Source organism: Bacteroides caccae (assembly GCF_002222615.2).
Classification (GTDB): domain Bacteria; phylum Bacteroidota; class Bacteroidia; order Bacteroidales; family Bacteroidaceae; genus Bacteroides; species Bacteroides caccae.
In genome coordinates this window covers 1,903,162-2,018,504 of the sequence record NZ_CP022412.2, presented here as the reverse complement: position 1 = coordinate 2,018,504, position 115,343 = coordinate 1,903,162, and the positions used below count along the sequence as shown (strand labels likewise).

General features: G+C 40.8%; 80 protein-coding genes and 2 tRNA genes (2 of these 82 only partly in view). 59 read left to right on the top strand and 23 right to left on the bottom strand.

The window, feature by feature from the left end; translation table 11 throughout:
• The 22 genes from CGC64_RS07865 to CGC64_RS07760 form a co-directional block, all read left to right on the top strand.
• Positions 1-1,747, top strand: partial view of a hybrid sensor histidine kinase/response regulator transcription factor gene (locus tag CGC64_RS07865; protein WP_005677442.1) — the 3' end only. Its footprint begins 2,294 nt before the window's first position; the window shows 1,747 of its 4,041 coding nt (coding positions 2,295-4,041); its start codon lies off the left edge, out of view; the stop codon is at positions 1,745-1,747.
• A 159-nt stretch (positions 1,748-1,906) separates the two neighbouring features.
• A complete protein-coding gene (locus tag CGC64_RS07860; RefSeq protein ID WP_005677441.1) occupies positions 1,907-3,205 on the top strand; it encodes a glycoside hydrolase family 88 protein in 1,299 nt (432 codons plus the stop codon).
• A gap of 2 nt (positions 3,206-3,207) precedes the next feature.
• Positions 3,208-4,428, top strand: coding sequence for a DUF2264 domain-containing protein (locus CGC64_RS07855; RefSeq protein ID WP_005680153.1), 1,221 nt, complete (start codon positions 3,208-3,210; stop codon positions 4,426-4,428).
• Positions 4,429-4,679: 251 nt separating this feature from the next.
• Positions 4,680-6,038 carry an IPT/TIG domain-containing protein gene (locus tag CGC64_RS07850; protein WP_005677437.1) on the top strand — a complete coding sequence of 453 codons (1,359 nt, stop codon included), beginning with the start codon at positions 4,680-4,682 and terminating at the stop codon, positions 6,036-6,038.
• Between the two features lie 27 nt (positions 6,039-6,065).
• Positions 6,066-9,176 (top strand): SusC/RagA family TonB-linked outer membrane protein, encoded by a 3,111-nt coding sequence (locus CGC64_RS07845; protein WP_005677436.1) that lies wholly within the window; start codon positions 6,066-6,068, stop codon positions 9,174-9,176.
• A 16-nt stretch (positions 9,177-9,192) separates the two neighbouring features.
• A complete protein-coding gene (locus tag CGC64_RS07840; protein WP_005677435.1) occupies positions 9,193-11,214 on the top strand; it encodes a RagB/SusD family nutrient uptake outer membrane protein in 2,022 nt (673 codons plus the stop codon).
• 21 nt (positions 11,215-11,235) lie between these two features.
• Entirely contained in the window at positions 11,236-12,228 is a 993-nt protein-coding gene (locus tag CGC64_RS07835) for a DUF4973 domain-containing protein (protein ID WP_005677434.1), read from the top strand.
• A 452-nt stretch (positions 12,229-12,680) separates the two neighbouring features.
• Complete coding sequence (gene miaA / locus CGC64_RS07830) at positions 12,681-13,601, top strand: tRNA (adenosine(37)-N6)-dimethylallyltransferase MiaA (RefSeq protein ID WP_005677431.1); 921 nt, start codon at positions 12,681-12,683, stop codon at positions 13,599-13,601.
• Between the two features lie 57 nt (positions 13,602-13,658).
• Positions 13,659-14,585, top strand: coding sequence for a diacylglycerol/lipid kinase family protein (locus tag CGC64_RS07825; RefSeq protein ID WP_005677430.1), 927 nt, complete (start codon positions 13,659-13,661; stop codon positions 14,583-14,585).
• 79 nt (positions 14,586-14,664) lie between these two features.
• The gene (gene kdsA / locus CGC64_RS07820; RefSeq protein WP_005677429.1) at positions 14,665-15,465 is read left to right on the top strand and encodes a 3-deoxy-8-phosphooctulonate synthase; all 801 of its coding nucleotides are present in this window, start codon (positions 14,665-14,667) and stop codon (positions 15,463-15,465) included.
• A 79-nt stretch (positions 15,466-15,544) separates the two neighbouring features.
• A complete protein-coding gene (locus CGC64_RS07815) occupies positions 15,545-18,382 on the top strand; it encodes a M16 family metallopeptidase (protein WP_005677428.1) in 2,838 nt (945 codons plus the stop codon).
• Positions 18,383-18,398: 16 nt separating this feature from the next.
• On the top strand, positions 18,399-19,892 hold the full coding sequence (locus CGC64_RS07810; protein WP_005677427.1) for a DUF5687 family protein: 1,494 nt from the start codon (positions 18,399-18,401) through the stop codon (positions 19,890-19,892).
• A gap of 38 nt (positions 19,893-19,930) precedes the next feature.
• Positions 19,931-20,635: an ABC transporter ATP-binding protein gene (locus tag CGC64_RS07805; RefSeq protein ID WP_005677426.1), complete on the top strand. Its 705-nt coding sequence runs from the start codon at positions 19,931-19,933 to the stop codon at positions 20,633-20,635.
• Positions 20,636-20,665: 30 nt separating this feature from the next.
• Complete coding sequence (locus tag CGC64_RS07800; RefSeq protein WP_005677425.1) at positions 20,666-21,178, top strand: C40 family peptidase; 513 nt, start codon at positions 20,666-20,668, stop codon at positions 21,176-21,178.
• Between the two features lie 34 nt (positions 21,179-21,212).
• Entirely contained in the window at positions 21,213-22,097 is an 885-nt protein-coding gene (locus tag CGC64_RS07795; RefSeq protein ID WP_005677424.1) for a TraB/GumN family protein, read from the top strand.
• A gap of 38 nt (positions 22,098-22,135) precedes the next feature.
• Positions 22,136-22,771, top strand: coding sequence for an HAD-IA family hydrolase (locus CGC64_RS07790; RefSeq protein ID WP_005677423.1), 636 nt, complete (start codon positions 22,136-22,138; stop codon positions 22,769-22,771).
• Between the two features lie 215 nt (positions 22,772-22,986).
• Complete coding sequence (rplU, locus tag CGC64_RS07785; RefSeq protein ID WP_005677419.1) at positions 22,987-23,304, top strand: 50S ribosomal protein L21; 318 nt, start codon at positions 22,987-22,989, stop codon at positions 23,302-23,304.
• 23 nt (positions 23,305-23,327) lie between these two features.
• Positions 23,328-23,591, top strand: a complete 264-nt coding sequence (rpmA, locus tag CGC64_RS07780) for a 50S ribosomal protein L27 (RefSeq protein ID WP_005677416.1) — start codon at positions 23,328-23,330, stop codon at positions 23,589-23,591.
• Positions 23,592-23,733: 142 nt separating this feature from the next.
• Positions 23,734-25,389, top strand: coding sequence for an IS1182 family transposase (locus CGC64_RS07775; RefSeq protein WP_005682003.1), 1,656 nt, complete (start codon positions 23,734-23,736; stop codon positions 25,387-25,389).
• Between the two features lie 157 nt (positions 25,390-25,546).
• The gene (serS, locus tag CGC64_RS07770) at positions 25,547-26,821 is read left to right on the top strand and encodes a serine--tRNA ligase (RefSeq protein WP_005677413.1); all 1,275 of its coding nucleotides are present in this window, start codon (positions 25,547-25,549) and stop codon (positions 26,819-26,821) included.
• 79 nt (positions 26,822-26,900) lie between these two features.
• Positions 26,901-28,112: a glucose/galactose MFS transporter gene (gene gluP / locus CGC64_RS07765; protein ID WP_005677411.1), complete on the top strand. Its 1,212-nt coding sequence runs from the start codon at positions 26,901-26,903 to the stop codon at positions 28,110-28,112.
• A 144-nt stretch (positions 28,113-28,256) separates the two neighbouring features.
• Positions 28,257-30,548, top strand: a complete 2,292-nt coding sequence (locus tag CGC64_RS07760; RefSeq protein WP_005677410.1) for a bifunctional dihydroorotate dehydrogenase B NAD binding subunit/NADPH-dependent glutamate synthase — start codon at positions 28,257-28,259, stop codon at positions 30,546-30,548.
• 90 nt (positions 30,549-30,638) lie between these two features.
• Here CGC64_RS07760 and panD read toward each other — a convergent pair whose 3' ends face one another.
• Both panD and panC read right to left on the bottom strand, forming a co-directional pair.
• Positions 30,639-30,992 carry an aspartate 1-decarboxylase gene (gene panD, locus CGC64_RS07755; RefSeq protein ID WP_005677409.1) on the bottom strand — a complete coding sequence of 118 codons (354 nt, stop codon included), beginning with the start codon at positions 30,990-30,992 and terminating at the stop codon, positions 30,639-30,641.
• Between the two features lie 18 nt (positions 30,993-31,010).
• Positions 31,011-31,856 carry a pantoate--beta-alanine ligase gene (gene panC / locus CGC64_RS07750; RefSeq protein ID WP_005677408.1) on the bottom strand — a complete coding sequence of 282 codons (846 nt, stop codon included), beginning with the start codon at positions 31,854-31,856 and terminating at the stop codon, positions 31,011-31,013.
• A gap of 142 nt (positions 31,857-31,998) precedes the next feature.
• Between panC and CGC64_RS07745 the strand changes: the two genes are divergently transcribed.
• Positions 31,999-32,838: a glycogen/starch synthase gene (locus CGC64_RS07745; RefSeq protein ID WP_005677407.1), complete on the top strand. Its 840-nt coding sequence runs from the start codon at positions 31,999-32,001 to the stop codon at positions 32,836-32,838.
• A gap of 19 nt (positions 32,839-32,857) precedes the next feature.
• Positions 32,858-34,546, top strand: a complete 1,689-nt coding sequence (locus CGC64_RS07740; RefSeq protein ID WP_032855143.1) for a DUF4270 domain-containing protein — start codon at positions 32,858-32,860, stop codon at positions 34,544-34,546.
• Positions 34,547-34,711: 165 nt separating this feature from the next.
• Here the strand turns inward: CGC64_RS07740 and CGC64_RS07735 are convergent, their stop codons facing one another.
• Genes CGC64_RS07735 through CGC64_RS07725 form a run of 3 tightly spaced genes read right to left on the bottom strand, consistent with a single transcriptional unit; the run spans position 34,712 to position 39,400 of the window.
• The gene (locus CGC64_RS07735; RefSeq protein ID WP_005677405.1) at positions 34,712-36,163 is read right to left on the bottom strand and encodes a glycoside hydrolase family 57 protein; all 1,452 of its coding nucleotides are present in this window, start codon (positions 36,161-36,163) and stop codon (positions 34,712-34,714) included.
• 17 nt (positions 36,164-36,180) lie between these two features.
• Positions 36,181-37,446 (bottom strand): glycosyltransferase family 4 protein, encoded by a 1,266-nt coding sequence (locus tag CGC64_RS07730; protein WP_005677403.1) that lies wholly within the window; start codon positions 37,444-37,446, stop codon positions 36,181-36,183.
• A 16-nt stretch (positions 37,447-37,462) separates the two neighbouring features.
• Positions 37,463-39,400 (bottom strand): glycogen debranching enzyme N-terminal domain-containing protein, encoded by a 1,938-nt coding sequence (locus CGC64_RS07725; protein WP_005677402.1) that lies wholly within the window; start codon positions 39,398-39,400, stop codon positions 37,463-37,465.
• Positions 39,401-39,614: 214 nt separating this feature from the next.
• On the opposite strand from CGC64_RS07725, the gene CGC64_RS07720 reads away from it, so the two are divergent.
• Positions 39,615-40,358, top strand: coding sequence for a rhomboid family intramembrane serine protease (locus CGC64_RS07720; RefSeq protein ID WP_005680140.1), 744 nt, complete (start codon positions 39,615-39,617; stop codon positions 40,356-40,358).
• On the opposite strand, the gene CGC64_RS07715 is transcribed toward CGC64_RS07720, so the two are convergent.
• Positions 40,256-40,855: a MarC family protein gene (locus CGC64_RS07715; RefSeq protein ID WP_005677399.1), complete on the bottom strand. Its 600-nt coding sequence runs from the start codon at positions 40,853-40,855 to the stop codon at positions 40,256-40,258. The genes CGC64_RS07720 and CGC64_RS07715 overlap by 103 nt on opposite strands.
• A gap of 137 nt (positions 40,856-40,992) precedes the next feature.
• On the opposite strand from CGC64_RS07715, the gene CGC64_RS07710 reads away from it, so the two are divergent.
• The 7 genes from CGC64_RS07710 to CGC64_RS07680 all read left to right on the top strand — a co-directional run bounded on the left by CGC64_RS07710 (position 40,993) and on the right by CGC64_RS07680 (position 54,170).
• A complete protein-coding gene (locus tag CGC64_RS07710; protein ID WP_005677397.1) occupies positions 40,993-41,658 on the top strand; it encodes a Crp/Fnr family transcriptional regulator in 666 nt (221 codons plus the stop codon).
• Between the two features lie 26 nt (positions 41,659-41,684).
• The gene (locus CGC64_RS07705; protein ID WP_005677396.1) at positions 41,685-43,433 is read left to right on the top strand and encodes an SGNH/GDSL hydrolase family protein; all 1,749 of its coding nucleotides are present in this window, start codon (positions 41,685-41,687) and stop codon (positions 43,431-43,433) included.
• A gap of 479 nt (positions 43,434-43,912) precedes the next feature.
• Positions 43,913-46,768, top strand: coding sequence for a SusC/RagA family TonB-linked outer membrane protein (locus tag CGC64_RS07700; protein ID WP_005677395.1), 2,856 nt, complete (start codon positions 43,913-43,915; stop codon positions 46,766-46,768).
• A 6-nt stretch (positions 46,769-46,774) separates the two neighbouring features.
• Positions 46,775-48,472 (top strand): RagB/SusD family nutrient uptake outer membrane protein, encoded by a 1,698-nt coding sequence (locus tag CGC64_RS07695; protein WP_005677393.1) that lies wholly within the window; start codon positions 46,775-46,777, stop codon positions 48,470-48,472.
• Between the two features lie 20 nt (positions 48,473-48,492).
• The gene (locus CGC64_RS07690; RefSeq protein WP_005677389.1) at positions 48,493-51,579 is read left to right on the top strand and encodes a SusC/RagA family TonB-linked outer membrane protein; all 3,087 of its coding nucleotides are present in this window, start codon (positions 48,493-48,495) and stop codon (positions 51,577-51,579) included.
• Between the two features lie 21 nt (positions 51,580-51,600).
• Positions 51,601-53,271, top strand: a complete 1,671-nt coding sequence (locus CGC64_RS07685; RefSeq protein WP_005677388.1) for a RagB/SusD family nutrient uptake outer membrane protein — start codon at positions 51,601-51,603, stop codon at positions 53,269-53,271.
• A 32-nt stretch (positions 53,272-53,303) separates the two neighbouring features.
• Entirely contained in the window at positions 53,304-54,170 is an 867-nt protein-coding gene (locus tag CGC64_RS07680; RefSeq protein ID WP_005677386.1) for a hypothetical protein, read from the top strand.
• 333 nt (positions 54,171-54,503) lie between these two features.
• Here the strand turns inward: CGC64_RS07680 and guaA are convergent, their stop codons facing one another.
• Positions 54,504-56,027: a glutamine-hydrolyzing GMP synthase gene (gene guaA, locus CGC64_RS07675; RefSeq protein ID WP_005677384.1), complete on the bottom strand. Its 1,524-nt coding sequence runs from the start codon at positions 56,025-56,027 to the stop codon at positions 54,504-54,506.
• Positions 56,028-56,373: 346 nt separating this feature from the next.
• Here guaA and CGC64_RS07670 point away from each other — a divergent pair, with 346 nt between their 5' ends.
• The 3 genes from CGC64_RS07670 to CGC64_RS07660 are packed head-to-tail and all read left to right on the top strand — an operon-like array spanning position 56,374 to position 58,752.
• The gene (locus CGC64_RS07670; protein ID WP_005677383.1) at positions 56,374-57,165 is read left to right on the top strand and encodes a CPBP family intramembrane glutamic endopeptidase; all 792 of its coding nucleotides are present in this window, start codon (positions 56,374-56,376) and stop codon (positions 57,163-57,165) included.
• Positions 57,140-57,757: a hypothetical protein gene (locus CGC64_RS07665; protein WP_005677380.1), complete on the top strand. Its 618-nt coding sequence runs from the start codon at positions 57,140-57,142 to the stop codon at positions 57,755-57,757. Before CGC64_RS07670 ends, CGC64_RS07665 begins: the two co-directional genes overlap by 26 nt.
• Before the next feature lie 32 nt (positions 57,758-57,789).
• Positions 57,790-58,752: a TraB/GumN family protein gene (locus CGC64_RS07660; protein WP_005677379.1), complete on the top strand. Its 963-nt coding sequence runs from the start codon at positions 57,790-57,792 to the stop codon at positions 58,750-58,752.
• Positions 58,753-58,885: 133 nt separating this feature from the next.
• On the opposite strand, the gene mscL is transcribed toward CGC64_RS07660, so the two are convergent.
• Entirely contained in the window at positions 58,886-59,329 is a 444-nt protein-coding gene (mscL, locus tag CGC64_RS07655) for a large-conductance mechanosensitive channel protein MscL (protein WP_005677377.1), read from the bottom strand.
• 142 nt (positions 59,330-59,471) lie between these two features.
• On the opposite strand from mscL, the gene gap reads away from it, so the two are divergent.
• From gap to CGC64_RS07620, 7 genes are all read left to right on the top strand, one after another.
• Positions 59,472-60,482 (top strand): type I glyceraldehyde-3-phosphate dehydrogenase, encoded by a 1,011-nt coding sequence (gene gap, locus CGC64_RS07650; RefSeq protein WP_005677376.1) that lies wholly within the window; start codon positions 59,472-59,474, stop codon positions 60,480-60,482.
• A gap of 173 nt (positions 60,483-60,655) precedes the next feature.
• Positions 60,656-62,716: a M3 family metallopeptidase gene (locus tag CGC64_RS07645; protein WP_005677374.1), complete on the top strand. Its 2,061-nt coding sequence runs from the start codon at positions 60,656-60,658 to the stop codon at positions 62,714-62,716.
• Between the two features lie 21 nt (positions 62,717-62,737).
• A complete protein-coding gene (locus CGC64_RS07640) occupies positions 62,738-63,250 on the top strand; it encodes a DUF4847 family protein (protein ID WP_005677373.1) in 513 nt (170 codons plus the stop codon).
• Positions 63,251-63,259: 9 nt separating this feature from the next.
• On the top strand, positions 63,260-63,706 hold the full coding sequence (locus CGC64_RS07635) for a dCMP deaminase family protein (RefSeq protein ID WP_005677371.1): 447 nt from the start codon (positions 63,260-63,262) through the stop codon (positions 63,704-63,706).
• A 30-nt stretch (positions 63,707-63,736) separates the two neighbouring features.
• Positions 63,737-65,485 carry a S41 family peptidase gene (locus CGC64_RS07630; RefSeq protein WP_005677369.1) on the top strand — a complete coding sequence of 583 codons (1,749 nt, stop codon included), beginning with the start codon at positions 63,737-63,739 and terminating at the stop codon, positions 65,483-65,485.
• Positions 65,463-65,987: a 5-formyltetrahydrofolate cyclo-ligase gene (locus CGC64_RS07625; RefSeq protein WP_005677368.1), complete on the top strand. Its 525-nt coding sequence runs from the start codon at positions 65,463-65,465 to the stop codon at positions 65,985-65,987. The genes CGC64_RS07630 and CGC64_RS07625 overlap by 23 nt, the downstream gene beginning before the upstream one ends.
• On the top strand, positions 65,932-66,723 hold the full coding sequence (locus CGC64_RS07620; protein WP_032855123.1) for a histidinol-phosphatase: 792 nt from the start codon (positions 65,932-65,934) through the stop codon (positions 66,721-66,723). Before CGC64_RS07625 ends, CGC64_RS07620 begins: the two co-directional genes overlap by 56 nt.
• Here CGC64_RS07620 and CGC64_RS07615 read toward each other — a convergent pair.
• Both CGC64_RS07615 and recF read right to left on the bottom strand, forming a co-directional pair.
• Positions 66,710-66,997 carry a DUF721 domain-containing protein gene (locus tag CGC64_RS07615; RefSeq protein WP_005677366.1) on the bottom strand — a complete coding sequence of 96 codons (288 nt, stop codon included), beginning with the start codon at positions 66,995-66,997 and terminating at the stop codon, positions 66,710-66,712. The two genes, CGC64_RS07620 and CGC64_RS07615, sit on opposite strands and share 14 nt — an antisense overlap.
• Positions 66,994-68,103, bottom strand: a complete 1,110-nt coding sequence (gene recF, locus CGC64_RS07610) for a DNA replication/repair protein RecF (protein WP_005677365.1) — start codon at positions 68,101-68,103, stop codon at positions 66,994-66,996. Before recF ends, CGC64_RS07615 begins: the two co-directional genes overlap by 4 nt.
• 161 nt (positions 68,104-68,264) lie before the next feature.
• Between recF and CGC64_RS07605 the strand changes: the two genes are divergently transcribed.
• The 5 genes from CGC64_RS07605 (at position 68,265) to CGC64_RS07585 (ending at position 71,121) form a co-directional block, all read left to right on the top strand.
• Entirely contained in the window at positions 68,265-68,948 is a 684-nt protein-coding gene (locus CGC64_RS07605; protein ID WP_005677364.1) for a tetratricopeptide repeat protein, read from the top strand.
• Between the two features lie 149 nt (positions 68,949-69,097).
• Positions 69,098-69,592, top strand: a complete 495-nt coding sequence (gene ribH / locus CGC64_RS07600; protein ID WP_005677363.1) for a 6,7-dimethyl-8-ribityllumazine synthase — start codon at positions 69,098-69,100, stop codon at positions 69,590-69,592.
• Positions 69,593-69,641: 49 nt separating this feature from the next.
• Positions 69,642-69,724 (top strand) — tRNA-Tyr (locus CGC64_RS07595).
• A gap of 8 nt (positions 69,725-69,732) precedes the next feature.
• Positions 69,733-69,805 (top strand) — tRNA-Gly (locus CGC64_RS07590).
• Positions 69,806-69,867: 62 nt separating this feature from the next.
• A complete protein-coding gene (locus tag CGC64_RS07585) occupies positions 69,868-71,121 on the top strand; it encodes a Gfo/Idh/MocA family protein (protein ID WP_005677361.1) in 1,254 nt (417 codons plus the stop codon).
• Here CGC64_RS07585 and CGC64_RS07580 read toward each other — a convergent pair.
• From CGC64_RS07580 to CGC64_RS07555, 6 genes are all read right to left on the bottom strand, one after another.
• Positions 71,093-71,653 carry an RNA polymerase sigma factor gene (locus CGC64_RS07580; protein ID WP_032837987.1) on the bottom strand — a complete coding sequence of 187 codons (561 nt, stop codon included), beginning with the start codon at positions 71,651-71,653 and terminating at the stop codon, positions 71,093-71,095. The two genes, CGC64_RS07585 and CGC64_RS07580, sit on opposite strands and share 29 nt — an antisense overlap.
• A 165-nt stretch (positions 71,654-71,818) precedes the next feature.
• On the bottom strand, positions 71,819-74,689 hold the full coding sequence (locus tag CGC64_RS07575; RefSeq protein WP_005677359.1) for a M60 family metallopeptidase: 2,871 nt from the start codon (positions 74,687-74,689) through the stop codon (positions 71,819-71,821).
• 163 nt (positions 74,690-74,852) lie between these two features.
• A complete protein-coding gene (locus CGC64_RS07570; protein ID WP_227102824.1) occupies positions 74,853-75,722 on the bottom strand; it encodes a discoidin domain-containing protein in 870 nt (289 codons plus the stop codon).
• 21 nt (positions 75,723-75,743) lie between these two features.
• The gene (locus CGC64_RS07565; protein WP_005677357.1) at positions 75,744-77,648 is read right to left on the bottom strand and encodes a RagB/SusD family nutrient uptake outer membrane protein; all 1,905 of its coding nucleotides are present in this window, start codon (positions 77,646-77,648) and stop codon (positions 75,744-75,746) included.
• A gap of 11 nt (positions 77,649-77,659) precedes the next feature.
• Positions 77,660-81,043, bottom strand: coding sequence for a TonB-dependent receptor (locus CGC64_RS07560; protein ID WP_005677356.1), 3,384 nt, complete (start codon positions 81,041-81,043; stop codon positions 77,660-77,662).
• Positions 81,044-81,085: 42 nt separating this feature from the next.
• Positions 81,086-81,718 carry a FecR family protein gene (locus CGC64_RS07555; protein ID WP_005677355.1) on the bottom strand — a complete coding sequence of 211 codons (633 nt, stop codon included), beginning with the start codon at positions 81,716-81,718 and terminating at the stop codon, positions 81,086-81,088.
• 240 nt (positions 81,719-81,958) lie between these two features.
• On the opposite strand from CGC64_RS07555, the gene CGC64_RS07550 reads away from it, so the two are divergent.
• Positions 81,959-82,198 carry a hypothetical protein gene (locus CGC64_RS07550; protein WP_005677352.1) on the top strand — a complete coding sequence of 80 codons (240 nt, stop codon included), beginning with the start codon at positions 81,959-81,961 and terminating at the stop codon, positions 82,196-82,198.
• 163 nt (positions 82,199-82,361) lie between these two features.
• A complete protein-coding gene (locus tag CGC64_RS07545; protein ID WP_005677351.1) occupies positions 82,362-84,209 on the top strand; it encodes a right-handed parallel beta-helix repeat-containing protein in 1,848 nt (615 codons plus the stop codon).
• 36 nt (positions 84,210-84,245) lie between these two features.
• On the opposite strand, the gene CGC64_RS19240 is transcribed toward CGC64_RS07545, so the two are convergent.
• The 7 genes from CGC64_RS19240 to CGC64_RS07510 all read right to left on the bottom strand — a co-directional run bounded on the left by CGC64_RS19240 (position 84,246) and on the right by CGC64_RS07510 (position 95,789).
• Entirely contained in the window at positions 84,246-84,368 is a 123-nt protein-coding gene (locus CGC64_RS19240) for a hypothetical protein (protein ID WP_255385480.1), read from the bottom strand.
• Between the two features lie 729 nt (positions 84,369-85,097).
• Positions 85,098-85,643: an RNA polymerase sigma-70 factor gene (locus CGC64_RS07535; protein WP_005677347.1), complete on the bottom strand. Its 546-nt coding sequence runs from the start codon at positions 85,641-85,643 to the stop codon at positions 85,098-85,100.
• A 197-nt stretch (positions 85,644-85,840) separates the two neighbouring features.
• Positions 85,841-88,717: a M60 family metallopeptidase gene (locus CGC64_RS07530; RefSeq protein WP_005677346.1), complete on the bottom strand. Its 2,877-nt coding sequence runs from the start codon at positions 88,715-88,717 to the stop codon at positions 85,841-85,843.
• 118 nt (positions 88,718-88,835) lie between these two features.
• A complete protein-coding gene (locus CGC64_RS07525) occupies positions 88,836-89,753 on the bottom strand; it encodes a discoidin domain-containing protein (protein ID WP_022042665.1) in 918 nt (305 codons plus the stop codon).
• Positions 89,754-89,773: 20 nt separating this feature from the next.
• On the bottom strand, positions 89,774-91,681 hold the full coding sequence (locus CGC64_RS07520) for a RagB/SusD family nutrient uptake outer membrane protein (RefSeq protein ID WP_005677344.1): 1,908 nt from the start codon (positions 91,679-91,681) through the stop codon (positions 89,774-89,776).
• Between the two features lie 20 nt (positions 91,682-91,701).
• The gene (locus tag CGC64_RS07515; RefSeq protein ID WP_005677343.1) at positions 91,702-95,076 is read right to left on the bottom strand and encodes a TonB-dependent receptor; all 3,375 of its coding nucleotides are present in this window, start codon (positions 95,074-95,076) and stop codon (positions 91,702-91,704) included.
• A 59-nt stretch (positions 95,077-95,135) separates the two neighbouring features.
• On the bottom strand, positions 95,136-95,789 hold the full coding sequence (locus tag CGC64_RS07510) for a FecR family protein (protein WP_005677341.1): 654 nt from the start codon (positions 95,787-95,789) through the stop codon (positions 95,136-95,138).
• Positions 95,790-96,322: 533 nt separating this feature from the next.
• Here CGC64_RS07510 and CGC64_RS19095 point away from each other — a divergent pair.
• The 10 genes from CGC64_RS19095 to CGC64_RS07460 form a co-directional block, all read left to right on the top strand.
• Positions 96,323-96,997: a FecR family protein gene (locus CGC64_RS19095; protein WP_050396680.1), complete on the top strand. Its 675-nt coding sequence runs from the start codon at positions 96,323-96,325 to the stop codon at positions 96,995-96,997.
• 35 nt (positions 96,998-97,032) lie between these two features.
• Positions 97,033-100,368 carry a TonB-dependent receptor gene (locus CGC64_RS07500; RefSeq protein WP_005677338.1) on the top strand — a complete coding sequence of 1,112 codons (3,336 nt, stop codon included), beginning with the start codon at positions 97,033-97,035 and terminating at the stop codon, positions 100,366-100,368.
• A gap of 26 nt (positions 100,369-100,394) precedes the next feature.
• Positions 100,395-102,326, top strand: coding sequence for a RagB/SusD family nutrient uptake outer membrane protein (locus CGC64_RS07495; RefSeq protein WP_005677337.1), 1,932 nt, complete (start codon positions 100,395-100,397; stop codon positions 102,324-102,326).
• A gap of 21 nt (positions 102,327-102,347) precedes the next feature.
• Positions 102,348-103,760 (top strand): BT_3987 domain-containing protein, encoded by a 1,413-nt coding sequence (locus CGC64_RS07490; RefSeq protein WP_005677336.1) that lies wholly within the window; start codon positions 102,348-102,350, stop codon positions 103,758-103,760.
• A gap of 71 nt (positions 103,761-103,831) precedes the next feature.
• Complete coding sequence (locus tag CGC64_RS07485) at positions 103,832-106,492, top strand: M60 family metallopeptidase (RefSeq protein WP_005677335.1); 2,661 nt, start codon at positions 103,832-103,834, stop codon at positions 106,490-106,492.
• A 106-nt stretch (positions 106,493-106,598) separates the two neighbouring features.
• Positions 106,599-108,998, top strand: coding sequence for a M60 family metallopeptidase (locus tag CGC64_RS07480; RefSeq protein ID WP_005677334.1), 2,400 nt, complete (start codon positions 106,599-106,601; stop codon positions 108,996-108,998).
• Between the two features lie 405 nt (positions 108,999-109,403).
• Positions 109,404-110,816: a Gfo/Idh/MocA family protein gene (locus tag CGC64_RS07475; RefSeq protein WP_005677333.1), complete on the top strand. Its 1,413-nt coding sequence runs from the start codon at positions 109,404-109,406 to the stop codon at positions 110,814-110,816.
• Between the two features lie 109 nt (positions 110,817-110,925).
• Positions 110,926-111,816 carry a YitT family protein gene (locus CGC64_RS07470; RefSeq protein ID WP_005677332.1) on the top strand — a complete coding sequence of 297 codons (891 nt, stop codon included), beginning with the start codon at positions 110,926-110,928 and terminating at the stop codon, positions 111,814-111,816.
• A 30-nt stretch (positions 111,817-111,846) separates the two neighbouring features.
• The gene (locus tag CGC64_RS07465) at positions 111,847-115,242 is read left to right on the top strand and encodes a glycoside hydrolase family 2 TIM barrel-domain containing protein (protein WP_005677329.1); all 3,396 of its coding nucleotides are present in this window, start codon (positions 111,847-111,849) and stop codon (positions 115,240-115,242) included.
• 29 nt (positions 115,243-115,271) lie between these two features.
• Positions 115,272-115,343, top strand: the 5' end (the start) of a protein-coding gene (locus CGC64_RS07460) for a phosphotransferase enzyme family protein (protein ID WP_005677328.1). 1,017 nt of this gene lie beyond the right edge of the window; 72 of the gene's 1,089 nt are visible here — the first part of the coding sequence; its start codon is at positions 115,272-115,274; its stop codon lies off the right edge, out of view.

The following is a 115,343-nucleotide window of genomic DNA, read 5'->3' as shown; positions in this document are numbered from 1 at the left end:
TTGGTGGAACACTTGGTGGGCATGGTTGATTTATTTTATAATAGTTTTATCAATACTATTCATTATAGCAAAGGAAAAGATAACATCTTTCAAATTTAAACTCTTATTGGATAATGAAAAAAGAGAAAAAGAAAATATAGAGAAAATCAATCGGTTCAAACTTGACTTTTTTACAAATGTAAGCCATGAACTTCGTACTCCGCTTACTTTAATAACTACTCAGATTGAACTACTCTTGAGTAACAGCAAGGATATTTCCAAACCTGTTTATGATAAAATATTAAAATTACACAAACATGCATCTGATATGCGGAACCAGATTAGCGAATTACTTGATTTTCATAAGCTAGATCAAAAACAAATGCGTTTATCTGTCCAAGAAAAAAATCTTATTCCTTTCTTAGGTGAAGTGTATTTGTCATTTAAAGAACAGGCAGAAGCACATAACATCAAATACCTGTTTACAACAAGCTGCGAATCGGCGTTTTGCTGGTTTGACAGTGTACAATTAAGAAAAGTGTTCTCGAATCTGATTTCTAATGCCTTAAAGTTTACCAACGACAATGGAAGCGTTGAACTTTCTTTGATTAAAAACAATGAAATGTTTATCATACGATTAATAGATAATGGCATAGGAATCGAAGCAGGAGAGATTGATAGGATATTTGAACGTTATTATCAATCTAAAGGTAAATTCTACACATTCAGTTCAGGCATAGGACTAGCTTTATGTAAGGAGATTATCAATTTGCATCATGGTAAAATTACAGTGGAAAGCAAACCCGGCTATGGCAGCATATTCAGCGTCATGCTGAAAACCGGTAATGAACATTTTATAAATGACCCGCTTGTAGACATACAGCATGATATAAAAGAAAGCAAGTCTATTGTGCAGAATTCAATACCGGACAGTGATTTTATGAAAACACTAAAAGAGAATAATAAGATAGTCTATCATAAAAATGATCCTGATGAAGCCGATGTCAGACGAATACTTATTGTTGAAGATAATGTAGAACTCCTGAATTTGCTTGCGGAGATATTTTCTCCACTTTATCAGGTATACAAAGCAACAAATGGGGACGATGGCTTGAGAATTACAATAAAGGAACAACCGGATATTGTATTAAGCGATGTAATGATGCCCGGTATAAGTGGAAATGAAATGTGTAGAAGAATAAAGAATAATATACACACATGTCACATTCCGGTAGTTCTGCTAACCGCAAGAATATCTCCCGAACAACAAGTGGAGGGATTAATGTCGGGGGCAGATGATTATATTACCAAATCTTTTAATGCTAAAATTCTTCTGATTAAAATTAATAACATACTCCGTAATAGAGAGTTGCTTCATCATACAAATATTGATAACAGCCAGTCTACAAATGTTCCAGGAGTGGTTCAAAATGAAAGTGACAAAAAACTACTTGATAAAATAAAAGAGATAGTAGAGAAAAATATCGAGAATCCTGATTTTAATATAGAGCAACTTGCATCAGAGGTATGTATGGGACGTAGTGCTTTTTTTGAAAAGATAAAAGACATTACAGGTACAACCCCTGCCAATTTCATTTTGGAATGTAGACTTAATAAAGCTACTGCATTACTGATAAAGAACCCGACACTTCGCATGGATGATATTGCTGCATATTTGGGCTTTAGTTCAGGACGCTATTTTTGTAAATGCTTTAAGAATCATTTTGGAATTTCTCCGCTACAATATAGGAAACAAGACCAGGGATAGTCTAAAACGTTCTAATTCATAGAACGTTAAAATAGGCACTCATATTTTTTGGATACTTTGTTCGGACATTTTGGTACAGTTATAGAAAACGCTATTTCTATTTTTGCCTTCGCAAAGAATCGTTTTAGCCATTATAACTAAATCTATATTTACCAAATTATGAAGAATAAAGTACAAAGACATTTTTCCTTATTTAAAACAAATAAGCTGCTATTATTGGGGGCTATCACAGTTTTAGTATGTTCAAGTAATGCCTTGGCACAGAATAACGGAAACAAATTAGTAAGTGATAACTTTGATTTTGCCAAAAGGCAAATGGTACACATGCTTGAAAATATACCGCAAGGAGAAGCTAAAATGCCGCACTCCATAAATGGTAAAGGAAATACTTCATGTCGGAGCATCTATTGGTGGACCTCCGGATTCTTTCCTGGAATATTATGGTATATAAACGAATATACAGGTGATAAAGCTTTTGAAAGCTTTGCCAAGAAATGGACAGAAAAGCTTGAACCAGTTAAAACATTCAAAGGTAATCATGATATAGGTTTCATGATGTATTGTAGCTTCGGTAATGCTTATCGCCTTACGCAGAATGAAAAATACAAGGATATACTTATACAATCCGCATACTCTTTGGCTACACGCTTTAATCCTCAAGTAGGTACAATCAAGTCCTGGGACTCATGGCGTTCATGGGAAAACAAACACGTTTTTAAATATCCCGTTATCATAGATAATATGATGAACTTGGAATTGCTGTTCTGGGCTTCAAAAGCAACCGGTGACCCTTCATTCAGAAACATAGCGATATCGCATGCGGAAAAGACCATGAAATATCAGATAAGAAAAGACGGTAGCAGTTATCATCTGGCATGCTATGACCCTGAGACCGGGAATTTCATTAAAGGCGAAACATCACAGGGATACTCCAACGAGTCTACGTGGTCTCGCGGACAAGGTTGGGGAATATATGGCTTTACATTATGTTATCGTGAAACAAAGGATCCGCGTTTCTTGAAAACAGCCCAGCGTATGGCGGATTATTACATCAATCACCCGAATCTTCCGTCTGATAAAATTCCTTGGTGGGATTTTGATACGCATAGACCGGGGTTTATCCCTGGCAAGTTCTCTAAGACCAATAAATACATACAAAACTATCGTGACGCCTCCGCTGCTTCTGTTACCGCTTCTGCTTTGTTAGAATTATCCTCTTATGTAAAGGATGACAAGAAGAAAATTTATACAGAGACAGCACTACAAATACTCACCTCATTATCGAGTCCTGAATATCGTGCAGAAGAAGGTAAAAACGGAAACTTTATTTTAAAACACAGCACAGGAGCTATTCCTCACGGTTCAGAAGTAGACGTGCCATTAATTTATGCGGACTATTATTTTTTAGAGGCTCTTTTACGTTACAATCGAATGATAAACAATAAACCGATATTATAATTATGAAGCGTAAAATTCTTTTTATACTATTTTGCATTTGTTCCTTCAGTTCTATGGTAGCTTCAAAGCGTACAGGTACGCAAGACCGCGAGTTATGGGTAAAGTATTTGTGTCGTATAGCCTCACCGGTTATTGACAATTTAGCCAAGGGAACATTGGAGGCCAACATGCCCGTAGAGACCGGAAAAAATTTCTATGGTAATCCACGTGACGTTACCTACTTAGAGGCTGTAGGAAGAACACTTGCCGGCATTGCTCCTTGGTTGGCTTTACCTGATGACAATACAGAAGAGGGTAAACTAAGGAAAAGTTTTAGAACTTCAGTACTTAAAGGACTGAAAAATGGTGTTTCTCCCGAATCTCCCGATTGTCTGAACTTTACCCGCAATTATCAGCCCACTGTAGATGCAGCTTATTTAGCACAAGCTTTTCTACGTGCCCCCAAGGCTTTATGGGAGCCACTGGATACGCTCACCAAACAAAGATATGTGACCGCATTTAAGTCACTCCGTAGAAATAAACCCGTGTATAATAATCATTTGTTATTTGCGGCTATCATAGAAACTTTTTTGTTGAAAGTCGGTGAACAAGTTGATCAAGCTAAAGTATTCTTAGCTTGTAAAAAAATAGAAGAATGGTATGTGGGTGACGGCTGGTATAGTGACGGACCAAGTTTCTCTATGGATTATTATAATGATTATGTTATTCATCCCATGCTGGTAGACATTTATCAGGTATTAAAGGAAAAAAAAATAGTCTCGGAAAGGCAATATAATACAGCTGTTAAAAGGATGATACGCCATTCTGATTTTTCTGAGCGTATGATAATGCCTGACGGAGTTTTTCCGGCTTTTGGACGTTCGGCTACTTATCGTACAGGGGCATTTCAAAGCTTATCACAAGTAGCATTGATGAAAATACTGCCTTCTTATATACATCCTGCACAAGTACGTTGTGCGCTCACTGCCGTATTTGTGAATATGTACGACGGTAATCAGAATTTCGACAAAAACGGCTGGTTGGTACTGGGATTTAATGGTCATCAACCTGAATTGGCTGATTATTATACTACTACCGGTAGTTTGTATATGGCAACACTTGGTTTTTTAGCACTGGGACTTCCGGCAGATGATTACTTTTGGACAAATAGTTTTGAAGAATGGACTTCTTGCAAGATCTGGAGCGGTAAACCAAGCAGAAAAGACTATAAAGTTGAGTATTGAAGTAATATATAAAACAGAGAAAAAACTTTCATTCCATTATTTAATATTTAATCTTAAATTCAAGCTATATGAAACAGAAAACATTTATTTTAAGTAAGAAAAAATCTTTTACGGCATCTGCAATATCCTGTTGCATGTTTTCGGTCAGAATCAGAGATTCGAGCGCATTATCCGAAATCAGACCTTTTAACCTGAAAAATCGGCTTATTCTATTTTGAAATTATCACGAACTCATGTAATATTTAAACTTTATGAGAAATACATTAATTTTTTTCCTAATTTCTTTATTGATTATTGGTTGTAAAGATGAAACTACTACAACTAGTACAATTCACGATCCTTCAAAACCGGTTCAAATTACAGGTTTTGAACCTACGGAAGGAGGAGCTCGCACAAGATTGTATATCCAAGGAAATAACTTTGGAAGTAATACAGATGATATAAAGGTAAAAATCGGCGGTTTACCAGCCAAGGTTATAGGTAGTAATGGAAATATTATATATTGTATGGTTCCTTTCAAAGCCTCAGAAGGAACTATTGAAGTAAGCATAAAAGGGCAAGACCCCATTACTGCGGCAGAGAAATTCAATTATGTTTCCAAAACGATTGTCGGAACCGTAGCCGGCTATGTGGATGAAACCGGTAAAGTAAAGGTTCAGGATGGTTCATTTAAAGAGGCCGGCTTTTCCGGTCCGGGATATATGACTGTTGACCCGAAAGACCCAAACGTACTTTATGTGGTCGATGGAAACAGGTATGGCGGGACAAGTATCAGAGTACTGGATTTAAAAAAGAAGGAAGTCTCAACATTATTGACCAAAGGACAGGGTAACTGGGAAAGTATTCGTACCATAGATTTCACTTTAAGCGGTGACACTATGTTGATTACAAATCAGCAGGATACTGAAAATGCCATAGGTATTTCTTATACTACCAGAGCAAACGGTTTTAAGAAGCCACAACCTCTTGTTATCGGAAGAAAAATCGTTTCTGTTGCGGTACATCCCAACGGGGAGTTATATTATGTAAAGAGAAAGACCGGAGAACTTATCCGTTTTGATATGCAAACAAAAGAAGAAAAGGTTTTATATGCCTTAGGAGATGGCGAACCGATGTTTTTTATCTTTATGCATCCGTCGGGCAATTACGCTTATATCTCATTCTCCCAATGGAAGACAATATTGAAAATACCCTATGACTGGAAGAACAAGACGCTTTTAACCGCCAGTATATTATGTGGTCAACAAAAACAGGAAGGATGGCTTGACGGTCAAGGAACAAATGCCAAGTTAGGTAATCCGGCACAAGGCGTATTCATAAAAAACGAGCAATATATAAAAGAGGGCAAAGATGATATTTACGATTTTTATTTCACAGACTCTTCGATACACTGTATTCGTTATGTAACTCCCGAAGGATTTGTACACACATACGCCGGTCGTGGCAGTCAGGGGGTTAACAATAACCCTAATGGTTATGTAGATGGTGATTTAAGGCAAGAGGCGCGCTTTAATTATCCTTTCGGAATACACTACGATGAAGTAAATAAGATATTTTACATTGGTGATATCGAAAACTATAGAATTAGAAATATAGCGAAAGATGAATAAATTTTTAATATTAAAATGTTACCTCGAATGAAAAACATTATTATTATTTTCTTTTGTATGTTTATGCTGATGTTTCAGGCAACGGCACAAAATCATGCAGACGTAAAAGAAATAGAAGTATCAGGTATTGTACTCGATTCAAATAAAGATCCTCTTATAGGTGCTAATATTGTAGTAAAGAATGTGCCTGGACTTGGTGTGATAACCAATATTGACGGAAAATTCAAGATAAAGGTGGAGTTATATCAACGTCTTATCGTTTCATACATTGGTTTTGAGAGTCAGGAGATACTTATAAAAGATAAGAAAACACTGACTGTGATAATGCAAGAGTCAAAATCTAGTGTATTGGATGAAGTTGTGATTACCGGAACAGGAGAACAGAAAAAGATAACCGTTACAGGAGCTGTTTCTTCTGCTAATATAGCACATCTGAATGTTTCTCCTTCAGGAAATCTTGTTAATGCCTTGGCAGGAAATGTTCCCGGTGTATTATCCATGCAGAGCAGTGGAGCACCGGGCCAAAATACTTCCGAATTCTGGATCCGTGGTATTTCTACTTTTGGTGCCAAAACAAGTGCCCTTGTACTTGTCGATGGTTTTGAAAGAGATATGGATGATATCAGTATTGAAGATATTGAATCGTTTCAAGTATTGAAAGATGCTTCAGAAACCGCCATTTATGGTGCCCGTGGTGCAAACGGTGTGGTATTGATAACTACCAAACATGGTAAACCCAGTAAGATTACCATATCTGCCAAGGCGGAAACTTCTTATAATACCAGAACCATAACACCGGAATTTATAGATGGACCCACTTACGCATCTTTGATAAATGAGGCAAGAATCACAAGAAACGAAGAACCGGTTTATCAGCCTGATGAACTGTATATATTGAAGAACGGACTCGACCCTGATTTACTGCCTAACGTAGACTGGATGGATGAGATTTTGAAGAAAGGAGCCATGACATACAAGGCTTCACTCAACATCACCGGTGGTAGTACAAACACACGTTATTTTGTATCTGCCAGCTATGTGGAAGAAGAAGGTATGTATAAAACGGATAAAGAAATTGAAAAGCAATATAATACCAATGCCAATGCCCGCAGATGGAACTATCGAATGAATGCGGATATAGACATTACTAAATCTACTTTATTAAATGTCGGCATATCCGGAATGTTGAAAAAGGTAAATGATACCGGACGAGGTTCGTCGCTTGTGTGGAACAGCCTTATGGGACAGACTCCGGTGTCCATTCCTAAAGTTTATTCGAACGGTTATTTCCCGGCATCAGAATATAACGAAAATTATCGTGACAATCCTTGGATTGCGTCTACACAGACCGGTTACAGACAAAACTGGACTAACCAGATACAGACCAACGTGACCTTAAATCAGAAACTCGATTTCATAACCGAAGGATTGAAGTTTATCGGACGTTTTGGCTACGACACAAACAACTCTAATTATATAAACAAGTTGAAAGCGCCGGAAAGATGGAAAGCGGAACGTTTCAGAGACAGTGAAGGTAATTTGGTCTTCAAGCGACTGAATGAAGAGCAAAAGATGACACAAAGTGCAGGAGGTAGTGGCGACCGCCATGAATTCTTTGAGGCAGAGTTGCATTATAACCGTGTTTTCAACAAACATCATCATGTAGGTTCTGTATTGAAGTATAATCAGGATTCAAAAATACGTACTTATAATCTGGGTAGCGACTTGAAGAATAGTGTTCCCGTTCGTCATCAGGGATTCTCAGGACGCTTCACCTATAACTGGAAATATCGTTACTTTGTTAATTTCAACTTCGGTTATACGGGATCCGAAAACTTTGCTGTAGGTAATCAGTTTGGTTTTTTCCCAGCTTTCTCTATGGCATGGAATATAGCAGAAGAACCGTTTATACAGAATAATTTCAAATGGCTGAATATGTTTAAGGTACGTTATTCCTGGGGTAAAGTAGGTAATGACAATGTATCGGTACGTTTCCCTTATATGTACACTATCGGAAGTTTCAAGAACTATCAATGGGCCGATTTTGGCTTTAACCAAAGTTATAACGGACTTACTTATACAAGTGTGGCATCAAACGGTATAAGCTGGGAAATAGCCAAGAAGCATGATATTGGTTTGGACCTCGTATTGTTCAACGAACGTTTTTCTCTTACCGTAGATTATTTCAATGAAAAAAGAACCGGCATTTTCATGTCAAGAGGTTCATTGCCTCTTACTGTGGGACTTTATGATGGTGACAAGCCTTATGCTAATGTAGGAAGCGTAATTAACAGAGGTTGGGACGGTAACTTTTCATTCAATCAGAACATCGGAAACGTGAGCCTTACCATCAGAGCTAATGCTACTTATAGTGATAATGAAATTCTTGAAAAAGATGAAGGCCATAAGCTATATCCTTATTTGTATGAAACAGGTTTCAGTGTAAGCCAGTCAAGAGGATTGATTGCTCTCGGATTGTTCAAGGACTGGGACGACATAAGAAACAGTCCTACACAGAATACTTGGGGAAGCGTTGAACCGGGAGATATCAAATACAAGGATGTGAACGGTGATGGAGTGATAAACAATAATGACCGCGTGGCTGTAGGAAACACCAACAGACCGAGTTTCGTTTATGGTATGGGTATTTCTGCCAATTGGAAGGGGCTTGACGCAAGTGTCCATTTCCAAGGAACCGGTAAATCTTCTTTCTTCATCAACGGTGTATTGGTGCATCCTTTCAGCCGCGGAACTTGGGGAAATGTATCTACGGATGTTGTCAATTCAAGCCGCTGGATTTCAAGAGATATTTCGGGCGACCCGGCAACCGAAAATCCGAATGCCGTATATCCGAGACTTAAATTTGGAGGAGAAAATAATGTGAACAACAACCAGTATTCCACACATTGGTTGAGAAACGGTTCTTATCTTCGTCTTAAGACAGTAGAAATAGGATACACTTTACCCAAAAATATAGTAAGCAAGATACGTTTTAGTAAAATAAGACTATTCTTTACTGGAACGAACTTGTTGACTTTCTCTAAATTCAAATTGTGGGATCCAGAACCAAGAAGCAACGACGGTAGCTTCTATCCCATTACTAAATCTGTTACATTTGGTCTGAATATTAGTTTATAAAGAAACACTTACGAATATGAAACTTATAAGAAATATATTATTGATTGCAACAGGCTTGAGTATGGCTTCGTGTAATTATCTTGATGTGAATACCGATACCAAGGACAGAATGTCACTGGAAGAAGTCTTTACCGATGAAACCTATACGGAACAATGGCTTGCCAATGCATACAGTTACTTGACAAACAGCGAATTTGCCGATATTAGTATCACCGGCTCAAATCCGTTTAATTTCAGTGATGATATATATAATCCCATTTACAAAAGCTTTAAAGAAGTGACTTATGGTGAAGAGCAATGGCCGTATACATGGAAATACAGTTATCAGGGAATACGTCAAGCCGCTATCTTTATCCAGAATGTGGATATGTGTAATGAACTGACCTCGGAGGAACGGGCAGACTATAAAGCTCAGGCCCGCTTTGTGCGTGCTTATTATTACTGGAAACTATTACAGAAATATGGTCCTGTGCCCATTGTACCAGAAGAGGGCCAGGATTACACTGACAGTTATGAAGCTCTTTCAATACCTCGCAACACTTACGATGAGTGTGCCGATTACATTGCTTCAGAAATGGCCTTAGCAGCAAAGGATCTTCCTTTGAAACGCGAACTGATGTCTGTGTCACGTCCCACAAGAGGTGCTGCTTTGGCTGTACGTGCTAAAGCACTATTATATGCAGCCAGTCCGTTAATGAACGGTAACACCGATGGATATGCCGAAAAGTTGGTGGATGACAAAGGCAACCGACTTCTTGCTGCTGCCTATGATGAAAAGAAATGGGCAAGGGCAGCTGCTGCGGCAAAAGACGTGATTGACCTTAAAGCCTATAATTTGTATGTAGCCTATAAACGTACTGAAGGGTTTGACGGGTATCCAGTTACACTGCCACCATATGACGACGGCAATTTTTCAACAAAATCCTGGCCCAACGGATATAAAGACATAGACCCGTTTGAATCATACCGTTCAGTCTTTAATGGTGAACTGTCAACAGTAGAAAATCCCGAATTGATATTTACACGAGGAAACAATCAGGGTAGTTATGGAGTAAACTATATGGTCTTTTATCAACTTCCGGTCAGTAAAGCCAAAGGAAACAATACAACTTGTGTGACGCAGAAACAATGTGATGCCTATTATATGAAAGATGGTAAAGATATTCCGGGCAAAGATATTGAAATAGGTCGCGGAGACGGTTCTTCACAAAGAGTTACCGGCTTTGTCACCGCAAGTGATGTGAGCAAAGGACTTTATAAACCTCTAGAAGAAAATGTATCGCTTCAATATGCCAATCGAGAACCCCGATTCTATGCATCGGTAGCATACAACGGAGTAACTTGGTGGTTGACAAATGCAACACAGAGCAGTGATAGAGGTCCTTATAGAAGCTGGTATTATCGGGGCGAGACGGAAGGTATGTCCAATAGCCTAAACTGGCTTCAAACCGGCATAGGATTGATGAAGTACGTACGTCCAACAGACACCAATGATGACAAGAACATAAATGGTGAATTTTCTCATATCTCAAAGAAGGCGGATCCTTTGATAAGATATGCCGATATCTTGTTAATGTACGCTGAAGCATTGAATGAACTTGATGGTTCATACCAGATTGAAACTTGGGATAACTCTGGTACTCATAGTATTTCACGTAATGAGGATGAACTGAAGAAAGGAGTACAGCCTGTAAGAATCCGTGCCGGAATACCTGATTTTACGCCAGAAGAGTATGGTAATAAGGAACTATTCCGTAAGAAAATCAAACGCGAACGTCAGATTGAACTTATGGCTGAAGGGCAACGCTATTTTGACTTGAGACGTTGGAAAGACGCTAAAGATGAAGAATCTCTGCCTATGTACGGATGTAATGTTTTTATGACAAAAGGAGAACGCGACTTGTTCTATAAACCGGTTCCTGTTTCTGATGTTTTGACCTGTTTTGCCGAGAAAACTTATTTTTGGCCTATCGACCGCTCCGAGTTGGAAAAAAATGTGAGATTGACTCAAAACCCGGGTTGGCAGAGTGAAAAGTAATTACTATTAAAAAAAACGATTATGAAGAAAAAAAATATCTCTTTGCTTTTGGTTACGTTACTTGTAATGCTGAGTTCTTGCAGCGAATTTTATTCAGATGAGCAATATGAACACTATGTTTCGTTCAAAGCTCCTACATCTACCGTATCTCGTATCCGTTTGAAGTATAGAAAGGGACAACCTTCTCCCTATCGTCTTCCTCTTATAGTGGCCGGTTCCACGATGAATAATAAAGACATCGATGTACATGTAGGTATAGATAACGATACACTCGACATCTATAACTATGAACATTACTATGAACGGGAAGATTTGTACTACAAACAGTTACCCGAGAATTTTTATTCTATTCCGAATTATGACATACATATTCCGGCCGGCGAATGTCAGGCTCTGATGGATATCAATTTTAATTTTAACGGGCTTGATTTGTCGGAGAAGTGGGTTTTGCCCCTTATCATAAAGGATGATCCTTCTTATAATTACACCTCTCATCCACGAAAAAATTTCAACAATGCTCTACTATGGATAACTCCTTTCAATGATTTCTCGGGAAACTATGGAACCACGGCTTTGAATGTTTTTCCCGAAGATACCAACAAACCACTTGTAGTTGACACTCGTGAAGCATACGTGGTTGACGAAAATACCATATTCTTCTATGCGGGTGCTATAAAAGAAAAAAGAACCGACCGTAGAAAATTCAAAATTTATGCGACATTTAATCAGGACCCGGATGACAAAATGAAAGGTACGGTAGAGTTGAGGGCAGAAAATCCAAACATTGAATTTGAATCGAAGAAGCAAGCAACGTATGAGATTTCTGAAATGATGGATGCCTCACGGCCTGCCCTGATGCGCAGAACCGTTACGATAAGAGAACTTAATTATACATTTGTAGATCCATGGGAAACTCAGGGATACACGGCGCATTACAGAGTTGAAGGAAGCATGACCATGCAACGCAATATCAATACGCTGATTGATGACGAAGAATTTGCCATAGAGTGGTAAATTCCCATGTCTTAATATTATTAATGCGAATCAGTATTTGGTTCGCATTAATAATATTAAGACATGGGAATTTACCGTTTAAAAGTAAAATACATAAAATCACCCTTATTCCTTGATTGAAAAAGTAAAAAACAGACTTTTGAAAGCCTCACATATTTTTCTTCCTTATAATTGAAACAAACACTTAGACTTTTATAAAGCACTGCTTTAGACTACCTAAAGCTATGCTTTACGTTCTCTAAAGCGGTGCTTTATATTCCACCAAGCGGAAGGTTATATAACAATAATGAAGGGGAGGTAATAGACAGGAAGAAATAGAACGATCGACACAGCTACCGGATAAAGAAAGTGCAGTAAAGGTATGAATGTAGCATTTCAACCAAAAAAAACAACTGAATACCAAGCAGGTGAAAATTATTTCGTAATTTTGCAGATGTAGAAAAAATAAAACTATGCCGAACTATGATTTAATCACCATATTAGGACCTACCGCCTCAGGCAAAACTCCGTTTGCCGCTGCTTTGGCCTATGAATTGAATACAGAAATTATCAGTGCCGACTCCCGTCAAATATACAGGGGAATGGATCTCGGCACCGGAAAAGATTTGGCCGATTATACGGTCAATGGACATAAAATCCCGTATCATCTGATTGATATAGCCGCTCCCGGATACAAATACAATGTTTTTGAATATCAACAAGATTTTCTGGTTTCTTACGAAACAGTCAAACAAAAAGGTTGTCTCCCCGTTTTATGTGGAGGGACAGGGATGTATTTGGAATCAGTCTTAAAAGGTTATAAACTAATGCCCGTACCGGAAAATCCGGAGTTGCGTACCCGTTTGGCAAGTTATTCTCTTGAAGAACTGACGGAAATTTTAAGCCAATACAAAACGTTGCATAACTCTACGGACGTAGACACAGTAAAACGTGCCATTCGTGCAATAGAGATTGAAGAATATTATGCCGCCCACCCAGTCCCCGAACGGGAATTTCCGAAGCTGAACAGCCTCATCATTGGCGTAGACATCGAACGAGAACTACGCCGCGAGAAGATTACGCTACGATTAAAACAGCGGTTGGATGAAGGTATGGTTGATGAGGTACGACAACTGATCAGAGAAGGAATTTCACCGGAAGATTTAATATATTATGGTCTGGAATACAAATACCTGACGTTATATGTCACAGGACAAATGACATACGAAGAGATGTTCAACGGATTAGAAACTGCGATTCATCAATTCGCCAAACGGCAGATGACTTGGTTTCGCGGCATGGAAAGACGAGGATTTACTATTCATTGGATAAGCGCGAAACTGCCAATGGAAGAAAAGATAGCGTTTGTGAAAGAAAAACTGCAGGGGAATTAGTATCTTTGGCAGTGAAATATAGTGAGATTTTTAATATTGTAGGATAGAAATACGGATATGAGTGTAGAACCGAAGAAATGGGGTGTGATTTACAACCCGAAAGCTGGTACCCGAAAGGTAAAAAAACGCTGGAAAGAGATCAAGGAATACATGGACAGCAAAGGCGTCGACTATGACTATGTGCAATCCGAAGGTTTCGGTTCAGTAGAACGTCTCGCTAAGATTTTAGCCAACAATGGTTATCGTACGATTGTCGTTGTGGGCGGTGACGGTGCGTTGAATGACGCTATCAACGGCATTATGCTATCCGATGCAGAGGATAAAGACAATATCGCACTTGGCATGATTCCGAACGGCATCGGGAATGACTTTGCCAAATATTGGGGACTCAGTACCGAATACAAGCCAGCTGTCGACTGTATCATTAATCATCGACTCAAGAAAATAGACGTAGGCTATTGCAACTTCTACGATGGAAAAGAACATCAACGCCGTTACTTCCTCAACGCTGTTAATATTGGACTAGGCGCACGAATCGTCAAGATTACCGACCAGACAAAGCGTTTCTGGGGCGTAAAATTCCTGTCGTATGTTGCCGCCTTGTTCTCTCTGATATTCGAACGTAAGTTGTACAGAATGCACCTCCGCATCAACGACGAACATATCCGTGGACGCATCATGACGGTATGTGTGGGAAGTGCCTGGGGCTGGGGACAGACACCGAGTGCCGTTCCTTACAACGGCTGGCTGGATGTATCTGTGATCTATCGCCCGGAATTCCTGCAAATCATTTCCGGATTGTGGATGTTGATACAGGGAAGGATTCTGAATCACAAAGTCGTGAAGTGCTATCGGACAAAGAAAGTGAAAGTACTCCGAGCACAAAGTGCTTCAGTAGATCTGGACGGACGGATACTGCCGAAACACTTTCCTCTGGAAGTAGGCGTTCTCCCGGAAAAGACCACGCTTATTATCCCGAACTAAGAAAACAAACACGCCTCCTCTAAACAAGGAGACACCTGTATTACCTATATAATGTAACTTATAATTTGTAATTAACAATATGATCGAACTTAAAAACAATCCTGCCGGTAACTTCTTTCTGCTGGCCGGCCCATGTGTTATAGAAGGTGAAGAAATGGCCATGCGCATTGCCGAACGAGTAGTCAAAATCACCGAAACATTGCAAATTCCTTACGTATTTAAAGGTTCTTACCGCAAAGCGAACCGCTCACGCCTGGATTCATTCATGGGTATCGGCGATGAAAAAGCCCTCAAAATACTGAAAAAGGTACATGATACTTTCGGAATCCCTACCGTAACGGACATCCATGCTGCCGACGAAGCTAACATGGCAGCCGAATACGTAGACATACTTCAAATTCCGGCATTCCTCAGCCGCCAAACCGATCTGCTCGTAGCCGCAGCCAAAACCGGAAAGACCGTTAATATCAAGAAGGGACAATTTCTTTCTCCAATGGCAATGCAATTTGCCGCAGACAAAGTAATAGAAGCCGGCAACAAGAATGTTATGTTGACCGAACGCGGAACAACTTTCGGTTATCAAGACCTTGTAGTGGACTACCGAGGTATTCCTGAAATGCAATCATTCGGATATCCTGTCGTGCTCGATGTCACTCACTCACTACAACAACCGAACCAAACAAGCGGAGTGACCGGCGGTATGCCGCAACTTATAGAAACTATTGCCAAAGCGGGCATAGCCGTAGGGGCAGACGGTATCTTTATCGAAACACACGAAAATCCCGCCGTAGCCAAAAGCGACGGTGCCAATATGCTGAAGCTTGATTTATTGGAAGGATTGTTAACAAAATTAGTAAGGATACGCCAAGCCATTAAATAACTCTTTTTCTGCCTGTTTGTGATTTACCATAGACAATCACGACAGATAACACAGAAACTTTTATTAAATTAAATAGAACATGAAACATTTATTACGTGGATTATTTATTGCAGTCCTTATCATATGCTGCAATTTCCAGTCCGTTTTTGCACAACCCATGCAACAAATGCCTGTGGACAAAAATGTCCGTATCGGCAAACTGGATAACGGACTTACTTATTACATCCGACACAATGCACTCCCGGAAAAACGCGTAGAATTCTACATCGCACAAAAAGTAGGTTCTATTCTGGAAGAACCACAGCAACGTGGCTTGGCTCACTTTCTGGAACACATGGCTTTCAACGGGACCAAACATTTCCCCGGTGATGAAACCGGACTTGGAATCATTCCCTGGTGTGAAACTAAAGGTATTAAATTCGGAACAAACCTGAATGCCTATACCAGTGTCGACCAGACCGTTTACAACATCAGTAACGTACCGACAGAAAACCAGAATGTGGTAGATTCCTGCCTGCTTATCCTACACGACTGGTCGAGCGCTATCAACCTTGCCGACAAAGAAATCGACAAAGAACGTGGTGTAATCCGCGAAGAATGGAGAAGTCGCAACAGTGGTATGCTACGCATCATGACTGATGCACAGGCTACTATGTATCCGGATTCTAAATATGCCGACTGTATGCCTATCGGCAGTATTGACGTTATCAACAACTTCCCTTATCAGGATATCCGTGATTACTATGCTAAATGGTACCGTCCCGATTTGCAGGGAATCGTTATCGTCGGTGACATCAACGCTGAAGAAATGGAAGCCAAGTTGAAAGAGGTATTCAAAGACGTAAAAGCTCCGGTAAACCCTGCCGAACGTATTTACTATCCGGTAGCAGACAATCAGGAACCGTTGATCTATATCGGCACTGACAAAGAAGTTGCCAATCCTTCTATCAACATCTTCTTCAAACAAGATGCAACGCCGGATTCTTTGAAAAATACGATTTCTTATTATGCTACACAGTACGTACTCAACATGGCTATCAATATGCTGAATAGCCGTTTGAACGAACTCCGCCAAACAGCCAATCCTCCTTTTACCGGTGCCGGTGCAGGATATGGAGAGTATTTCCTTGCCAAGACCAAAGAAGCATTCAGCCTTACTGCAAACAGCAAGATTGACGGTGTAGACTTGGCGATGAAAACTATTCTGGAAGAAGCAGAACGTGCACGTCGTTTCGGATTCACTGAGACTGAATATGAACGCGCGCGTGCTAACTATATGCAAGCTATGGAGTCTGCGTATAACGAACGTGAAAAAACAAAAAGTGGTAACTATGTCGATGAATATGTGAACAATTTCCTCGATAAAGAACCGATTCCGGGTATCGAATTCGAATATATGCTTGTACAGCAGATGGCTCCAAACATTCCTGTGACGGCCGTCAACGAATTGATGAAACAGCTGGTTACTGATAATAACCAAGTAGTACTGCTCGCGGGTCCTCAAAAAGAAGGTCTGAAATATCCGACGAAAGAGGAAATTGCAGCTTTATTGAAGCAGATGAGTTCATTCGATTTGAAACCATACGAAGACAAAGTTTCCAACGAACCTCTTATCTCTGAAGACATTAAAGGCGGAAAGATTGTTTCCGAAAAGGCCGATGACGTTTACGGCAGCACAAAACTAGTGCTTTCTAACGGTGTAACAGTCTATGTGAAGCCTACAGATTTCAAAGCTGACCAGATCATGATGAAAGGTGTAAGCCTTGGTGGTACCAGTGTATTCCCGAACGATGAAATCATCAATATTTCTCAATTAAACGGTGTAGCTTTGGTAGGCGGTATCGGTAATTTCAGCAAAGTAGACTTAAGCAAAGCCCTTGCCGGTAAACGTGCTTCCGTAGGAGCCGGTATCGGTAATACAACAGAAACAATTTCAGGTAGCTGTTCTCCGAAAGATTTCGAGACAATGATGCAGCTGACTTACCTGACATTCACTTCTCCGCGCAAAGATAATGAAGCATTCGAATCATACAAGAACCGCCTGAAAGCACAGCTTCAAAACTCAGACGCTAACCCGATGACGGCATTCAGCGATACAGTGACACGTGCTCTATACGGTGACCATCCACGCGCTATCAAGCTGAAAGAAAGCATGGTAGACCAGATCGACTATGACCGTATCCTCGAAATGTACAAAGACCGCTATAAAGATGCAAGCGATTTTACTTTCTATCTGGTAGGAAACGTAAACCTAGAACAGATGAAACCGATGATTGCAAAATATCTGGGTGCTCTGCCTTCTATCAACCGCAAGGAAACATTCAAGGATAATAAGATGTACATTCGCAAAGGGGAATACAAGAATGAATTTGCAAAGAAACAGGAAACGCCAATGGCTACCATCATGTTCCTATACAGCGGAACTTGCAAATACGACCTGCGTAGCAATACACTACTCAGCTTCCTTGATCAGGCATTAGATATGGTTTACACCGCTGAAATCCGCGAAAAAGAAGGTGGCACGTATGGCGTAAGCTGTAACGGAAACCTCAGCAAATATCCGAAGGAAGAACTGGTACTTCAGATTGTATTCCAGACTGACCCAGCTAAGAAAGATAAACTGTCTGCTATCGTTGTGGAACAATTAGAAAAAATGGCTAAAGAAGGTCCATCTGCCGAACACATGCAGAAGATCAAAGAATATATGTTGAAGAAATACAAAGACGCTCAGAAAGAAAACGGCTATTGGCTAAATAATCTGGACGAATATTTCTACACAGGTATTGACAATACGAAAGACTATGAAAAGTTAGTCAACAGCATTACAGCCAAAGAAGTACAAGACTTCCTTGCCAAGCTGCTGAAACAGAACAACGAAATTCAAGTCGTTATGACTATGCCGGAAGAAAACAAATAAAAATTCTTTTGTATAGATGATGATAATCAACGAACTACGTAAACACGGAAGACTTGCCGCCAAAAGACACCCGATGTATGAAAAGAACAAAGTTGCTAAAATACTCGGTTATGTCATGGCTGCATTTTGGGCCGGCTACCTGATATTTTTCGGTACGACATTCGCGTTCGGTTTCTCAAATATGGTTCCCAACCGAGAACCATATCATGTAATGAACGCCGTTGTTCTGATCTTTATTCTGGCACTGGATTTCCTGTTGCGTGTTCCGTTACAAAAAACACCGACACAGGAGGTAAAACCTTACCTCCTGTTGCCGGTTAAACGAAATCGTGTCATCGACTTTTTACTTATCCGCTCCGGACTTAGCCTATTCAACCTATTCTGGTTGTTTATGTTTGTCCCTTTTTCTTTCATTACTATTACTAAATATTTTGGAATTCTCGGTGTTATCACCTATCTTATTGGTATCTTACTGCTGATTCTTGCTAACAATTACTGGTACTTGCTGTGCCGTACACTCATCAACGAACGTATTTGGTGGGTTCTATTGCCCATTGTTTTTTATGGTGGAATAGCCTGCCTCCTTTTTATTCCCGAGGACAGTCCTCTTTTCTATTTCTTTATGGACTTGGGAGACGGGTATATCCAAGGAAATATTCTCTGCTTTCTCGGCACTATACTTGTGATAGTCACTTTGTGGCTGGTTAACCGCAAGCTTATGTCGGGACTTATCTACGCAGAATTGGCCAAAGTAGATGATACACAAATCAAACACGTCTCGGAATATAGATTCTTCGAACGCTACGGAGAAGTCGGTGAATATATGAGACTAGAACTGAAAATGCTTTTACGTAACCGCCGTTGCAAAAGTTCTCTGCGCAGTGTCGCTATCGTGGTGGTAGTTTTTTCCTGTGCACTCAGTTTCTCAAGTGTCTACGATGGACGCCTGATGACTTCTTTCATCTGCGTATACAACTTTGCTGTATTCGGAATGATTATCCTGTCACAGATTATGTCGTTCGAGGGCAATTATATCGACGGATTGATGTCACGCAAAGAATCTATTATGAGCCTGTTGAAAGCTAAATATTATATATATAGTATTGGCGAAATCATTCCTTTCCTACTCATGGTTCCCGCTATCATTATGAATAAACTGACATTGCTGGGAGCTTTTGCCTGGTTCTTTTATACGATCGGCTTCATCTATTTCTGCTTCTTCCAACTGGCTGTTTACAATAAACAAACTGTGCCGCTAAACGAAAAAGTAACGAGCCGCCAAACCAATAGTGCAATACAAATGTTAGTAAACTTCGGAGCATTCGGTGTGCCGCTTATCCTATATAGCCTGTTAAACTCACTTTTAGGAGAAACAATTACTTACACGATCCTACTGATCATCGGTTTAGGATTCACCCTGACTTCTCCGCTATGGATAAAGAATGTATATCATCGTTTCATGAAACGGCGATATGACAATATGGAAGGTTTCAGAGACAGCCGCCAATAGACATACATGGGTCATTAATTATATAAACATTGAAAATCATGATTACCATTGACAAGCTCAAAAAGAATTTCGGTGAAAAGATTGCCGTAGATATAGAACACTACGAAATCAATCAAGGCGATATGCTCGGATTGGTGGGAAACAACGGTGCGGGGAAGACGACTCTCTTCCGGTTAATGCTGGATCTGCTGAAAGCGGACAATGGGAAAGTAGTTATAAATGATATTGATGTAAGCCTAAACGAGGACTGGAAAGCCTTCACCGGTGCTTTTATCGACAGTGGTTTTTTGATTGATTATCTGACCCCGGAAGAATATTTCTACTTCATCGGAAAAATGTATGGATTAAAGAAAGAGGAGGTAGATGAACGCCTCGTTCCTTTCGAACGCTTCATGAACGGGGAAGTAATGGGACAAAAAAAATTAATCCGTAACTATTCTGCCGGAAATAAACAAAAGATCGGTATAATCTCCGCCATGCTTCATTATCCACAATTATTAATATTGGACGAACCGTTCAATTTCCTCGACCCGAGTTCGCAATCCATTATCAAGCATCTGCTCAAAAGATATAATGAAGAACATCAGGCTACGGTTATCATTTCCAGCCATAACCTGAACCATACTGTAGATGTGTGTCCGCGAATTGCTCTGCTGGAATACGGAATTATCATTCGGGATATAATTAATGAAGATAATTCTGCAGAAAAAGAGCTGGAAGCGTACTTCAATGTAGAAGAATAAATATCATCAACAAAAAAGGAAAGGCAGCCGATGAAGATTAACTTTAAACTCTTTTTCATATTGGTAGGGCTAACCGTCATTTTCAGCTCCTGCCGCACATCTGCCCCCCGTCTGGATTATCAGGCACTGGCGCGAGCTTCTGTCTTATTGGGTATAGACATCAACTTGGAAGACGACCATAAACTCTACCTAGAAGCTGCCGACTGGATAGGAGCCCCTTATCGTGGCGGTGGAGATTCGAAAAGAGGGACCGACTGTTCAGGCATGGTTTATCAAATCTATCGGAAAGTATATCGTATCCAAGTGCCACGAAACACAGAAGAACTGAAGAATAAGAGCAACAAAGTAGCTAAACGAAACCTCAAAGAAGGTGACTTGGTATTCTTTAGCAGTAATCGTTCTAGAAAGAGAGTAGCTCATGTAGGCATTTATCTGAAAAGTGGGAAATTCATTCATTCCAGCACAAGTCGCGGGGTAATCGTCAGTAGGCTAAACGAAGACTATTATCTCAGGCATTGGATCAGCGGTGGTAGAATACGTTAACAATCAAATCATTCACTCTTATTGAAATAAATTTATGAAATCATTTATCGGAGCAGTACTATTTATCTGTGTAGCGTTTAGCGCAAACGCCCAACTTTTATGGAAAGTATCCGGCAACGGACTAAATCAGCCCTCTTACATTATAGGTACACATCACTTGGCACCATTCAGCATTATGGACAGCATTGCCGGACTTCAAAAAGCAATGAAAGAAACCCAACAAGTATATGGAGAGCTGAAAATGTCGGAAATGCAGTCACCGGTCACCATGCAGAAAATGCAACAGGCTATGATGATCGCCAACGACAGTACGCTGTCCACCCTCCTCTCCCCTGAAGACTTTGCAACGGCTAACAAATTCTGCAAAGAAAACCTGATGCTAGATTTAAGCGCAGCCCCCAAACTGAAACCTGCATTCCTGCTGAACAACGTAGTAGTGGCAGCATACGTAAAACATATAGGCAAATTTAATCCTCAAGAACAGCTAGATACCTTCTTCCAATCACAAGCTACCCAAAACGGGAAAAAAGTAGATGGACTAGAAACTGCGGAATTTCAATTCAATTTATTATTCAATGGTTATTCGCTGCAACGGCAAGCACAACTGCTAATGTGTACGATCAACAACATCAATACAGAAGTGGAAAGCCTGAAAAAACTCACTAACGCCTATATGAGACAGGACTTAAACCAAATGCTTCGTATCAGCGAAGAGCGTAAAGGCAATCAATGTGACCCGACTCCCGGTGAAGAAGACGCAATGATTTATAATCGCAACAAGGCATGGTCTGAAAAACTTCCGGCTATTATGAAAACAGCTCCTACTTTTATTGCAGTTGGTGCCCTGCACCTTCCCGGTGACAAAGGATTGCTAAACTTATTAAAAAAACAAGGATACACGGTAGAACCTGTAAAATAAAAAAAGATTTTAGTACTTTTGCGGAAAAGTTCTCCCCAATGAATTATAAAACCTATTTATTCGATTTCGACTATACACTAGCCGATTCGTCACGTGGTATCGTTAAGTGTTTCCGAATTGTGCTCACCCGCCACCAGTATTTAACCGTTACCGATGAAGCAATCAAACGTACTATCGGCAAAACATTGGAAGAATCTTTCAGTATTCTTACCGGAATCACCGACCCGGTACAACTCGAAGCTTTCCGACAGGAATACAGATTGGAAGCCGATGTACACATGAATGTGAACACCCAGCTTTTCCCCGACACGTTATCTACACTGAAAGAGCTGAAGAAACGGAGTGCCCGTATCGGAATTATCTCTACTAAATACCGATTTAGGATACTGAGTTTCCTCGAAGAGTACCAACCGGAAGATTTTCTTGATATAGTGGTAGGTGGAGAAGATGTCAAAGCTGCAAAACCTTCACCGGAAGGAGTCAAATTTGCCTTGGAACATTTGAGAAGTACCCCGAAAGAAACTTTGTATATCGGAGACAGCATTGTAGATGCGGAAACTGCTCGGAATGCAAGAGTCGATTTTGCAGGCGTACTCAACGGAATGACTACCGCTGACGAACTTCGCGCTTATCCGCACCGAATAATTGTGAAAAATCTTAGCGATTTACTTTAAAGTCCCCCTTAATAGTTGACAACGAAGTTTGTGCATACTATTCTATAAATGAGCAAAGTAATAGCAACACAACTAAAAAAACAAAAGAAATATTTGTTGAAAACAAATAAAAACAGTACTTTTGTGCCCGATTATTCCGCAACGGGTTTGATAAAGAGTTCTCTAAGTGATTAAAGACCACCCGCCGGAGCTAACTTATACATTTATTACATAAGATGTACGCAATTGTAGAAATTAACGGTCAGCAATTCAAAGCAGAAGCTGGTCAGAAGTTGTTCGTTCACCACATCGAAGGTGCAGAAAACGGTTCAACAGTAGAATTTGAAAAGGTTCTTTTGGTAGACAAAGACGGAAACGTAACTGTAGGTGCTCCTATCGTAGAAGGTGCTAAAGTTATTTGCCAGGTTGTTTCAAACTTGGTTAAAGGTGACAAAGTTCTTGTTTTCCACAAGAAAAGAAGAAAAGGTCACAGAAAACTGAACGGTCACCGTCAACAGTTCACTGAATTAACAATCACAGAAGTAGTAGCTTAATCAATTAAAAACAGTAAAAAGAAATGGCACATAAAAAAGGTGTCGGTAGTTCTAAGAACGGCCGCGAATCAGCAAGTAAAAGATTAGGCGTTAAGATATTTGGTGGCGAAGCTTGCAAAGCAGGTAACATCATCGTTCGTCAAAGAGGTACTGAATTCCACCCGGGTGACAACATCGGTATGGGTAAAGACCACACTCTTTTCGCTTTAGTAGACGGTACAGTAAACTTCAAAGTAGGTAAAGAAGACAGAAGATATGTTTCTGTAATTCCTGCAACTGAAGCATAATTGCACAACTGAGAATATTTAAAAGAAGGAGGTGTGTCAAAATGCGCACCTTCTTTTTTTTAAGCACAAAGCCCCGACTTTCACAAGCTGGGGCTTTGTTATTACCTAAAGATTTTGTATCTTTAGGCATAAGATTTTCACTATGACAAAGATACATTTTCGTCCTTATAATTCCAACCAAACAGTGCTTTTTCCTCAAAGAATTGACGAGGATATTGCAGAGCATGATCCAGTTCGGATGGTTGACGCTCTGGTTGAGAGCCTGAACCTTGAAAGTTTCAGGAAGTTGTATAAGGAATGCGGCCGCAGCCCTTACCATCCCAGGATGATGCTCAAGGTCATTCTCTATGCCTATATGAACAACGTCTATTCCTGCCGGAAAATTGAAAAGCTCCTTCATCGTGACATCCATTATATCTGGCTTGCCGGATATGAGAAACCTGATTTCATTACCATCAACCGTTTCCGCAACCGGGTGAAAAAGGAAATCAACGAGGTATTTACCCAAACCGTACTCCTTCTCTCTTCCAAAGGCTTCATCAGGCTGAATGTGGAATACATTGACGGGACAAAGATTGAGTCCAAAGCCAATAAGTATACTTTCGTCTGGCGAAAAACGGTTGAGCGGAACTGTGAACGCCTGATGAAGAAGATACATGTCCTGTTAGGGCAGATAGACGATGTCATCGCCCAGGAGAACTCATCGGAAAGCAATGAGGAGATTGAGTTCACTCCGGCCATGCTGACTGAGATGGCTGGAGAATTGCGGAAAGCACTTGAACAGGTTCCTGAGCCCTCCACGAAAGAGGAAAAGACTGCGTTGAAAAAGAAACGCAAACAGCTGAAGGAACTGGAAGAACACAGGGACAAGCTGCAGGAATACGACAACCGTCTGAACACGCTACAGGACAGGAACTCCTATTCCAAAACGGACAAGGACGCTACTTTCATGAGAATGAAGGAGGATGCCATGCGTAACGGCCAGACAAAGCCCGGTTACAACCTCCAGATCGGCACCGAGAACCAGTTCATTACCGATTTTGCACTCTTTCCGAACCCTACGGATACACTGACCATGATACCTTTCCTGCAATCCTTCTCAAGCAGATATGACAGGTTGGCCCATACGGTGGTGGCCGATTCCGGCTACGGTTCTGAGGAGAATTACCGCTTCATGTCAGAAAACGGTATGGCGGGCTACGTCAAATACAACTACTTCCACATGGAACAGCGGCCGAGATTCAAACCGGACCCGTTCAGGGCGGAAAACTTCTACTACAATGAAGAACAAGACTTTTGTATCTGCCCCATGGGACAGAAGATGCAAAGGATAGGGACTAGACATGTGAAAACAGCATCCGGATATGTCAGCGAAAATGCCACGTACAGAGCCATCAGATGTGAAGGCTGTCCGCTAAGATGCCGATGTTTTAAAGCAAAGGGGAACAGAACGATAGAGTTGAATCACAGACTCAGAAAATACAAGCAAAAAGCCAAAGAGTTGCTCTGCTCAGAGGAAGGACTGAAACACAGAGGACAGAGATGCATAGAACCGGAAGCCGTGTTCGGACAAATGAAAAACAATATGAATTACAAACGTTTCCGCCATTTTGGAAAGGATAAGGTCTTCATGGACTTTTCCTTCTTTGCCATTGCCTTCAATATAAAAAAGATGTGTGCAAAAATGACTAAAGAAGGTATGGATTGGCTGATTAGACCGTTTTATGAGCTTACAGTTGCTCTATTTAGATGTTGCGAACACATAAACCAAAGAAATCCTCAAAATATCGCAGCTTAAAGAAAATGAACCGATTTTTATAGTCAATGAAAAAAAAGAAGGCGCATCGTGTATTACGACACACCTTCTTTTCTTTTTTAGATATTTTCGTTGCTTGATTGTTCGTTTTTTCTGTATCTTTGCATCCATTAAGTGAAAGTTCATAAAAAGTATAGATATGCTTACCATTAAACAAATTACAGAAAACACAGAGGCGGTAATCCGCGGACTGGAAAAGAAGCATTTCAAAAATGCAAAAGAAACGATAGAGCAGGTTATTGCTCTTAACGACAAGAGACGTAGTACCCAAAATCAATTAGATAAAAATCTGGCAGAAGTTAATTCTCTTTCGCGCACAATCGGACAACTGATGAAGGAAGGCAAGAAAGAAGAAGCTGAAACCGCACGCGCACGTGTAGCAGAATTAAAAGAAGGTAATAAGGAATTGGACGCAACAATGACACAAGCTGCCACCGATATGCAGAATGCACTCTATACGATTCCTAATATTCCTTATGACAGTGTACCCGAAGGTGTAGGTGCCGAAGACAATGTCGTCGAAAAAATGGGAGGAATGGAAACCGAGCTTCCCAAAGATGCACTTCCCCACTGGGAACTGGCAAAAAAATATGATTTGATAGACTTCGACTTGGGTGTTAAAATCACAGGAGCAGGTTTTCCTGTATACAAAGGAAAAGGTGCACAACTTCAACGTGCCCTTATCAACTTTTTCCTGGATGAAGCACGCAAATCCGGATATATTGAAATCATGCCACCGACAGTGGTCAACGCCGCTTCCGGTTACGGCACAGGACAACTTCCTGACAAAGAAGGACAAATGTACCATTGCGAAGTAGATGATTTATATTTGATTCCGACAGCAGAAGTGCCTGTTACTAATATCTATCGCGATGTCATCCTAGACGAAAAACAATTGCCTATCAAGAATTGTGCATATACACAATGTTTCCGTCGCGAAGCAGGTTCTTATGGCAAGGATGTGCGTGGCTTGAATCGCCTGCACGAATTCTCCAAAGTAGAATTGGTGCGTATCGACAAACCGGAACACTCCAAGCAATCTCATCAGGAAATGCTCGACCATGTAGAAGGACTGCTGCAAAAACTGGAATTACCCTACCGCATTCTTCGTCTTTGCGGAGGAGACATGAGTTTTACCGCTGCGCTTTGCTTCGACTTCGAAGTATACTCAGAAGCACAAAAACGCTGGTTGGAAGTAAGTTCCGTTTCCAACTTCGACACCTATCAGGCCAACCGTCTGAAATGCCGTTATCGTAGTGGAGAAAAGAAAACTGAACTTTGTCACACCCTAAACGGTTCAGCACTGGCATTGCCACGTATCGTTGCGGCCCTACTCGAAAACAACCAGACACCTGAAGGAATCAAAATTCCGAAAGCATTGGTTCCATACTGCGGTTTCGATATGATAGACTAAGAATTTTTCACTCTTGTAAGAATCAGGTATATCCTTTTCTTACAAGAGATTTTTATATAACCTTTAACACATTTCCCCCATGACAAAAAACACTAAAAGCTTTGTGTTGCCATTGACATTTATTGGCATTATGTTTTTCGCGATTGGTTTCGCACTCGGAATCAATTCATTATTAGTCCCGGTATTACAAAAATCATTAGGAATCTCGAATACGGCTTCTTATCTGATTATCGCTGCGACATTCATTCCTTTTCTAGTTTTCGGTTATCCTGCCGGACTCACAATTAAGGCAATAGGTTACAAACGTACCATGTCGCTGTCTTTCTTTATTTTTGCCATAGCATTCTACCTGTTCATCTTATCGGCAGATCAGGAAAGCTTCACCTTATTTTTGCTGGCTTCTTTTATCAGCGGAGCAGCCAATGCATACCTACAAGCGTCTGTAAATCCATACATCACCATTCTTGGCCCGTTGGATAGTGCAGCAAAACGTATTAGCATAATGGGTATCTGTAATAAGTTGGCATGGCCTATCCCCGCTATCTTTATCGTATGGTTGCTGGGGAAAGATGTCAATCTGATTGGTATCGAAGATCTGAACAAGCCGTTCATTATCATCATCTGTGCTTTTATAGCTTTGGGTATTATGGCATTCTTCGCTCCACTGCCCGAAGTAAAAGCGGCAGGAGAAGACGAAAGCGAGAATGAAGCCGAAGCCTGTCCATATGCTGCCACAAAAACGTCTGTTTTTCAATTTCCTCACTTATTACTAGGCTGCCTGGCCTTATTCCTTTATGTAGGTGTTGAAACTGTCTCATTGGGTACATTGGTCGATTACGCAAAAGAACTTGGACTAGAAGGTGCAGCTAATTATGCCTGGATTGCTCCAATCGGTATTGTGATCGGCTATATCTGCGGTATTATTTTCATTCCGAAATATCTCAGCCAAGCTACTGCGCTAAAAATTTGTTCTATCCTGGCCATTATCGGTTCATTGTTGGTAGTACTAACTCCGAGCCATATATCTATCTATTTTATTTCATTCATGGCATTAGGATGTTCATTAATGTGGCCGGCACTGTGGCCGCTTGCCATGGCCGACCTCGGCAAGTTTACCAAAGCCGGCTCATCATTGCTTATCATGGCAATGTTCGGTGGTGCCGTTATCCCTACCCTGTATGGTTGGCTAAAGGATGTAGCAAGCCCGCAACAAGCTTATTGGCTGTGTTTACCTTGCTTCCTGTTCATCTTGTATTATGGAGTAGCCGGGTACAAAATCCGTACGAAATAAACAGATAGATTCATCTGTATATAGAAAGCCACTCTTCAAAAGAGTGGCTTTTCTTTTTGTTTTTCGTAAAGAAGCTGTATCTTTGCCATAATTTATAACATTCTGTTAGCAGTTACGTAATAAAACCAACAAATTAATTAGATAATGAACAAAATCATTAGCAAGGAACGCTTTTCTGAAAAGGTGTTCAAATTTGAAATTGAAGCCCCTTTAATTGCTAAATCTCGTAAGGCCGGACACTTCGTCATTGTACGTGTAGGCGAAAAGGGAGAACGTATGCCTTTGACTATCGCCGGTTCTGATATAAAGAAAGGCACTATCACCCTGGTGATACAGGAGGTAGGGCTATCTTCTACCCGCCTCTGTGAGTTGAACGAAGGTGATTATATTACAGACGTAGTAGGTCCTCTCGGCCAAGCGACTCACATTGAAAACTTCGGAACTGTTGTTTGCGCCGGTGGTGGCGTAGGTGTGGCCCCAATGCTCCCTATCGTACAAGCTTTGAAAGCTGCCGGCAACCGTGTGATCACTGTATTGGCAGGACGTAATAAAGACCTTATCATTCTCGAAAAAGAAATGCGCAAAAGCTCCGACGAAGTTATCATCATGACGGATGATGGCTCTTATGGTCGCAAAGGACTGGTAACGGAAGGTGTGGAAGAAGTTATCAAACGCGAGAAAGTGGATAAATGCTTCGCTATCGGCCCTGCTATCATGATGAAATTCGTTTGCTTGCTAACCAAGAAATATGAAATTCCCACTGACGTCTCATTGAACACGATTATGGTAGATGGAACAGGTATGTGTGGCGCTTGCCGTATCACTGTAGGAGGAAAAACCAAATTTGTTTGTGTAGACGGTCCGGAATTCGATGGTCACCAAGTAGATTTTGATGAAATGCTGAAACGCATGGGGGCATTCAAAAACATCGAACGAGAAGAAATGCACAAACTCGACACTGTATGCGAAGCTACAAAGGAGACCGACGAAAAAAGCCGTAATGTTGCCTGGAGACAGGAGTTGCGTAAGTCGATGAAAGCCAAAGAACGCACGGCTATCCCGCGTGTTGAGATGAATGAACTCGATGCAAAATATCGTTCACATAGCCGCAAGGAAGAAGTAAACCAAGGGTTGACTGCTGAACAGGCTATGACAGAATCCAAACGTTGTCTCGACTGTGCAAACCCAGGATGTATGGAAGGTTGTCCGGTAGGAATTGACATTCCCCGTTTTATCAAGAACATCGAGCGTGGAGAATTTCTGGAAGCAGCAAAGACATTAAAAGAGACAAGTGCACTTCCGGCTGTTTGCGGTCGTGTCTGCCCACAGGAAAAACAATGCGAATCAAAGTGTATTCATCTGAAAATGAATGAGAAACCGGTAGCTATCGGTTATCTGGAGCGTTTTGCAGCTGATTACGAACGCGAGAGCGGACAAATCTCCGTACCAGTCATTGCTGAAAAGAATGGTATCAAAGTGGCTGTTATCGGCTCGGGACCTGCAGGATTATCGTTTGCAGGTGATATGGCGAAATATGGATATGACGTAACTGTATTCGAAGCATTGCACGAAATTGGCGGTGTACTGAAATATGGTATTCCTGAATTTCGTCTGCCCAACAAGATTGTTGATGTTGAGATTGACAATCTAGCCAAAATGGGAGTTAACTTTATCAAAGACTGTATTGTAGGAAAAACAATTAGTATAGAAGACCTGAAAGAAGAAGGTTTCAAAGGGATATTTGTAGCTTCCGGTGCCGGTCTTCCTAACTTTATGAATATTCCGGGCGAAAACTCAATCAATATTATGTCTTCCAACGAGTATCTTACCCGTGTCAATCTAATGGATGCAGCCAGCGAAGACTCTGATACTCCGATAGCTTTCGGTAAGAATGTAGCAGTAATCGGTGGCGGCAACACAGCCATGGACTCTGTCCGTACGGCCAAACGTCTGGGTGCCGAACGCGCCATGATTATCTACCGTCGTTCGGAAGAAGAAATGCCCGCACGTATCGAAGAAGTTAAACACGCAAAAGAAGAGGGAGTAGAATTTCTGACACTGCACAATCCTATCGAATATATTGCAGACGAGCAGGGTTGTGTAAAACAGGTTATTCTACAAAAAATGGAATTAGGCGAACCGGACGCTTCTGGACGTCGTAGTCCTGTCGCTATCCCAGGTGCTACGGAAACGATTGATATTGACCTAGCTATCGTAAGTGTCGGAGTGTCGCCGAACCCGATTGTCCCTAGTTCTATCAAAGGACTGGAGTTAGGACGGAAAGGAACGATTGCCGTAGATGAGCACATGGCATCTTCTATCCCGATGATTTATGCAGGTGGCGATATTGTACGCGGTGGAGCCACTGTGATTCTCGCTATGGGTGACGGCCGTAAGGCAGCGGCGGCTATGAACGAACAGTTAAAAACAAAGTAGTAACAAGAAAATAGAATAGATAAAAAAGAAAAGCCCTGCTTACATTCTGTAAGACAGGGTTTTTCTTATAAAAATATCAAAGATACTTTTTTACTTTACTACTTTGTTCGTCGCAGGGTCGGGGAAAATGACAGACGGTTTAAACGACTTCGCTTCCTCAAAATCCATTAACGCATACGACATGATAATCACAATATCATCCGGTTGTACTTTACGGGCGGCAGCACCATTCAGACAAATTTTGCCGGAACCGCGTTCACCTTTGATAATATAGGTTTCAAAGCGTTCGCCATTATTATTATCAGCGATATACACCTTTTCTCCCGGAATCATGTTTGCCGCATCCAGCAGATCTTCATCTATCGTGATACTACCCATGTAGTTCAGATTCGCTTCCGTGACACGCGCACAATGAATTTTCGACTTCAACACTTCAATCATCATAAGGTTTCGTCTTTTTAGTTATTCTTTATATTTAATGTTATCAATCAGCCGAACTTCTCCGCAGAACACTGTGATACATCCTACTGCATACGAAGTATCTTCCCAATTGGTTATCTTCTGCAATGTATTTCCATCTACTATCTCAAAATACTCCAAACGCAATCCCGGAGCTACGTCAATCGCATCTTCCACCATTTTTTGCGTTTCATTTACTGTATGAGAGGCTGCAAAGTTACGACTTTTAAATAATGTCCGAGAAATATTTAAAGCATTTTCACGTTCTTGTGCAGATAAACGTTTATTTCGGCTACTCAAAGCCAATCCGTCCTCCTCGCGCACAATCGGACAGCCTACAATTTCCAGTTTATACTGCAACTGTCGGACCATTTCACGAATAATCGCTAATTGCTGGAAATCTTTCTCTCCGAAATAAGCTTTATCTGGCTGTGCCGCATCAAACAGCTTGCTAACAATCTGACAAACACCATTGAAATGTCCAGGACGGAATGCACCTTCCATTACAGTATCCAATGGAGCATAGCTGAATTGGCGGGTGTCCGGTTCCGGATACATTTCGCTCACAGAAGGAGCAAATACAAATGCAGCTCCACATTCTTCCAACAAGCAGCAATCCGCATCTAATGTACGCGGATATTTCTCCAAGTCGTTTTTATCATTAAACTGCGTGGGATTTACAAAAACACTCACAACAGTTACACCATTCTCACTTACGCTGCGCTTTACCAGAGATGCATGTCCTGCGTGTAAAGCACCCATTGTAGGAACCAATCCTACTGTTTTACCTTGGGCTCTCAGGGCAGTCAATTCGACCTGTAAGTCCTTGATAGTGTGCACTATTTTCATTTTCGTCAATTGGTTTATGTTTTACTCGTTTGCAAAAACTCTGCAAAATAAACTAATATTTGCCACATAAAGAAAGAATATCTTATTTAATGTGTCTTTTTTTTCGTATCTTTGCAGAATATTATAGAGAACTATTGTTATTATGACAAAGGCGAATAAAGTTTTATTTATTACTCAAGAGATTACACCTTACGTTTCAGAATCCGAAATGGCCAATATAGGTAGAAACCTTCCACAGGCGATACAAGAAAAAGGCCGTGAAATCAGAACTTTTATGCCCAAATGGGGAAACATTAACGAGCGCAGGAACCAACTGCACGAAGTGATTCGCCTCTCCGGTATGAACCTGATTATCGATGATACTGACCACCCCCTTATTATAAAAGTAGCTTCTATCCAATCCGCACGTATGCAGGTATATTTCATCGATAATGATGATTATTTCCAGAATCGGATGCAGGCTATGGACGAAAACGGCATAGAGTATGACGACAACGACAGCCGCGCTATCTTCTATGCGCGTGGTGTATTGGAAACCGTGAAGAAACTTCGCTGGTGTCCCGATGTAATTCACTGTCATGGCTGGATGACAGCGTTAGCACCTCTTTATATTAAGAAAGCGTACAAGGATGAACCGTCGTTCCGTGATGCCAAAGTTGTATTCTCTGTATATGAAGACGACTTCAAAAATACGCTCAGTGACGACTTTGCAACTAAATTAATGTTGAAAGGAATATCTAAGGATGATTTAAGCAACTTAAAAGAACCGGTAGATTATGCCGCCCTTTGCAAACTCGCCGTGGATTATTCGGACGGAGTGATACAAAACAGCAAAAAGGTGAATGAATCTATCATTGAATATGCCCGTCAATCAGGTAAACTGATACTTGATTATCAGAACCCGGAGAACTATGCAGATGCTTGCAACGAGTTCTACGATCAGGTATGGGATGCCACTGCGAACAAAGAAGAAGAAGAATAAAAATCAAGATACGACGATCATGAAAGCAAAATACGCCTTAATAGCTTTACTGGCAATCACTTTTTTCGGATGTGACGATAACACAGCCGGATTAGGACTGGGAATGTTTCCGGGAAGTGACCAGAATATCAATGGAAAACTGACTACATTTGACGTAACAACAAAATCTGTACACGCAGGTGAAGTATATGCAAAGACCAGCACCGGATACGTGGGAAAATTCACAGATGATACATTCGGTACATATGAGGCAGGCTTTTTATCTGAACTGAACTGTCCGGAAGGATTGAGTTTCTCTGAAATGTACAAAGAAAATGAAGCAGGGACTAAAGCCACAGGAAGTTTGGTTACTAGTTTTGATAATATAGAAATAGATAGTAAGATTAAAGATAGATTTACTTTAATCAAAGATGAGAATAATCACGTAATAGGCAATTGCCAAATAAATATCTACCTATGGTATAGTAGTTATTTCGGTGACTCACTAACTGCGTGCCGTTTAAGCATCTACGAATTAAATAAAAGGTTGAATGAAGAAGAGGCATATTATACCAATATTAATCCGGAGGATTATTACAAACAATCAGATTTATTAGGAACTAAAGCATATACTGCCGTAGATTTATCAGTAAGTGATTCTATTCGTAAACTTGATACATACGTGCCAAGTGTAAGTATTCGATTAGATCAAGCCAAAGCAAAGAAATTAGGACAGAAACTTTTCAAAGCTGACAGAAGAGATTTCTACAAGGCTTTTCCTGATCTATTCAGTGGCATATATGTAAAAAGTGACTATGGAGACGGTACTGTACTTTATATCAGTCAAGTACAAATGGATGTTGTTTCCATTGAATATGTAACAGATAGTATTACTGGAATTAAGCTAAAATCTAAAGTTAATGCGGAAAAGGACTCTATACAGTATACTGGCCGCACCTTCAATTCTACACGTGAAATTATTCAAGCTAATAGATTAGCAAATGATACAGAAGCTATTCAGAAGTGTATTGATAATTCTGATTGGACCTATTTAAAAAGTCCGGCTGGTATTTTTACTCAGGTCACTCTCCCTGTTAGCCAAATAGCAGAAAAACTTGAAGGTGATACATTGAACGCCGTTAAATTAGGAATTCCTATTTATAACGAAACTAGCGATAAGAAATTTGGGATGTCTATGCCTAGAAACGTTTTACTGATACGTAAAAAATATAAAGAAAGCTTCTTTGAGAATAATCAACTAAGTGATGGCGTTACTTCATCGCTATTCACCCAGACTTCTTCTACAACTAATCTCACTGAATACACGTACAATAATATCACTAAATTGATAAATGACTGTTTAAAAGATAGAGCAGCAGCAGACAAGGAAATACAAGAGAAAAAATCTATCACTTTCCAAACATTTAATGATGAAGGGAAAATAGAGAACCATACTGTTAATAACATAAAAGACTGGGAAGAACTCAGTGATTGGAATAAAGCCATACTAATTCCAGTACTTGTAACAACAGATGCCAGTTCAAACGGTTATTATGGTAGCAGTTCTAATGTCATTGGTATCCAACATGACTTAAAACCAGGTTATGTACGCTTGAAAGGTGGATTAAAAGGAGAAGAGAAAGATTCTCAGGGCAATCCTGTATACCCAGAAAACATATTAAAACTCGAAGTTGTCTCTACAAACTTTGGTTCTACGAAAGCGAAATAAATAGCAGGAGAATATCATAAAAAATAGCGCGGACTACTTACTAATTGTGTAATCTGCGCTATTATTTTAAAAAGGATATTTATTAAATACTATTTTCTATATACAACAGAACCGTGAGTCTGATATACATCTCACTCACGGTTCTGTTGTATATAGAATTTTATTTTATTCTTCTTTCTTTGTAACAGTCTTCTTGGCCCGTCCGACCGCTTTCTTTGATTCAGCAGTTTTCTTGGTCGCTGATTTCTTTGCAGCAGGTTCTTTCTTTACCACCGACTCTTTTGCCACAACAGACTTCTTGGCCGCAGTTTTTTTAGCAGCCGTTTCCTTTTCGGCTTTTGCTTGCCACTTAGCTACTTCTTTCTGCAATTCAGTAATCTCATCACCCTGATTCTTAATAGTAGTCAAAAGAGAATTAAGTTCTTCACTATCCACATCTTCAGGATACAAAGAATTAACTCGTTTGATAAAGTCACCTAAGATATTCATGTAGTTGGTAAAAGCATCATAAGGAGAGTCATAGATACCACGATTCAACCAGATACCTGTATTCTTCGTTGTCATAAAACGGAAGTTATTACTAGCCTGCAAATAATCCCAGTCCTGCTTGATACGGCGATCGTCACTCAAATGCACACGTTCGGCAACGCTATATAGTTTATTAAAAGCTTCACGTTGAAGAACATTACCCAGCCAACTGCTCGTATCTCTTTCCTCATCTACCCATGACATCGGATAAGGAACATCAAGTTGAGAAACAGATTTCAACTTCGTTACAATCTCAGTCGGTGTAGAGAAAGTAATTCCTTTAGCTCTCGCACATTCCGGCAATGCTTTCAGGAATTCAAGAATATTGGAAGACAATGGTTGAGCCATACCAAGAGCACTCAATTCCATAAAGATATTGATTACTTGTTCTTCTTGCGGTAGCACATCAATCCAGTTGATATATTTATCAGCAAACAAAGGATATTCCGCCCAATCCGAATTAGAGAAACGCAGACTGATATCATCCGAAAGTTTGAAGTCCCTCAACAACAATTTAAGACTAGGTGCCTGGTTACAATGATATACATAATGCGGACTCTTCCAGCCCAACACATGTTTTGCCCCTTCCGTCAACATCCCCTTAAAGCCCATAGAAGCTACCAAGCCACCGATTTCATCGGAATAAATCAAGCTAGAATTACGGAATACTTTCGGTTCTTTACCAAACATTTGCTTCATCTTATCACGCTGGCGAAGTACTTCTTCGCGAAAACAATCCTCATTGGCCAGTGATGATAAGCCATGTGAATATGGTTCACAAAGGAATTCACAACATCCTGTATCATTCAACTGGTGCAATAAATCAATGACCGCCGGAGCATGGATTTCAAGCTGTTCCAAAGCTACTCCCGAGATAGAAAGCGCTACCTTGAAAGCACCGCCCGAACTTTTCGCCATCTCAATCAATGTACTAAGGGCAGGGAGATATGAACGTTCAGCAACTTCATTCATACCTGTTTCATTCGCATAGTCATCATAATAGTAATGATCATTACCGATATCGAAGAAACGATAACGTTTCAAATGGATAATTTGATGTATTTCAAAATAAAGACAGATAGTTCTCATTTTTATTTATTGTTTTGTTATTTACCATAGTTTCTTAACACATCCTCGTAAAGAGCACGAATTCTCAAGCCAACCTTTTCCCAAGTAATCCCATCAACTTCTTTCTTTCCTTCGTCCCGAAGATACTCGAAAAGAGATTGATTGGTGCAAAGAGAATAAATAGCATCAGCCATAGCATGAATATCCCAATAGTCGGTTTTAATCACCTTATCAAGAATTTCACCACACCCCGATTGCTTCGAAATAATAGAAGGTGTACCACACTGCATTGCCTCCAACGGAGCAATACCAAAAGGTTCGGAAACGGACGGCATAACAAATACGTCACTATTCTTATAAACCTCATATACCTGTTTACCTTTCATAAAGCCGGGGAAATGGAAGCGATCGGCAATACCACGTTCCGCCACCAAGTTAATCATGGCATTCAACATATCGCCTGAACCTGCCATAACAAAACGGATATTACGAGTACGCTGCAAAACAAGTGCCGCAGCCTCCACAAAGTATTCCGGTCCCTTCTGCATAGTTATACGCCCGAGGAAGGTTACCACTTTTTCTTTTGGGTGTTCAGGACGCGGAATATCTAAAAGTTCCTGAGACAATGGATAAACAGCATTGTGCATAGCAAATACCTTTCTAGGGTCCTGATGATATTCGTTAATCACTGTGCGGCGAGTAAGTTCAGATACACACATAATACAATCAGCATGATCCATCCCGTTCTTCTCTATAGAATAAACAGTAGGATTGACTTTACCGCGAGAACGGTCGAAATCAGTGGCATGTACATGAATACAAAGCGGTTTGCCACTTACCATTTTGGCATGTACACCGGCAGGATAAGTCAGCCAGTCGTGCGCATGGATAATATCAAATTCCTGCTGACGAGCCACTACTCCGGCAATGATCGAGAAGTTATTAATTTCCTCGTGCAAGTTTCCGGGATAACCTCCTGCAAACTCCATACATCCCAAATCATTGACGTGCATATAAGAAAAATCGGCATAAATATGATCGCGGAAAGAATAGTATTCTTCCGGAGACATCTCCAACAAGCGAGACTTCAAGTAGTCATAATTGATATCACGCCATACAATAGGTACTTGGTTCATACCGATTATTTTTAAGAACTTTTCTTCTTCGCCGCTAGGCTTAGGCATACAAAAGATTGTTTCCATGTCACCTTGCAAGCTCAATCCCTTAGTTATTCCGTAAGAAGCAACCGCAAGACCACCATATATTTTGGGAGGGAATTCCCATCCAAACATTAAAACTTTCATCTTCGTTCCTCCTTTTTTAATAATACTTAGACAGTAGCTTTAAAACACGCAATATTTCTGCCACATTCATTGCAAACGATACCGCGCCACGTCCTTTGAAAGGTGGGTTTCCATCAAATAGTTCGGCAATGGAGCCCACACAATGGCTTGTCATCTCATCATCATAGCTAATCAACTGGCGTTCGACGAATGACAGTCCGCTCATCTTATAGATTCGCAAATAAGCCTCCAGATAGAATCCCATTAGCCAAGGCCATGCAGTTCCCTGATGATAAGCATAATCCCGCTGTACCTGCGGACCTACATAATTCGGATTATATCCGCCACTCTTCGGACTCAACGAACGGATTCCCTTCGGGGTAAGCAATTCCTTAGTCACAATATCAAGCACTTGTTTCTTTTGCGCCCTATCTAAAGGAGAATAATCAAATGCTACTGTAAATATCATGTTAGGGCGTACACTCCAATCCATCATATTACCATCCACATAATCAAGCAAATACCCATATTCGTTCCGGAACACATCCACAAATGACTTTCCGGTCACTTCAGCTTGTGCGTCAAGTACATCTGCAAAAATTGCATCTCCACCTTCACGCACTAGATCTGCCACAAAACGCAGCGCATTATACCATAAAGCATTAAACTCAACAATATATCCTGTACGGGGAATTACCGGATGACCGTTTACGGTAGAGTTCATCCATGTAATCGCTTTTTCCGTACCATTTGCATAAAGCAGCCCGTTTTCATGCAAGAAAAGGTTATCATGTTTCCTCTGACGGATATATTCCATGATATCTTTCAGAAGCTCTCCATATTTCTGACGACATTGCTCTCGGGAAGTCTCTTTTGCATATTGTTGCAGAGCCCAAACAGCCCAAAGCAAAACATCAGGATGTTCCATCTCATAGATTTTGTAACCCACAGGTTCTTCATTAATGAAGTTACGAATTGCTTTTTCCGCTGTTTTCATCACATCCTCAAACTGGTCGATTTCGTCAATAGCAAGCGTCAGCCCCGGCAAAGCAATAAACATATCGCGTGCACGGCATTTAAACCATGGATAACCGGCAAGGATATAATGTTCACCTTCCTGTTGATTGTGATATTGGTGAGCAGAATTTTTCAGACAGTGATAAAAACTATCACGCGGTGTACGATCAGCCACTTCCGCCTCAAATGTCTGTTTCAGTCTCCGAGGGGATATTTCTGAAGTCCCGGCCGAGAATACAATACTCTCCCCTTTCTTTATATCCACCTCAAAATAACCGGGAACATAAAGATCTTCATTGAAATCATACCCTCGTTCCTGTTCCTTCGGGTATTCAATGCCACGATACCAGTCGGGTAGGAAATGGAACTCACATTTTTTGTTCAACTGCATATACAGTTCCGGATAGCCCGGATACATACAAGTCCTTATACCGTTTTCCACAAGTTGATACTCGCGGCTTGCCTGTGCATTTTCGTGAGTATACTCACGTACACTTCTGAAAGCAAGGAACGGACGGAAGCGCAAAGTCGTTGCCGAATGCGCATCAAGTAAAGTATAACGAATCAGGATTCTATTTTCATGATGTACAAAGATTTTTTCTTTGCGGAGAATTACTCCTCCAACACGGTAAGTTGTCGCCGGGATATGTTCACAATCAAACTCACGGATATACTTGTGCCCGTTGGGACTAAAGTTGTTCCCCTGATATTTATGCAATCCCAAGTTAAACTCCGCACCATGTTGAATTACCGTTTCATCAAGAGAAGATAGCAGCACATGATTTTCATCGTCGAGATTGGGAACGGGAATCACCAACAGGCCGTGATATTTGCGTGTGTTACAATCAACAATCGTTGTACAATGATAAGCTCCTGCCTTGTTCGTCCGGAGAATTTCTCTCTGCAGAGATTCTTCCAGATTCGTCATGAGGGTCTTGTCAAATCGTAAATAACTCATAGTTGTGCATTATTTAAAGGTTAATTATTGGCTATTATATCATACTTGTATTTATTACTATATCGCATACAGAATGGTTGTAGCACCATATATAACAGGTACAATGTCCAAATGTACAAATTCTAGATAAAAACAAAAATAAAAAGGGTTTTTATTTTCAGATTTTGTGCAAATATTCGTAGTATTGCGTAAAATATCTAAAGAAAAGAAAGTCATGAAACAAGATATTCAGCGTATCATGCTAGCTGCAGCAAAGCCACTGTTTCTTATTTTCATTCTTTATATGCTCAAGATTGTAGAGGTCGGGATGCATTGGGATCTCTCTCACTTGGGGATATATCCTATGGAAAAACGTGGAGTTTTCGGTATTCTGACTCATCCGTTGATACACAGTGGATTCAGTCATTTACTGGCTAATACGCTCCCGCTATTTTTCTTATCATGGTGTCTTTTTTACTTTTACCGGGGAATAGCGGGAAAAATTTTTATCCTGATTTGGATCGGTGCCGGACTACTTACCTTTATTATAGGTAAACCGGGCTGGCATATAGGTGCCAGCGGATTAATCTACGGTCTTGCCTTTTTCCTTTTTTTCAGTGGCATTCTCCGCAAATACGTACCACTTATTGCCATTTCTCTGCTTGTCACCTTTTTATACGGAGGAATTATCTGGCATATGTTCCCCTATTTCTCTCCCGCCAATATGTCGTGGGAAGGACATCTAAGCGGTGGAATTATGGGAACACTCTGTGCCCTAGCTTTTGTGAATCACGGGCCTCAACGCCCGGAACCTTTTGCAGATGAAAAGGATGATGACGAGGAAGAAGAGGAGAATCCGAAGGAGGAATTTTCCAATCAGGACTTATGCAATGCCTCAATCAACAACGTTATATTCGCCGTAAACAACCTGACAGAGATAGCCAACAGGATAATTCCAAAGAACTTGCGAATAATATAAATACCACCTTTCCCGAGGAATCGTTCCACACGACCGGTCATACTCACAACAAAGAAAACCCAGACCATATTCAGAACCAAGGCGATGATAATATTAATGCTGGCATATTCTGCCCGAAGGGAAAGCAAGGTAGTAAAAGCTCCGGCACCGGCTAAAAGAGGAAAAACAAGCGGAACTAGAGTAGCTTCTTTGATAGGTCCCTGATTTTTGAAGATTTCAATATCCAGAATCATTTCCAAAGACATGAGGAAAATAACAAATGCACCTGCAACAGCAAAAGATTCAATATCTACATGGAAGAGTCTCAGCATCATGTCCCCTGCATAAAAGAAACCGATTAATAAGGCAAAAGAAATAACGGTAGCCTTCATTGCATTCACATCCTTCCCCTTTTCTTTCAGGTTAATAATAATAGGTATAGAACCGATAATGTCTATTACCGCAAAAAGCACGATAAACGCACTAATCATCTGTTGCCAGTTAAAGCCTGCAAACATAATTTCCTCCTTTTTTTCTGCAAATATACTCTATTTTTATGCATTCAAACAATAAAAAAAACAAAAAGAAGGGTCAGATGTTGACAGCAGTGTTGTATAATGAGTAAATTTGTACAATAAATAAGAGATAACAACGTATGGAAACAATGTTCGACACTTTGCTCCAATTGCCTTTATTTCAAGGTCTTTGCCATGAAGATTTCACTAGTATTTTGGATAAGGTAAAGCTACATTTTATCAAGCATAAAGCCGGAGAAACTATCATTGAGAATGGTAGTCCTTGTAAGCAACTCCGTTTCCTGTTAAAAGGTAAAGTATCTATCGTCACCACTTCCAAAGAAAACATATACACTGTCATTGAGCAAATGGAAGCACCATATCTGATAGAGCCACAATCGTTATTCGGCATGAATACGAATTACGCATCCTCTTATATAGCGCATACAGAAGCCCACACAATCAGTATTAGTAAAGCCTTCGTACTTAGCGACCTGTTTAATTACGATATATTCCGGCTCAACTATATGAATATTGTCAGCAATCGTGCACAAAATCTTTACTCCCGACTATGGGAAGAACCGACTATAGACTTAAAGGAGAAGATTTCCCGCTTCTTCTTACTGCATTGCGAGAAAACACAAGGAGAAAAGATATTCAAAGTAAAAATGGATGATTTAGCTCGCTATTTAGACGATACCCGTCTGAATACTTCCAAAGCACTTAACGAATTACAGGATAAAGGATTGATTGAGTTGCGACGAAAAGAAATTCTTATTCCTGATGCACAGAAGCTCATTATATAAATTAAGTTATATTATTTATACCACCTATGAAAACAACACATTTACACCTCTTTCTTTTTATTCTTTTTTTAGGTTGCACTTCATCACTAACAGCACAATATAAGTGGTTCAATCCACAAAAAGAAAGTTTTCCGGTCGTCCGTGGACAAGCATGGCAAGAAGATCCCGCAGGATTTTACACACGACTTCCACAACGGGCTAAAGATAAAGTACGAAAAGCGGTATGGGACTTATCACTCCAAAGCGCAGGACTCTCCATTGCATTTCGTTCCAATGCTCCGGAAATAAAAATTCGTTATGTTGTGAAAGGCGCTCTTTCCATGCCACACATGCCAGCAACTGGTGTCTCCGGCATTGATTTATATGCAACCGACAATAATGGTCAAGAGCGTTGGTGTGTTGGACGGTATGTTATGCAGGATACCATTACATACGATTTTAGCGGACTTTCGTATGCCGCAAAAACCGGAAAAGGTTTTGAATATCAATTATTTCTACCTCTTTACAACAGTGTGTCATGGCTAGAAATCGGTGTACCCGAGAACACTTCTTTCCGTTTTCTTCCCGTCTCACAAGAAAAACCCCTGGTTATTTACGGAACTTCCATTGCACAAGGGGCTTGTGCCTCCCGTCCGGGTATGGCATGGGGAAATATTTTAAATAGAAAGTCGGAACATCCCGTCATCAATTTGGGATTCTCCGGCAATGGTAAACTCGAGAGCGAACTATTCGACTTATTGTCCGAGATTGATGCAAAACTGTTTATCATTGACTGTATGCCCAACCTACCGGGAAAGAGTGCAGAAGTGATATACAACCGTACCTTAAAAGGAGTAAAGAAATTACGCGAAACCAGCAAAGCACCTATTTTACTAGTAGAGCATGACGGATATGCCAACGATGTCACTTCCGAAAAAGCAGAAGAATCATACCGCGTAGCTAATACTGAATTGCGAAAAGCATACAATACTTTACAAGAAGAACAAATTCCGGATATCTATTATCTGACAAAGGAAGAAATAGGTATTCCGGCAGACGGTATGGTAGACGGAGTTCATTCTACTGATTTAGGTATGCAGCAATATGCAGACAGTTATTTAAAAAAGATACGGGAAATATTACATGAAAAGAATGAAGGTCCCACTTCATGTATTCCATGCAAACAACAAAGAGATTCCTATGATTGGTACGCGCGTCATGAAGAAATCCTTAAATTAAACCGAGAAAATGCCCCGGAAATCATTATGATAGGTAACTCTATCACGCATTACTGGGCCGGCGAGCCTACTGCACCGACACAACGTGGAAAAGAAGCTTGGGACAAGCTATTCAAAAACAGGTCAGTTCGCAATCTCGGTTTCGGCTGGGATAAAACAGAAAACGTATTGTGGCGCATCTACCATGGCGAATTGGACGGTTTCAAAGCAAATATGATTTTTCTACTGATAGGAACTAATAATCTTCAATTTAATACAGATAAAGAAATTCTGCAAGGTATTCTTCAGGTTACCGAAGCTATTAAAATACGCCAACCACAAGCTAAATTATGCGTAATGGGAATCCTCCCAAGAGCAAACACAGAAAAACGTATTCAGCAAATTAACAAAGAACTTCGTAAGAAGCTAGAACAGAATTGTATTTATATAAACTTAAGCAATCTGTTGACAGATAAAAATGGCATTATCAATTCATCCTTATTCAGCGATGGACTTCATCCTAATACTAAAGGATATGAGAAAATAGCAGAGGTTTTAAAAACTTACCTAGATAATTAGATAGATAGTTAATTATATAATTCCCTGTTTAGGTAGCACAAATAGGATCATTTTGTCTACGATTACCAAACGACAAACATATAACCACCATTAAAAAATAGTTTTTCCCTTTTCTTATTTATGTTTCTAAAAGATTAAATTAATAGCTAAGTTGTAGTAGAACTTAATAATTTTCTAAATTATAGTAGAAGTGCTTAGCTCTCCATAGGCGATTTTGCTTTAAAAGTTCATTTTGTTTTTAATTCTCCGCAAATATATTAATTGATTTTAAAATATCAAGCTAATATTTCATTTATTTTGCATTCTCCCACAAATTAAATCTACTTTTTTAGATACCAACTTTATACCATTACTCTTTTTTAATAAATATCACAACTTTAACAAACTGATTATCATAGATATAGATTAAATTAGGCTAAGTTCTACTACGACTTATTCTAAACTGAATATTATAAAATATTCCCCTTAATTTAATATTTATGAGAAAGAAAACTTTAAAAATCAAGTTCTTTCTGCTATTTTGCTCACTTGCAGGTTATTCAACCATCATTTCAGCACAGGACAAAACAGTGAAGGAAAAGAATGAAAAAGACTCGACAATCATTTCCATACCCTATGGAAGTAAGTTAAAAACAGAGTTTAGCGGTGCATCCGATGTAATCTCCGGTAAAGTATTGGAGAATGTGCCTGTACAGCATTTATCCAATGCATTGTCAGGAAGAATATCGGGGTTAACTACGATTCAGCGAAGTGGAGAACCGGGCAATGACGAAGCTTCCATTTATATACGTGGAATACGTAGCAATGGAAATGACGCACTTGTACTAATCGATGGACAAGAACGCAATTACTACGGTATGGTACAAACTCAGGAAATTGAAAGAGTGACCATATTAAAAGATGCTTCTGCTATCGCTCTTTATGGTATGCGAGGCGCGAACGGAGTTATCCTGATTGAAACCAAATCCGGACGTCTCGGAAAACCTAGAGTCAGCCTTAACATCCAAGGGATATATCAGCAGAACATGAGAGTTCCCAAAGCTGTTAACGCGGCAGAATATGCTCAATTCTACAATGAAGCGAACATTAATGACGGTTTGAATCCTTTCTACACGGAAACGGAGATCAATAAATTCGCCAATCATTCAGACCCGGAGCGCTACCCAGATGTCGACTGGATAGGAAACTTGCTTAAAAAAGGAACTTTCATGCAGCGATATAATGCCACAGTAGAAGGAGGTTCCGGGCGTACCCGTTATTTCGTCTCATTGGGATATACCGGACAAGCAGGAATGTTTAATACTGAAAAAGAGCAGAATTACAGTACCAACACAGAATTTTCCCGAATCAACTTTCGCTCGAACGTAGACTTCGACATCACCTCTACGACCCTGTTATCAGTAAAATTAGACGGTTGGATGCAAAGCGAAAACTCTCCTTATCATGACCAAGCACAACAATATATATTCCAGAATCTGTTGAAAACGCCGGCTACAGCATTTCCTATGTACTATAAAGATACCCATAACTATGTAGACCAGTCAGGGAATCCTATCAAATCACAACCGGGAGACCGTATTGTTGCAGGCAATGATAAATATATCAATCCGTGGGCTATTTTGAACAGAGGTGGCTACACAGCGATCGATAAACGTTATGGCGCCTTTTCTGTATCACTGAAACAGGATCTGGATTTCCTTCTGAAGGGTTTATCGCTCTACGGACAGATTTCTATGGACGTATACAACTTACAAAAACAAAACCGTACCCGCTCTTTCAATTATTACACACTTCAAAATAACGGAGTACTCCAAAAATATGGAACTAGTGAAGAAATGATATCAAATGCTGCCATGAAATATGGTGATGCACGTAACACCACATTAAATTTTAAACTTAGCTACAATCGTATTTCCGGTAAGCACAATGTTTCGGGAATGATGTTTTACGACCAATATGAATACAATCAAAGTATTGTGCTTCCCTATCGCTACCAAACAGTTGGTGGCTGGTTTGCATATAAATACGATAACAGATACCAGATAGATGCCACTTTCGGCTATCAAGGTTCTTACAAATTCAATAATGAGAACCGCTGGGGATTGTCTCCTACTGTCTCCTTGGCATGGTACGCATCCAACGAGAAATTCTTTGATGTGTTAAAGCCCGCTATTTCTAATCTAAAGATACGCGGTAGTATCGGTAAGGTAAACAATGACCGTGCAGTATCTGCGTATATGTATATGAGCCGTCTTCAGAATTTGAATGAAGGAATCTATTTTGGTAATGACATGGCGCAATATACTTCTCTATTGGAAACCCAACAAGCCAATCCTTCTGCTACCTACGAGAAATCTACTCAAATAAATCTAGGGGCAGACTTAGGAATGTTCTCTAATCGTCTGAACGCAACATTCGACATTTGGAAGGATCGTCGCACCGGTGTATACACCATTCCCTCCACATTTTCATCCATGTTGGGATATACTACTATCTATATGCCAGGCAAGAATATCGGGAAAATGGAAACCAAAGGTTTGGAAGGTAGCCTAAACTGGAAAGATAACATAGGTAAAGATTTCACATATTTCCTTAGTGGTAACATTTCATACAGCAAAAACAAAGTCATTGATATGGACGAAGCCTTGCAACCGTATGACTATATGTATTCCAAAGGACACCCTTATGGTACTTCACTAGTCTATATTGCCGATGGTATTTTCCAATCGTATGAAGAAATTGCGGCAGCTCCTGTTCACACATTGAACAGCGTCGTTCCCGGAGACATACGATATAAAGATATCAACGGAGACGGTAAGATAGATGAAAAAGATCGGGTACGTTACGGATACACGGATGTTCCTCAAGTGTTCTATGGCTTCAGTCTTGGAGGAAGCTATAAAGGATTTTCTCTGTCCGTGCTATTCCAAGGGGCAGCTAAAGTATCTAAAATGCTATCTTCATACACAGCGTTTGCATTCTACAATAACGGAAATATGTATGAACACCAAAGAAATAGATGGACACCGGAAAACCCTTCTGTCAACAACCCAAGATTTACAACTAAAGCTGCGGGTTCAAGCAACAACAGTCTTTCGTCTACCTATTGGCAACGGGACGCCTCTTATCTAAGACTAAAGAATGTAGAACTGTCGTATAATCTACCAACCAAAGTGGTCCGTTCCATCGGTCTTGAAGAACTCCGTATCTTCTTAAATGGCCAGAACCTGCTCACATTTGATAAACTAGACGTTATTGACCCGGAGGCCTATGGCAATGGCGTCGCTTATCCGCTCCAACGCTCATTCAGCGCCGGAATAAACATTAAATTTTAATTAACTATGAGAACGATTAAACATATACTCATAACAGGTTGTATTGCTCTTGCAGTTTCTTCATGCGACTATCTGGACCAACAACCTTATGAATACTGGCAACCGGAAGAGACATTTATTGATTATAACAAAACAATCCAAATGCTGAATAGCGTTTACGTTTCCATGCCCAATGGATACCAAAGCAACTATACAGCATTCCTCGACGCGTCTACAGATGACGGTGCTTATGTAGACCCCGCCAATGCAATGTATAAACTGGGACAAGGATACGCAACCGAAATTAGTCCGATAGAAAACCGTTGGGCCGATTTATACATCGGTATCCGGCGTACACTTTATTTCGAGCAGTACATTCCTCTCCTACAAAACAATGCAGGTTGGACAGATGCACAAGTTGAAAGTTATAAAGAACTGGCCATAGCAGAGAGTAAATCGGTCCGTGCACTCTATTACTTCGAGTTAATCAAAAGGTATGGAGGAGTTCCGCTCGTGAAAAAGACATATACTCTTGATGATAAAGAGATTATAACATTACCCCGCAATAATTTCAGCGATTGCGTCGATTATATTGTAAATTTATGCAATGAAGCCAGCGAAATATTTACGCGCTACAATTATATCACCAATCAATATCGTGGTTTTGGTTTTTTATCAGCCAGTACATGCCCGTTGGCTATTAAGGCAAAAACGCTGGCGTACGCAGCGAGTCCATTATTCAACAATGTACAAAATCCGATACTCGGCTATACTGACGGAAACGTACAAGAAAGGTGGAAACTTGCTGCTAAAGCTTTGAAAACCGTAATTGACCTTGCTCCGAGTAAATTGTATTTATACCCAAACTTTGAAAAACTGTTTATCATACAGCCAAACCAAAATACTGAATATATAGTATATACCGGAAATCCAAAAAACTATATGCTGGAACTTTACAATTACCCTCCTTCACTGTTGGGTTCGGGAGGTACTTGTCCTTCCCATAATCTGGTATGCGCTTTCGAGAAGAAGGATGGTAGTGCCAACGATATGCAATCAGATACCCGATTCGAGAATATGGATCCTCGTTTTGATGTTACGATCGTTCGTGACGGAAGTATTTTGGGAGCAAGAGGAGCAATCGACATCAGCGACCCCAACAGTCAGGATGCTATCGGCAAAGTCAATCTTCGTTCTACCGTTACAGGTTATTATTTACGCAAATTCCTTGATACGAATATAAATCTGTCAGCTCAAACAATAACGAGTACCTACCACTACTTCCCTGTCATTCGCTTGGCAGACATCTATTTGCTATACGCCGAAGCCATGAACGAAGCATACGGACCGAATGATGCAGCCGATTTGGGGTGGACAGCTCTCGAAGCTTTGAATAAAGTAAGAACACGTGCAGGAATAACAGTCCCATACACTACAACTTCTCAAACGGAAATGACAAAGAAAATAAGAAATGAAAGACGGGTTGAACTGGCATTCGAAGATCAACGCTATTTTGACTTGAGAAGATGGAAAACAGCCGAAAAAGATTTGAACCAGCCACTAATGGGATTCAGAATAGAGCGGCAAGATAATGGAGTTGTGTCCACACATGAGTTTGTTGTCGACGGACAAAGGAAATTTAATACAAAGATGTATTATTCTCCTATCCCCTACTCAGAAATGCAGTTAAATACAAATTTAGTACAGAATCCCGGTTGGAGATAACAATCTAAAAATCGTATAATATGAAAAAATGGTATATATTAATGCTACTAATGAGCTTATGGTTCATAGGAGCGCAAGCACAAGAAACCGTAAGAGGTGTTGTTACAGATGCCGCCGGCGAACCATTAATTGGTGCCAATGTGGTAGAAAAAGGACAACCCAGTAATGGAACAATTACAAATCTTGACGGCAAATTCACATTAAAGGTAACCAGTAACAAGGCTATTATTGCTATTTCAATGATAGGAATGAAAACTGTGGAAGTTACCGTTCCCAAAGATGGAAAGACACTTACCGTAAGACTCCATGATGACACACAAACCTTGGACGAAGTAGTGGTTGTAGCTTATGGGCAACAGAAAAAGGTATCGGTTACCGGATCTATTTCTGCTGTGGGCAATCGGGAACTGAAACAAGGTCCTACTTCCAGTGTCACAAACAGTCTGACAGGACGTATTCCCGGACTGGTAACACGTCAAACCAGCGGACGTCCCGGTGAAGACGCTGCCGCACTCTATATTCGTGGCCGTGCTACGGTGAACGATGCTTCTCCGTTGATTATGGTAGATGGCATCGAACGTGACTTTTCACAAATCGACCCGGACGAAATAGAAAGTATTTCCGTATTGAAAGATGCATCTGCTACTGCCGTTTATGGTGTACGTGGAGCGAACGGAGTTATCCTTGTGACTACAAAACGTGGTAATTCCGGTAAAGCTAAAGTTTCTTTCTCCGGTGAGTTCGGTATTACACAAATCAACCGTATTACAAAAATGGTGAATGCCGAAGAATATGCAACATTGATGAATGAAGGTTTGGTGAATGAAGGGCAAGCACCGAAATATACAGAGCATGATATGCAATTATACCGCGACCAGTCCAGCCCGTTTACTCATCCGGACAACGACTATATAGATATGTTTACCAAACTAGGTACACAACAAAAGTACAATGTCAATGTATCGGGAGGAAACGAACGGCTTAAATATTTTGTGTCATTAGGCTATTTTCATCAGAACGGAACCTACGAAACTGATATCGAAAAATTAAAAAAGAAACCGGATCTGGCCAAATTGATTGCCATTAACCCGGAACTGGATAATTTACTCCAGCAACCAGACTACAACTCTGCCTACTACTATAATCGTTTCAACGTACGAACCAACCTAGATATACAAGTTACTAAAGACTTCAGTATTGGCGTTGACTTCAGCTATCGTACCGGAAGCAAGAACCGTCCCAACTCCGAAGGAGATGCCAGCCGTGCATTTAACAATATGACCCGTACACCTGCCAATGCATTCCCGCTAGTCAACGAAAACGGAACTTTTGCAGCCGTTCCAAATCTTGTGAGAGCCAACCCACTACACGCATTCCTCTATCAGGGATATAGAAAGGACAACGACAGTGCTTTGGAAGGAACTGTAAAACTGAACTACGATTTACATGCTATTACTAAAGGATTGAGTATCGGAGGTAAATTCTCCTACAATAGTTATATCGAAGACAACGGTATGGGCTTGAATGTGGTGGAACCTGTATGGAAATATAATGAGAATGGAACATACCAACGCCTACTTGCCAAAGTATTCCCTTCTCTCATCAATTTTGCATCCGGAGCAAAAAAACGTGTATACTGGGAAGCATTCGTGAATTATTCACATCAATTTGCAGAAAAACATAATGTTTCGGGACTTATTTTATACAACTATAACTCTCACCAAGCACCGGGCGATGGTGAATATGGAGGGCTACCGCAGGTATATCAAGGACTGGTAGCCCGTGCCAACTATGATTTTGAAGGTAAATACTTAGTAGAAATCAATTTAGGATACAATGGTTCCAACAGATTTGTTGAAGGCGAACGATATGCATTATTCCCTTCCGCATCCGTAGGCTGGATTGTTACTAACGAATCTTTCCTAAAAGACAGCAAACTATTACCTTACTGGAAAATAAGAGCTTCATTAGGACAAGTCGGTAATGACAAATTCGGAAGTAATTTTGCCTATTATTCGGAAGCGACCTATGCCGCAGGCACCAATTACAATTTCGGTGAATCTCCAACTGCAGCCAGTGGAGGACTCTTGGAAGGAAAAGCAGCACAGATTGTAAGTTGGGAACGTTCTACCAAATTCAATATCGGTATGGACACACGCTGGTTTGAAGGTAAATTAACCTTGAATGCCGAATACTTCCGCGAAAACCGTACCAACATCTTGAAAACTCCCTCACGCACCAACATCATTTCCGGAGTGACAAGTTTTTCTCCACAAAATCTAATGGAAGTAAAAAATCAAGGTGTAGAAGTAGAAGTAGGATGGGATCATAAGATCAAAGACTTCGGCTATCGCATCAAAGCAAACATTGCCTACAACCACAATGAGATTATCGAACAAAATGAACAGATACGTAAATATCCTTATATGAACCGTACCGGAGGTTCTATCGGACAACAGTTCTCACTGATAGCCGACGGATTCTACAATACATATGCCGAAATCGCAGCCGGCCCGACGCAATACGGCACCTTACAACCTGGAGACGTCCGTTTCCGTGATATCAACGGAGACGGTGTTATCAATGATTACGACATAGCACCTTTCGGTTTCTCGGATGTACCCGAAATAACCGGCTCATTCCAAGTTGGTCTGTCTTACAAAAACTTCGACCTGACCGTTATGTTCCAGGGAGCAACACGTGTAACAATTCCACTGACAGGTGAAGTTGCATGGGAGTTCTTCAATCTTGGTTCTGCTCTTGCCGACAGACATTTGGCCAGATGGACTCCCGAAACACAGCAAACTGCGACTTATCATCGTATGAGCAATTCTTCAGGCTCCAATCAGAACAACTTCAAATCATCTTCAATGTATTTGTATGACGCTTCTTATCTGCGACTGAAGAATGTAGAGTTATCCTACAACTTCCCTAAAAAGTGGTTTACCCACACCCCGATATCCGCATTAAGGATGTATGTCAACGGATTCAACCTGCTTACTTGGGATAAGTTAAAAGTGATCGACCCGGAAGCACAACCTGCCAATCGCGGAAACTTCTACCCTCAGCAAAGAATCTATAATCTTGGAGTAAACGTTACATTCTAACCTCTGATAACAATTCGATATATGAAGAAAAATATTATTCTAACAGCCTTTTCCCTACTGCTCCTATACGGATGTACCGGTGATATGGAACGAATCCAGACAGGAACGAACACGGAAGAATTAATCTATGCAGACGCAGCAAAGACAAGGCAGATTTTAAATAACCTATATGCCCGCACGCGTCTAACACAAGGTAGCTTCTCCAGTTTCTCCGGAGATGGAGTAACTTTCCTTGACTGTGCAACAGACAACGCATATGCACCTATTGAATATTCATCAGCACATACGCATGGTAAGTCAACCATGTCTGCCTCTGATATTGCAATGAACGGAGGACATCCCTGGACCTTCTATTACAATAGTATCCGTAACGCAACTCTATTTATACAAAAAGTAGACAAATCGGTACTGTCTGATGAAGAAAAAGCCTCCTCAAAATTACAAGCGCGTTTCTTACGGGCACTGTATTATGCAGAATTATACCGTTGGTACGGAGGAGTCGTGTTGCTGGGAGATGAAATCATCTCTCCTACCGACTTGGACCGTTCGCGTTCAACTGCAGAAGCAACCGTCGACTATATCGTTTCCGAACTGGCAGATGTTGCATCACAACTTCCATTAGAATGGGACGCCCCCAATTACGGGCGTGCTACCAAAGGAGCGGCACTGGCCTACATAGCCCGTACCAAACTTTATGCTGCCAGCAAACTAAACAACCCGTCTATGGATCGTAAGAAATGGGAAGATGCCAGAGACGCATTATCAGCAGTCATGGGATTGAATATCTATGATTTATATTATGACACGCAAAATCCGGAATTAAGTTATGCACATTATTTCTGCGAGCGTAAAACCAAAGAAAATATATATACATATCTACTCGCTGCCAATGCCACCATGCATAGTAATCTTCCCCAAGGAGCTCCCTGGAATGAAAAATCTTATGTGGGATGTACTCCCACTCAGAATCTGGTAGATGCTTACGACATGAAAGACGGTACTGAACCAATCACCGGATACGATGCCAATGGCCAGCCTATCATTAATAAAAATTCAGGATATGACGATAAGAATCCTTATGAAAACCGGGATCCACGCCTTAAAATGACAATCTTTTATCATGGCAACACATTCGATCTTAATGGTTCCCAACAAGCGTTGGATATGACTGACGTAGATGATAAAAGCAAATCATCCGGTTATCTCGTCCTGAAATATCTCGACGATAGAATCGGACACAAAAGTTCGGGAAACTCCAATTATGACTGTAACCCCCAAATGATACGTTATGCGGAAATATTACTGGGGTATGCAGAGACACTTAATGAATTGGGTGACAGCAAAAATGCAGTAAAAACAGTCAACCTGATACGCAAACGTGCCGGTGTAGGAGAATTAGATGAAAACAAAAATTGGAATAAGGACGAACTCAGACAGCGCATCTACAAAGAATATCGTGTAGAATTTGCATTCGAAGACAATCGTTTCTTCGATGCCCGCCGATGGGCCAAAGCGGAAGAATGGTTCTCTAAACCAGTATACAAGGTTACTGTAACAGGCAGCCTAGAAAATCCTACATATACCAGAAGCCTGCTGGAAGAACGTATTTTTCTTTCCAAATGTTACCATTTCCCAATCCCGCAGCAAGAAGTTGACAATAGTCAGAATATTGAACAAAACGCCGGGTGGTAATCAGATTTATAAACCAATAATTTTACAATAATATGAAAGCAAAACATTTATTTTATACGTTATTTATCTTCCTGTTTTCACTTACCTCTTGTGAAAATGAAGCTAATATTGATTATGTTCCTACTGTACTATTCAATTTTGAAGGAGGAACGAACTTGGTAACTACTCCGAAAGGTATCAAAGAATATACGGTAAAAGGAAGCATCACTTCTACAGCAGGACTTACCTCCTTCGTTATCAGCACAGCCAATGCTGAAACCGGTGCGGCGATATCTGTCATCGAGAGTACCAGACAAACATTTGACGAACCTAAAAGTAATTATGATTTTTCATATACTATAACAAACCTGTCAGAAAACAAAGCGATCAAAATTAGTGTAACTGATGCTGAAGGAGAAGACTTTCAGAAAAACTTTGTAGTAGAAATCACTCCTGCTGTTATCTTTTCTGAACATAGTGATAAGAAATTGGAATCAGTTGACAAATATTGGGGAGTATTCTATGCTGAATGGTTATATGGCCGCATCTATAAGAGCCGTGAAGCGGGTCAATATGCTGCTGAAGTTAATATAGGTATGGAAAATAAGAATGGAAAAGCAGTATTAATCTCTCCTGCCAAGCATAGCTTAACCTTTAACGGTGCTCGCAATACTAAATTCGGAGTTACGAATATGACCTTAGAACAGTTCAACGCAATCAGCAGAATTGATGACACTCCTCTAAAGAATTTGTCACCAACAACAGAAAGTATTGAAATAGAGAATGGAAAAGTATATGCATACCAGACGCAAGATGGACAAAAAGGAGTGGTATATATTCAAAACCTGACTGGTAATGCCGGTAGTTCTGACGATCCGACGGTTACGGCAACGATTGTCACCAAGTTACAAGCGAAATAAACAGTTATCAACATAAGTTATACGGAATAGGGTGTGTCTCTCATTGACAAGACAGAGACGCACCCTATTCAATTTTGTTTCAAAGGTTTAAAACTATTTGTTTCCCGTAATGAAACTGGAAGTTTCAAGCCTTGGGAACAAAAGTTTCAAGCGTCTGAAACTAAAGTTTCCCACCGGTGAAACTATGGTTTCTGTACGGCGAAACCAAAGGTTCCAATGCATGAAACTATTGGTTTTGCCGTATGAAACAGTTTGTTTGCCGAGATGAAAATAAAATAGCCCCAACTTTATTCAAGTTGAGGCTACTCAAGTATCATCTAAAAAGGACTTATTTTATTCCCATTCGATTGTTGCAGGCGGTTTGGAACTAATATCATAGGTTACACGGTTCACACCTTTTACCTTATTAATAATGTCATTCGAAATTTTACCTAAGAACTCGTAAGGCAAATGCGCCCAATCGGCAGTCATAGCATCCGTAGATGTCACGGCACGCAAGGCAACTGCTCTTTCGTAAGTACGCTCATCTCCCATTACACCGACAGACTGTACCGGCAACAGGATAACACCTGCCTGCCATACTTGATCATATAATCCCCAATCACGCAATCCCTGAATAAAGATATCATCCGCATCCTGCAAGATACGTACCTTCTCCGGCGTAATATCTCCCAGAATACGTACTGCCAACCCCGGTCCCGGGAACGGATGACGGGTAATCAGATGTTCCGGCATACCCAACTCACGACCTACACGACGAACTTCATCCTTAAACAACAAACGAAGCGGCTCGCACAACTTTAGATTCATTTTCTCCGGAAGGCCCCCTACATTATGGTGACTCTTAATCACTGTACCTGTGATAGACAATGATTCTATGCAATCCGGATAAATAGTACCCTGCGCCAACCATTTTACATCTTTTATTTTGTGAGCTTCTACATCGAACACATCAATAAAGCCCTTACCGATAATCTTACGTTTACCTTCCGGTTCCGTTACACCGGCCAATTCCGCAAAGAACTGCTCACTGGCATCCACACCAATCACGTTCAGGCCAAGGCATTCGTAATCGTTCATCACATTCTTGAACTCATTCTTACGCAACATACCATGATCTACGAAGATACAAGTCAAATTCTTGCCAATAGCCCTGTTCAGCAACACGGCAGCTACAGAAGAATCCACACCACCACTCAAACCGAGCACTACTTTATCATCACCCAACTGTGCTTTCAATTCAGCAACTGTGCTTTCGATAAAAGAAGCCGGTGACCAATCCTGCTTGCACCCACAAACCCCGACTACGAAATTCTTCAAGATCTGTGTTCCATCTTCGCTATGAAATACTTCCGGATGAAACTGAACGCCCCATACATTTTCACCTTCAATCTGATAGGCAGCAATATCAACTTTGTCTGTTGAAGCAATCTTTTTAAAGTTAGCAGGGATAGCAGTAATCGTATCGCCATGGCTCATCCACACCTGTGTATTTTCGCGTACTCCTTTGAACAACACATTATCCTTACAGAAAGAAGTCAGATGCGCACGCCCATATTCACGCGTACCGGCCGGCTCTACTTTCCCACCGTTAGTATACGACATAAACTGTGCGCCATAGCAAATTCCCAATATAGGATATTTACCACGAATCTCACTCAAATCTACTTTGAAAGCATCTTTATCATAAACCGAAAAAGGGCTTCCGGAAAGGATAACTCCTTTGATTGTTGTATCTTCTTTAGGAAATTTGTTATAAGGAACAATTTCGCAATACGTGTCCAACTCGCGTACACGACGTCCAATAAGTTGCGTAGTTTGCGAACCGAAATCAAGAATTATTATTTTTTCCTGCATATCAATGTATGGGTTTTTAAATAAATGGTCTGCAAAAGTAGGAAAAAGTACGCAATCTATATAAGATATAAGTCAAAAATCTATCATTTTAGTATATTCAAAACATCATGAAACCATTTTTTATTTTCTGCTATCGCTCTCAAGACAAGGGAACACTGAGTTAAAATGAGTTAATCTTTGTCCCGCAAATACCATTTAAGCCATTATGTACAGCTCATACAACGCTTTTTAATGTATATATGCCTGTCCCTTTAGACTTTTCCACCAATTTGGTATTATCACAAAAAAGAAACTACTTTGCAACACTGTTTTTAGTCTTCTATATAATTACATTAAATTAAAAACTATGGAAATACTCACTTTTCCCAATTGCCGTCAATCTATTTGGCTAGCTGTCTTCTTTATTCTGTGGACTGTAATCGTTCAAGTTATCTGCATCATATCAGGCGTACCTAGCTATCTATGTGCGACTATACTATATGTAAGCACAGTAACAATACTGGCAATAGCTTTCCGAACCAAAGCAATGGACCGCTCCATACTCCGTTTTGACAAACCAAATATAAAGGTACTATTACTTGCAGCAGGAGGAACTCTCTGCCTTCCGTGGGTACATGCACTGATTTATTCAATCGTACCATTCCCGGAGTTTCTCAAAAAGATATTCACAGAAATTGGAACAAAAGACTCAAACGAGGCTTACATTTATCCTTTTATCAGCGCAATACTCATGCCTTTTATAATAGAAGTCATTTTTAGAGGAATCATTCTAAGAGGACTACTGACAGAATATGGCATCCGAAAATCAATTATAATAGCCGCAATAATTTATTCTGTAGTGTGGGGGTGCATGACCTTATTACCTGTACTAGGATTAATATACGGACTATGGTTCGGCTGGTTGTATGTATATAGCCGGAGCCTATGGACTTGCCTGATAACACATATTCTTTTACAAGTCTCAAGCGTGGCATATGTCATGACTAATTATTATCATCCCCTTCCCCAACAGGTAAACTCAGCAATGACAGGAGATCTATGGATAGTCAATCTGGCAGCCACTATTGTATTTATTCTTTTTACATATTTCTTATACCAAACTTTTAGACATCATGATAACCGAGATTACACAATCTAATCCTTCGCAATCATTGATTGAACACGACATCTTGCTGCAGCAACTACAACTGCAACAACTCATTATTCTGGGATTGGTACTATTAGTTATCCTCTTAATTCCGGTAGCTATTATTATGTTCAAGAGGCAAAAACAAGCAAGTACATACTGGAGATCACTTTTCCAGGAAATAGAACAAGTCAATCAGGATGTTACTTTCCGCAATCAGACACAAGAAGCCATTATCGCTTCTCTACGCGAGCGGATGCAAACATTGGAAAATCAAAAACCTGCTGAACCTTCATACGATGAATACACCGAAATCCTAGGATTCTATCGAAAAATAAACCAGCCATTGATAAGTTTTCTGGAATCAATCCAGTTGTCGTCTTACGAGATTTTTATCTGTATCCTGATATTCGAGAAAGTATCTCTAAAAGAGATTGCCAACCTACTAGGTAAAAATTACGATGCCGTAAAAAAACGCAGACAGCGTATTCAGAATAAAATAAAACTAAGCGGAACATGTAAAAATGCAGAACAATGTATTCATTGTCCGTTACTAAACATTCCACAAATTTGTCCCACACCCAAAAGCGGAGACATACTATAATAAGATTTATAAATATTATAATCATAATAGCTATGCAAAAATTCAATCAACTATTCCTGGCATTTCTTACCATTGCAATCTTTATCACCTGTACTTCCACTGCGAAACAGCGACCGGAAGGCGGTTGGTTATGGAAAATTTCAGGCAACGGTCTTTCGCATCCCTCTTATCTGTTCGGAACATATCATGGTACATACGACATACTATATCAATATACCGACAGTATTCCCGAACTCCACCAAGCCTTTAACGCTTGTAGCCAATTCGCCGGAGAAAGCGAAACAACGTCCAAACCAACCCCTGCTCAGGTCGGAGTCGCTATAAAACTACCTAAAGACACAACCTATGCCGACTTATTAAATAAAGAAGATTTTCATTTTCTCGATTCCATAGTACGTCAAAGTTTAAAATCTCCTTTAAATAAGGTGTATATAAAGCCTAATTTCTTAGCCCTTATTTTAGGAGAGATAGAAAAAGGTAAGAAATTAGTAGACACAGGATACTCCCAAAGTCAGATTGATAGTATGAAATCTCAAGTTATGGACATAGCTTTAGAAAAAAAAGCAAAAGAGAAAGGCCTCACAATTGTCGGCTTGGAGGGTATATTCGACGCCTTTGTATCAGAAAAAAGTAATCTAAAGAAAGAAGCTGACGAATTAATATCAGATCTACGGGAAGATGACGAAATTTCACCTTTATCTTTCGTCAATACCCTTTCAGATGTGTATCGTACTCAAAACATGAAAAGCCTGATAGATTTTGAAGTGAAAGTAGATTCGATCTTCCGAACCTCACCGAAATTAACAGAGATAGGGAAACGAATACGGGAGGATTTGTTAAAGCGCAGAAATCTGAATTGGATGAACAAGATACCCGAACTGATGAAAGCCCAGCCCACCTTCATCGCCGTAGGCGTCCGCCACCTTCCGGGCAAAGACGGATTAATCGCGCTTTTACTTGAAAAAGGATATCAGGTAGAACCGATCGGACTATAAATCAAATTTGCCACATCCGGGTTTCCTCATCAGACAAATACTGATAGCTGAAACTACCCGAATGTGGCAAGACAACTAGTTAGAAGTATAACCGGCCCAATAAAGAAATAATGTTTATAGGACCCAGCCGTTATTAATTCTTCTCTTTCAGTAAATCACGAATCTCCGTCAACAACACTTCTTCTTTGGTAGGTGCAGGAGGAGCGGGAGGCGCTGCCGGAGTTTCCTCATTTTTCTTTGTAGTCAATTTCGTAATCAGACGTATAAATAAGAATATGGAGAAGGCTATAATCAGAAAGTCAAAAGTCGCTTGCAGAAACTGCCCGTAATCCAAAGAAACGGCAGGAGCAATCTCTTTACCATCAGCTCCGATTTCAGCCGCTTTCATTACCCATTTCAAATCCGTAAAGTTCACACCACCAACCAGTAAACCAATCGGAGGCATAATTACATTAGCAACCAATGATGATACGATTTTTCCAAACGCACCACCAATAACTACACCGACAGCCATGTCTATGACGTTTCCTTTCATGGCAAACGCCTTAAAGTCCTGTAAAAATGTGTTCTTTCCCATCTTTTTTCAATATTTAATGTGAATTTAATATGCGAATATAAAAACATTTTCGTAATTTTGCACCGCATTTGAAAATAAAACAAATGCGGAGACCGAGAGATATTTGAACAAATATTATAAAACCCTTAAAAGTTTAAACAAAATGATTAAAGTAGGTATTAATGGATTCGGACGTATCGGACGTTTCGTTTTCCGCGCTGCAATGAAAAGAAACGATATTCAAATCGTAGGTATCAACGACCTTTGCCCGGTTGACTACTTGGCTTATATGTTGAAGTATGACACTATGCACGGTCAATTCGACGGTACTATCGAAGCAGATGTTGAAAACAGCAAATTGATCGTTAACGGTCAATCTATCCGTATCACTGCTGAAAGAAACCCGGCTGACTTGAAATGGGATGCTGTAGGTGCTGAATACGTTGTTGAATCTACAGGTTTGTTCTTGAGCAAAGACAAAGCTCAGGCTCATATCGAAGCTGGTGCAAAATATGTTGTAATGTCAGCTCCTTCTAAAGATGATACTCCGATGTTCGTTTGTGGTGTAAACGAAAAAACATATGTTAAAGGTACTCAGTTTGTATCTAACGCTTCTTGTACTACTAACTGTCTGGCTCCTATCGCTAAAGTATTGAATGACAAGTTCGGTATCCTTGACGGTTTGATGACTACTGTTCACTCTACAACTGCGACTCAGAAAACAGTTGACGGTCCTTCTATGAAAGACTGGAGAGGTGGTCGTGCTGCTTCCGGTAACATTATCCCTTCTTCTACTGGTGCTGCTAAGGCTGTAGGTAAAGTTATCCCTGCTTTGAACGGCAAATTGACTGGTATGTCTATGCGTGTTCCGACTTTGGACGTATCTGTAGTTGACTTGACAGTTAACTTGGCTAAACCGGCTACTTACGCTGAAATCTGCGCTGCAATGAAAGAAGCTTCTGAAGGCGAATTGAAAGGTATCCTGGGTTACACTGAAGATGCAGTTGTTTCTTCTGACTTCTTGGGTGACACTCGTACTTCTATCTTCGATGCAAAAGCTGGTATTGCTTTGACTGATACATTCGTTAAAGTTGTATCTTGGTATGACAACGAAATCGGCTACTCTAACAAAGTTCTTGACTTGATCGCTCACATGGCATCAGTTAACGCTTAATTAGAAGCCTGAATAATATAGAAAACCGCTGCGAGAAACCGTAGCGGTTTTTTTATACATTTCATTTTATATATTGTTAAAAAGCAAGCTGTTATCCGTTGAATAAGCTACAATTTTAGTAGTTTTGTAGTTCTATGGAGAGATTATTAATAACATTGATACTTGTTTGCACTATGAACAATATAACAAATGCCCAAAATCCTTTCTTCGGGCAATACCAGACACCGCACGCAACCGTGCCCTTTGACCGGATTAAAACAGAGCATTACGAGCCTGCGATCCTCGAAGGTATCAAGCAACAGAATGCGGAAATAGATGCTATCATACTAAATCCGGAAAAAGCGAACTTCAATAATACAATCGAAGCGTTCGAAGAATCGGGTGAACTACTGGATAGAGTGGTTTCAGTCTTCGGCAATATGCTTAGTGCCGAAACGAACGACGATCTGCAAGAACTGGCTCAAAAGATTATGCCGTTGCTCAGTGAGCACAGCAATAATATCACGCTGAATGAAAAGCTATTCGCCCGCGTGAAAGAAGTGTACGATCAAAAAGAGACTTTACAACTGACACAGGAACAAAGTCAGTTGCTTGAAAACGCATACAACAGCTTTGTACGACACGGTGCCAATCTGGAAGGGGAAGCGAGAGAAGAATACCGCAAGCTGACCACCGAATTGAGTAAGTTGACACTTGACTTCAGCGAAAACAACCTGAAAGAGACTAACAGCTATCAAATGCTGCTGACAAAAAAAGAAAGCCTTGCCGGACTACCGGAGATTATCGTAGAAGCTGCTGCCGAAACAGCCAAAAGCGAAGGGAAAGAAGGCTGGGCCTTCACCCTGCACGCCCCAAGTTATGTTCCATTTATGACTTATGCTGACAACCGCGATTTACGTCATAGACTGTATATGGCTTACAATACCAAGTGTACCCACGATAACGAATTCAACAATATCGATATCGTAAAGAAGATAGCCAATACACGCATGAAGATAGCTCAACTGCTAGGATACAAGGACTATGCGGAATATACATTAAAGAGGAGAATGGCTGAAAACAGCAGAGCTGTATACAAACTTCTCAATCAGTTATTGGAAGCTTACACTCCCACAGCCGAAGCGGAATATAAGGATGTACAGGAACTAGCACGTCTGGAACAAGGAAATGACTTCATTATAATGCCATGGGACTGGAGCTATTACTCAAACAAACTGAAAGATAAGAAATTCAATATTAACGAAGAAATGCTTCGCCCCTACTTTGAGCTCGAACAAGTAAAAAAAGGGGTATTCGGATTAGCAGAGAAACTATACGGAATTACTTTCCGGAAGAATACAGAAATTCCGGTTTATCACAAAGAAGTAGAGGCCTACGAAGTGTTTGATAAGGATGGGCAGTTTTTAGCTATCTTATATACGGACTTCCATCCCCGTCTTGGGAAACGTGCCGGTGCCTGGATGACAAGTTACAAAGAACAATGGATAGATAAAAAGACTGGTGAAAACAGCCGTCCACATATATCCGTCGTCATGAATTTCACCAAGCCGACCGAGAACAAGCCGGCTTTGTTGACTTTCAATGAAGTAGAGACATTCTTGCATGAATTCGGTCACAGCCTGCATGGTATGTTTGCCAACTCTACATATAAGAGTTTAAGCGGGACTAATGTATATTGGGACTTTGTGGAACTTCCTTCACAGATTATGGAAAACTTCGCCATAGAGAAAGATTTTCTCAACACCTTTGCCCGTCATTATCAGACCGGAGAAGTACTGCCGGATGAATTAATTCAACGTCTTGTGGATGCTTCAAACTTCAATGTAGCCTACGCCTGCCTCCGCCAAATCAGTTTCGGCTTACTTGATATGGCGTGGTACACACGTAACGTACCTTTCGAAGGAGACGTGAAGGTCTACGAACAAGAGGCATGGAAAAAGGCACAAATATTGCCGGTAGTGAAAGAAACCTGTATGAGTACACAGTTTTCTCATATCTTTGCAGGCGGATATTCAGCCGGATATTATAGTTATAAATGGGCAGAGGTACTGGATGCAGACGCTTTCTCGCTTTTCAAACAAAAAGGGATATTCAATCAGGACGTCGCCGAATCATTCCGCAATAATATCTTGTCGAAAGGAGGGACAGAACATCCAATGGTACTTTACAAACGCTTCCGTGGACAAGAACCGACCATTGACGCTTTATTAATCAGAAACGGGATAAAAAATTAATAATAAGTATTAAAGAGATTGATGATGAGAAATATAAGTAAAATACTTGGGTTGTTGCTATTGCTCCCTCTATTCACCGGATGTAATGATTCGGATGATGTGGCTGCTATCTTTACCGGGAAAACCTGGAAACTAAATTACATCACTGTGGATGGTGGACATGATATGTTTCCTTTTTGGGAGAATGAAGCTCAAAAAACAAAGATTTATGACGAACTTAACAAGAATGGTACATACAACGTCATATTTGAGGGTACGGTTGAAGGCGATATTATAAAAGGAAATATAAAGGGAACAGTAATTACTACCACCGGCAACTTTGAAGGTACATGGAGTGCCAATGGTAAGAATAATAAATTCGAAGCAACTGTAGAAGGAAACAATGGTGGAGATGCACTCGCCAAGAACTTTCTTGAAGGCCTGAACAACGCAACATCTTACGAAGGAGATGAGAACAACTTATACCTTTTATATAAACCTCAATCTAACACTCAGACATTCCGTATGGTTTTCCGTGTAGTTAGTGGTAATTAGTTAAGAAACATGGACACTGAAAAGAAACAATCAGAACTTGACAAACGTTACATACGTATGGCGAGCATATGGGCAGAGAACTCCTATTGCCAACGTCGTAAAGTAGGCGCCTTAATCGTTAAGGACAAGATGATTATTTCCGATGGATACAACGGAACCCCTTCCGGTTTCGAAAATGTATGCGAAGATGAGAATAATCTGACAAAACCGTATGTATTGCACGCAGAAGCAAATGCCATTACCAAAATAGCCCGTTCAAACAACAGCAGCGACGGTGCTACCATGTATGTCACAGCTTCCCCTTGCATTGAATGTGCAAAATTAATCATACAGGCGGGAATCAAACGAGTCGTTTACTCCGAACATTACCGCCTCGAAGATGGAATAGAACTACTAAAACGGGCAGGAGTTGAAGTCATCTATACAGAACTGGATGAAACCGCTCCAAATAAATAATAAGACGAACTTTTAAAAAAAGGAATAGACATGAGTACAAAAAACTCTTCACGTTTTACACCTGTCATCATAGCTATCAGCGTGGTAATCGGGATTCTTATCGGCACATTTTATGCCAAGCATTTTGCCGGCAATCGTTTGGGTATCATCAACGGTTCCTCTAACAAGCTGAATGCATTGCTGCGAATCGTAGACGACCAATACGTAGACACCGTAAACATGACCGATCTTGTGGAAAAAGCCATGCCTCAGATTCTGGCCGAACTAGATCCGCATTCAACATATATCCCCGCCCAGAACCTCGAAGAAGTAAATTCGGAGTTGGAAGGCAGTTTTAGCGGAATCGGTATCCAGTTTACGATACAGAACGATACAATACACGTCAATGCCGTCATTCAGGGCGGTCCTTCCGAGAAAGTAGGACTAATGGCAGGTGACCGCATCGTCACCGTAGACGACAGCTTGTTTGTCGGTAAAAAAGTAACCAACGAACGGGCTATGCGTACACTAAAGGGACCGAAAGGTTCTCAAGTGAAGTTAGGAGTGAAACGCATGGGAGAAAAAGACTTATTAAGTTTTACAATCACACGCGGAGACATTCCTCAAAACACTGTCGACGCTGCTTATATGTTAAATGACGAAATCGGTTATGTCAAAGTAAGTAAGTTCGGACGTACCAGCCATGTGGAACTTCTCAATGCTTTAGCGCAACTGAACCACAAGAAATGTAAAGGCCTGATTATCGACCTTCGCGGCAATACAGGCGGATACATGGAAGCAGCTATCCGCATGGTTAACGAATTCCTGCCGGAAGGAAAACTGATTGTATATACTCAGGGACGCAAATATCCTCGCGCAGAAGAATTTGCCAACGGTACAGGAAGCTGTCAAAAGATGCCGCTTGTCGTATTGATCGATGAAGGTTCGGCTTCTGCCAGCGAAATCTTTACCGGAGCTATTCAGGACAACGACCGTGGTACGGTAGTAGGACGCCGTTCCTTCGGTAAGGGTCTCGTGCAACAGCCTATCGACTTCAGCGACGGTTCGGCTATCCGCCTGACTATCGCCCGTTATTATACTCCCGCAGGACGTTGTATCCAACGCCCCTATGAAAGCGGAAAAGACCGTAATTACGAACTGGATTTATTCAACCGTTACGAACACGGCGAATTCTTCTCACGCGACAGTATCAAGCAAAATGAAAACGAACTTTATTACACCAGCCTCGGACGTCCTGTGTATGGTGGCGGTGGCATTATGCCGGATATATTCGTGCCGCAGGATACCACAGGTGTTACCTCATATCTTTCTACGGCTATCAATCGTGGATTAACCATTCAGTTCACATTCCAATACACCGACAACAACCGGAAAAAACTCAGCCAGTATGAAACGGAAGAAGAACTACTAAATTATCTCCGCCACCAGGGTCTGGTAGAACAATTTGTCCGCTTTGCTGAAAGTAAGGGATTGAAAAGAAGAAATATCCTCATCCAAAAGTCCTACAAGTTATTGGAGAAAAACATCTATGGCAACATCATCTACAATATGTTGGGGCTGGAAGCCTACCTCCAATATTTTAACAAGACAGACGCTACTGTCAATAAGGGTATCGAGATACTCGAAAAAGGAGAAGCATTCCCGAAAGCTCCGGTAGCAGTGGAAGAAGAAGATACTAAGGACAAAAAGAATGAAAAGAAAAAAAGAACTGCGCAAGCATATCGCATCGTTGAAGACCCAACTCTGTACTTCGACTATGCGGAAGCTTCAATCAGCTAAAATACTTGCCGCCCTCGAAGCCCACCCGGCTTTCAGGGCGGCAAATACCATATTGCTCTACCACTCTCTCGGAGACGAAGTGGATACACATACATTTATCAAAAAATGGAGCAGTGAAAAACGAATATTGCTTCCGGTTGTCGTAGGCGATGATCTGGAACTGCGTATATACACCGGCCCGGACGACATGACAACCGGTAGCTACGGAATAGAAGAACCGACCGGAGAGGTGTTTACCGACTATGCAGCCATAGACTTTATCGCCGTCCCGGGAGTAGCTTTCGACCGGAAAGGTAATCGCCTCGGACGCGGAAAAGGCTATTATGACCGCCTTTTGCCACGTATCCCCTCAGCCTGCAAAGCTGGTATCTGCTTTCCTTTTCAATTAGTAGAAGAAGTCCCGGCAGAATCATTCGATATCCGCATGGACATAATTATAACGACAAATGAGAACGAATTATCACACCCATACCACCCGCTGCCTTCATGCGACAGGGAGTGACGAAGAATTTGTTTTAAGCGCCATTAAAGGCGGCTATCAGGAACTGGGTTTTTCAGACCATACTCCCTGGAAATATCATACTAACTACATTTCAGATATCCGCATGACTCCAGAGGAACTGCCGGATTACGTAGAAAGCCTCCGCTCGTTACAAGAAAAGTATAAAGACCGGATCAGCCTGAAAATAGGATTGGAATGCGAATACTTTCCCGACTACCTTCATTGTCTGAAAGAAGTCATTCGAGAATTTAAACTGGATTACATCATCTTCGGAAACCATCACTTCCATACAGACGAGAAGTTTCCTTATTTCGGTAGAAATACCAAAACGGTAGATATGCTCGAACTCTATGAGGAGAGCGCCATTGAAGGAATGGAAAGCGGACTGTTTGCCTACTTTGCTCATCCGGACTTATTTATGCGTTCTTATCCGGAATTCGACCGTCACTGCAAATTAATCAGCAGACATATTTGCCGGACTGCCGCACGGTTAAACCTCCCATTGGAATACAACATCGGCTACGAAGATTATAACGACGCGCACAAGATTACGACCATTCCCCATCCGGATTTTTGGAAGATAGCAGCAGCCGAAGGATGTACCGCTATCATCGGAGTAGATGCCCACAATAATCAATATCTGGAAACCCCGTTTTATTACGACCGTGCAAACGAAAGACTCCGGGCACTGGGAATAAAGGTAATAGACAGAATCCCCTTCCTCAGCGAAAAATGATATTAGTTATTACAGTAGCACCGACTTTCTGGTTCAAGGCACACACCAACTTCTCACGCCCCATCATCAACTCCTGACGAAGAGCGGCAGAAGTAAGATGCACATATAAGGTCTGGTTACGAATATAAAGATTGCTGGTATAATTGGCAGCCGGCCCCAATATCTGCGGCCATGCATCCAGTAATCTTTGTTCGTTCAATGGAGATTCCAGACTCTCCTGTCGAAGAAACTGCTGTATTAATTTACCTATTGGTTCCGCATCATTACGTTTCATTGTTCTGCCTCCATTTCACGGACAACTCCCTGTTCCACACGGAAAATCTTGTAATCACTGCCCACCTTATGCAAGATGCGGTCCAGATGCTCCCGGTTCGTATCCGTAATAAATATTTGTCCGAAACTGTCTCCCGCCACCAGTTTGACAATCTGTTCCACGCGCGAGGCATCCAGTTTATCAAAAATATCGTCTAACAACAATAAAGGAACCGTTCTACCCGTACGTTTCAGAAAATCGAACTGTGCCAACTTTAACGCAACCAGATATGTTTTATTCTGCCCCTGCGACCCCTCCTTTTTAATAGGAAACTCACCCAGCAGCATATTCAGTTCATCCTTATGAATACCGCGCAAAGAAAATCCCATAATCTTATCCCGCTCCCGGCTCTGCTTCAGCACATCCAGCAAAGAAGTATCCCTCGCATGAGATTCATAAGACAATCCCACCGACTCCTTATCCTGAGAAATAAAGGAATAGAACGACTGGAAAATAGGAATGAACTCTTTGATAAACGCTTCCCGCTTCCGGAACACCACTTCCCCAGCCTGCGCCATCATCTCCTCCCAAACCAAAAACAACTCCTCCTCGACCGGAAACTCACTTTTCAACAACGTATTACGTTGTGCCAACGCTTTATTATATCGTATCAGCGCATCCAGATATTCTTTATCATACTGAGAAATCACCACATCCATAAAACGGCGGCGTTCCTCACTCCCCCCTGCAATCAGTTCGGAATCGGCGGGCGAAACCATGACCAAAGGCAAGAAACCGATATGGTCCGAAAAACGACCGTACTCTTTCTTATTTCGCTTGAACTGCTTTTTCGAACGGCGCTTCATCCCGCAATAAATCTCCTCGGGAGTTCCGTCCTCTGCTTCATAAAAGCCCTGAATGACAAAGAAGTCCTGTTCGTGACGAATATTCTGAGAATCAATCGGATTGCCGGAACTTTTGCAGAAAGACAAGAAATACACCGCATCCAACAGGTTCGTTTTCCCCATGCCGTTCTGGCCGAAAAAACAATTCAGTTTGGCGGAAAAATCAATCTCCACCTCTTCCAGATTCTTATAATTTAATATGGATATCCGTTTCAGTATCATTGTGTACACCTTAATTTGTTCACAAAAGTAGCAAGTTTTTCGTGGTTTTCGGGTGTAAAACAAAAAAAGATGCCTCTAAATTTCGTTTGTAGATATAAAAAAACTACTTTTGCGAGTCGAAATATCAAATAGCGAATAATAACAAAAAGAATCATATAAAAATGGCAGAACAAAAGAATCAGAACGAACATCTGAACGTAGAAGATGCACTGACACAATCGGAAGCATTTCTTATCAAGTACAAAAACGCAATCATCGGCGGTGTTGTTGCTGTGATTATCATTGTAGCAGGTTTTATCATGTACAAGAACCTCTATGCTGAACCTCGTGAAGAAAAAGCGCAGGCGGCTCTTTTCAAAGGACAGGAATACTTTGAACAGGATGCTTACGAACAAGCACTGAACGGTGACAGCATCGGTTTTGTCGGTTTCCTGAAAGTAGCAGACGATTTCAGCGGAACTAAAGCCGCTAACTTGGCCAAAGCTTATGCAGGTATTTGCTACGCACAACTTGGCAAATATGAAGAAGCTGTTAAAATGCTGGATAGCTTTAACGGAAAAGATCAAATGGTTGCTCCGGCAATTTTGGGTGCTGCAGGAAACTGCTACGCACAACTCGGTCAATTGGACAAAGCAGCCTCTACATTGATGTCTGCTGCTGACAAAGCCGACAACAATACACTGAGTCCGATCTTTCTGATGCAAGCCGGAGAGATTCTGGTGAAACAAGGCAAGTATGATGACGCTGTTGACGCTTACACTAAGATTAAGGATAAATACTTCCAATCTTACCAAGCCATGGACATCGACAAATACATCGAACAGGCTAAGTTGATGAAGAAATAATAGATCTTATATATATAAGAGATTGAGGCACGGATTACACCGGATTGCGGATTATTTCAGAACCGTGAAATCCATGTAATCCGTGCCTTTTTTCTTGACCTCTCCGGATTCTTGATTTTCAATTTTTAATTCTCAATTTATAATTTACTATGGCAACAGCTTACCATAATCTATCCGAATACGATTTCAATTCAGTTCCAAACGCCGAAGGCATGAAATTCGGAATCGTTGTATCCGAATGGAACTTCAACATTACGGGTGCTTTACTGAAAGGCGCAGTTGATACATTAAAAAAACATGGAGCAAAAGATGAAAATATTCTGGTAAAAACCGTACCGGGAAGCTTCGAACTAACTTTCGGCGCCAACCAAATGATGGAAAATTGCGATGTTGATGCAATTATTGCAATTGGTTGCGTAATTAAAGGAGATACTCCACATTTTGATTATGTTTGCATGGGAGCCACTCAAGGAATTACCGAATTAAACGCAACTGGCGATATACCAGTTATTTACGGATTAATTACTACAAATACAATGGAGCAAGCAGAGGATCGCGCCGGTGGCAAACTAGGTAACAAAGGAGACGAATGTGCAATTACTGCAATAAAAATGATTGATTTTGTTTGGAGTTTAAATAAATAGTTGTATCTTTGCACCGCAATTGAGAAACAAACCTCCTCAAAAGCAAAAAGGGCAAATACCAGAGTGGCCAAATGGGGCAGACTGTAAATCTGCTGTCTTTCGACTTCGGTGGTTCGAATCCATCTTTGCCCACAAAAATTGCGGAAGTAGCTCAGTTGATAGAGCATTAGCCTTCCAAGCTGAGGGTCGCGGGTTTGAGCCCCGTCTTCCGCTCTCTAAAGAGAATCTGAGAAATTAGATTCTCTTTTTTTCTATTACTTTAGACCTTTAAGATTATGAAAGATTCTCCGACACAATCACACGTGCTTCAACTATCGCACCCTCCTATTCCTGTTGTCCGTATCGGAATCATAGGATTGGGCAATCGCGGATTGCTCACCCTGCAACGTTATCTGCAAATTGAAGGAATAGAAATCAACGCTCTTTGTGAAATCAGAGAAGGAAACCTGGCCAAAGCCCAACAACTACTAAAGGAAAACAATCGTCCCGGAGCCACCGGATACACCGGACCGGAAGGCTGGAAAAAGATGTGCGAGCATGATGAACTGGATATTGTTTTTATCTGCACCGACTGGCTAATGCATACAGCTATGGCAATCTTTGCCATGGAATGCAACAAACACGTAGCCATTGAGGTCCCGGCAGCCATGAGTGTGGAAGAATGCTGGCAACTGGTTGATACCGCCGAAAAGACAAGACGACACTGTATCATGCTGGAAAACTGTTGCTACGATCCATTTGCACTAACAACTCTCAATATGGCCCGCCAAGGAATACTCGGAACTATCATGCACGTGGAGGGAGCTTATATACACGACCTGCGTTCCATGTATTTTGCCGAAGAAAGCGAAGGAGGTTACCACAACCACTGGGGGAAAAGATATAGCATCGAACATACGGGTAATCCCTATCCCACTCATGGTCTGGGACCTGCCTGCCAGATACTTGACATTCACCGGGGCGATAAAATGGAATACCTCGTTTCAATGTCCACCCACCAAGCAGGCATGAGCGAATACGCCCGGAAAAAGTTCGGCAAAGACTCACCGGAAGCCAGACAGGAATATAAATTGGGAGATGTCAACACGACCCTGATCCATACCGCGAAGGGAAAAACAATCATGCTGCAATATGATGTATGCACGCCCCGGCCTTACAGCCGCCTGCAAACCGTATGCGGTACTCTTGGTTTTGCACAAAAATACCCCGTGCCTTGCATCGCACTGGAGCCCAACGGAGACACTCCTCTTGAAGGAAAAGCACTGGAAGAAGTATTATCCCGCTATAAACATCCTTTTAGCGCCACTATCGGCGAAGAAGCACATCGTAGAGGTTTGCCAAACGAAATGAACTACGTGATGGATTACCGACTGATATACTGTCTACGCAACGGTCTTCCTCTTGACATGGATGTATACGATGCCGCCGAATGGTCCTGCATCACAGAATTAAGCGAGAAGTCGGTATTGAATGGAAGCATACCGGTAGAGATACCGGATTTCACTCGGGGAGCATGGAAAACAAGATGAATAAAAGAAGATTCTTTTTCAAGAATTTCAAGGTAAGGTGAATATGCCGTTCTACGGCTTTTTCACCGATACCGCATCGAGCGGCAATCTCCCGATAAGTCATGTTCTCCTCCCTGCTCATCAAGAATATCTCACGTTGCCTTTTAGGTAACACGGCAATTAACCGGTCGATATATTCTTTTAAATCCTCAGCCACCATTTGGTCTTCCTGATTATACGGTTCTTCGTTCTCTATGGAACGTAGTATCGTCATTTTGAACATATCTTCGCGCATCCTGCTGCGGGCTTTATTAAAAATGATATTCCGGGTAATAACAAACAAAAAGCCCTCCACCTTCTTGTTGTTATCCAATAAGTGGCGTGCTTCCCAGAATTTCACAAAAACATCCTGCACGATTTCAGCAACAGTATCAGAAGAAGTTACATAAAGTTTGGTAAAATTGTAGACCTTCTGACAATAATAATCATACAATGCAGCAAAGGCTATATTATTGCCATTTTTCATTTGTTCTATCAACTCTTCTTCCTTCATATTGTATAAAATCTTGTGATAGACAAAAGTAATATTTTTACCGCGAATTACATCTATAAAATACATGAAAAATGCCATAGATTAACACAGTCTGTCATAGTTATCAGATATAACTGATAACTATAACAGTTTTGTACTAATCTATGGCAATATTCAGAACAGCAGTTAATTTCCTACCGGAATCTCCGTGCGTTTCCCTGCTGCCGATACAGCATAAAGTTTATAGCTACTATCCCAGTTGCCGGAAAGAGTGAACATATCGGTAGTAGAAGAGGTTGTTTCACCACTAGAAACAAAGACAAGTTTACCAGTCTGATCCTTCACCTCATAAGCCACTACATTCTGCCAATTCTTGATTGTAATGGTATTACCGCTTCGTGTTGCATTTGTTCCGGATATTACTTCAGGCTTGTTCTTATACAATTCCCATGTATTGTCCGAAATATATTCCAAAGCAATATTCTGCAATTTGTCATATCCCAGATTCTCTACTTTCTTTTTCAGTTCATCAACCATTTCTTCGGTAACTTTCAAAGTTTTCGTATCATAATCTTCAATCGACCTGTCCACAGGTGTCAGGAATCCCCATTTCTCGAAGAAATCAAGTAAATTCACCTGCGCCGCCACACAACAATTATAAACGAAATCCATTTGAATCTGTCCCTCACTCATGCCACCATAATCTTTTGTACGAGCATACTCGAAAACATCCGGATAGAAACCGCCACGGTCCGACTGCTGAAGAGGAGTCCGCCCAAGCACTTTACCGAAGTAAAGCTCCAGTTGCCAGAAAGGAACCAACTTGCAAAACACATCATCCGAATCATCGAGATTTTTAAAATCAGCATGAGAAGCTTTCGGAACAATAATACCATTCCATGCCTTTGAATATCTGTTACGGTAAACCGCTCCCATATCCTCGGTTTGTATCCGGGAGGGTTGCCCGAAAATTGTAGTCTGCACATACTCGGACATGATATTATTGGTCACCTCCGTCAGTCCTATCCACTTAACGCCCGGGCGGGTCTGGTTGCAATGCCCGATTTCGTGAGCAGGTCCCCAGCAACCGGTGGTTTTCAAGACATTAGGATCACACACATCCCCCATGGTTGACTGATTGTAAGCCGTATGATATGCAGTAGCGTACATAAAAGAGTGATACATGACATTCAGATATATCCTGTTCTTGAACATCTTGTCATATTTCTCCAATCCGAGAAGTTGCATTTCACTGTGAGCAATCTTATCATAAAGATCAATCAATTCATTACCGTTTGTGGAAACATATTTCCTAAAATCGTTAGTTTCAAATGTCAAGTGTGCATACTTGCCTACCACATCAAAATATTTGTCCGTAGCTTTCCCCAACAATTCGCTCCAACGTCCCTGATGTTCTTCTTTCTGCGAATCAAAATAGCCATTCACTGTACCCGAAGCAAAATGAATCTTAACAGGCTGCGCTGTTTCCGCATCCTCCAATGTTTTGGTATGATACATCACATATACGAGTCCTTTCCCTGTCATCGTCAGTTTATTAATACCGCGATATAACGGATACGTAACTCCTCCGAAACCGTCACCTCCCGGTACGTCCAGGTTTTGTACTTTCATTCCGATGTTCTGTCCATGTGTGTCGCCCACCATTACAACCAGCGTCTCCCCTTCTTTCACCGAGATACCTGTCGGATTGTCAAGAAGGCTGTACGGGTTTGTTTTGTGGGTTTCCGACTGAATATCCGGATTCGGGAACGCCTTATAGTCCTCCACACGGAAGTTTCTGTCATACTTATCCTTGAACATATAATAAGCCAGATTCTTAAAGAAAGGATACTTGCAGTTCTCAATATCCGCTTCCGTGATTCCCGCTTTCAAGTTACTACACGTTTCATCTTCAAAAAGAGTAGAATAATCAAATGCATTCAGATTCTTGGCATAGAACTCCATTTCGGCACAAGAAGCAAATCCTTGCCCGTCTCCTGCTCCGCTTTTCACGACAAAACGGAAAGACTTAGCCCGGACCGTATTATCAAAGGTTACTCTGGTAGCTGTTGCCGAACCCTCAAAATCCTTATCCAGCAACTTCGTAAATACACTCCCGTCTTCCGAATACTGTATTTCCACTTCTTTAAAATGACCGTTATATCCTGTGGAACGGGGATAATAAATCAGATAATCCACATCAGACGCTTCCGCAAAATTATAGGTCAGCGTAATAGGGAAATAATTCGCTCCGCCATTCGACCAGTTCGAATGATACAACGTTGTATAGTCACCGTCAAAAGACTTTTCAATAGCATCTTCTCCCTGATGAGAAGTATCGTGCCCACTCACCACTTTCACTTTGATGTCACCTTCGATGTCTTCTCCCGCACCTCCATTATATTCATTCAGGCCATGTTGTGAAACCAAGACCGAAGCAGAAACCGGGGAGTTTTCTTCCGAAGCACCTTCCGGTAAAACCTCAGTAAAGACTATGGCTCCCTCTCTCTTTTCATCCAACGTACTACTTTTCACTATATAAGTGTGGGTAGACGTCACCATTTCCGGTGCGCGGGATTTTGCCTTTTCAGTAATCCAATCAGGAAACCCGGCACTCACTTCCACATTGGTCGTGACATTAAAAGTAATCTCTTTACCAATGACTTCCACTTCAAATACGTTCGTATCAATCAGGATAGCAGCTTCATAGCCCAGTTGCCGAACTTTAACCATCTTCTTCTGCCCTTCCGCCGTTATCGTAATGGTAGCTTCACGTACCAATCTTTCTTCACTTTCGTCTACGGAAACTTTCAAGATCTTTCCTGCCACAGAAAGCGTACACCAGTTTTTATCCGCTTTAGCCTCCCAAGTCGGAGCATTCGTTGAAACCGTTATATTTTGCGTTCCGGCTTCACTTTTGAAATCCACCACTTCCTTATTAACGGACAAATCGACCACTTCCAGTACTTCATCATCACTGGCACAAGAAAAAGCGACAGCCCCCTGTACAAGTACGAAGAAGATAATCAAGTATTTTTTTATATGACAATTTACCATTTATCAGATATATTATTATGTAACATCTATTATTCAAAACATCCAAATAAAAAAGGCGGAAATCTAATATTATTCTTAAAAAGAAATATTCATATTTCCGCCTTAGTTGTCAAAAAGACAAAATTTTCCCAATTATTTCAATGTCTGCATTCTACGCTCCTTACTAATCAGCTTCAGGATCGACAACGCTTGCATCAACCTCAAACAGTTTAAATTCTGACATACTGAAAAAGACAGAACCTGTATTCGTATGATTCACCGAATAACGTATATAACGATAAGGTTTTGAATTATTTCCCATGACAGGCGATGTGTAGGGCGATGTACTCATCAACATGCCATTCTTAGCCTTTGTAAGATTCTCAATTAGTTCGAAGTTGACTCCGTCATTACTACCCATAATATCCACATCATCAGGAATATTATTGCCGTTACGCGCTACCGACTCATACTTGAAATAAGTAATCTCTTTCTTCGTATCTATCTGGAACCAGTGGGGAGCCGGAGGAACAGTCCCACTCCAGCTCGTATGGAAGTAAGAAGCGGTATTTCCGTCAATAAGGTTTGCGATAGGACCTTCCGATTTTTCCTGAGCATTCGTCGACAACTGGTCCACCGTCAACGCTATTTGTTTGGACTCACCAAAGACCACTTGTACCGGAGCCGGTTCCGAAACAGCCTTGATTGTCTGAACATTTCCCGCATCACCGGTTTCGCTATAAGACTGGACTTTAAATTCATATTCTCCAAACTTTTTACGTGTATCCGGAATCAACACACTATCCGCATAAACACTGGCCAATCTTACCACATCCTGTTCCAGCAAATAATCATAATAAGATACTTTTATATATCTGATTGTATTATCATCAGGTGTTGCCCAACGAAGCACAATGTAACCGGGCTTGTCTTGAGTGTCAGCGCTCAAGTCGATCACATCAGAAGGGATAATAGGCTTTGTATCTTCGTCACTACAACTAGCGAATCCTATCAAAAGTAGAGTGACAGCCAATAGAAATATGTTTTTCTTCATAATAGTCATGCTAAAATTTAATTAATAATTAGGATTCTGTACCATATTAGGATTCTTGCTCACTTCTGCTGCCGGAATAGGTAACAAATACTGCCGCGGAGTATCAAAATTGCGCACATCAGGAAGAGTTTTCACAGTGGCAAACCCATTAATATCAGTAGCATCAATATTCATACCCTTCACCGGTACATTAAAGTATTTATCTCCCAGTTTCCAACGACGAATGTCCCAGAAGTTCTGCTGTTCCAGATAAAGTTCGATCATTCTTTCCTGTCTCACAATCTCTGTCAGTTTACCGTTCAGGCCACCATTTCCCTCATAACTGACAATCGGATTTTTTGCATTCTTCCAAGAATCCTTGACAGAAAGAAGTCCGGCACGTTCACGTATTCTATCCAGTTTTACCATACCTTTTTCAAGATACCCATCTTTATTATAAGCGATACATGCCTCCGCATAACTCAAATACAATTCCGCCAGACGAATAACCGGCCATGGGTAATCTTTAGAAGGTTCTTTTTGCGACTTGGAAGCAGCCACTCCCGGATGAACACCTTTTTTATTCAGGTATCCGGTTTTTGAGTAGTTATTGTTTCTACCTTGCTTACCACAATTACCTTGTTCTGTAAAATCTGTCAGCCATTTCTTACCTTCTGCCCGCTCGGCTTTCGCTACATAAGCGTTCTCTTTAGATTCTGTCTGGCATTCATAATAGCCATTCTGAAATGCAATCCATGCATAAAAACGAGGTTCACGGTCAACATTCAGTTTTATAGTTTGTCCTTCCCCATAAGTAGCACCATCGGGGAACGGAACTACCGAGAACCGATTTTGATAATCAAACTCAGGATCTTCGTCAATCGGGAGTCCGTTTTTCGTATAAAAACGTTCCACCATAGTCAAAGTCGGTGCAACTCCATTCCACGAACCGTCACTTAAATAAGGCAAGGATTTAGGCTGCAAACCATACGCACCTGCTTTACGGGTCTCTGCAAACAATACTTCTTTGGAATTGTCTTTATCCATAAATGTAAAACGCAACGTACGCTGTGTTAAATCTTGAGGTTCGGGATAACCGCTCAAGTCCCCTTCTCTCATCTCATATAAACTATATCCGTTGGACTCAGCCAGATTAATAGCCTCAAGTGCGGCATCAGCAGCCTTTTTCCACTTATTTTCATCATAAGAAAGAGGCATCAACGAACTACCATCCGTATTAACGAAGTCACTATAGTATTCTGTATTACCATTAAACAAAGGAGAAGCTGCATAAAGCAATAATCTGGCTTTAAGAGCTTTTGCAGCCACACTAGTTGCAAGTCCATATTCCGAACCGGTCCGAGTTGCAGGCAATCTTCCGGCAGCATCATCAAACATATCACAAGTCCACTGTACACACTCATCATAAGAGGTACGTCCCAATAAATTATCTTTGGGAGTATCCAAAACCGGCAATTCTTTCACCAAAACGACAGGACCATAGCATTTAATCAACAACATGTGAAAATAAGCAATCAGGAAATCAGCCTGAGCCACATAGCTGTCTATGGTTGCCTGGTCGATGCGGGGGACAGACGTAATATTCTTCTTTAACAGATAACACTGGCGAATACCCAGGAACAAATCGTTCCAGTAACTGATGATTAAGTTTCCTGAGGTATACACACCTTCAGCAAACTTTACGTAAGACTCTTGAGTAAAAGGGCTTATTATTTCATCTCCACTGAAGTCCAGACAGGTCTGTACCATATTAATCTGCGGTATATATCCATAACATGAATACAGGAATCTTTCTGCTGCTTTAGGACTGGAGAAGGCATCCTTATCGCTTGCTTTCTCCGCCGGTACCACATCCAAGAAATCACAGGAAACCATTGTAAATCCTGCAAACAATGCTAAAAACAGATATTTTATTATTTTTTTCATACTATGTAAATTTAATTATTGAAAGTCATTTGGAAACCAACATTAAAGACGCGTTGTGTCGGGTATTTCAAACCACTACCACCGCCTTGTTCCGGATCCCATAAATCAAACTTGGAGAATGTCAACAGGTTAGAACCGCTGATATAGAAACGCATTCTCTTAAATGTATACCCGAGCTCCATATTTTTCAGTTTCAAAAACGAACCGTCACGCATCCAATAATCGGAAGTACGGCCGGAGTTACCGGGATTCGTATTATTCAAACTTGTCTTACGGGTCAAACGCGGATATTTTGCATCCACATTCTGATTAGTCGGTGACCATCTGTCGTTTGCCACAAACTGCAACACATTACGCAGTGAATTGTCTCCGAAAGGATGGAATCCACTCATAAACAAAGAAGTTTTCGCTACTCCCTGGAAGAAGAAAGAGAAGTCCCAGTTCTTATATTTGAACGAAGGTCCGAAACCATATACGATTTCAGGAACAGTCGGATTTCCAATCCACGTCCAGTCGTCCACATCCACGATATCATCTCCATAACCATGCATATTTGAGACATTGAGATATTTAATATCACCGGCTCCCAATGTAGATCCCATTTGTTGATTGTAACGGTCTATTTCAGCCTCATCCAAGAACAATCCATTTGACAAATATCCCTGGCTCACATTAGCACTCTGACCCACTTTTGACTGAAAAGCATATTTAGGAGCTTCGTCATATTTAGTAATCTCATTGTGCGCATAAGTAAACGTTCCTTTAAAGTTCATATAGAAATCCTTGCTGAACGCCTTGTTGTAATCAATCGAAAGGTCGAGTCCCTGGTTTTTCATCTCGGCAAGATTACCGAACACATCAGTATTTCCGGTTCCCAAATATGTAGGAATAGTTCCTTTTTTCTGGAATATATCTCTACGGGTCTCACGGAAAATGTCAACAACAATGTTCAGGCTGTTCAATAATTGCAAGTCAATACCCAGATTGATCTTTTCTCCAACCTCCCAAGTGATGCTATTGTTTTCATAGCGGGTGTAAACAGGTCCGCTCAATCCATAATTTTGGTCGATACCGGTAGTAAATCCCTTGCCGGACAAGTTAATTGTAGGCATATAAATAAATCTTTCGCCACCGATCTGGTCATTACCGACCAATCCCCATGAACCACGCAACTTCATGCTGGTGATGACTTTACGCAAAGGTTCAAAGAAACTTTCTTCACTGATATTATATCCCAGTGCTATGGAAGGGAAAAATCCCCAGCGATGTCCTTTCGCGAAATTCTCCGAACCGTTATATCCCATATTGACTTCCGCCATATATTTTCCATCGTATGCATACGAAAGGCGGCCTGCAAGACCTTGTTTACGTTTAGGCAGAGAATTGATAAGATTGTTACCCGGTACATTATTCACGAGTTCATCCTGATTATAAAGCAACATGGCATTTACATCATGTCTTCCGAACGTGCGGTTATAATCTACCATTGCTTCCAGATAAATCCGGCGGTCTCCTGCCGTCTCGTTAGTACTATTCAAGTCAGTCGACACTTCATTACCGACTCTGTTTGTAGTATAGCTATATGAACCATCTTCATTCTGTTCATACGATCCCAACAGATATTTATTCCAGCCGGCGCTATATTTATTAATAGACTTCGACCAGTTTTTGAACGTACCCAACGCTTTGAAACGAAGCCCTTTAGTCAGGAAATCCAATTTCTGTTCAAATTCAAGAGCGGCGATAACCGTACTTTCAAACGTATCATTATATCCCGTAGTCAACTGAGCAACCGGGTTACCCTGATAAGCCGTAATCAAACGGTCTGTAGTACCCCATTTCACGTGATTGGTTATTCCGTCCGGTTCATAGAAAACAGGTGCTTCAACCGGGCTTGAATTCATTGCATCTGCAAAAATATCATCAATTCCGCGGTTAGGCTCGCGCAAATCACGAAGTTGGACGTTCAATCTTACGGATAACTTTGATGATTTGCTGAGATATGCGTTGATATTATTCTGGAAGGCATAGCGCATCACATCAATATTATTGTTATAAGAGAAAAAGTCCTTAGAACGGTTCTTCAACATACCCGATTCGTGGTTGACCGAAATACTTGAGAAATAATCAATCTTCTTTCCACCGCCACGGATGTTAAAGTTAACTTTCTCATTGAAAGCTACATCGTTAAACATCTCATCATACCAATTCACATCGGGGAAAACATACGGATTGAGTTTCATACGTGTACCGTTAATCTTGTCCTGACTATACAAAACGTCCGGACTGCCGTCGTTCTTTACAGCCTCGTTGAACAGTTCCATATACGTAGCTCCGTCCACGAACTTAGGCGTCTTGGTCGGTTGGCTGATTTGTCCCTCTACGCGGAAATTTATAATCGGTTTATCCAGGTTTTGTCCGGACTTCGTAGTAACAATCATAACACCATTTGCACCACGGGTTCCGTACATTGCCGTAGCGGTAGCATCCTTCAAAATGGAGAATCCGTCAATAACCTCGGGATCCAAAGCATTCAAATCAGCCGAAGATACCTGTACACCGTCGATGATAATCAGAGGAGACGTAGCCTCACTCAAGGTTGAGATTCCTCGAATCCAGAAATCCGACCCGTCTGCACCGGGACGACCTGTACGCTGAACAGCAACCACACCGGATAAACGTCCGGCAAATGAATTGGAAAGATTCGTTGAAGGGACTTTCAATTCCGCCGGACGGATAGCCTGCACCGAGCCTACCATACTCGCCTTCTTCTGTCCTGTTCCGTAAGCTGTCACCACAACCTCTTCAAGCGCCTGTGCATCTTCCGACAAATCAATAGCAAGTACTTTACGGTTGCCTACTTTCACTTCCTTAGCTGTGTATCCCACATACGAAATTTTCAGAACATCCTGCGGACCTGCCTGAATCACAAACTTACCGTCGATGTCAGTGATAACTCCCGTTGTGGTACCTACAATAGCGACACTCGCCCCAATGACAGCCTCGCCCGTGCGTGCATCCGTCACGACACCCACAATTTCCGTTTTCTTAGCTTGTTGGGCCGATTCCGTTTTACTCACTTTCAGAACAACATCATTGCCTTGAATCAGATAAGTGATTCCCGTATTAGCAAATACTTCGTTCAATACCTTATCAATCGGACCCGAACAATTGATATTTTTCAATCGAATGTTTTTCAAATCCGCCGCATTGTAAAAGAAGACATAATTACTGTTTTTTTCAATGAGCATAATAGCTTCTTTGATTGTAATAGACTGCCCTTTCACCGTGATATGCCCCTGAGCTCCAAGGACCGTCAACGGATAAAAAAGCAAAACCAGCACGATATACTTGAAATATCGCACGCTACTGTGAAAACTGAGTGATTTTCTCATGCTTTAATTAATTTGATTAGACATATGGTTAATAAAAATGGACTAGTATAAAACGATCCGGTCATCCGTCTGCCGGATATTTAGATTCAGGCTGAAACAAATCTTATTCAGTACCTTGTCCAGAGGCTCATTATAATGAATGCTGCCGCTGAATGAGGATTCATCCTTACGTACTCCCTGTAAGAGAATATCAGTATGGTACATCTGGCTTACGATCTGAATCAATTGAGCCAACGGGACATCCTTGAAATTATATCTCCCGTTTTCCCAACTGATATTAGCGATATTGTCAATTTGCGTTTGTGAATCAACCGAGTTGTAAATGAGTTTCTGCAAGGGGCGCATCACCGTTTTTTGCCGGGTAGACGGAACATTAAATTCAATCTTACCTTCAAACAGAGTTATCTCGCTACGGTGTGCGTCCTCTTGCTTTACCAAAAAACAAGTTCCCTTCACCTCAATAAATGCATCATTTATATATACCTGAAACGTATTTCCCTGATGTTTGCGTACTTCAAATAAGGAATTTCCTTCCAGCCACACTTTCCTGTCCCGGGCGAATGTTTTTGCATACCGAATCGAACTACCCGGCTGCATCCACACTTTTGTGCTATCAGGCAACACATATAATTGATTCTTTTCTGCGATTATTTTAATCGTTTTTTCTACTCCCATATCATCGTTTCCGGATAAAAACAGTAAACCGCCTATTACTAAGAGGATTACGACAGCAGCAGCCAGTGAGTGCCATAGTTCTATATGAACTAAAGCAAATCGGAGATAAAAGAAGGAGAAGAAAGGGAAAAACAGGAAAATCTTATCTTTTTTCAAATAAAATCGTTTTTTCTTGTAGGGATAAGCCGGGCTGCGGTGTATTTATATATGTAACACCAATTATCGAAGAACAGAATTGAAATGGAAACAAATACAGATAAAAGAAAAACATTAATAAGAAGACTTCTGGTTGAACAGTTATTGCCGGAAGAAAAGCAGAAGCTACTGAAAAGAAATTCGGTAGAAAACGAGATGAAAAAGCAATGGAAACAGTTTGAAGATGACCCGATAAAGTCGGAAGTTAAAAAAAGGATATGGAGGAATGTCCAACGTAGATGTGAAGGCAAATCCGATACTTTAGTTCATATAGAACTATGGTAAACCCTCCAGTATATTCTAAGGCATATTCTCACTCATCCATATAATAATCCGCCCAAAAGAATGCAAATACTAAAAAATCTTTTTTTTTCAGAGAATAGATAGGGATACTGGTTAATTAGTAGTATTTATGTAAGAAATAAACATCTAATAAACTACAAAACGCATGAAAAACCTCTTGCCATTGAAATCACTCTTATCATTTGCATTATTGGTTTGTTCTACCAACATTTCTGCAAATAAAATTATCTCGGTTTCTGATTTCGGTTTAAAGCCCGACAGCCGCATCAATGCCGTACCGTTTGTACAAAAAGCAATCAATGCCTGCAAACAACATCCCGGCTCCACACTTGTCTTTCCCAAGGGGAGATATGACTTTTGGGCACAGCACGCCATTGAAAGAGATTATCACGAAACGAATACTTACGATGTCAATCCTAAAATCCTTGCCGTACTGCTGGATCAAGTCAACAACCTGACTATTGACGGCAACGGCTCGGAGTTTATCATGCACGGCCGTATGCAACCCTTCACCTTGGACCGCTGCCAAAACATCACCCTGAAAAACTTCTCCGTTGACTGGGAAATCCCTCTAACCGCCCAAGGCACCGTCACTCAATCCACCCCCGACTATATAGAAGTGGAAATCGACACCCGCCAATATCCTTACATCATAGAGAACAAACGGCTCACCTTTGTCGGCGAAGGTTGGAAAAGCGGGCTGTGGTCTATCATGCAGTTTGACCCTGAAACCCACTTCGTCCTGCCCAATACCGGCGACAACCTGGGATGGCGCCCTTATGATGCGACAGAGGTAAAACCCGGACTGGTACGCCTCGCCGATCCGAAAAGGGAAGCCAACAAACGTTTCCCCGCACCGGGCACTATCCTCGTGTTGAGACATAGTACCCGTGACCATGCCGGTATCTTCATCTACCACAGCACGGACACCAAACTGGAGAATCTGAAGTTATTCCATACCTGCGGATTAGGAATCCTGTCACAATACAGCAAAAATATCGCATTCAACGATGTCCACATCATCCCCAATGCCGCAAAAGGACGTGTATTAAGCGGACACGACGACGGCTTCCATTTTATGGGATGCAGCGGGCTGCTCAAAATAGAAAATTGCAGCTGGGCCGGATTAATGGATGACCCGATCAATATCCACGGAACTTGCTCACGCATCATGGAAGTTCTCTCCCCCACCCGTATCAAATGTAAATTCATGCAGGACATGAGCGAAGGTATGGAATGGGGACGCCCGGACGAAATGATCGGATTCATTGAACACAATACAATGCGCACCGTAGCAACCGGAAAAATGAATAAGTTTGAAGCGCTCAACAAGGCCGAATTTATCATTGAGCTATCCGCCCCGCTCCCTGCCGGAGTAGAGGCCGGATACGTGATAGAAAACCTGACTTGCACACCGGATGCGGAAATACGCAACTGTCATTTCGGAAGTTGCCGTGCACGCGGCTTACTAGTATCAACTCCGGGAAAGGTCGTTATCGAGAATAACATATTCGAATCAAGCGGTTCCGCTATTTTAATTGCCGGAGACGCCAATGCCTGGTATGAATCAGGGGCCGTAAAAGATGTACTTATCCGTAATAATGATTTTCGTTATCCTTGCAACTCTTCAATTTACCAATTCTGCGAGGCTGTGATTAGTATCGACCCGGAAATACCGACGCCGGAACAGAAATATCCCTACCACCGCAATATCCGTATTGTGGATAACACCTTTCATCTTTTCGACTACCCGATCCTCTTTGCCCGCTCGGTAGACGGACTGACTTTCTCCGACAACACGCTGATACGTGACACGACTTACCAACCTTATCATTACCGCAAGGAAGGTATCACGCTGGAAGCCTGCAAATCGGTAGTCATCTCTAATAATAAGATCGAAGGGGATGTGCTAGGGAGAACCGTTAAATTCGACAGGATGAAATCGTCGGATATAAAGATTAGCAAGAATCCTTTTTTCCGAAAATTGAAATAATAAGTTCTGCTACAAAAAAAGTTTTTAGGTTCTTCTTCAAATTTGGTGGTAATTTACCCAGTCGGTGGTATCTCCATTCCCCTCCTTCGGGAAGGAGGGGTGGCTGAAAGCCGGGGTGGTAGGTGGATACACAATGCTGATAATAACTGACTTACGCATTCACCTACCACCTCCCCCTACGGGGACTCCTCCTTCCCGAAGGAGGAGAATGGAGAATACTATCGATTATCAAATTATTATTTCCCTAATTAAGTTTACCACCAAATTTGAAGAAGAACCAGTTTTTATCGATTTAACTCTCATGCCCTCACTAATAGTCTACATTCCTTTATTCATCAGGAATGTAGCTATGAGGGTAACTACAAGAAGTAGCCTGAGGGTAAACAGTTACCTTCAGACCGTATTCTCTGGAGAATTCCCTATACATTTGTTACTAAAAGCATACGGGATTAAAACATGAAGCAATAAGGAAGCAGAGAGGTTTACCTTCATTAGCTTGTTTGTCAACCTTCGTTAGCTTATCAGCTAATCCCGGTAAACGGAGAGGCTAACATTGGTTAGCTGTTGAAGGACAAAGAAGACAAACATAAGTAATCTATATCGTTATTATGATAGACCTTATAGCGTTTCATAAGATATATCAGTGTTTACCGGCTGTATTATGTTGCCGGATAAGCTGTATATAAAGAGATTTATGAGGGTATTTTTTTACTCTCAGGCTGTTCCTTGTAGCAACTCTCATAGCTGCAACCCTGATGAATAAAGGGATGTAGACTATTAATGAGAGTATGAAGGTAAAATTGATAAAAACTTTTTTCTGGAGTCATCTAAAAATTAGAAGTTGAGACTACCGATGGACCTCAAGAACATAATCGTGTAACACTTCATCTACCCCATAAATACTATAAACATCGGAAGATTATCTCTAAGGAATTTCAACGCCATAGTTATCTGTCGCTCTATCGCTTTCTCGGAAACTGCACATCGTTCCGCTATTTCTTTATTAGTCAAATGTTGTTCCCGGCTCATTTTGAAGATCCGCCGCCGTTGAGGAGGAAGCTGTTCAATCAACTTATCAATATAGCTTTTTAAATCGGCCGCATCCAACTCATCTTCTATATCGTATGAATTTTCAAGACCTCGCAGGGCTGTCATTTTAAAATTCAACTCATAAAAATGCCGGCGCGAATAATTAAAGATAATGTTACGGGTAATAATAAAGAGGAAACCGTCAAAGTTCTTGGTTTCATCAAACATTTCCCTTGATTCCCAAACTTTAACAAAAACATCTTGTACCACTTCAGAAACCTCGAAAGACGAAGTTATATAAAGCTGCGCAAAGTTATAGACTTTCAGCCAATAACAGTCATATAGACGCTCAAATGCAATTGTATTTCCAGCCTTTACCTCGGTTAATATCTCTGTTTCATCCATATTGTACAAAAACTATACAAATATAAAAGAAAAATAGATAAACTTCTATATTATTTGAAAAAATCATGCAAAAACAGGTCTTTTTATTCAAATATCTAAAGATTTTACTTTCGAAAGAAAGAGTGCGGAATAACGGAAGAATCTGTTAACCAGAATATTCTTTCATCATCCCGCACCCTGCACTATTGAAAACTTTTTTAATTCATCGTCACTTCCGTACGATCTCCTGTTGCCGACACAGCATACAATTTAAACCCTTCTTTCCAGCTGAGAGGCAAAATAAACGTATGTGTAGAAGATGGAGTGGTTTCACCACTGCAAACAAAAATCAACTTTTCATCTGCATCCTTTACTTCATAAGCCACTACATTTTTCCATCCTTGGATAGTTATCGCTTCACCAATAGCCTCCGTCTTCCCTTCTGTGAAGCTTTTGGCAGTGTGTGTTGCGTGCGAACCTGCCACTACCGATGCCCTACTTTTATATAGTTCAAACGAATTGTCCGATATGTACTCCAAGGCTACATCGGGTTTGGAATATCCCAAGCCATTTACTTTATGCCTTAACGCATCTACCATATCCGGCGTTACGGTAAGATTCCTGGTGTCATAGTCCTCAATTTTTTTATTGACAGGAGTAAGGAATCCCCACTTTTCAAAGAAATCAAGCAGATTCATCTTTGCCGACAGGCAGCAATTATAGACAAAATCCAATTGTATATCTCCGTCCGTCATGCCTGTATAATCTTTATTACGGGCATACTCATAAACATTCGGATAGAATCCGCCTTTGTCCGACTGTTGCAAAGGAGTCCGTCCCAGCACTTTTCCGAAGTAAAGTTCCAGTTGCCAGAAAGGAACCAGTTTGCAGAAGACATCATTCGCATCGTCACCTATATTTGAAAAATCAGCATGAGAACTACCCGCAACGATTATTCCATTCCAGGCTTTTGAGTATCGATTACGGTAAACATCCCCCATGTCTTCAGTTTGTATACGCGAGCCCTGACCAAAAATTGTTGTCTGGATATACTCGGACATAATGTTATTTGTCACTTCCGTCATTCCGATCCACATCACTCCCAAACGAGTCTGGTTACAGTGACCTATTTCGTGTGCCGGTCCCCAGCAAGCGCTTGTCTTAAGTTTGGAAGGATTACAGATATCACTCATCGTCGTTTGATTATAAGCGGTATGATAGGAAGTGGCATACATATATGATTGATACATGACATTCAAGTACATACGGTTTCTGAACATCTTGTCATATTTCTCCAGTCCCAACAACTGCATTTCGTTCAACGCAATCTGGTCATACAAATCAATCAGTTCGTTTCCGTTATTAGCAGCATATTTACGATAGTCATTCGTTTCGAAAGTCATGTGTGCATACTTCCCTACTACGTCAAAATACTTATCCGTAGCTTTTCCCAACAGTTCATTCCAACGTCCCTCATGTTTCTGCGAGTCAAAATAACCGTTTACTGTTCCCGATGCAAAATGAATCTTCACCGGCAACGCAGCCGCATCATCCAACGTCCGGGTATGGTACATCACGTAAACCAATCCTTTCTCACTGATTGTCAACTTGTTCGTTCCTCGACTCAACGGATAGGTCACTCCTCCGAAGCCGTCACTTTCCGGAGCATCCAGATTCTGTACCTTCAAACTGATGTCATAACCGTGCGTATCGCCCACAAGTACAATCAGGTTTTCATTAGCCTTCACCGAAATACCGGTCGGATTGTCTAAAAGACTATACGGATTCGTTTTATGAGTCCCCGATTGAATATCAGGATTCGGATATGCTTTAAATTCACCCACACGGAACTCCGGCTCATATTTACCTTTAATCATGTAATAAGCCAGATTCTTAAAGAACGGGAACTCGCACTTCTCAATGTCAGCCTCAGTAATTCCCGCTTTTAGCTCACTACACGTCTCGTCTGCAAAAAGAGTTGAATAATCAAAGGCTTCGGGATTCTTTGCATAAAATTCCATTTCAGCACAAGAAGCAAACCCTTGTCCATCTCCTGCACCTGTTTTTACGATAAAGCGGAAGGATTTAGCACGAACGGGAGCATCGAATAATACTTTAGTAGCAGAAGCGGAACCTAAGAAATCTTTATCAGCCAAAGGAGTGAAAGCACTCCCATCTTCGGAATATTGAATTTCCACTTCCTTAAACTTTCCGTTGGCACCGTCCGTGCGAGGATAATAAACCAGATAATCGACATCGGACACTTCTTCCAAATTATAAGTCAGTGTAATGGGGAAGTAATTGCTGCCGGAGTTATTCCAACTGGAATGATAAATGGTAGAGTAGTCTCCGTCAAATGATTTTTCAATCTCTCCACCACCTTGGAAAGAAGAAGCGGTCCCATCCTTTACTTTCAATTTAATATCGCCTTTGATATCTTCCCCCGTGTCGGCATTATATTCATTGAGTCCATGTTGGGTGACAGACACGGTGGCAGAAACCGGTACATCGTTTTCCGTTGCATCTTCCGGCAGTTTCTCTGTAAATACGATAGTACCTTGTCTTTTGTTGTCCAATATACTGGCACGTACCGAGTAGCAGTAGTCCGTTGTCACCATTTCGGCAGAACGAGTTTTAGGAGCTTCGACAATCCAGTCGGACAGAACCGGTTCTACCTCAACATTGGTAGTCACAGCAAATTTGATTTGCGCACCTACCGCCGGTACTTCAAACGCTTGCTGATCAATCAAGATAGCCGCTTCATAACCTAGCTGACGGACTCTGATCGTTTTCGATAACCCATCTGCCGTAACCGATACGGTAGCTTCACGTACCAATCTTTCGTCACTTTGATCTACGGATATTTTCAGCAGTTTTCCTACAATCGAAGGGCGGCACCAACTTTTATCCGATTGGGCAGTCCACGCAACAGCATTTGTAGTAATCGTCAGACTTTGTTCGCTTGCTTCACTTTTGAAGTCAACTGTTGTTTTACTGATTTCCAATGTAGCAATTGCTATTTCATCGTCGCTGGAACAAGCCGCCAGCAGACTCAAGGGAATCAAGAAAAGCAGTAATAAATATATTCTTCTCATAGTTTTCAATTTAATTTATAAAAGGGGAAAAAGAACGGAGATACAAATATATCCTAGCAATCATTTGTATCTCCGCTATCAATTCTCTGTCAGAGAACGTCACTTATTTCAAGAGACATTAATCCTCCACTACCACTGTCTCTCCGGTTTCGGGATCATAGATTGTCGTTGTCACTTGTTTCAATGCCAGTTCCGACAGAGCAATCCAGTTACTTCCGGAAGTTGCAGACAATACTTTAAACCAGACATATCGAAATGTTTCATCCGAAGAAATTCTGTCCGACATATATGAGGCTTTCCGAGTTCCCGGAAGTTCTGAAAGAGAAGCCAACTTAGTCGTTCCCGTTTCATTTACATAATCAGGCTTCGATCCCACCAGTTCCTTACTTACCAAAATATCCATTTCTTTCGGATTATCACAGTTTGCGTTATCCCTAGCAGTATAAGTGAAACTAAAAAAGTTTGTTTCTTCTTTTAAATCTACTACGATATAATGCGGAAAAGGAGTCGAAGCACTCCAAGACATATGGAAGTAATTATCAGAAGCAGTACTACCGTCAAACAGATTCTTCAACGGCCCTTCTGATGTTTCCTGAGCATCGGTCCATGCATCTCCTTCTCCCGTTATTTTAAAGTCTTTAGAAATAGTTACAGTCTGCTTATTTGCTGCCGCTGCCTGTGCAGTAATAGAGCAAATTTCTCCGCCATTACCATCAGCACTGCATGGCTGTAACGTAAACACAATATCTCCATATCTTTTCAATAAATTATCCACCAATATCGTATCACTATATACACTAGCCAGACGTAAACACTCCTTACCACTTTCCGGCAATGTATAAGTAACTTTGATATACTTATAATTAGCATTCTCCGGAATCTTCCATTTCAGTTTTACAGCTCCTGCTTTCGCCTCATAAGAGAGTGTACTCGCATCCAAAGCTGTCGGAGTAGGATAAGATTCATCATCAGAGCAAGCAGTAAAAACCGTCACTCCCAAGATTCCCATTATAATATAAGATAATATTTTTTTCATATTAATAGACATTTTATTGATTAATACCCCGGATTATTCACCAATTGTGGGTCTCTGTTTATATCAGTAGAAGGAATTGGCAACAAATACTGAGTAGGAGATTTAAACTTACGCTCAAAACTGATTTCTGTCAGTTTGGCAAAATCATCAATTGTTGACGCTTTAATATTCATACCTTTCGCTTTTACTCCGAAATATTCCTCAGCCAGAAGCCAACGACGCATATCCCAGAAATTTTGATTCTCCAGATACAATTCAATCATTCTTTCCTGACGGACAATTTCCCGAAGTTTAGATTGGTTCAGCGTAGCTATTCCATTCCATGAAGTTTCTAATGTCGGAATTCCTGCACGTTCTCTGATATAATTGATATATGTCTTAGCATTCGTCAAATCATCTGATGTTCCAATTTCAATGCAAGCTTCTGCATAAGCCAAATATAAATCTGCTAATCTAATAACCGGCCAAGGATATTGGTTCAAAGTCGTACTGCTCGTCCCCACGGTAGTATTGGGATCCACTCCTTTTTTATTCAAATATCCACCAGGACTATAGTTACCATCACGCTGCACGTTAGCTGTACCAATACTACAATTACCTCCCAAAAGGAAACTACATACCAAGCGTCCACCATCTACATAACCATCGCTGTAAGCCGGATTTGTAGCATTGTTCAATACCTCAAAGTAACCACCCTGAAAAGCTATCCAAGCATAATAACGAGGCTCACGGTCTAAATTAAAGAGAATTGTTTTCTGACCCTGTGCAGCTTGAGTAGCATGAGCAGCATCTACACTAACCACTTCGGTTTTCACTTTCGATGCAAATTCCGGATCTTCATCCCAAGGCAAACCATTCTTTGTATAAAAGCGATTCAACATAGCCCAAGTAGGACAAACACCATTCCATGCCCAACCGTCTTTCACAAACGGCAATGATTTATTTTGTACGCCATAGCTACCTTCATTCCGAGTTTCGGCAAACAAAACTTCTACGTTACGTGATTCCCAATCCACCATACCTGTACGCAAACATCTGACAGCTCCTTCTTCGGGGTATGGATTAGCTTCTGACTCATCCAGCCGGTAATCTTTCTTTTTATATAAATCATGTCCGTTCAGTACGGCAAGTTCAATAGCCTCTTTACAGGCATCTCTTGCAAGTACCCACTTATTAGCGTCATAAGTAAGCGGCATCAACTGCACACCATCCTTATCTACAAAGTTGCTATAAAATTTTGAATTACCATTGAATAGCGGCGAAGCTGCATAAAGTCGCATCTTTGCCTTTAATGATTTAGCAGCGATACTAGTGGCAAGTCCGAACTCGGAAGCCGTAGAACGAACAGCCGGCAAATCATTGGCAGCTTCGTCAAACAAATTACATATCCATTCCACACATTCATCATAAGGTGTTCTTCCCAAATATTCTTCCACCGGAGTCGTGATAGAAGGTGTTTCTTTTATCAGCAAAGTAGGACCATAACAACGGGCCATCAAATAATGATAATAAGCTATCAGAAATTTAGTCTGTGCCTTATAATCCACTTTCAAATCGTTTCTCAAATCAGCTACCTTGTCAATCCTTTCAAGCAACATATAACATTGGCGGATACCCTGGAAGAAAGTGTCCCAATAAGAAATTACAGGAGTTGCCGCAGAATAGTTTCCTTTAGGGAAACCGGCAAACGTTTCATGCTCGAATGCAGTAATCACCTCATCACCTGTCATCTGGTCCAAGCTACCACTCGATATGTTACACTGCGGCAAATAGGCATAACAAGAATAAAGATAATCTCTCACTGCATCTTTATCAGCATAAGTATCCTCGTCAGTAGTTGTTTCATCCGGAACAATGTCCAGATAGTTACAAGAACTATATCCAATTAATGCAACTAGCAAGAATAAAATTCTATATATTTTTTTCATAATCACTGGTTATTATATGTTTATTTGAATGTAATTTGAACACCTAAGTTGAAAGTTCTCTGAGTAGGATAAGCCATACCTTTTCCTCCACCCATTTCAGGATCCCACAATTTAAACGGAGAGAATGTCAGCAGATTGGTTCCACTCATATAAACTCTTCCCCATTTAAAGTTATAACCAACTTCTGCATTCTTTAATTTCAGGAAAGCGGCGTTTCTCAACCAATAAGTAGAAGATTGCATATTATTATTGTTGTTGTACTTAGTCAAACGGGGATATTTAGCATTCGGATTCTGATTTTCTTTGCTCCAATAATCCTCTGCAATCCACTCCAACACATTGTTTTTACTTTGAGTACCAAAAGGCTCAAAACCACTCATCATCAATGAGACGTTAGCCTGTCCCTGGAAGAATACGGAGAAGTCCCATTTCTTCCAAGTAATAGACGGACCGAAACCATAGATAATTTCAGGAATAGTAGGATGACCAATGGCGACTCTGTCATCGGAGTCTATCTGTCCATCATAATTACCATTTACATCCGGTTGGTCTACATATTTCACATCACCTGCCGCTATTGTTATATTACCTAATGTAGAGGTAGGATTATTCGCTATATCAGCTTCGTCAATATATAGTCCGTCAGCTACATATCCCCATAGTGTATTCAAGGGTTTTCCTACTGCGGACAGAGCCGGACGTATATCAGCGGCCTCATCAGTTTCCATTACACGATTTCTGGCAAACGTAAACGTTCCTTTAAACTGAATTGATAGATCTCTATTGATCTGTTTACCATAATCAACCGCCAGATCAACTCCCCAGTTCTTTACCTTGGCAAAGTTTCCATAGATTACTGTCTTGGCTGCTCCCAGATAATTAGGAATAGAACCTTTTGTAGTAAGGATATTACTTCTGATCTCACGGAATGCGTCAACTGTCAAATTGAGAGAGTTAAATAATTGAATGTCTGCTCCCACATTCAGCTTATGACCTACCTCCCATGTCATATCTTCATTTTCAAATCTTGAGAATGTAGGGCCATTATGTGACTCTTTATGGCTGCCATAACCAGTCTGATAGCTGGGCGAATCATTCAATGTAGTGATTCCCATATACAAGAAACGAGTATAAGGTACTTGGTCGTTACCCACCAAACCATAAGAACCGCGAATTTTGAAATTAGATACTATATTTCTAATTGGTTCCCAGAATTTTTCCTGACTGATATTCCAACCCACTGACACAGAGGGGAAGAATCCGAAACGATGTCCTTTTGCGAAGTTCTCAGATCCATTATAACCAGCATTGAACTCAAATAAATAGCGATTGGCATAATCATAAGCAGCACGAACGGCAATACCCATTCTACGTTTGGGCAAAGAGTTCAATAAACTGGAATTAACATTTGAGTTATATTCATCCTGGTTATACAACAACATACCACCTACATGATGATCGCCAAAAGCACGGTCATAATTAAAGTAACCTTGAATGTAAAAGCGTCTGTCACCATCAGTACCAAAGAAAGAATCTAACGTATGATTGGTTGCATCCCCTATTGAATTTACTGTATAATTATATGTTCCATCTTCATTCTTGGTATAGTCAGTCAACTGGTAAGTATTATAACCCTGTAAACGATATTTGGAATTATAACTCCAGTTCTTAAATGAAATCAATGCTTTGAAGCTCAATCCTTTGGTAATAAAATCAAGTTTCTGATCAAAGTCCAGATTGGCAACGACCGTACTCTCGAACGTATCCTTATATCCCATACTGGACACAGCAACAGGGTTTACAGGATTATAGTTACCTGCCACAATACTACCCCAACGATACCATTTCTCATCTTCTTGCGGATACATTACAGGAAAATCGACCGGGTTAGTTCCCATGATAGCCCCAAAAATATTATCTACACCGGCTCCTTCTGAAGTTGTCAACGGACCATGCATATTGTTCAACTGTACATTCAAGTGTAAAGACAAAGTAGAAGTCTTCGACATATGGAAGTCCACATTATTCTGAAATGCATATTTCATATAGTCGATATTATTCTTATAAGAGAAGAAGTTGCTGGAACGGTCTTTCAGCATACCTGTTTCATGATTGACATTCACATTCATAAAGTAAGTAATCTTGGAAGTACCTCCGCGAACATTGAAGTTAGCTTTCTGATTGAAAGTCGCGTTCTTGAACACTTCGTCGTACCAATCCACATTCGGGTAAATGTATGGATTCAAGTTATTCGCCGTACCATAGATTTTATCATCTGAATACAGTGCATCTCCGGTACCTTGATTAGTAACGGCTTCATTATACATTCTCATAAACGTCACTCCGTCCACCGTTTTCGGGCGCTTAATAGGTGTATTGACGTAAGCCTCTACACGCACACCGATAATCGGTTTTTCAAGGTCGGAACCCGACTTGGTTTTAATGATAAGTACACCATTCGCACCGCGTGTACCGTACATGGCGGAAGCAGTTGCATCTTTCAGTACAGAAAAACTTTCAATGACTTCCGGATCAAGTGCATTCAAATCCGCTTTTGAGATTTCAACTCCGTCAAGTACAATAAGCGGAGTAGCACTGTTCATGGTAGCAACACCACGGATAAAGAAATCCGCACCGTTATTTCCAGGCTCACCACTACGTTGATAAGAGATCACACCGGAAAGGCGACCGGCAAAAGCCGTAGAAAGATTAGCAGTCGGTACTTTCAAATCTGCCGGACGTACAGACTGGATAGAACCTGTTACTGTTTCTTTCTTCTGTCCTGTTCCGAAGGCCGTTACGACTACTTCATCCAGCTGTTCTGCATCGTCAGATAAAGTAACACTCAGTACTTTCTGGTTTCCTACTTTGATCTCCTTAGAAGAATATCCGATAAAAGAGATAACCAGAACATCACTGGAAGTCGCCATAACCTCGAACTTACCATCTACATCGGTAGTCGTACCGGTTTTTGTTCCTTTAATCATAACAGATGCCCCAGGAATGGGATCTCCGGTGGCCGACTCGGTCACTACACCAATAATCTTGTGTTTGGCCGCTTGTTGAGTAGATTCGCCTTCAACTTTTAAAATAACTTCGTTACCTTTAATAGTATAACTGACTCCACTCCCTTTGAATACTTCGTTAAGCACTTCATTAATTGTACCCGAACAATTAATATTTCTAGTTTTTGTGTTTTTCAGGTCTGCTGCATTGTAGAAAAAAGTATAACTACTGTTTTTTTCAATAAGCTGAATAGCCTGTTTAATAGTGATTGACTGCCCTTTTACTGAAACTTGTCCCTGAGCTCCAAGGACAGATAACGGATAAAAAAGCAAAGTGAGGACGATATACTTCAAATATCGCCTGCAACTAGAGATTCTTTGTTTTCTCATGCTTCGACTGATTAGATTAGACATTCGATTAAGTTTATAATAAAATATTTATATTGATATTAATGAATAATAATTTGTTCATTGTGTGTTTCTATGGTCAAATTGAGACTAAAACAGATTTTATCAAGTACATCATCCAAAGTTTCGTCATAACGGATACTCCCACTAAACAATGCTTTTTTTCCTAAATTCCTCTTTAAGACTATATTTGTATTATACATCTGATTGACTGTTTCAATCAGTTGAGTCAACGGAACATCTTCAAAGTTATATCTTCCATTTTCCCAACTGATATTTGAGATATTCTCTATTTGTGTTTGTGCATTATCTACATTATAAGTCACTTTCTGAAGTGGTTGCATGACTATTTTCTTCCCGGTAGATTCAACATTAAATTCTATCTTACCATGAAACAGCGTAATTTCATTCTGCTTTATATCATCTTGCTTGACAAGAAAGCAAGTTCCCTTCACTTCTATAAAAGCTTTATTAATGTGTACTTGAAAAGTACTTCCCTCGTGCTTATAAACTTCAAATAATGAATTACCACTCAACCAGACTTTTCTGTCTTTATTAAAATCTTTTGCAAATTGAATAGAACTTCCGGGCTTCATCCAGACCTTGGTGCTATCCGGCAAAATATACATCATACTTTGTTGGGCTTCAATCCTTACCAACTCATTCATTTCCGCTTTATTATCACCTAAAATCATCCAAAGTCCACCTATCAACAATAGGATAGCTACTGAAGCGGCAGCCAAATATGGCCTTAGTTCTACAAGAACTTAGTAATACATCTCACATCTTTTTTATTTTTTTTCGCATTAATCAATTAACTACATTGCTAATTATCAGACAATTACAGTTTACGTTCAAAAAAACTTTCACTTTTTTACAAAGTCGATGTGGGGTTAGAAAGAGCTGGTGTGTATTTATAGTATATGAGCAACAATAGAGTTTAAAACCAACAAGGTAGAATAGAATGGATAAGGTCGAAAGGAAAAGATTAATCAAAAGTCTGCTGTCAGGTAGACTCTCCAAAAAGCAACGGAAAGCCTTTGCTGACTTGGAATCGGTAGATATAGAAATAAAAAAACAATGGAATGAATCTGGAAACAGAGCTGCTGATATGGCAATAAAAGAACAAATATGGAAAAAGGTAAAAACTAAATGTGAATACAGGAAAAATAACAGAGTTCTTGTAGAACCAAGGTGGTATTTTGCCGCTGCCTCAATTGCACTTTTATTGACAATAGGCGGATTCTGGTTAACGTTTAAAGGCGACAAGATAGCTAATGAGCTTATTAAAATTACAGCTCAGCAGAACCAGATGTACACTCTTCCGGATAGCAGCAAAGTATGGATGGAGCCCGGAAGTTCTATTCAATATACAAAATCTTTTAACAAAGAAAGAAAAGTCTGGTTGAGTGGTAATTCATTATTTGAAGTTTATAAGCATGAAGGAAGTACTTTCCAAGTATATATCGACAAGGCTTTTATTGAAGTAAAAGGAACTTGCTTCCATATCAAACAAACCGATGCCGAAAAGAACGAAATTACATTGTTTCGTGGAAAGATAGAATTTAATGTTGAATCCACCGGACAAAAAACAGTAATGAAGCCTTTACAAAGAGTGATATACAATCCGCGTAATGCTGAAATGAGAGTAGAACAGATTACTAATATAAAATGGGAAAACGGAAAATATAACTTCACGGATATTCCCTTGCAAGAGCTTATTAGTATCATCAATCAAATGTACAACTCCGACGTCACATTAGCAAAAGGTATCAATCATGAATCAGCATTTACCGGAAGCATTCGCTATGACGAACCATTGGAAGATGTAGTCAACAAAATTTGTTTCACATTAAACCTGAATAAAGAAGAACATGCAAATAAAATCATTATAAAAAAATAATAATTAAACTTATGTCTAATCTAAAATGCTAAAGCATGAGAAAAATTCAAATTTCTTACAAGCAACGATATCTGAAGTATATCGTATTGCTGTTGCTTTTTTACCCGCTCAACATCCTAGGAGCACAAGGAGTAATCTCAGTAAAAGGGCAAGCAATGACTATCAAACAAGCAATCCAGCTAATTGAAAAAAACAGTAATTACACATTTTTCTACAATGCTGCAGACTTGAAAAACACAACCAACAAAAATCTAAATTGTGAAGGGACTATTGAAGAAGTTTTAAAAGAAGTCTTCAAAGGTAGCGGAATCACCTACATGATCAAAGGTAACGAGATCATATTAAAGGTAAACAAAGAGGAAGCCGCACAGCAACAACCCAAAAAGAAACGTACCGTTACGGGTACGGTGGTAGACGCTGAAAATGGCGATCCGGTTATCGGTGCTACTGTTGTAGTGAAAGGACAGAAGGACGGAGTAATTACCGATTTGGATGGTAATTTCACGATTGCTATCAGCGGCTCGAAAGCACAGCTGGAATTCAGTTACATCGGTTACAGAAAGAAAACAGTCGATGTAGGCGATCTTGGTGTCATCAACGTAAAAATGGAATCAGACAACCAACTGCTGAGTGAAGTTGTAGTAGTAGGTGCCGGTACACAGAAGAAAGTCAGTGTAACAGGGTCAATCACCAGTGTGAAAGGTCTGGAACTGAAAGCTCCAAGTTCTTCGCTTACCACCTCCTTTGCGGGAAAACTGGCAGGTGTTATTTCTATGACTTCGACCGGCGAACCGGGTGCCGCTTCCGAATTCTACATTCGCGGTGTGAGTACCTTTGGCGGACGAGCCACTCCTTTAATACTTTTGGATGATGTAGAAATTTCTACGGCAGACCTGAATAATATTCCGGCTGAAACGATTGAAAGTTTCTCTATTTTGAAAGATGCTTCTGCGACCGCTATCTACGGTGCCCGTGGTGCCAACGGCGTTATGCTCATCACTACCAAGACCGGTAAAGAAAACGAGAAAACCAGAATTAACGTCACGGTTGAGAACTCTTTCAATAAACCGATGAACTTCCCCGACTTTGTAAATGGTGCCACTTGGATGGAAATGTACAACGAAGCCCAATTGACACGTAATCCGGGAGCGACCCCAAAATATTCGCAACTTGACATCGACAACACACGCAACCAAGTTAATCCTTACATTTATCCGGATGTACAATGGAAAGACGTCATCTTCAAAAACATGAATATGAATCAGCGTGCCAATGTCAACATCTCAGGCGGTGGTTCAAAAGCATCTTATTATATGAGCTTGCAAGCCAATCACGATACAGGTTTGCTGGATACAAAGAAAGTATATTCGTATAATAATAATATAAACAATTGGGGATATAATTTCCAAAACAATATCTCTTACAAAATAACATCTACAACTAAAATCGATTTACACATGAACGCCCAGATTCGTAACAAGAAGGGACCGAACTACAGTACTTCCGATTTATTCGCTCAGATGTTGTATTGTAATCCTATTAACTTCCCCGTTACTTTCCCGGCACAACCCGGAGACACACATATCCGTTTTGGTAATGCTATATGGACAGGATCTTCGGTACGTACCAACCCGTATGCTTATATGTTGAGTTCATTCAAGGAATATAATGAGAACACACTCAATACTTCTTTAAAAATCAACCAAAAACTTGATTTCGTAACTAAGGGGTTAAGCGTACAAGCAATGGTCAATTGGAAGAATTGGGCTTCATCTTCCTACAACCGGACGATCGAACCTTATTATTATGGTATTAAAGGAGGAAGTTATAACCCTTCAAATCCTACTGATTATGAAATTGAACGCCTGGGAACATCAGGAACTGACTATCTGAAAACATCAGATATAAGCAAAGCTTCCGACCAGACTTTCTATCTGGACGCCCGCGTGAATTATGACCGCCAGTTCAACCTGCATCATGTAACAGGAATGTTGATGTATATGCAACGTGAATATCGTAGTAGCGTACTACCCGAACGCAATCAAGGATTCTCAGGACGTTTTACTTACGACTACGGTCAGCGCTATCTGGTAGAACTGAATTTCGGTTATAACGGAACAGAACGTCTGGCCAAGAAAGAACGTTTCGAATTCTTCCCCGCCGTATCTCTAGGCTGGGTAATCAGTAACGAAAAGTTCTTTGAACCGATGACCAAGTATATAGATAACCTGAAAATCAGAGGATCTTATGGTCTGGTAGGTAGTGACGAAACCGGACTTTCTGCCGGTGCACAACACTTCCTGTATATCGACCAAGTATCGCTCAATAACATAGGCTTCACTACCGGTGTAGATATGAACTATACCCTATATGGACCTTTAGTAACCAATTATGCAGTTGTTAATGGCGGTTGGGAACGCGTAAAGAAACTGGATATAGGTATCGACCTCGAATTATTCCGCCAGTTGACTATTACTGCCGATTATTTTAATGAGAAACGTTACAATATCCTGCTCCACCGCGAAGCATGGCCGGAATCTCTTGGATATTATACAGCTAAACCTTGGAGCAATAAAGGTAAAGTTGATAACTGGGGTATTGAACTAAGTGTAAACTGGAGAAAAGAATTCACAAAAGATTTATATGTAGATTTCCGTGGAAACTTCACATATACTGAAAACAAATATGTCAACCTGGATGAACCGGTTTATCCCTATGTATGGAAAACATCTACAGGCAAACCGTTAAGCCGCACAACCGGATATATCGCCCAAGGATTATTCAGCAGTCAGGAAGAAATCGATAATAGCCCGACACAGAATCTTGGTAGTACTGTTAAACCGGGAGACATAAAATACCGTGATGTAAACGGAGATGGTAAAATAGATGGCAGTGACCAAGTAATGATCTCTCCTTATGGAACTACCCCCCGCATCCAATATGGTTTGGGAATGAATGTAACCTATAAAAAATTCGATTTCGGTGTATTCTTCAATGGGTCGGCTAAACGCACTATCATGATTAGCGGTATTTCACCATTCGGCCAAAGTGACTATAATGTCATGCAATTCATTGCAGATGACTACTGGTCTGAGTCAAATCCCAATCCGAATGCTAAATATCCGCGCTTAGGATTAACTAGTTCACAAACAGCCAATAATACAGTAGCTAGTACTTACTGGATGCGTAACGGTAATTTCATCCGTTTCAAGACACTGGAACTGGGATATAAATTCAAATATGGACGCGTATACCTGAACGGTGACAATATAGCCGTATTCAGTCCGTTCAAGCTATGGGACCCGGAACTATCATGGAATGCTTATCCTTTGCAGCGTACATTCAACATCGGAGTACAACTTAATTTCTAATATATGAACCTAAATACGAGATAAATATGAGACTTATAGATAAAATAAAGAAGATGGGTAGTCTGTTAATACTCTCTACGTGCTGCCTGACATCTTGCAATTTCCTAGATGTAGTACCTCCCGAACAAGCAGGTCTGGGAGATGCCGTTAAAAAGCCGGAAAGTACACTTGGCTTCCTCTACTCATGCTATGCAGGAATCAAAGGTTCATCCAACCCAATTACTTATACCGGAATGGAAGCTGCATCTACTGATGAATTTGTATTCCCGGAATTATGGGGACACAGCGGACAACGTGCCGGTTGGGGACTGCTGACTCCGGAATCTCCCGGAGACTGGAAATGGGGTAATATCTACCGCTATATCGGACAATGTTATCTGTTTCTGTCCCAATTACCAAATGCCCTCGATGTATCGGAAGTACAAAAAAGAGAATGGACTGCCGAAGCCAATTTCCTAATTGCTTACTATCATTTCCTGATATTAGAATACTATGGCCCGTGCCCTATCACTGATTCATACATTGATATGGATACACCGAACAATGAATATCACGGACGTTATCACTTTGATTACGTAACAAGCTGGATTTCCATGAAACTGGACGAAGCAGCTAAAGATCTTCCGGCCTCCCGTATCGGTTCGGAATGGGGACGTGCAACTTCCACTATTGCAAAAGCAGTAAAAGCACGCTTGTTGCTCTATGCAGCTTCTGACTTATGGAATGGGAAATTCCCTTATCCGGATTGGAAAAACAAGAATTTCGAAACACCGGGATATGGGAAAGAATTAGTCAGCCAGGTTTATGATCCCGATAAATGGGAACGCGCACTGACTGCTTGTAAAGACGCACTGGAATGGGCAGAAGGAGAAGGCGGATGCGGACTGATGACTACTAAAGAAAGTGCAATCCTTATGGGTAATCAAGGACTTAATCTAGGAGAGCTTGATGTTCCCGTAGACGGAGTTACCGAAGAATTCAAAAAACATGTTTATTTGATGCGTTATCTCGTAACTAGTCGTTACTCGGATGGTAACCGTGAAATGATATGGGGACTTGCAGATGACGGTGGTGTAGTAATGGCTTCTTTACCCGTACACGTGGTAAAAGTAGACGGAGGCCCTTGGAGAAGTGGATATAGCGGCTACTCTCCTTTATTAAACAGTGTAGAGCGATTCTATACCAAAGAAGGAGAATTACCTCGAATTGCTGCCAATAAAGGGACTTTCGCAGAAGAAGATTCATGGTATGAATCTGCAGGAAGAAGCAATGCGGATATTATCAAGTTAAATACCAACCGCGAACCACGATTCTATGCATGGCTTTCATTTGACGGAGACCAATACAGCCCACGAATTTCAGGCGGCAAACCTCTGGTACTCAATCTTAAGAAAGGCGAAGCACAAGGTTGGAACAGAACTGAATTCGCCCGTGATCACTGTGTCACAGGATACATGTCAAAGAAATTTATCCAGCCCGACCTGAACTGGGGTACAAACTGGAGTAACAACGAAAAAAGCTATCCACGTCCTCTCTTCCGCTTAGCAGAACTTTACCTGAGTGTAGCCGAATGTTTGGCAGCTTTAGACAGACCCAAAGAAGCACTTACGTATCTTAACGTAGTTCGTGAACGTGCCGGTATACCGGATGTAACAGAAGAAATGCTGAATGATATGCCGGCCATGGATTGGATACGCAACGAACGTTTTGTAGAACTATGGGGAGAAGGCCTACGCTATTACGACGCACGACGTTGGATGATTGCCCCTGAAGTTTTTGCAGCTGGCGTACGTAAAGGGTTGAATATGGAACAAGTAGAAGAACCTACTTTCGAAGAGTTAAATCAACCTGTTATTGTAAATCAAGATTACAAATGGGAAAACCGTATGTATCTGGCACCTATATTTGCTAACGAAACATACAAGAATCCACAAATGGTTCAAGCACCCGAATATTAATCTTTAAACTGTTTACAAATTATGAAACAAATATTATACTCACTTCTTTTCTTGGGTTCACTCGCCACATTTACCGGATGTGAAGAAGCTGACTACCAAGAACTGATACCCCAAGAGTACAACAAGATTCTTTATTTAAAGAATAGCGGACAGAACGATCTGGTACTCTTCAACGATGGACAACAAGTAAAATATTCTATTACTGTAGTCAAATCCGGAAGCGATCCTTCCGCTACGGCCCAAGTCAGACTAAGCACATTATCTCAGACTGAAATTGATAATGAATCACGTTACAAAGGCAACAACTATGTTGTATTGAACAGTGATTGTTATACTTTCCGGAATAAGGATATTAGTTTCGAATCCTCAGATACCTATAAAATAGAAGAGTTTACATTAAATCCGGAAAAAATAACAGAACAGGTGGAAGCGGAAGCTAATGCCAACAGCATCTTTATTTTACCTATCCGCTTAACCAGTAAAACTGATTCTGTCAATTTTGAGCAAAGAGACTTAATTCTTAAACCTCAAGTGAAACAGCTAGGTATCAAATTTGAGAAATCATCCACAATGATAGACCTGGGAGTTAATAAGGAAGAAGAAATTATTGCTGAAATCAAAGTCTCCATGACATCCGGAGTCATCAACCAGTGGAATTTTACGGCCGGTATAAAAGCCAGCACTGACCAAACAGAAATAGATGCATACAATACGGCCCAAGGAACAGATTACAAAGCAGTTCCGGAAGGAGCGTTTTATCAACTGGAAGATTTGATATTCAGTTCCGGAATTAGTGAAAGCGTCGGGGTTTTAGTAGTAGACCGTTCTAAATTGACTAAAGGGGCGACTTATTTAATTCCACTACAACTTGAACAAAGTGAAGATCTTGAAACTATTACCTCGGACACTAAAAAACATTATGTAATCTTGAAGTATATGTTCGATATGGTGGATGATAAGATTGACTTGACAGATAAAATTACTGATCCGTTGAGTTGTGGAGCTAATTCACTAAGTTTTCTTTACGATGACGATACCAGTACAGCTTATGAAACCAAATATCAATCAGCAAGCGGAAATGCTCAGTATGGACAACCTATTGACATCAATTTAGGTAAAGAAATGAGAGCTATCATGTTTGAGTATATTACAAAAGGTTGGAATAACTCAGGACCTAAAGTAATTAAGTTATTTACTAGTAATGACGGAACAAATTGGAATGAGTTTGTCGAAATAAACGAAGGATTACCAACAGCAAGTGAAGGAGGAAAAACATATACCTCAAAAGTATTTACGTCGCCTAATCCTTTCAGCTATCTAAGATTGACAGTAATGGAGTCTTATTTAGGAAATTGCATAGGAGAATTCCAGCCAGGTAGTACTTCATGGTATGCATGTTGGGGAATGGCCGAACTTAAATTATGGGGAATGTAATCACTAAAGTTAATACATAGGAAACGCTCTTATTGTTTATAGAACGGTTTCCTATACAAATCCAATAACTTATGAAATATATACATTTATATTTAACATACTTCTTATGTCTAATAACATCCTTAATATATACCGGATGTAAGGACGATGAGAGTGAACTGATTCCAAATACATTTGAAATCAGCAGTAGTGACCTGAACAAAGAGATTGACTTTAGAAGCACTACAATGTCAATCCCGGTAAAAACAAATCTGCGAACCAGCCAATGGAGCGTCAATTCCGACGAAAAATGGGCTACAGCTTTCCAACAGGATGATAAAATAATGCTTTCTATCCTTGATAATCAAGGAAAAACAAAACGTTATGCCAAATTAGCTGTTAAATCTGAGTTGGGCAATTATACCATTAATTTAACCCAATATGGAGTTAATGATGTTGATTTCAGAAACGATACTCAAATAGCCATAGTAAGTGGAAATGCTATCTCACAAGGAGATAACTGGAGCATCGAAAAGACATTCGACGGAATCAAAGGCTCACAGACACAAGGTGATGGATATCATTATCATTCTCCTTGGGATAATACGACTCATCCACTGCCTATAGATCTAGAATATACACTTCAAGGAGATAAACAAGTCGATTATTTTATCTATTATCCTAGAAACGGAAACGGAAACTTCGGAGCAGTCGATGTTTACGTTCAAACAGCGGATAATCCGAATTATGTTCTTGCAGGTACTTATGATTTCGGACAGCAGGGCGGGTTTGACGGCAAGACCGGAATACTAACTAAAACGGTCAAAGCCACTAAAGTTAAAATCACCGTTAAGACGGGTTTAGGAGGCTTCGCCAGTTGTGGAGAAATGGAGTTTTTTGAAAAAGCAAATTACAGAGATTTGAATGATCCACTCCTGACTGTCTTTACAGATCTTACTTGTAGTTCCTTGAAAGAAGGAGTTACCGACGAAGAAATCGATGCATTGGAAAGTGAAACTTTCAGACGTGTGGCCCATGCATTAAAAGATAACACTTATGACGAATGGGAGAAAGATTTCCGTATACGCGAATATAAAGCATATAGCAATATCGACTACTGGGCAACAAGACTACAAACAAAGAAATACAGTAATCTAGACAATCCGACCGGAATCTACGTCAACAAAGATGAAGAAATCATAGTATTAGTAGGTAATATCCCGGAAGGACAAAAAGTATCATTACAATGTATTTGGGAGGAGAATGTCTATACAAGCGGTAGCTCCACTGACTACTACAAGCAAACACAGGCAACCGGAACGACCTACTCTTTGGAAGAAGGGGTTAACTTATTAAAGATGCAAGGTCCCGGTCAATTGTTCGTTATGCACAATGTGGATGGAGAACAGTTGCTTAACAACCCTGCTCCTATCAAAATACATATTCCTCTAGGACACGGTGTAGTTAATGGTTTCTTCGATCTGGAAGAACACAAGACAGATGCTAAATATGCAGAATTAATCAGTAAAGCCACCCATAAATATTTCTGTGTACGTGGAGAACGAATGATGTTCTATTTCCATCGTCTGAAAATGTTGGATGCTGCTCCGACTGAAATTTTATCCGCTATTCATCTTTGGGATGACATTGTCGGTTGGGAACAATCGTTAATGGGAATCTCTCAATACAGACAGGACGGAAAAATCAATAACCACATGTTTGCCATTTCTCCTGAAGGTTCGTATATGTGGGCATCTGATTATCGTATGGGATTCGTATATACGTATCTGAAAAATATTCTTTTACGTGAAAATGTAATGGCAGCAGAAGATAATGCTTGGGGACCTGCCCACGAAATGGGACACGTACATCAAGCAGCTATCAACTGGCCGTCGTCCACCGAATCATCCAACAATCTGTTCTCTAATTACGTAATTCGCAGATTAGGAAAATATAAGTCACGCGGACGAGGCTTGACATCTTTAGCCAATGCAATTTATAGAGATAAGCAGGTATGGTGGAATATGGGTACTTCTACTCACCAGAATGAAGATACTGAGATTCACATGCGTATGAATTGGCAGCTATGGATCTATTATGATTTATGTAAAGGTAACGAACAGGAAGCTAAATTCTGGCCTAAAGTATTCGATATCATGCGTACAACATATAAAAATGTGCCAGAAAGCGATCCGGGAGCAAGACAATTGGCTTTCGTCAAAGCTGTATGCGAAGCTGCCCAGGAAGACCTTACGGATTTCTTCGAAACATGGGGATTCTTCAAAACTGTAGATAATGTAAAAGTAGAACAATACGGTACATGGACTTATACAGTGACTGACAAGATGATAGCAGATACTAAAGCATGGATTAAAACTCAGAATTATCCGAAGGCCGCTCCAATACAATATATTGAAGATCGTAAAATTTCAGATTTTACATCCGGCGACTACCGATATAAAGAGGTTGGAGACTTAGGATATTATACCCAGTTCCAGAACAATGAAAAGATTACTAAAACTCCAACCTATACAATGGTGGCATCTGTGACAGGAAGTGAAATCACAATTAAGAATGGAGAACAAGCCGTAGCCTTCGAAGTAAGAAAGCAATCAACAGACGGTACTATGGGCGAAGTTGTTTATTTCTCTAACTTCTTAAAATTCAGTGTACCGAGAAATATTCCTTTAATCCGTACAGGCATTTATGCCGTGCAGGCTGATGGAGAACGTATTCTTGTGAATAAAGAATAAGTTGCATTTCACGATAATTATTTATAAAAATGGCAGGTAATATATGCCTGCCATTTTTATTACCTTTATAACGCACAATCTATATCAATAACACAATCAGACTTATATGAAAACATTCCACAAGTTTACCCTCCTGTTTCTATTTCTCTCTATTTTCAATGCAACACTTTCTTGCAGTTCCAACGACAAAACACTGCCTCAGCCTATACCTGACATCGAGGAAGAAGAGGAAGAGACAAAAGATGTAGTACTTCCCGAAGATATTCAGATTATACCGTACGGAGGAAAAGCCAGCGAATACCAGCCCGGATCTGACATTGACAAATCATACGATGGCAAATTTACTCAAGGAATCAGCTTCGAGTCACATTATCACAGTTCATGGAGTAATACATCCTTCCCTGTCACTTTGGAATATTTCTTCAAAGGAGATACGGAAATCAATTACTTTATTTATTATACCCGATCAGGGAATGGTAATTTTGGTGAGGTTGAAGTTTACACCTCTACCGATTCCGATAGAAAAAGATATACGCTTCAAGGAACTTATGACTTCAAAATGAAAGATACTCCGAGCAGAATCGTATTCAAGAAAGGGATGAAAGCCACAGGCGTTAAGTTTGTTGTCAAAAGCGGACTTGGTAACTTTGTCAGTTGTGACGAAATGCACTTCTTTAAAAAGAATGAGGATAACACTTTGGCAACTAAGTTATTGACCGTATTCAAAGATATTACTTGTAGCGAACTGAAAGCTGATGTCACCAATGAAGAAATCAACAAATTGCCAAGCAAATATTTCGTCCACATAGCCGAAGCGTTAAAAAACAACGCTTATGATGAATGGGAGAAAGAATTTCGTATCCGCAAATACAACGCTTATAGTGATATCAACGAGTGGGCGGAAAAGTTAATGACCAAACATTACAGTAGCTTGGACAACCTGACCGGTATTGCTGTGGAAAAAAACGACGAAATTATCGTCCTTGTTGGCGATACCTATGGACGCGAAGTTTCAATACAATGTGTAGGAGAAGAAAGAACGAACTTTTGGGAACCGCAGGAATATGTACAGACCGCCGCTTCGGGAGACGTTTACTATCTGGAACCGGGTATTAACAAAATCAAAATACGTAATAGGGGCCAGTTATTCGTCATGTACAACTGTGACCTGACCAGCCATCCGAAACCTATAAAAATCCATATTCCATTAGGAAGCGGAACGGTCAGCGGTTTCTTTGACTTGAAAGAACACAAAACAAATGCCAAATATGCCGAATTGTTATCAAAAGCCACCGACAAGTATTTCGGAGTACGTGGTGATAAGATTATCTTTTATTTCCACCGGGATAAACTGCGTGAGTTTGTGAAAGATGAAATATTGTCCGCTATTAACCTATGGGACAACATCATCGGTTGGGAGCAGGAACTAATGGGTATTGAAGATGTGCGCCCTACTCAGGTTAATAACCACTTGTTTGCAATTTCACCTGAAGGTGCATATATGTGGGCTTCCGACTACCGTATTGCATTCGTATATACCTATCTGGAAAATATATTACTATACGACAAGGTGATGAGTGCCAAAGATAACGCCTGGGGACCCGCACATGAAATCGGACACATTCACCAACTGGCAATCGACTGGCCTAGTTCTACTGAGTCGTCCAATAATCTGTTCTCGAATTTCATACTGTATAAACTTGGAAAATATTGTTCACGCGGCACAGAGCTTAATCTTCCTAAAGCGGCCGATAACCGAACGACTAACTCCGAAGGAAATATTACAGGAATGACACTTTCGGAAGCCCATTGCGTACTCAACCGACCTTGGTGTAACTTTGGCAGCAATTATCAGGGAGAAAATACAGAACTGCATATGCGTATGAACTGGCAACTATGGAATTACTATCATCGTTGCGGACACAAAACGGATTTCTGGCAAAGACTGTTCAAACTCATGCGGGAGAACCGGACATCCTCCAATAATCCGGGAGTTAAACAACTTCTGTTTGCTCGAATGGCAAGTGAAGCCGCACAAGAAGATCTGACCGAGTTTTTTGAAATGTGGGGATTCTTTGTAACCGTAGATACACAGATCGATCAATATGGCAGCTATCAGTATACTGTAACGAAGGAAATGATTGAAAATGCAAAGAAAGCTATGGCTAAATATCCGAAAAAAGCCAAACCTTTCTATTATCTGGAAGACCGGAAGAAAGGAGATATAGGATTGGATACTACTCCACCGGATGTTGGTCATTATACCCAGTTTCAAAGGATAAGACCTATAACAAAGGATATAAAAGGAAATATCAACGGACGGGAAGTGAGCATTACAAACGGAGATGAAGCTGTAGCTTTCGAACTCAGGGAAAAAGACGCTAATGGAAAGTTACTCTATTTTTCTACCTTTATCAAATTCGAAGTTCCCTTGACGGTATCATTGACGTACGCCAAATTATACGCCGTACAAGCCGATGGAAAACGTATTCTACTGGAAGAATGACTTTGCTTCACATAGACATCCGATAAGAAGACAAAAAGTTAAGCAATACTAAAAAGTGGTTCCTATTCTAGGAGAATGTTCCCATAGTGTGTCTTATATTTGAGTTGGTTTGAAATAGTAATAGTAAACTTAAACATTAAGAAATGCTAAAAAAAACATTAGTTCATAGGGGAACACCCCTTACGAGGTGTATTTACTTCGTACACACGGAAATATGACCGTCACAACATAAACGCATTAAGACCATGACAAATCTGAAAGAAAAAGTAAGACCTGTTTTCTACCCAAATAAGGGTAAAAAAACAAAATTATCTGTTATAATTATATGGAATTGACTAATAAATTACTATTTTTGACCGCAAAATGAAAAACGACAAATAACCCCCTATTAAAAACATAAAAAATATGATGAAAAAGCTATTCACAGTCGCAGCTATTGGACTAACCTTGTTAACCTGCCATACAAGCTGCACACAACAACAGAAGGCTCAGGAAGCCTTCGCTCCTATCAAAGTAGAAACTCCTGCCCGCCCTGCCGGACAAGAAGACGTAATCCAACTTGTTGCTCCCAAAATTGATACCGTACGTGTCGGTTTTATCGGATTGGGAATGCGTGGTCCTGGTGCCGTATCGCGGTGGACACATATTCCGGGAACCAAGATTGTAGCCTTGTGCGACCTTTCTCCCGAACGTGTAGAGAAATCACAGGAAATCCTGAAGAATGCCGGAATGCCGGAAGCTACTTCTTACAGTGGTTCGGAAGACGCATGGAAGAAACTATGCGAACAGGAAGATATCGACCTTGTATATATAGCAACTGATTGGAAGCACCATGCAGAAATGGGCGTGTATGCAATGGAACATGGCAAACATGTAGCTATCGAAGTACCTGCTGCCATGACATTGGACGAAATCTGGCAGTTAATCAACACTTCAGAAAAGACCCGCAAGCACTGTATGCAGTTGGAAAACTGTGTATATGACTTCTTCGAGTTGACTTCTCTGAATATGGCACAGCAAGGTGTCTTTGGAGACGTACTACACGTAGAGGGTTCATACATTCACAATTTGGAAGACTTCTGGCCTTCATACTGGAATAACTGGCGTATGGATTACAATCAGAAACATCGTGGTGATGTATATGCAACTCACGGTATGGGTCCTGCTTGCCAAGTACTTAACATCCACCGTGGTGACCGTATGAAAACTTTAGTATCAATGGATACGAAAGCTGTCAATGGTCCGGCTTATATTAAAAAGCAAACAGGAGAAGAAGTGAAGGATTTCCAGAACGGTGACCAGACTTCAACTTTGATTCGCACAGAAAATGGTAAGACTATGTTAATCCAACATAATGTAATGACTCCGCGTCCTTACAGTCGTATGTATCAGATTGTAGGAGCAGACGGTTACGCAAGCAAATATCCGATTGAAGAATATTGCCTGAGACCTTCACAAGTTGATTCAAACGATGTTCCTAATCATGAAAACCTGAACGCACACGGTTCTGTACCTGCTGACGTTAAAAAAGCCCTAATGGATAAATACAAACATCCTATCCACAAAGAACTGGAAGAAACAGCTAAGAAGGTAGGCGGCCACGGTGGTATGGACTTTATCATGGATTATCGTCTGGCATACTGCTTACAGAATGGTTTACCTTTAGACATGGACGTTTACGACTTGGCAGAATGGTGCTGCATGGCTGAACTGACCCGCCTCTCTATTGAAAACAATTCAGCTCCGGTTGAAATTCCCGACTTTACTCGTGGAGGATGGAATAAAGTACAAGGCTACCACCACGCTTTCGTAAAATAAAAATAGTATTTTTGCAGACACGAACATAAATTAATCCGGCTTCTCCCCCAAAGCCGGATTATTCATTGGTTCGTGTTTCAACATTTTATAGATTATCATAATCACGTTTATGAAAACAGCTATTCCAAAGCCTTCTAAGCAAAGCATTATCCGTGAGGCTAGAGACTATGTAATGATTGCCATTGGCATGATTCTGTACGGCATCGGGTGGACGGTATTTTTACTACCCAACGATATCACTACCGGGGGAGTACCGGGTATTGCTTCCATTGTATATTGGGCGACCGGCTTTCCGGTGCAATATACGTATTTCACTATCAACTTCTTCCTGCTGCTGTTAGCTCTTAAATTACTGGGATTGAAGTTTTGTATCAAAACCATCTTCGGAGTGTTCACCCTGACTTTCTTTTTATCCGTTATCCAGAAACTGGCGGCTGGGATCAGTCTCCTTCACGACCAGCCTTTCATGGCGTGTGTCATCGGAGCGTCATTCTGTGGAGGTGGAATCGGGGTTGCCTTCTCAGCTAACGGAAGTACCGGAGGCACAGATATCATTGCAGCTATCATAAACAAGTACCGGGATATTACACTGGGAAGAGTTGTACTTATCTGCGACATGATCATTATATCTTCCAGTTATTTTGTCTTAAAAGACTGGGAAAAAGTAGTATATGGATTTGTAACTCTATATATTTGTAGCTTCGTGCTCGATCAGGTGGTGAACAGCGCACGTCAGTCCGTACAATTCTTTATCATCTCAAATAAATATGAAGAAATAGGACGACGTATCAACGAATATCCGCACCGAGGCGTTACAATCATCAATGCAACGGGCTTTTATACCGGACGCGAAGTGAAGATGATGTTTGTATTGGCTAAAAAACGGGAATCCCCCATTATCTTCCGGTTTATAAAAGATATAGACCCTAACGCATTTGTTTCACAAAGTGCTGTTATCGGAGTTTATGGAGAAGGGTTCGACCATATTAAAGTTAAATAAAAACGAAATGAAAAACCAATATTGAGAAACATGAAATTTCGACTACACCCCCTCTTATTAACTAACATTTTTCTGGGAATATTTTCCCTGGTAGTAACCAGTGCCGTAGCTGATAATGCAAAAAAGCCTTATTGGCAAGATGTGCAAGTAGTAGCTGTTAACAAAGAATATCCCCGTTCTTCGTTTATGACTTACGACAATCGTGAAGATGCCTTGAGCGGGAAATTTGAGCGTAGTAAGTTCTATCGGTTATTAAACGGAACATGGAAGTTCTATTTTGTAGATTCCTACAAAGATCTTCCTGACAACATTACTGATCCGAGCGTCAGTACAGACTCATGGTATGATATCCAAGTTCCCGGCAACTGGGAAGTACAAGGACATGGAGTAGCCATCTACACAAATCATGGTTATGAATTCAAAGCACGCAACCCACAGCCTCCGATATTGCCGGAAGCGACTCCGGTGGGTGTATATCGCCGTGATATAGACATCCCTGCCGATTGGGACGGACGGGACATTTATCTGCATTTGGCAGGAGCCAAATCCGGTGTATATGTATATATCAACGGTAAGGAAGTAGGATATAGCGAAGATTCAAAGAATCCTGCCGAGTTCTTAATCAACCCGTACGTGAAACCGGGCAAGAATGTACTTACACTGAAAATCTTCCGTTGGAGCACTGGCTCTTATCTGGAATGTCAGGACTTCTGGCGCATCAGTGGTATCGAACGTGATGTGTATATCTACTCACAACCCAAAGTAGCAATCAGAGATTTCCGTGTAACATCCACGCTGGACGATACTTATAAAAACGGTATTTTCAAACTGGCAATGGATATCCGCAACAATACCTCACAGCCCTCTAAAGATTATGTTATCGGATATAAGGTGTTAGATCCGAAAACCGATAAGGTAATCGCTGCTTTCGAAATGAATACCGCCATAGGTGCGAACCAAACCATTCCTCTCTTTGAAGAAGTGAAAATAGAAGTCCCCAATGTAAAAACATGGACATCCGAACATCCCAATCTCTACAAATTACTGATGTACATCAAAGACGGAGATAAGTTTACAGAAATAGTTCCCTTCAATGTCGGCTTCCGTCGTATTGAGATCAAACCAATTGAACAAAAGGCTGCTAACGGCAAACCGTATGTTTGCTTATTCATCAACGGACAACCGTTGAAACTCAAAGGTGTAAATATCCACGAGCACAATCCGGCAACAGGGCATTACGTTACAGAGGAATTGATGCGTCGTGATTTTGAGCTCATGAAGCAGCATAACTTAAACAGTGTGCGCCTCTGCCACTACCCGCAAGACCGCCGTTTCTACGAACTTTGCGACGAATACGGGCTCTATGTGTATGACGAAGCTAACATCGAAAGTCACGGTATGTATTACGACCTCCGCAAAGGCGGCTCATTGGGCAACAACCCCGAATGGTTGAAACCGCACATGGACCGTACTATAAATATGTTCGAACGTAACAAGAATTACCCGAGTGTCACTTTCTGGTCGTTAGGAAACGAAGCCGGAAACGGATACAACTTCTATCAAACATATTTGTGGGTGAAAGAAGCAGACAAAAATATCATGGCTCGTCCTGTTAACTATGAACGCGCACAATGGGAATGGAACTCCGATATGTATGTTCCGCAATATCCAGGTGCCAGTTGGTTGGAAAACACAGGCAAGAACGGCAGCGACCGTCCGGTAGCTCCTTCGGAATATGCACACGCAATGGGTAATTCCACCGGAAACCTTTGGGGACAATGGCAAGCTATTTACAAATATCCTAACCTTCAGGGAGGATATATTTGGGACTGGGTAGATCAAGGTCTGCTCCAGAAAGACAAAAATGGTAGAGAATACTGGGCTTATGGAGGTGACTTTGGTGTAAACGCCCCTAGTGACGGTAACTTCCTTTGCAATGGGCTTGTCAACCCGGACCGCGGACCACACCCGGCTATGGCTGAAGTAAAATATGTACATCAAAATGTCGGTTTTGAAGCAATTGACGCTGCTTCCGGCAAGTTCAGAATCACTAACCGTTTTTACTTTACCAATCTGAAAAAGTATCAGATCCATTATAGCGTACTCTCAAATAACAAAACAATAAAAAGCGGAAAAGTTTCTTTAGACATCGCTCCGCAAGCATCCAAAGAGTTTACTGTACCTGTAAACGGCTTAAAATCCCAACCGGGGACAGAATATTTTGTAAACTTCAGTGTGACAACAGTAGAACCGGAACCGCTAATACCAGCCGGCTACGAAATAGCATACGACCAATTCCAGCTTCCGATTCAGGTAGAGAAAAGAATTTATAAAGCTAATGGTCCTGCACTGACAACAGCAACGTCAGGTGATGAACTAACCGTATCTTCTTCAAAGGTAAACTTTGTATTTAATAAGAAAAGCGGATTAGTCACTTCATATAAAGTGGACGGAACTGAATATTTCAAAGACGGTTTTGGCATTCAGCCTAACTTCTGGCGTGCTCCTAATGATAATGACTATGGTAACGGTGCTCCTAAACGTTTGCAGGTATGGAAGCAATCAAGCAAAAACTTCCATGTGACAGATGTCAAGATGACTACTGAGAATAAAGTTGTCTCGCTAAAAGCCACTTATTTGTTAGCTGCCGGCAACTTGTATGTTGTCACTTACAGAATCTATCCGAGCGGTATCGTAAATGTTAGTGCCCAATTCACTTCTACGGATATGCAAGCAGCAGAAACAGAAGTTTCCGAAGCTACGCGTATGGCTACCTTTACTCCCGGAAGCGATGCTGCCCGCAAAGCAGCTTCCAAACTGGAAGTTCCCCGTATCGGTGTACGCTTCCGTTTGCCCGCCCAAATGAACAATGTACAATATTTCGGTCGCGGTCCGGAAGAAAACTATATTGACCGTAATCATGGTACCCTTGTTGGCGTATACAAGACAACGGCAGATAAGATGTACTTCAACTACGTTCGTCCGCAGGAAAACGGACACCATACCGATACCCGTTGGATTGCTCTATCTCCTGATAAAGGGAATGGCCTGGCTATTGTTGCCGACAGCCTTATCGGCTTCAACGCTTTACGCAACTCTATCGAAGATTTCGATTCGGAAGAAGCCCTTCCCCACCCCTATCAATGGAATAACTTCAGCCCCGAAGAGGTTGCCAACCATGACGAAAAGGCTGCGCGTAATGTATTGAGAAGAATGCATCACGTCAACGATATTACTCCGAGAGACTTTGTAGAAGTCTGTGTTGATATGAAACAACAAGGAGTAGGTGGATATGACAGCTGGGGAGCACGCCCGGAACCCTTCCATCAGATACCGGCTAACCGTGATTATAGTTGGGGCTTCACCCTAGTCCCTGTCCGTTCGGCCAGCCAGGCTAATGAAGTAGCCAAATATGATTATCAATAACCTTATTATAAATTTTAAAGAAAAGACCCATGAAAGATTTATCTAGCATTGTTGCTAAATTCAAAGTACAAGGCACAGTGGAAGAAATCAAGCCACTAGGT

Coding starts and splice junctions, on each gene's coding strand:
- CGC64_RS07860 (WP_005677441.1), top strand. CDS start 1,907: ATGAAGAATAAAGTACAAAGACATTTTTCCTTATTTAAAACAAATAAG.
- CGC64_RS07855 (WP_005680153.1), top strand. CDS start 3,208: ATGAAGCGTAAAATTCTTTTTATACTATTTTGCATTTGTTCCTTCAGT.
- CGC64_RS07850 (WP_005677437.1), top strand. CDS start 4,680: ATGAGAAATACATTAATTTTTTTCCTAATTTCTTTATTGATTATTGGT.
- CGC64_RS07845 (WP_005677436.1), top strand. CDS start 6,066: ATGAAAAACATTATTATTATTTTCTTTTGTATGTTTATGCTGATGTTT.
- CGC64_RS07840 (WP_005677435.1), top strand. CDS start 9,193: ATGAAACTTATAAGAAATATATTATTGATTGCAACAGGCTTGAGTATG.
- CGC64_RS07835 (WP_005677434.1), top strand. CDS start 11,236: ATGAAGAAAAAAAATATCTCTTTGCTTTTGGTTACGTTACTTGTAATG.
- miaA (WP_005677431.1), top strand. CDS start 12,681: ATGCCGAACTATGATTTAATCACCATATTAGGACCTACCGCCTCAGGC.
- CGC64_RS07825 (WP_005677430.1), top strand. CDS start 13,659: ATGAGTGTAGAACCGAAGAAATGGGGTGTGATTTACAACCCGAAAGCT.
- kdsA (WP_005677429.1), top strand. CDS start 14,665: ATGATCGAACTTAAAAACAATCCTGCCGGTAACTTCTTTCTGCTGGCC.
- CGC64_RS07815 (WP_005677428.1), top strand. CDS start 15,545: ATGAAACATTTATTACGTGGATTATTTATTGCAGTCCTTATCATATGC.
- CGC64_RS07810 (WP_005677427.1), top strand. CDS start 18,399: ATGATGATAATCAACGAACTACGTAAACACGGAAGACTTGCCGCCAAA.
- CGC64_RS07805 (WP_005677426.1), top strand. CDS start 19,931: ATGATTACCATTGACAAGCTCAAAAAGAATTTCGGTGAAAAGATTGCC.
- CGC64_RS07800 (WP_005677425.1), top strand. CDS start 20,666: ATGAAGATTAACTTTAAACTCTTTTTCATATTGGTAGGGCTAACCGTC.
- CGC64_RS07795 (WP_005677424.1), top strand. CDS start 21,213: ATGAAATCATTTATCGGAGCAGTACTATTTATCTGTGTAGCGTTTAGC.
- CGC64_RS07790 (WP_005677423.1), top strand. CDS start 22,136: ATGAATTATAAAACCTATTTATTCGATTTCGACTATACACTAGCCGAT.
- rplU (WP_005677419.1), top strand. CDS start 22,987: ATGTACGCAATTGTAGAAATTAACGGTCAGCAATTCAAAGCAGAAGCT.
- rpmA (WP_005677416.1), top strand. CDS start 23,328: ATGGCACATAAAAAAGGTGTCGGTAGTTCTAAGAACGGCCGCGAATCA.
- CGC64_RS07775 (WP_005682003.1), top strand. CDS start 23,734: ATGACAAAGATACATTTTCGTCCTTATAATTCCAACCAAACAGTGCTT.
- serS (WP_005677413.1), top strand. CDS start 25,547: ATGCTTACCATTAAACAAATTACAGAAAACACAGAGGCGGTAATCCGC.
- gluP (WP_005677411.1), top strand. CDS start 26,901: ATGACAAAAAACACTAAAAGCTTTGTGTTGCCATTGACATTTATTGGC.
- CGC64_RS07760 (WP_005677410.1), top strand. CDS start 28,257: ATGAACAAAATCATTAGCAAGGAACGCTTTTCTGAAAAGGTGTTCAAA.
- panD (WP_005677409.1), bottom strand. CDS start 30,992: ATGATGATTGAAGTGTTGAAGTCGAAAATTCATTGTGCGCGTGTCACG.
- panC (WP_005677408.1), bottom strand. CDS start 31,856: ATGAAAATAGTGCACACTATCAAGGACTTACAGGTCGAATTGACTGCC.
- CGC64_RS07745 (WP_005677407.1), top strand. CDS start 31,999: ATGACAAAGGCGAATAAAGTTTTATTTATTACTCAAGAGATTACACCT.
- CGC64_RS07740 (WP_032855143.1), top strand. CDS start 32,858: ATGAAAGCAAAATACGCCTTAATAGCTTTACTGGCAATCACTTTTTTC.
- CGC64_RS07735 (WP_005677405.1), bottom strand. CDS start 36,163: ATGAGAACTATCTGTCTTTATTTTGAAATACATCAAATTATCCATTTG.
- CGC64_RS07730 (WP_005677403.1), bottom strand. CDS start 37,446: ATGAAAGTTTTAATGTTTGGATGGGAATTCCCTCCCAAAATATATGGT.
- CGC64_RS07725 (WP_005677402.1), bottom strand. CDS start 39,400: ATGAGTTATTTACGATTTGACAAGACCCTCATGACGAATCTGGAAGAA.
- CGC64_RS07720 (WP_005680140.1), top strand. CDS start 39,615: ATGAAACAAGATATTCAGCGTATCATGCTAGCTGCAGCAAAGCCACTG.
- CGC64_RS07715 (WP_005677399.1), bottom strand. CDS start 40,855: ATGTTTGCAGGCTTTAACTGGCAACAGATGATTAGTGCGTTTATCGTG.
- CGC64_RS07710 (WP_005677397.1), top strand. CDS start 40,993: ATGGAAACAATGTTCGACACTTTGCTCCAATTGCCTTTATTTCAAGGT.
- CGC64_RS07705 (WP_005677396.1), top strand. CDS start 41,685: ATGAAAACAACACATTTACACCTCTTTCTTTTTATTCTTTTTTTAGGT.
- CGC64_RS07700 (WP_005677395.1), top strand. CDS start 43,913: ATGAGAAAGAAAACTTTAAAAATCAAGTTCTTTCTGCTATTTTGCTCA.
- CGC64_RS07695 (WP_005677393.1), top strand. CDS start 46,775: ATGAGAACGATTAAACATATACTCATAACAGGTTGTATTGCTCTTGCA.
- CGC64_RS07690 (WP_005677389.1), top strand. CDS start 48,493: ATGAAAAAATGGTATATATTAATGCTACTAATGAGCTTATGGTTCATA.
- CGC64_RS07685 (WP_005677388.1), top strand. CDS start 51,601: ATGAAGAAAAATATTATTCTAACAGCCTTTTCCCTACTGCTCCTATAC.
- CGC64_RS07680 (WP_005677386.1), top strand. CDS start 53,304: ATGAAAGCAAAACATTTATTTTATACGTTATTTATCTTCCTGTTTTCA.
- guaA (WP_005677384.1), bottom strand. CDS start 56,027: ATGCAGGAAAAAATAATAATTCTTGATTTCGGTTCGCAAACTACGCAA.
- CGC64_RS07670 (WP_005677383.1), top strand. CDS start 56,374: ATGGAAATACTCACTTTTCCCAATTGCCGTCAATCTATTTGGCTAGCT.
- CGC64_RS07665 (WP_005677380.1), top strand. CDS start 57,140: ATGATAACCGAGATTACACAATCTAATCCTTCGCAATCATTGATTGAA.
- CGC64_RS07660 (WP_005677379.1), top strand. CDS start 57,790: ATGCAAAAATTCAATCAACTATTCCTGGCATTTCTTACCATTGCAATC.
- mscL (WP_005677377.1), bottom strand. CDS start 59,329: ATGGGAAAGAACACATTTTTACAGGACTTTAAGGCGTTTGCCATGAAA.
- gap (WP_005677376.1), top strand. CDS start 59,472: ATGATTAAAGTAGGTATTAATGGATTCGGACGTATCGGACGTTTCGTT.
- CGC64_RS07645 (WP_005677374.1), top strand. CDS start 60,656: ATGAACAATATAACAAATGCCCAAAATCCTTTCTTCGGGCAATACCAG.
- CGC64_RS07640 (WP_005677373.1), top strand. CDS start 62,738: ATGATGAGAAATATAAGTAAAATACTTGGGTTGTTGCTATTGCTCCCT.
- CGC64_RS07635 (WP_005677371.1), top strand. CDS start 63,260: ATGGACACTGAAAAGAAACAATCAGAACTTGACAAACGTTACATACGT.
- CGC64_RS07630 (WP_005677369.1), top strand. CDS start 63,737: ATGAGTACAAAAAACTCTTCACGTTTTACACCTGTCATCATAGCTATC.
- CGC64_RS07625 (WP_005677368.1), top strand. CDS start 65,463: ATGCGGAAGCTTCAATCAGCTAAAATACTTGCCGCCCTCGAAGCCCAC.
- CGC64_RS07620 (WP_032855123.1), top strand. CDS start 65,932: ATGAGAACGAATTATCACACCCATACCACCCGCTGCCTTCATGCGACA.
- CGC64_RS07615 (WP_005677366.1), bottom strand. CDS start 66,997: ATGAAACGTAATGATGCGGAACCAATAGGTAAATTAATACAGCAGTTT.
- recF (WP_005677365.1), bottom strand. CDS start 68,103: ATGATACTGAAACGGATATCCATATTAAATTATAAGAATCTGGAAGAG.
- CGC64_RS07605 (WP_005677364.1), top strand. CDS start 68,265: ATGGCAGAACAAAAGAATCAGAACGAACATCTGAACGTAGAAGATGCA.
- ribH (WP_005677363.1), top strand. CDS start 69,098: ATGGCAACAGCTTACCATAATCTATCCGAATACGATTTCAATTCAGTT.
- CGC64_RS07585 (WP_005677361.1), top strand. CDS start 69,868: ATGAAAGATTCTCCGACACAATCACACGTGCTTCAACTATCGCACCCT.
- CGC64_RS07580 (WP_032837987.1), bottom strand. CDS start 71,653: ATGAAGGAAGAAGAGTTGATAGAACAAATGAAAAATGGCAATAATATA.
- CGC64_RS07575 (WP_005677359.1), bottom strand. CDS start 74,689: ATGGTAAATTGTCATATAAAAAAATACTTGATTATCTTCTTCGTACTT.
- CGC64_RS07570 (WP_227102824.1), bottom strand. CDS start 75,722: ATGAAGAAAAACATATTTCTATTGGCTGTCACTCTACTTTTGATAGGA.
- CGC64_RS07565 (WP_005677357.1), bottom strand. CDS start 77,648: ATGAAAAAAATAATAAAATATCTGTTTTTAGCATTGTTTGCAGGATTT.
- CGC64_RS07560 (WP_005677356.1), bottom strand. CDS start 81,043: ATGAGAAAATCACTCAGTTTTCACAGTAGCGTGCGATATTTCAAGTAT.
- CGC64_RS07555 (WP_005677355.1), bottom strand. CDS start 81,718: ATGGGAGTAGAAAAAACGATTAAAATAATCGCAGAAAAGAATCAATTA.
- CGC64_RS07550 (WP_005677352.1), top strand. CDS start 81,959: ATGGAAACAAATACAGATAAAAGAAAAACATTAATAAGAAGACTTCTG.
- CGC64_RS07545 (WP_005677351.1), top strand. CDS start 82,362: ATGAAAAACCTCTTGCCATTGAAATCACTCTTATCATTTGCATTATTG.
- CGC64_RS19240 (WP_255385480.1), bottom strand. CDS start 84,368: ATGCGTAAGTCAGTTATTATCAGCATTGTGTATCCACCTACCACCCCG.
- CGC64_RS07535 (WP_005677347.1), bottom strand. CDS start 85,643: ATGGATGAAACAGAGATATTAACCGAGGTAAAGGCTGGAAATACAATT.
- CGC64_RS07530 (WP_005677346.1), bottom strand. CDS start 88,717: ATGAGAAGAATATATTTATTACTGCTTTTCTTGATTCCCTTGAGTCTG.
- CGC64_RS07525 (WP_022042665.1), bottom strand. CDS start 89,753: ATGAAAAAAATATTATCTTATATTATAATGGGAATCTTGGGAGTGACG.
- CGC64_RS07520 (WP_005677344.1), bottom strand. CDS start 91,681: ATGAAAAAAATATATAGAATTTTATTCTTGCTAGTTGCATTAATTGGA.
- CGC64_RS07515 (WP_005677343.1), bottom strand. CDS start 95,076: ATGAGAAAACAAAGAATCTCTAGTTGCAGGCGATATTTGAAGTATATC.
- CGC64_RS07510 (WP_005677341.1), bottom strand. CDS start 95,789: ATGATTTTAGGTGATAATAAAGCGGAAATGAATGAGTTGGTAAGGATT.
- CGC64_RS07500 (WP_005677338.1), top strand. CDS start 97,033: ATGAGAAAAATTCAAATTTCTTACAAGCAACGATATCTGAAGTATATC.
- CGC64_RS07495 (WP_005677337.1), top strand. CDS start 100,395: ATGAGACTTATAGATAAAATAAAGAAGATGGGTAGTCTGTTAATACTC.
- CGC64_RS07490 (WP_005677336.1), top strand. CDS start 102,348: ATGAAACAAATATTATACTCACTTCTTTTCTTGGGTTCACTCGCCACA.
- CGC64_RS07485 (WP_005677335.1), top strand. CDS start 103,832: ATGAAATATATACATTTATATTTAACATACTTCTTATGTCTAATAACA.
- CGC64_RS07480 (WP_005677334.1), top strand. CDS start 106,599: ATGAAAACATTCCACAAGTTTACCCTCCTGTTTCTATTTCTCTCTATT.
- CGC64_RS07475 (WP_005677333.1), top strand. CDS start 109,404: ATGATGAAAAAGCTATTCACAGTCGCAGCTATTGGACTAACCTTGTTA.
- CGC64_RS07470 (WP_005677332.1), top strand. CDS start 110,926: ATGAAAACAGCTATTCCAAAGCCTTCTAAGCAAAGCATTATCCGTGAG.
- CGC64_RS07465 (WP_005677329.1), top strand. CDS start 111,847: ATGAAATTTCGACTACACCCCCTCTTATTAACTAACATTTTTCTGGGA.